Source organism: Telmatospirillum sp. J64-1 (assembly GCF_006980715.1).
Taxonomy (GTDB): domain Bacteria; phylum Pseudomonadota; class Alphaproteobacteria; order Rhodospirillales; family Magnetospirillaceae; genus Oleiliquidispirillum; species Oleiliquidispirillum nitrogeniifigens.
In genome coordinates this window covers 1-111,501 of the sequence record NZ_SBHN01000007.1, presented here as the reverse complement: position 1 = coordinate 111,501, position 111,501 = coordinate 1, and the positions used below count along the sequence as shown (strand labels likewise).

The 111,501-nt window shown below is 65.1% G+C and carries 111 protein-coding genes, 3 tRNA genes and 1 riboswitch (1 of these 115 only partly in view); of the genes, 76 read left to right on the top strand and 38 right to left on the bottom strand.

The annotated features are described in order from the left end of the window. Together EPD66_RS08750 and EPD66_RS08745 are read right to left on the bottom strand one after the other, a co-directional pair. Positions 1-1,064: the 5' portion of an AI-2E family transporter gene (locus EPD66_RS08750; protein ID WP_142848114.1), read on the bottom strand. 142 nt of this gene lie to the left of the window's left edge; only the first 1,064 of its 1,206 coding nucleotides appear in the window; it begins with the start codon at positions 1,062-1,064; the stop codon falls past the left edge of the window. 96 nt (positions 1,065-1,160) lie between these two features. Next, complete coding sequence (locus EPD66_RS08745; RefSeq protein WP_142848113.1) at positions 1,161-1,901, bottom strand: SDR family NAD(P)-dependent oxidoreductase; 741 nt, start codon at positions 1,899-1,901, stop codon at positions 1,161-1,163. 79 nt (positions 1,902-1,980) lie between these two features. Here EPD66_RS08745 and EPD66_RS08740 point away from each other — a divergent pair, with 79 nt between their 5' ends. Next, complete coding sequence (locus EPD66_RS08740; RefSeq protein ID WP_142848112.1) at positions 1,981-2,556, top strand: SOS response-associated peptidase; 576 nt, start codon at positions 1,981-1,983, stop codon at positions 2,554-2,556. Positions 2,557-2,562: 6 nt separating this feature from the next. Here the strand turns inward: EPD66_RS08740 and EPD66_RS08735 are convergent, their stop codons facing one another. The 3 genes from EPD66_RS08735 to EPD66_RS08725 all read right to left on the bottom strand — a co-directional run bounded on the left by EPD66_RS08735 (position 2,563) and on the right by EPD66_RS08725 (position 7,108). Continuing rightward, positions 2,563-4,245 carry a methyl-accepting chemotaxis protein gene (locus EPD66_RS08735; RefSeq protein ID WP_142848111.1) on the bottom strand — a complete coding sequence of 561 codons (1,683 nt, stop codon included), beginning with the start codon at positions 4,243-4,245 and terminating at the stop codon, positions 2,563-2,565. A gap of 250 nt (positions 4,246-4,495) precedes the next feature. Further along, positions 4,496-6,178, bottom strand: coding sequence for a methyl-accepting chemotaxis protein (locus tag EPD66_RS08730; protein ID WP_142848110.1), 1,683 nt, complete (start codon positions 6,176-6,178; stop codon positions 4,496-4,498). 240 nt (positions 6,179-6,418) lie between these two features. Further along, the gene (locus EPD66_RS08725) at positions 6,419-7,108 is read right to left on the bottom strand and encodes an orotate phosphoribosyltransferase (protein WP_142848109.1); all 690 of its coding nucleotides are present in this window, start codon (positions 7,106-7,108) and stop codon (positions 6,419-6,421) included. Positions 7,109-7,275: 167 nt separating this feature from the next. Between EPD66_RS08725 and EPD66_RS08720 the strand changes: the two genes are divergently transcribed. Beyond that, entirely contained in the window at positions 7,276-8,058 is a 783-nt protein-coding gene (locus tag EPD66_RS08720; protein WP_142848108.1) for an enoyl-CoA hydratase/isomerase family protein, read from the top strand. A gap of 250 nt (positions 8,059-8,308) precedes the next feature. Here EPD66_RS08720 and EPD66_RS08715 read toward each other — a convergent pair whose 3' ends face one another. After that, complete coding sequence (locus EPD66_RS08715) at positions 8,309-9,055, bottom strand: DUF72 domain-containing protein (RefSeq protein WP_142848107.1); 747 nt, start codon at positions 9,053-9,055, stop codon at positions 8,309-8,311. Between the two features lie 25 nt (positions 9,056-9,080). Continuing rightward, positions 9,081-9,311, bottom strand: a complete 231-nt coding sequence (locus EPD66_RS08710) for a hypothetical protein (RefSeq protein ID WP_142848106.1) — start codon at positions 9,309-9,311, stop codon at positions 9,081-9,083. A gap of 169 nt (positions 9,312-9,480) precedes the next feature. Here EPD66_RS08710 and EPD66_RS08705 point away from each other — a divergent pair, with 169 nt between their 5' ends. Both EPD66_RS08705 and ade read left to right on the top strand, forming a co-directional pair. Beyond that, a complete protein-coding gene (locus tag EPD66_RS08705; protein WP_185961312.1) occupies positions 9,481-10,332 on the top strand; it encodes a serine protease in 852 nt (283 codons plus the stop codon). 80 nt (positions 10,333-10,412) lie between these two features. Further along, entirely contained in the window at positions 10,413-12,122 is a 1,710-nt protein-coding gene (ade, locus tag EPD66_RS08700) for an adenine deaminase (protein ID WP_370511871.1), read from the top strand. Between the two features lie 55 nt (positions 12,123-12,177). Here ade and EPD66_RS08695 read toward each other — a convergent pair whose 3' ends face one another. From EPD66_RS08695 to EPD66_RS08680, 4 genes are all read right to left on the bottom strand, one after another. After that, the gene (locus tag EPD66_RS08695) at positions 12,178-13,146 is read right to left on the bottom strand and encodes a YihY/virulence factor BrkB family protein (RefSeq protein ID WP_142848104.1); all 969 of its coding nucleotides are present in this window, start codon (positions 13,144-13,146) and stop codon (positions 12,178-12,180) included. Further along, on the bottom strand, positions 13,146-14,069 hold the full coding sequence (locus EPD66_RS08690) for a DUF3618 domain-containing protein (RefSeq protein WP_142848103.1): 924 nt from the start codon (positions 14,067-14,069) through the stop codon (positions 13,146-13,148). The genes EPD66_RS08695 and EPD66_RS08690 overlap by 1 nt, the downstream gene beginning before the upstream one ends. Positions 14,070-14,071: 2 nt before the next feature. Beyond that, positions 14,072-14,470, bottom strand: coding sequence for a phage holin family protein (locus EPD66_RS08685; protein ID WP_185961311.1), 399 nt, complete (start codon positions 14,468-14,470; stop codon positions 14,072-14,074). A gap of 108 nt (positions 14,471-14,578) precedes the next feature. After that, the gene (locus EPD66_RS08680) at positions 14,579-15,022 is read right to left on the bottom strand and encodes a hypothetical protein (RefSeq protein ID WP_142848101.1); all 444 of its coding nucleotides are present in this window, start codon (positions 15,020-15,022) and stop codon (positions 14,579-14,581) included. Positions 15,023-15,238: 216 nt separating this feature from the next. Between EPD66_RS08680 and EPD66_RS08675 the strand changes: the two genes are divergently transcribed. After that, positions 15,239-15,835 (top strand): histidine phosphatase family protein, encoded by a 597-nt coding sequence (locus EPD66_RS08675; protein WP_142848100.1) that lies wholly within the window; start codon positions 15,239-15,241, stop codon positions 15,833-15,835. Between the two features lie 18 nt (positions 15,836-15,853). On the opposite strand, the gene arsC is transcribed toward EPD66_RS08675, so the two are convergent. Further along, on the bottom strand, positions 15,854-16,192 hold the full coding sequence (gene arsC, locus EPD66_RS08670) for an arsenate reductase (glutaredoxin) (protein WP_142848099.1): 339 nt from the start codon (positions 16,190-16,192) through the stop codon (positions 15,854-15,856). Between the two features lie 176 nt (positions 16,193-16,368). Here arsC and EPD66_RS08665 point away from each other — a divergent pair, with 176 nt between their 5' ends. Then, positions 16,369-18,600 (top strand): mechanosensitive ion channel domain-containing protein, encoded by a 2,232-nt coding sequence (locus EPD66_RS08665; RefSeq protein WP_221930929.1) that lies wholly within the window; start codon positions 16,369-16,371, stop codon positions 18,598-18,600. A 215-nt stretch (positions 18,601-18,815) separates the two neighbouring features. Here the strand turns inward: EPD66_RS08665 and EPD66_RS08660 are convergent, their stop codons facing one another. Next, positions 18,816-19,400, bottom strand: a complete 585-nt coding sequence (locus tag EPD66_RS08660) for a RecX family transcriptional regulator (protein WP_142848097.1) — start codon at positions 19,398-19,400, stop codon at positions 18,816-18,818. Positions 19,401-19,480: 80 nt separating this feature from the next. Here EPD66_RS08660 and EPD66_RS08655 point away from each other — a divergent pair, with 80 nt between their 5' ends. The 5 genes from EPD66_RS08655 (at position 19,481) to EPD66_RS08635 (ending at position 24,112) form a co-directional block, all read left to right on the top strand. After that, positions 19,481-20,293, top strand: coding sequence for an ABC transporter permease (locus tag EPD66_RS08655; protein ID WP_142848096.1), 813 nt, complete (start codon positions 19,481-19,483; stop codon positions 20,291-20,293). Positions 20,294-20,416: 123 nt separating this feature from the next. Continuing rightward, a complete protein-coding gene (locus tag EPD66_RS08650; protein ID WP_255448424.1) occupies positions 20,417-21,595 on the top strand; it encodes an aspartate aminotransferase family protein in 1,179 nt (392 codons plus the stop codon). A 2-nt stretch (positions 21,596-21,597) separates the two neighbouring features. Further along, complete coding sequence (gene argF / locus EPD66_RS08645; protein ID WP_142848095.1) at positions 21,598-22,521, top strand: ornithine carbamoyltransferase; 924 nt, start codon at positions 21,598-21,600, stop codon at positions 22,519-22,521. Next, positions 22,518-23,435: an Hsp33 family molecular chaperone HslO gene (locus tag EPD66_RS08640; protein WP_255448423.1), complete on the top strand. Its 918-nt coding sequence runs from the start codon at positions 22,518-22,520 to the stop codon at positions 23,433-23,435. Before argF ends, EPD66_RS08640 begins: the two co-directional genes overlap by 4 nt. 86 nt (positions 23,436-23,521) lie before the next feature. After that, a complete protein-coding gene (locus tag EPD66_RS08635) occupies positions 23,522-24,112 on the top strand; it encodes a hypothetical protein (RefSeq protein WP_142848093.1) in 591 nt (196 codons plus the stop codon). A 110-nt stretch (positions 24,113-24,222) separates the two neighbouring features. On the opposite strand, the gene EPD66_RS08630 is transcribed toward EPD66_RS08635, so the two are convergent. The 7 genes from EPD66_RS08630 to metZ all read right to left on the bottom strand — a co-directional run bounded on the left by EPD66_RS08630 (position 24,223) and on the right by metZ (position 31,369). Continuing rightward, on the bottom strand, positions 24,223-25,674 hold the full coding sequence (locus tag EPD66_RS08630; RefSeq protein ID WP_142848092.1) for a TrkH family potassium uptake protein: 1,452 nt from the start codon (positions 25,672-25,674) through the stop codon (positions 24,223-24,225). 7 nt (positions 25,675-25,681) lie between these two features. Then, complete coding sequence (locus tag EPD66_RS08625) at positions 25,682-27,133, bottom strand: TrkH family potassium uptake protein (protein WP_142848091.1); 1,452 nt, start codon at positions 27,131-27,133, stop codon at positions 25,682-25,684. A 125-nt stretch (positions 27,134-27,258) separates the two neighbouring features. After that, positions 27,259-27,903, bottom strand: coding sequence for a GTP cyclohydrolase I FolE (gene folE / locus EPD66_RS08620; protein WP_185961325.1), 645 nt, complete (start codon positions 27,901-27,903; stop codon positions 27,259-27,261). A 124-nt stretch (positions 27,904-28,027) separates the two neighbouring features. Then, complete coding sequence (apaG, locus tag EPD66_RS08615; protein WP_142848089.1) at positions 28,028-28,420, bottom strand: Co2+/Mg2+ efflux protein ApaG; 393 nt, start codon at positions 28,418-28,420, stop codon at positions 28,028-28,030. A 161-nt stretch (positions 28,421-28,581) separates the two neighbouring features. Continuing rightward, positions 28,582-28,962 carry a hypothetical protein gene (locus EPD66_RS08610; RefSeq protein WP_142848088.1) on the bottom strand — a complete coding sequence of 127 codons (381 nt, stop codon included), beginning with the start codon at positions 28,960-28,962 and terminating at the stop codon, positions 28,582-28,584. Between the two features lie 178 nt (positions 28,963-29,140). Then, positions 29,141-30,031 carry an OmpA family protein gene (locus EPD66_RS08605; protein ID WP_142848087.1) on the bottom strand — a complete coding sequence of 297 codons (891 nt, stop codon included), beginning with the start codon at positions 30,029-30,031 and terminating at the stop codon, positions 29,141-29,143. Positions 30,032-30,151: 120 nt separating this feature from the next. Further along, positions 30,152-31,369 carry an O-succinylhomoserine sulfhydrylase gene (gene metZ, locus EPD66_RS08600; protein ID WP_142848086.1) on the bottom strand — a complete coding sequence of 406 codons (1,218 nt, stop codon included), beginning with the start codon at positions 31,367-31,369 and terminating at the stop codon, positions 30,152-30,154. Between the two features lie 103 nt (positions 31,370-31,472). Further along, positions 31,473-31,550, bottom strand: a riboswitch (SAM riboswitch). A gap of 164 nt (positions 31,551-31,714) precedes the next feature. Between metZ and fabI the strand changes: the two genes are divergently transcribed. The 8 genes from fabI to EPD66_RS08565 all read left to right on the top strand — a co-directional run bounded on the left by fabI (position 31,715) and on the right by EPD66_RS08565 (position 36,835). Next, on the top strand, positions 31,715-32,479 hold the full coding sequence (gene fabI, locus EPD66_RS08595) for an enoyl-ACP reductase FabI (protein ID WP_142848191.1): 765 nt from the start codon (positions 31,715-31,717) through the stop codon (positions 32,477-32,479). A 91-nt stretch (positions 32,480-32,570) separates the two neighbouring features. Then, positions 32,571-32,644 (top strand) — tRNA-Gly (locus tag EPD66_RS08590). Between the two features lie 118 nt (positions 32,645-32,762). Then, positions 32,763-33,323 carry a metallophosphoesterase family protein gene (locus tag EPD66_RS08585; protein WP_142848190.1) on the top strand — a complete coding sequence of 187 codons (561 nt, stop codon included), beginning with the start codon at positions 32,763-32,765 and terminating at the stop codon, positions 33,321-33,323. Between the two features lie 138 nt (positions 33,324-33,461). Further along, positions 33,462-33,785, top strand: a complete 324-nt coding sequence (locus EPD66_RS08580) for an NIPSNAP family protein (protein WP_142848085.1) — start codon at positions 33,462-33,464, stop codon at positions 33,783-33,785. Positions 33,786-33,851: 66 nt separating this feature from the next. Then, positions 33,852-33,977 carry a hypothetical protein gene (locus EPD66_RS24595; RefSeq protein ID WP_255448421.1) on the top strand — a complete coding sequence of 42 codons (126 nt, stop codon included), beginning with the start codon at positions 33,852-33,854 and terminating at the stop codon, positions 33,975-33,977. Between the two features lie 20 nt (positions 33,978-33,997). After that, entirely contained in the window at positions 33,998-34,594 is a 597-nt protein-coding gene (locus tag EPD66_RS08575; protein ID WP_221930928.1) for a biotin transporter BioY, read from the top strand. 268 nt (positions 34,595-34,862) lie between these two features. Continuing rightward, positions 34,863-35,921: a YeiH family protein gene (locus tag EPD66_RS08570; RefSeq protein ID WP_142848084.1), complete on the top strand. Its 1,059-nt coding sequence runs from the start codon at positions 34,863-34,865 to the stop codon at positions 35,919-35,921. Positions 35,922-35,932: 11 nt separating this feature from the next. Beyond that, a complete protein-coding gene (locus EPD66_RS08565; protein WP_142848083.1) occupies positions 35,933-36,835 on the top strand; it encodes a LysR substrate-binding domain-containing protein in 903 nt (300 codons plus the stop codon). 70 nt (positions 36,836-36,905) lie between these two features. Here the strand turns inward: EPD66_RS08565 and EPD66_RS08560 are convergent. Further along, a tRNA-Thr gene (locus EPD66_RS08560) sits at positions 36,906-36,980 on the bottom strand. A 135-nt stretch (positions 36,981-37,115) separates the two neighbouring features. On the opposite strand from EPD66_RS08560, the gene EPD66_RS24025 reads away from it, so the two are divergent. The 12 genes from EPD66_RS24025 to EPD66_RS08505 all read left to right on the top strand — a co-directional run bounded on the left by EPD66_RS24025 (position 37,116) and on the right by EPD66_RS08505 (position 45,153). Beyond that, the gene (locus EPD66_RS24025; RefSeq protein WP_185961310.1) at positions 37,116-37,289 is read left to right on the top strand and encodes a hypothetical protein; all 174 of its coding nucleotides are present in this window, start codon (positions 37,116-37,118) and stop codon (positions 37,287-37,289) included. An 81-nt stretch (positions 37,290-37,370) separates the two neighbouring features. Further along, complete coding sequence (dcd, locus tag EPD66_RS08555) at positions 37,371-37,925, top strand: dCTP deaminase (RefSeq protein ID WP_142848082.1); 555 nt, start codon at positions 37,371-37,373, stop codon at positions 37,923-37,925. Between the two features lie 105 nt (positions 37,926-38,030). After that, positions 38,031-39,335 carry a UDP-N-acetylglucosamine 1-carboxyvinyltransferase gene (gene murA / locus EPD66_RS08550; protein ID WP_142848081.1) on the top strand — a complete coding sequence of 435 codons (1,305 nt, stop codon included), beginning with the start codon at positions 38,031-38,033 and terminating at the stop codon, positions 39,333-39,335. Between the two features lie 149 nt (positions 39,336-39,484). Next, positions 39,485-40,147 (top strand): ATP phosphoribosyltransferase, encoded by a 663-nt coding sequence (gene hisG, locus EPD66_RS08545; RefSeq protein ID WP_142848080.1) that lies wholly within the window; start codon positions 39,485-39,487, stop codon positions 40,145-40,147. After that, positions 40,137-41,441 carry a histidinol dehydrogenase gene (gene hisD, locus EPD66_RS08540; RefSeq protein WP_142848079.1) on the top strand — a complete coding sequence of 435 codons (1,305 nt, stop codon included), beginning with the start codon at positions 40,137-40,139 and terminating at the stop codon, positions 41,439-41,441. Before hisG ends, hisD begins: the two co-directional genes overlap by 11 nt. Next, on the top strand, positions 41,438-41,920 hold the full coding sequence (locus tag EPD66_RS08535; protein WP_142848078.1) for a UPF0262 family protein: 483 nt from the start codon (positions 41,438-41,440) through the stop codon (positions 41,918-41,920). Before hisD ends, EPD66_RS08535 begins: the two co-directional genes overlap by 4 nt. A 6-nt stretch (positions 41,921-41,926) precedes the next feature. Further along, a complete protein-coding gene (locus EPD66_RS08530; RefSeq protein ID WP_142848077.1) occupies positions 41,927-42,370 on the top strand; it encodes an arsenate reductase ArsC in 444 nt (147 codons plus the stop codon). Between the two features lie 117 nt (positions 42,371-42,487). Continuing rightward, positions 42,488-42,706, top strand: a complete 219-nt coding sequence (infA, locus tag EPD66_RS08525; protein WP_142848076.1) for a translation initiation factor IF-1 — start codon at positions 42,488-42,490, stop codon at positions 42,704-42,706. A gap of 8 nt (positions 42,707-42,714) precedes the next feature. Next, positions 42,715-43,302, top strand: a complete 588-nt coding sequence (locus EPD66_RS08520; protein WP_142848075.1) for a nucleoside triphosphate pyrophosphatase — start codon at positions 42,715-42,717, stop codon at positions 43,300-43,302. Beyond that, entirely contained in the window at positions 43,286-44,602 is a 1,317-nt protein-coding gene (locus tag EPD66_RS08515; RefSeq protein ID WP_142848074.1) for a ribonuclease E/G, read from the top strand. The genes EPD66_RS08520 and EPD66_RS08515 overlap by 17 nt, the downstream gene beginning before the upstream one ends. A 143-nt stretch (positions 44,603-44,745) precedes the next feature. Beyond that, positions 44,746-44,946, top strand: a complete 201-nt coding sequence (locus EPD66_RS08510; protein WP_142848073.1) for a DNA gyrase inhibitor YacG — start codon at positions 44,746-44,748, stop codon at positions 44,944-44,946. 131 nt (positions 44,947-45,077) lie between these two features. Then, positions 45,078-45,153, top strand: a tRNA-Phe gene (locus EPD66_RS08505). 65 nt (positions 45,154-45,218) lie between these two features. Here the strand turns inward: EPD66_RS08505 and EPD66_RS08500 are convergent. After that, positions 45,219-45,701 (bottom strand): WbuC family cupin fold metalloprotein, encoded by a 483-nt coding sequence (locus EPD66_RS08500; RefSeq protein WP_142848072.1) that lies wholly within the window; start codon positions 45,699-45,701, stop codon positions 45,219-45,221. Between the two features lie 75 nt (positions 45,702-45,776). Continuing rightward, complete coding sequence (locus EPD66_RS08495) at positions 45,777-46,454, bottom strand: DUF1826 domain-containing protein (RefSeq protein WP_142848071.1); 678 nt, start codon at positions 46,452-46,454, stop codon at positions 45,777-45,779. Positions 46,455-46,619: 165 nt separating this feature from the next. On the opposite strand from EPD66_RS08495, the gene thyA reads away from it, so the two are divergent. Next, positions 46,620-47,429, top strand: coding sequence for a thymidylate synthase (gene thyA / locus EPD66_RS08490; RefSeq protein ID WP_142848070.1), 810 nt, complete (start codon positions 46,620-46,622; stop codon positions 47,427-47,429). Positions 47,430-47,476: 47 nt separating this feature from the next. After that, positions 47,477-47,968, top strand: a complete 492-nt coding sequence (locus EPD66_RS08485; RefSeq protein WP_142848069.1) for a dihydrofolate reductase — start codon at positions 47,477-47,479, stop codon at positions 47,966-47,968. Here the strand turns inward: EPD66_RS08485 and treY are convergent. From treY to EPD66_RS08455, 6 genes are all read right to left on the bottom strand, one after another. Beyond that, positions 47,965-50,748: a malto-oligosyltrehalose synthase gene (gene treY, locus EPD66_RS08480; protein ID WP_142848068.1), complete on the bottom strand. Its 2,784-nt coding sequence runs from the start codon at positions 50,746-50,748 to the stop codon at positions 47,965-47,967. The two genes, EPD66_RS08485 and treY, sit on opposite strands and share 4 nt — an antisense overlap. Beyond that, positions 50,741-52,873 (bottom strand): 4-alpha-glucanotransferase, encoded by a 2,133-nt coding sequence (gene malQ / locus EPD66_RS08475; protein ID WP_142848067.1) that lies wholly within the window; start codon positions 52,871-52,873, stop codon positions 50,741-50,743. Before malQ ends, treY begins: the two co-directional genes overlap by 8 nt. Positions 52,874-52,884: 11 nt before the next feature. Next, positions 52,885-54,402: a putative maltokinase gene (locus EPD66_RS08470; RefSeq protein WP_185961309.1), complete on the bottom strand. Its 1,518-nt coding sequence runs from the start codon at positions 54,400-54,402 to the stop codon at positions 52,885-52,887. Positions 54,403-54,531: 129 nt separating this feature from the next. Further along, positions 54,532-55,845 carry a DUF4185 domain-containing protein gene (locus EPD66_RS08465; RefSeq protein WP_185961308.1) on the bottom strand — a complete coding sequence of 438 codons (1,314 nt, stop codon included), beginning with the start codon at positions 55,843-55,845 and terminating at the stop codon, positions 54,532-54,534. 38 nt (positions 55,846-55,883) lie between these two features. Beyond that, entirely contained in the window at positions 55,884-57,104 is a 1,221-nt protein-coding gene (locus tag EPD66_RS08460) for a glycosyltransferase family 87 protein (protein ID WP_142848064.1), read from the bottom strand. Further along, positions 57,101-58,807 carry a hypothetical protein gene (locus tag EPD66_RS08455; RefSeq protein WP_142848063.1) on the bottom strand — a complete coding sequence of 569 codons (1,707 nt, stop codon included), beginning with the start codon at positions 58,805-58,807 and terminating at the stop codon, positions 57,101-57,103. The genes EPD66_RS08460 and EPD66_RS08455 overlap by 4 nt, the downstream gene beginning before the upstream one ends. Positions 58,808-59,128: 321 nt before the next feature. Between EPD66_RS08455 and EPD66_RS08450 the strand changes: the two genes are divergently transcribed. Genes EPD66_RS08450 through EPD66_RS08435 form a run of 4 tightly spaced genes read left to right on the top strand, consistent with a single transcriptional unit; the run spans position 59,129 to position 63,094 of the window. After that, the gene (locus EPD66_RS08450; RefSeq protein ID WP_255448419.1) at positions 59,129-60,613 is read left to right on the top strand and encodes a UbiA family prenyltransferase; all 1,485 of its coding nucleotides are present in this window, start codon (positions 59,129-59,131) and stop codon (positions 60,611-60,613) included. After that, positions 60,610-61,026 carry a GtrA family protein gene (locus EPD66_RS08445; protein WP_142848062.1) on the top strand — a complete coding sequence of 139 codons (417 nt, stop codon included), beginning with the start codon at positions 60,610-60,612 and terminating at the stop codon, positions 61,024-61,026. Before EPD66_RS08450 ends, EPD66_RS08445 begins: the two co-directional genes overlap by 4 nt. Then, a complete protein-coding gene (locus EPD66_RS08440) occupies positions 61,023-62,345 on the top strand; it encodes an FAD-binding oxidoreductase (RefSeq protein ID WP_142848061.1) in 1,323 nt (440 codons plus the stop codon). Before EPD66_RS08445 ends, EPD66_RS08440 begins: the two co-directional genes overlap by 4 nt. Then, positions 62,342-63,094, top strand: a complete 753-nt coding sequence (locus tag EPD66_RS08435; RefSeq protein ID WP_142848060.1) for an SDR family oxidoreductase — start codon at positions 62,342-62,344, stop codon at positions 63,092-63,094. Before EPD66_RS08440 ends, EPD66_RS08435 begins: the two co-directional genes overlap by 4 nt. Positions 63,095-63,289: 195 nt before the next feature. Here the strand turns inward: EPD66_RS08435 and EPD66_RS08430 are convergent, their stop codons facing one another. From EPD66_RS08430 to EPD66_RS08415, 4 genes are all read right to left on the bottom strand, one after another. After that, entirely contained in the window at positions 63,290-63,793 is a 504-nt protein-coding gene (locus tag EPD66_RS08430; protein ID WP_370511870.1) for a cupin domain-containing protein, read from the bottom strand. A gap of 23 nt (positions 63,794-63,816) precedes the next feature. After that, positions 63,817-64,809, bottom strand: coding sequence for an MBL fold metallo-hydrolase (locus EPD66_RS08425; protein ID WP_221930926.1), 993 nt, complete (start codon positions 64,807-64,809; stop codon positions 63,817-63,819). A gap of 478 nt (positions 64,810-65,287) precedes the next feature. After that, entirely contained in the window at positions 65,288-65,629 is a 342-nt protein-coding gene (locus EPD66_RS08420; protein WP_142848058.1) for a hypothetical protein, read from the bottom strand. An 82-nt stretch (positions 65,630-65,711) separates the two neighbouring features. Then, positions 65,712-66,689 (bottom strand): D-2-hydroxyacid dehydrogenase, encoded by a 978-nt coding sequence (locus tag EPD66_RS08415; RefSeq protein ID WP_142848057.1) that lies wholly within the window; start codon positions 66,687-66,689, stop codon positions 65,712-65,714. A gap of 111 nt (positions 66,690-66,800) precedes the next feature. On the opposite strand from EPD66_RS08415, the gene EPD66_RS08410 reads away from it, so the two are divergent. From EPD66_RS08410 to EPD66_RS08220, 39 genes are all read left to right on the top strand, one after another. After that, on the top strand, positions 66,801-68,072 hold the full coding sequence (locus tag EPD66_RS08410) for a glycerate kinase (RefSeq protein ID WP_142848056.1): 1,272 nt from the start codon (positions 66,801-66,803) through the stop codon (positions 68,070-68,072). Between the two features lie 156 nt (positions 68,073-68,228). Beyond that, positions 68,229-69,683, top strand: a complete 1,455-nt coding sequence (locus tag EPD66_RS08405) for an NAD-dependent succinate-semialdehyde dehydrogenase (RefSeq protein WP_142848055.1) — start codon at positions 68,229-68,231, stop codon at positions 69,681-69,683. A gap of 41 nt (positions 69,684-69,724) precedes the next feature. Next, positions 69,725-70,747 (top strand): YeiH family protein, encoded by a 1,023-nt coding sequence (locus EPD66_RS08400; RefSeq protein WP_221930925.1) that lies wholly within the window; start codon positions 69,725-69,727, stop codon positions 70,745-70,747. A 207-nt stretch (positions 70,748-70,954) separates the two neighbouring features. Continuing rightward, complete coding sequence (locus EPD66_RS08395) at positions 70,955-71,713, top strand: succinate dehydrogenase/fumarate reductase iron-sulfur subunit (RefSeq protein WP_142848054.1); 759 nt, start codon at positions 70,955-70,957, stop codon at positions 71,711-71,713. A 2-nt stretch (positions 71,714-71,715) separates the two neighbouring features. After that, entirely contained in the window at positions 71,716-72,048 is a 333-nt protein-coding gene (locus EPD66_RS08390) for a succinate dehydrogenase (RefSeq protein ID WP_142848053.1), read from the top strand. Beyond that, on the top strand, positions 72,045-72,386 hold the full coding sequence (locus EPD66_RS08385) for a succinate dehydrogenase (RefSeq protein WP_142848052.1): 342 nt from the start codon (positions 72,045-72,047) through the stop codon (positions 72,384-72,386). Before EPD66_RS08390 ends, EPD66_RS08385 begins: the two co-directional genes overlap by 4 nt. 2 nt (positions 72,387-72,388) lie before the next feature. Further along, positions 72,389-74,155, top strand: a complete 1,767-nt coding sequence (locus EPD66_RS08380) for an L-aspartate oxidase (protein WP_142848051.1) — start codon at positions 72,389-72,391, stop codon at positions 74,153-74,155. Beyond that, positions 74,152-75,117 carry a fumarate hydratase gene (locus EPD66_RS08375; RefSeq protein WP_142848050.1) on the top strand — a complete coding sequence of 322 codons (966 nt, stop codon included), beginning with the start codon at positions 74,152-74,154 and terminating at the stop codon, positions 75,115-75,117. The genes EPD66_RS08380 and EPD66_RS08375 overlap by 4 nt, the downstream gene beginning before the upstream one ends. After that, complete coding sequence (locus EPD66_RS08370) at positions 75,078-75,758, top strand: fumarate hydratase C-terminal domain-containing protein (RefSeq protein WP_142848049.1); 681 nt, start codon at positions 75,078-75,080, stop codon at positions 75,756-75,758. Before EPD66_RS08375 ends, EPD66_RS08370 begins: the two co-directional genes overlap by 40 nt. 128 nt (positions 75,759-75,886) lie before the next feature. After that, on the top strand, positions 75,887-77,404 hold the full coding sequence (locus EPD66_RS08365; RefSeq protein WP_142848048.1) for a CoA-acylating methylmalonate-semialdehyde dehydrogenase: 1,518 nt from the start codon (positions 75,887-75,889) through the stop codon (positions 77,402-77,404). 189 nt (positions 77,405-77,593) lie between these two features. Next, a complete protein-coding gene (locus EPD66_RS08360) occupies positions 77,594-78,511 on the top strand; it encodes a LysR family transcriptional regulator (RefSeq protein ID WP_142848047.1) in 918 nt (305 codons plus the stop codon). A 315-nt stretch (positions 78,512-78,826) separates the two neighbouring features. Then, positions 78,827-80,458 carry a thiamine pyrophosphate-binding protein gene (locus tag EPD66_RS08355; protein ID WP_142848046.1) on the top strand — a complete coding sequence of 544 codons (1,632 nt, stop codon included), beginning with the start codon at positions 78,827-78,829 and terminating at the stop codon, positions 80,456-80,458. Between the two features lie 91 nt (positions 80,459-80,549). Continuing rightward, the gene (locus EPD66_RS08350; protein WP_142848045.1) at positions 80,550-81,530 is read left to right on the top strand and encodes a tripartite tricarboxylate transporter substrate binding protein; all 981 of its coding nucleotides are present in this window, start codon (positions 80,550-80,552) and stop codon (positions 81,528-81,530) included. A gap of 79 nt (positions 81,531-81,609) precedes the next feature. After that, on the top strand, positions 81,610-82,098 hold the full coding sequence (locus tag EPD66_RS08345; protein ID WP_185961307.1) for a tripartite tricarboxylate transporter TctB family protein: 489 nt from the start codon (positions 81,610-81,612) through the stop codon (positions 82,096-82,098). Beyond that, the gene (locus EPD66_RS08340; protein ID WP_142848043.1) at positions 82,095-83,615 is read left to right on the top strand and encodes a tripartite tricarboxylate transporter permease; all 1,521 of its coding nucleotides are present in this window, start codon (positions 82,095-82,097) and stop codon (positions 83,613-83,615) included. The genes EPD66_RS08345 and EPD66_RS08340 overlap by 4 nt, the downstream gene beginning before the upstream one ends. A gap of 86 nt (positions 83,616-83,701) precedes the next feature. After that, positions 83,702-84,466 (top strand): sulfite exporter TauE/SafE family protein, encoded by a 765-nt coding sequence (locus EPD66_RS08335; protein ID WP_142848042.1) that lies wholly within the window; start codon positions 83,702-83,704, stop codon positions 84,464-84,466. Positions 84,467-84,505: 39 nt separating this feature from the next. Then, positions 84,506-85,387 carry an amidohydrolase family protein gene (locus tag EPD66_RS08330; RefSeq protein ID WP_142848041.1) on the top strand — a complete coding sequence of 294 codons (882 nt, stop codon included), beginning with the start codon at positions 84,506-84,508 and terminating at the stop codon, positions 85,385-85,387. Positions 85,388-85,839: 452 nt separating this feature from the next. Beyond that, positions 85,840-87,459: an ABC transporter substrate-binding protein gene (locus EPD66_RS08325; protein ID WP_142848040.1), complete on the top strand. Its 1,620-nt coding sequence runs from the start codon at positions 85,840-85,842 to the stop codon at positions 87,457-87,459. A 104-nt stretch (positions 87,460-87,563) separates the two neighbouring features. Further along, on the top strand, positions 87,564-88,517 hold the full coding sequence (locus EPD66_RS08320) for an ABC transporter permease (RefSeq protein ID WP_142848039.1): 954 nt from the start codon (positions 87,564-87,566) through the stop codon (positions 88,515-88,517). A 17-nt stretch (positions 88,518-88,534) separates the two neighbouring features. Then, complete coding sequence (locus tag EPD66_RS08315; RefSeq protein WP_142848038.1) at positions 88,535-89,452, top strand: ABC transporter permease; 918 nt, start codon at positions 88,535-88,537, stop codon at positions 89,450-89,452. Next, a complete protein-coding gene (locus EPD66_RS08310) occupies positions 89,449-90,513 on the top strand; it encodes an ABC transporter ATP-binding protein (protein WP_142848037.1) in 1,065 nt (354 codons plus the stop codon). Before EPD66_RS08315 ends, EPD66_RS08310 begins: the two co-directional genes overlap by 4 nt. After that, positions 90,510-91,526, top strand: a complete 1,017-nt coding sequence (locus tag EPD66_RS08305) for an ABC transporter ATP-binding protein (protein WP_142848036.1) — start codon at positions 90,510-90,512, stop codon at positions 91,524-91,526. Before EPD66_RS08310 ends, EPD66_RS08305 begins: the two co-directional genes overlap by 4 nt. Before the next feature lie 2 nt (positions 91,527-91,528). Beyond that, positions 91,529-92,269 carry an aspartate/glutamate racemase family protein gene (locus EPD66_RS08300; RefSeq protein ID WP_142848035.1) on the top strand — a complete coding sequence of 247 codons (741 nt, stop codon included), beginning with the start codon at positions 91,529-91,531 and terminating at the stop codon, positions 92,267-92,269. Between the two features lie 251 nt (positions 92,270-92,520). Beyond that, a complete protein-coding gene (locus EPD66_RS08295; RefSeq protein WP_142848034.1) occupies positions 92,521-93,546 on the top strand; it encodes a sulfate ABC transporter substrate-binding protein in 1,026 nt (341 codons plus the stop codon). Between the two features lie 65 nt (positions 93,547-93,611). After that, a complete protein-coding gene (gene cysT / locus EPD66_RS08290) occupies positions 93,612-94,448 on the top strand; it encodes a sulfate ABC transporter permease subunit CysT (RefSeq protein ID WP_142848033.1) in 837 nt (278 codons plus the stop codon). A gap of 12 nt (positions 94,449-94,460) precedes the next feature. Then, on the top strand, positions 94,461-95,327 hold the full coding sequence (gene cysW / locus EPD66_RS08285; RefSeq protein WP_142848032.1) for a sulfate ABC transporter permease subunit CysW: 867 nt from the start codon (positions 94,461-94,463) through the stop codon (positions 95,325-95,327). Positions 95,328-95,355: 28 nt separating this feature from the next. Next, the gene (locus EPD66_RS08280) at positions 95,356-96,495 is read left to right on the top strand and encodes a sulfate/molybdate ABC transporter ATP-binding protein (protein WP_142848031.1); all 1,140 of its coding nucleotides are present in this window, start codon (positions 95,356-95,358) and stop codon (positions 96,493-96,495) included. A 31-nt stretch (positions 96,496-96,526) separates the two neighbouring features. Further along, positions 96,527-97,777: a cation:proton antiporter gene (locus EPD66_RS08275; RefSeq protein WP_142848030.1), complete on the top strand. Its 1,251-nt coding sequence runs from the start codon at positions 96,527-96,529 to the stop codon at positions 97,775-97,777. Positions 97,778-97,919: 142 nt separating this feature from the next. Then, a complete protein-coding gene (locus tag EPD66_RS08270; RefSeq protein ID WP_185961306.1) occupies positions 97,920-98,420 on the top strand; it encodes a Na+/H+ antiporter subunit E in 501 nt (166 codons plus the stop codon). Then, a complete protein-coding gene (locus tag EPD66_RS08265; protein WP_142848028.1) occupies positions 98,413-98,700 on the top strand; it encodes a monovalent cation/H+ antiporter complex subunit F in 288 nt (95 codons plus the stop codon). The genes EPD66_RS08270 and EPD66_RS08265 overlap by 8 nt, the downstream gene beginning before the upstream one ends. Then, positions 98,697-99,032, top strand: coding sequence for a monovalent cation/H(+) antiporter subunit G (gene mnhG / locus EPD66_RS08260; RefSeq protein WP_142848027.1), 336 nt, complete (start codon positions 98,697-98,699; stop codon positions 99,030-99,032). The genes EPD66_RS08265 and mnhG overlap by 4 nt, the downstream gene beginning before the upstream one ends. Then, on the top strand, positions 99,029-99,313 hold the full coding sequence (locus EPD66_RS08255; protein WP_142848026.1) for a hydrogenase subunit MbhD domain-containing protein: 285 nt from the start codon (positions 99,029-99,031) through the stop codon (positions 99,311-99,313). The genes mnhG and EPD66_RS08255 overlap by 4 nt, the downstream gene beginning before the upstream one ends. Further along, entirely contained in the window at positions 99,306-100,022 is a 717-nt protein-coding gene (gene mbhE, locus EPD66_RS08250; protein ID WP_142848025.1) for a hydrogen gas-evolving membrane-bound hydrogenase subunit E, read from the top strand. The genes EPD66_RS08255 and mbhE overlap by 8 nt, the downstream gene beginning before the upstream one ends. Further along, positions 100,019-100,351, top strand: coding sequence for an NADH-quinone oxidoreductase subunit K (locus EPD66_RS08245; RefSeq protein WP_142848024.1), 333 nt, complete (start codon positions 100,019-100,021; stop codon positions 100,349-100,351). Before mbhE ends, EPD66_RS08245 begins: the two co-directional genes overlap by 4 nt. Beyond that, positions 100,352-101,800 (top strand): complex I subunit 5 family protein, encoded by a 1,449-nt coding sequence (locus tag EPD66_RS08240; protein WP_142848023.1) that lies wholly within the window; start codon positions 100,352-100,354, stop codon positions 101,798-101,800. Then, a complete protein-coding gene (locus EPD66_RS08235; protein ID WP_142848022.1) occupies positions 101,797-103,302 on the top strand; it encodes a proton-conducting transporter membrane subunit in 1,506 nt (501 codons plus the stop codon). Before EPD66_RS08240 ends, EPD66_RS08235 begins: the two co-directional genes overlap by 4 nt. Further along, positions 103,299-104,951 (top strand): proton-conducting transporter membrane subunit, encoded by a 1,653-nt coding sequence (locus EPD66_RS08230; protein WP_142848021.1) that lies wholly within the window; start codon positions 103,299-103,301, stop codon positions 104,949-104,951. The genes EPD66_RS08235 and EPD66_RS08230 overlap by 4 nt, the downstream gene beginning before the upstream one ends. Positions 104,952-105,011: 60 nt before the next feature. Then, on the top strand, positions 105,012-105,380 hold the full coding sequence (locus EPD66_RS08225) for a hypothetical protein (protein ID WP_142848020.1): 369 nt from the start codon (positions 105,012-105,014) through the stop codon (positions 105,378-105,380). 187 nt (positions 105,381-105,567) lie between these two features. Beyond that, entirely contained in the window at positions 105,568-106,611 is a 1,044-nt protein-coding gene (locus EPD66_RS08220) for a calcium-binding protein (RefSeq protein WP_142848019.1), read from the top strand. Between the two features lie 81 nt (positions 106,612-106,692). Here EPD66_RS08220 and EPD66_RS08215 read toward each other — a convergent pair whose 3' ends face one another. From EPD66_RS08215 to EPD66_RS08195, 5 genes are all read right to left on the bottom strand, one after another. Next, positions 106,693-107,433, bottom strand: a complete 741-nt coding sequence (locus tag EPD66_RS08215) for a proteasome-type protease (RefSeq protein ID WP_142848018.1) — start codon at positions 107,431-107,433, stop codon at positions 106,693-106,695. A 13-nt stretch (positions 107,434-107,446) separates the two neighbouring features. Beyond that, positions 107,447-108,247: a transglutaminase family protein gene (locus EPD66_RS08210; RefSeq protein WP_221930923.1), complete on the bottom strand. Its 801-nt coding sequence runs from the start codon at positions 108,245-108,247 to the stop codon at positions 107,447-107,449. Further along, positions 108,244-109,188, bottom strand: a complete 945-nt coding sequence (locus tag EPD66_RS08205) for an alpha-E domain-containing protein (protein ID WP_142848017.1) — start codon at positions 109,186-109,188, stop codon at positions 108,244-108,246. The genes EPD66_RS08210 and EPD66_RS08205 overlap by 4 nt, the downstream gene beginning before the upstream one ends. Beyond that, positions 109,169-110,608 carry a circularly permuted type 2 ATP-grasp protein gene (locus tag EPD66_RS08200; protein ID WP_142848016.1) on the bottom strand — a complete coding sequence of 480 codons (1,440 nt, stop codon included), beginning with the start codon at positions 110,606-110,608 and terminating at the stop codon, positions 109,169-109,171. The genes EPD66_RS08205 and EPD66_RS08200 overlap by 20 nt, the downstream gene beginning before the upstream one ends. 194 nt (positions 110,609-110,802) lie before the next feature. Then, on the bottom strand, positions 110,803-111,501 hold a 699-nt coding region (locus EPD66_RS08195; RefSeq protein ID WP_142848015.1), incomplete at its 5' end, for an FAD-binding protein.

Below are 111,501 nucleotides of genomic sequence, written 5' to 3'. Positions count from 1 at the left end.
AGCGGCACGGCCAGCAAGGCTCCGGCGATTCCCCACATCCATCCCCAGAAGACCAGCGACAGGGCGACCAGGGCAGGCGTCAGGGTCAGGCGCCGCCCCACCGTCGCCGGGGTGATGATATTGGCCTCCAAATTGGTCAGCACGATGAAGGCCAGGGGCGGCAGCAGGATGCGGATGATCTCGTCGAAGCTCATCAGCGCCACCAGCGCCAGGATCACCACCGTGAGCATCGCCCCCAGATAGGGAATGAAGTTCAGGATTCCTGCCAGGGCCCCCCAGAGCAGGGCATTGGGCAGGCCCAGCAGCCACATGACCAGGGCCGTCACCAGCCCCAGCCCCAGATTGATCAGGGCGATGGTGCCCAAATAGGCCGAGATGTCCTCCTGCATCCGGTGGGCGAAGCTGACCGCCTGGCGTTTGGAGGTGCCGTCTTCCTGGGCGCGGACGAAGCGGCGCAGGAAGGTGTCGCCGGTGGCGAGCATGAAATAGAGCAGAACCAGGACGATGCCGGTCTGGGCCAGCAGGGCGGCGGTGTTGACCACGAAGAACTGGCCGATGTCGAATTCCTGGACGCTGACCCGCACCTGGTCCTCGCCCTCCTCGGCGCCCATTTCGGTCAGGCGCTCGATTTCCTCGCGGGCCTGCTGCAGGGTCTCGAAGGGACGGCGCAGATTTTCGGCGATGCGTTCCATCCGCTCCATGCCTTCGGGGATGCGGCCGGCCCAATCCACGGCGGGTGCGGCCAGCAGCGCCAGTCCCATCATCATGGCGATGAACAGCCCCAGCAGGACGAGCGCCGCCCCCAGCCATTCGGGAATGCGCAAGCGCTTCAGCTTGCGGACCAAAGGCGAGAGCAGCAGGCTCAGGAAGATGGCGATCAGGATCGGCACCGCCACCGCGCGGGCGATATAGAGGCTCCACAGCAGCATCAGGATCAGGATGCACAGCAGGACCAATGTCTGGCTGTGCATGGTGCCGGGCAGCAGGGACGCCAGACGTTCGACGGGCTCCTCGTCTTCGGTGTCTTCCGAAGAGGGGGCGGGCGTGTTCTTTTCGGTGTTCATCACCGTCCAAGATAGTGTCGCCCTTTGCGGTCCCCGCTGGTGCGAAGGTAGCCCCGCCTAAAGAAGAAGAGTGCTCCGTCTAAAGAAGCAGCCGGGTCAGTACAGGTGCTGGCCCCCGGTGACGAAAATCTCGGTGCCGGTGACATAGGCGAAGTCGTCGCCGCACAGGCGGAAGATGGTGCCGGCCACGTCCTCGACCGTACCCATGCGTTCCAGCGGGATACGCGGCACCAGGGCTTCGTATTCCTCGGACACCATCTCGGTCTTGATCTCGCCCGGTGCCACGGCATTGACCCGCACGCCCAGCTGGGCCATCTCGACCGCCATTTCGCGTGTCAGGCCCGACAGCGCCGCCTTCGAGCAGGAATAGGCCGAACCGGCGAAGGGATGGACGTAATGCCCGGCGATGGAGGTGACGTTGACGATCGCCCCGCGCCCCTTGTGCAGGGCCGAGGCGAAGCCGCGTGCCAGCTTCAGCGGGGCGAAGAAATTCAGTTCGAAGACCCGGTGCCAGCCGTCGATGGAGCCGTTGAGCACGCCCAGGCGTTCCTTGAACGGCGTCTTGGGCGAGACCCCGGCATTATTGACCAAGGCATGGAGCGGCCCGCCGTCCAGGATGCGGTTAGCTTCGCGGACGAAGGCGTCCAGGCTGGCCGGATCGGCAAGGTCGGTGACGATGTGATGGGTCCAGTTGGGATCGCGGCGGCAATGGGCGGGCACCTCTTCGCGCGAGCAGGTGATGACCTGCCAGCCTTCGGCCATGAACCGCCCCACCGTGGCATGACCGATGCCGCGGCTGGCGCCTGTCAGGATAACCGTCTTGCGTGTCTCGCTCATGGGCAAGACGTTACGCCAAGAGGGAGCATCCGACAATCGCGCCGATGACGTCATAGGGCGGCTGGGGTAGAGTTCCGCCATGTGCTCGCGCTTCGAACTCGACGCTCCGCTTGAAGAGATAGCCGCCCGTTTCGGCATCACCGTGCCGCCGGGCTGGCAGCCGCCCGGCCTGCGCCGCCCCACCGACACCTGCCTGCTCGTCGGGCCGGAGGGGGGAATGCTCAGGCCCTGGGGCATGGCGGTGGACTGGGACCGGAAGCCGCTGATCAATGCCCGGGCGGAAAGCCTGACCACACGCTCCACCTTCCGCCCGCTGCTGAACCAGCCGGGCAGCCGCATTCTCGTGCCCGCCACGCGCTGGTACGAATGGCGCAAGGAGGGGAACGCCCGCCACCGCAACCTCATCCGCGCCCTGGGCGGCGTCTTCGCCTTCGCCGGATTGCTGCGCGCCGACGGCTTCGTCATCGTCACCTGTCCGCCGACATCCCGGCTGGCCGCCATCCACAACCGCATGCCGGTGGTGTTGACGCCCGAAGGAGCGGCGGACTGGCTCGATTCCGGCCTGTCCTTCCCGCAGGTGGCGGGGCATCTGCGCCCCTATGAGGGTGAGCTGGAGGCCGTGGAAGACCGGCCAGCCCAGCCCAGCCTGTTCTGATTTTCCTTACGATGCGCGGATATGGGCGATGAATTTCTCCACGTCCGCGTTCAGGCGTTCGGATTGTTCCGCAAGCTGACGTGCCGACATCAGGACCTGGGTGGAGGCGCTTCCGGTTTCGGCGGACGCCTGGGTGACGCGGACGATGCTGGTGGAGACCTCTCCGACTCCGGTTGAGGCCTCCTGGACGTTGCGGGCGATTTCGCGGGTCGCGGCGTCCTGTTCCTCGACCGCCGAGGAAATGGCCGTGGTGATCTCGCTGATCTGGTTGATGGTGGCGGAGATGCTGCGGATCGCGTCGACCGCCTCCTGGGTCGCGTTCTGGACGCCGCCGATCTGCTGGGCGATCTCGTCGGTGGCGCGGGCGGTCTGGTTGGCGAGGCTTTTCACCTCGTTCGCCACGACGGCGAAGCCCTTGCCGGCATCCCCGGCGCGGGCCGCCTCAATGGTGGCGTTCAGCGCCAGCAGGTTGGTCTGGCTGGCGATGTCGTTGATCAGGTTGATGACCTCGCCGATCTTCTGCACCGCGCCGCCCAGCCGGTTGACCAGCTCGTTGACGCGGCCGGCTTCGTTGACGGCAAGGCTGGCGACCTCGGCCGACTGGTTGACCTGACGGCCGATCTCCTGGATCGAGGCGGACAATTCGTTGGTCGCCGAAGCCACCGTCTGCACGTTGACGGAGGCCTGTTCCGAGGCGGCGGCGACGGTGGCGGCCTGTTGCTGGGTCTCGCTGGCGCCGTTGGACAGGCTCTGGGCGGAGCTTTCCAGTTCGACCGATTGCGAGGCGACGAACTGGACGATGCCGCTGACGCTGCTTTCGAAATTGTCGGCGAGGTCGTTCAGCGTCTTTTTCTGCAACTCCTCCGCCCGCCTTTTCTGCTCTTCAGCCTCGGCTTCCATCTGGCGGTTGCGGATCATGTTCTGCTTGAAGACCAGCACCGCCTTGGCCATCTCGCCGATTTCGTCCCGGCGTTCGGTGGCAGGGATGTCGGCGGCCAAGTCGCCATGGGCCAGCCTGCTCATGCTGGCCGACATGCGCTGGATCTGCATGCTCACGCCCTTGATCATGAAGAGGGCGGCAAGCAGGGCGAGGATCACGGCAAGGCCGGCGACGGCGAGAAGCAGGGTCTTGCCTTGTTCGTAGATGCGGTTGCCCTGCGCGCTGGCCGCCATCGCGGCCTGGCGGTTGATCTCGACCAGATTGTGCAGCCTTTCCCGGGTCTGGTCGAAGAGTTCCCGGCTCTTGCCGTGATAGATCTCGTCCGCGGCGATCTTCTCGTTATTGGCCGAGATGGGGATCATCTCTTCATTGGTGAGAAGATATTGTCCCCAGCTTTCGGCGAAGGCGTCATACATCGCCCGTTCTTGTTCCGAGGCGATCAGGCGCTCGTATCGTTGCCGGGTCTCCTCCATCTCCTGCCGGAGCTTCTGGAGCTCCTGCTCGGCGAGCCGCATCTTCTCGTCTTCGATCGTGAGGATGTGGTCTGCCTCGATAAGGCGGAAGTCCGAGGTCAGCCTGTTGAGCTCGCCCGTCAGCACCGCCGAGGGCATGATGTTGTGCTCGATGGTCGTGGTCAGGTTGTTGACGGCAGAAAGCCTGTCGGTGGCGAAGAAGCCCTGGCCGACAGTAATCAGGATCAAGACGGCAAAAGCCGCAAGAACCTTGGCCCGAATAGAGACCGAGGGCATCGGATATAGCCTCCCTGTTTAGTATGTTTTTCGGTGAGGCTATCAAAGGCGGTGTTGGCGGGCAATGCCTTCTTTCCGAGGGGAAGAAGAGTGAAATCCTGGGAATTTTATTATTTTCACGATGCGAAATTTTTATTCTCTTCGCATTGTGCTTTTCTGGACTTGGCCTGAAGAAAAAAACGCCCTGCCTCGGGGAATCCGAGGCAGGGCGTCCAATCTCCGCGCGGCTTAGGGGCCGTTCAGGATCCGGTCAGGCCGTCCGGATATGGCTGATGAAGGTATCGACATCGCTGCGCAGGCGTTCGGATTGTTCGGCCAGCTGGCGGGCCGACATCAGGACCTGCGAGGAGGCGCTGCCGGTTTCGGCGGACGCCTGGGTGACGCCGATGATGTTGGAGGAGACTTCACCGACGCCGGTCGAGGCTTCCTGGACGTTGCGGGCGATTTCGCGGGTCGCGGCATCCTGTTCCTCGACCGCCGAGGAAATGGCCGTGGCGATCTCGCTGATCTGGCGGATCGTCTGGCCGATGCCCTGGATGGCTTCCACCGCTTCGCGCGTGGCGCCCTGGACGCCGCCGATCTGCTGGGCGATTTCCTCGGTGGCGCGCGAGGTCTGGTTGGCGAGGCTCTTCACCTCGTTGGCGACGACGGCGAAGCCCTTGCCGGCGTCACCGGCACGCGCCGCCTCGATGGTGGCGTTCAGCGCCAGCAGGTTGGTCTGGCTGGCGATGTCGGTGATCAGGTTGACGACATCGTCGATCTTCTGCACCGCATTGCCCAGACGGTTGACGAGGTCGTTGACGCGGGTGGCTTCGTTGACGGCCTGGGTGGCGACAGCGGCCGACTGGTTCACCTGGCGGCCGATTTCCTGGATCGAGGCGGACAATTCGTTGGTCGCCGAGGCCACGGTCTGGACATTGGCCGACGCCTGTTCGGACGCCGTGGCGACATTGTTCGCCTGCTGCTGTGTTTCTTCGGCTCCGGCGGCGAGACTCTGGGCCGAGGCTTCCAGTTCGGTGGACTGCGAGGAAACGATCTGGACGACGCCGCTGACGCTGGCTTCGAAGCGGTCGGCCAGGGCGTTCATGGCCGCCTTCTGCTGTTCTGCGGCGCGGCGTTCCTGCTCTTCCGCTTCGGCTTCCATCTGGCGGTTGCGGATCATGTTCTCCTTGAAGACCTGAACCGCCTTGGCCATCTGGCCGATTTCGTCATGGCGGCCCTGGCCGGGCACGTCGGCCGTCAGGTCGCCTTCGGCCAGCAAGTTCATCGCCCCGGACATGCGGGTGATCTGCATCGTCACGCCACGGATGATGAACAGGCCGGCACCGACGGCCACCAGGGTGGCGATGATGCCGAAGACAGTCAGCAGAAGGTTGGATTCGCTATAGATCTCGTTGCCGCGTACGTCGGCCAGCCGGGCGCCTTCGCGGTTGAGTTCGATGATGTTGTCCAGAAGGTTGCTGACTTCGCCGAACAGGGCCAGGTTGGTTTCGGTATAGAGACGGGCGGCGGCGGTATAATCCTCGGGATTGTATACCGCCTTCATCTGCTCGCTGGCGGTGAGATAGCGTGTCCAGGCCTGGGCGAAGGCATCGTATTCCCGTCGTTCCTGGGCCGAGGAGATGAGCGGCTCATACTGCAGTTGGGTTTCGTTGATCTCTTTCCGGAACTGGGCCATGTCCCGTTCCGCTTGCTGCCGGATCGAGGTCTGGGGAGAGAAGATGCTCTGCGCCTCGGCCATCCGGTATTCCCCGATCGAGGAGGAAAGCTGCCCGATCAGCACCGTGGAACGCATCCAGTTGGTGCGGATCTCCTGGCTCAGGGCGTTGACGGCGGAGAGGCGGTCTGCGGAGAAGAAACCTTGCCCAATGACCAGGGCAATTAACACCGCAAAAGTTATAAGGGTTTTCTTACCAATGGACATATTGAGCATAGGGATATCCTCCAAAAGTCATAGGCGGAGGCTAGCAACTGCACCATTTATTGGCAAATGCAATCCCTATTCGTGGCGGTTTCTGTCACATTTCGCCTCTTTTAGTTACTTTAGTAAACTGCTGGATGAATTTTTGTTGAATAAATATCATCTAATGGTTGTTATTTTTGGCATGAAAAAACCCGCCTGCGCGGTTATTCGCAGGCGGGTTCTTCGGGAAATAGGCGTCCGGGGGCTTGCTTAAGCGCTCTTGCCCCCATGCATGCTCGACCACTGGACTGGGTCATGCAGGAACTTGCGGACCTCGTCCAGGGTGGGCTTGTCGAAATAGCCGTCGCGTTCGGCCACTTCCAGCACGTCCCACCAATTGGCGAGATAGGTCATGCGCACGCCGATCTCTTCCAGCGACTTCAGGGCACCGGGGAAGACGCCGTAGAAGAAGACGACAAAGGCATGGTTGACGGTGGCGCCGGCTTCACGCAGGGCGTTGCAGAAATTGACCTTGCTGGCACCGTCGGAGGCCAAGTCCTCGACCAGGACCACGCGGTCGCCTTCCTTGAAGCTGCCTTCGATCTGGGCCATGCGGCCGAAGCCCTTGGGCTTCTTGCGCACATAGAGCATGGGCAGGGCCAGCTGCTCGGAGATCCAGGCCGCATAGGGGATGCCCGCCGTCTCGCCGCCGGCGATGGCGTCGATGGATTCGAAACCGGCTTCCCGGGTGATGGCATGCGAGGCCAGTTCGCTGATCTTGCGACGGGCACGCGGGAAGGAGATCACCTTGCGGCAGTCGATATAGACCGGGCTGGCCCAGCCCGAGGTCAGCATGTAAGGGTCTTCGGGCCGGAAATTCACGGCCTCGATCTCGAGCAGGATCTTGGCGGTGGTCAGGGCCGCAAGCTTCTGCTCGGGCGTGCGCGAAACGGATTTCATATGGTCTTCCCCTTCTCCTGGGCCTGAAGGCGCTGTCTTTAAGGGGAAACGGCGGCGGGCACAATTCCCCATTGCCGCGACATCATGTAGCATCGCTGCCGGCGGCCTGGGTATAGCCAGGAATTGCCAAGAATTGCAAGGCCCCGGGAGGGCAAAAGAGAGGCAGCATGACGGATGTCGTCCAGATGAGGCGTGGCGAAGGGGGAATCGCCACGGTGGTCGTCAATCGCCCGGACAGGATGAACGCGCTCAACAAGGCCGTCTGGGTGGGACTGGCCGAAGCGTTCGAGGCCCTGGCCGCCGATCCTGCCGTGCGGGTGGTGGTGCTGCGCGGAGCGGGGGAAAAAGCCTTCGCGCCCGGCGCCGATATCGATGAATTCGAGACCGAACGCGCCGACGCCGCCCAGGCCAAGGCCTATGATGTCATCATGCGCCGCGCCCTGGACGCCGTGCGGACTTGCCCGCATCCGACCATCGCCATGATTTATGGCCCCTGCGTCGGCGGCGGGCTGGAACTCGCCTGCATGTGCGATCTGCGCATCGCGGGCGAATCGGGGCGTTTCGGCGTGCCCATCAACCGCATCTCCGTGGTCATGGCCTATCCCGAGATCGCCGCGATTCAACGCCTAGTGGGGTCGGCGCGGGCCAAGGAAATCCTGCTCGAAGGCCGCGTCTTCGATGCCGCCGAGGCATTGCAGAAGGGCCTGCTGACCCGTGTCGTCCCCGATGAGGCCCTGGCCGAGGAGGTGCAGGCTACGGCCCGGCGCATTGCCGCCGGCGCGCCTTTGGCCAATCGTTGGCACAAGGCCTTCGTCGACCGTCTCTGCGATTCCGCGCCGATCACGGAGAGCGAACTGGACGAATGCTACGACTTCCTCTCCACCCGCGATTACCGCGAAGGCCTGGCCGCCTTTCACGCCAAGCGCAAGCCGGATTTCACGGGCGAGTGAGGGGCGGAAGGCCTGAGCGCGCATGCTTCGGGGGCTCATCCCTGGCCCGCCTCGCCCTTCGAGACGGCCGTTCCGCGGCCTCCTCAGGGTGAGGCTAATTTCTTGTTTTATTTCAAACAGATGGCTCTCATGCTGAGGAGCCCCGCAGGGGCGTCTCGAAGCATGAATACGTGCCCTGCGCTTGCATCTCGCAGGGTGGGCGGGCCACAAGCTTCGCGGGACGTTCTTCCGTGGAAATGACGGAAAGGGCTCATTCCCGTTCCACCAGCCCCATCAGGGCTTGCGCGTCATAGGGGGCCTGGCCGTCGCGGTCGGTGTCGAAATAGACGTGCAGGTCCCGGCCTTCGTCGTGCCAGTTGCGCAGGGCGGCGGCCAGACTCTCCAGGTTCCGTTCCGGCGGTCGCGGCCTGGCGGGATCGCCCTGGATGCGCAGATAGACCAGATCGGTGGTAACGGCATCCCAGCAGGGCCATTCGGCCTCGCGGGTCTGGCAATTGGCGATTCCAGCCTGTTCCAGCAATCGGACGGTTTCCGCGCAGAACCAGCTGTCATGGCGGAATTCGATGGCGTGGCGGATGCCGGGCCAGGACCGTTCCAGCATGCGCACGAAATCCGTCAGCCGTGCCGTGTCCTTGGTCAGGTTCTGGGGCAATTGCCACAGGACCACCTCGGCCAGGCCGCCCAGGGGCGTGAAGCTCTGGCGCTGGCGCCGGATCAGATCCTCCACGCCGTCAAGGCGCCGGACATGGGTAATGAAGCGATGTCCCTTGGCGGCGAAGCCGAAGCGGCCCGCCCGTTTCTCGGCGGGTACCGACTCGGCCCAGCCCTGCACCATTTCCGCTTTCATGAAGCGGAAGAAGGTGGCGTTGATTTCCAGTCCGGAAAAATGCCGGGCGGCATGGCTCAGCCATTGGCGTTGCGGCACGGAGGCATAGAATCTCCGACGCCAGGCCGGATAGTTCCAGCCGCTGATGCCGATCCGGATCTTGCGGCCCATACAGGCTGTGTGGTCCCGATGGGGGCTATTGATCGTACCACTCCGGCTCTTCCGAACGCAGGATGTCGCAGAGCCGGTCGATCACGGTGGGGCGCAGCGGGTCGGCATCGCCCAGCGTGCGCTTGTAGCCTTCAACCCAGCGGCGCGCTTCTGCCAGTTCGGCGGGCGTGGCGCCGGTGCCGATCACTTCGGCCATGCGCAGGTCGTCCATGGGTCCCGCGATGGCCTTGACCTGTTCTCGCGTCAGCTGTTGCATGGCAACCCCCTTCCGTTGACGATGTCTCTTGCTCCTGTCGCTGCCGCCGTTTTTCCTGCCGCATGGCGGCTGGCGGCGGGTCTTCCTAGATGTGTCGAGGCTTGGGCCGGGATCAATGTCTCGAAAGGGGCAAGGCCTTGACGTCACCACCACGGCCGAGGGGACTGGAATGAAGCATTCTCTGCTGCTGTGCCTGCTGCTGGCGGTGCTGGCTTTCCCGGCCGGTGCGGCGCCGCTTGCCCAGGATCACCGCATCACGGTCACCGCCACGGAATTCCCCTGGAGCGCCGTGGGACGGGTCAATAACGGCCTGGGGGGCTATTGCACCGGCGTGCTGATCGGGCCGCGTCTGGCGGCGACGGCGGCCCATTGCCTGTGGAACCGCCGCACCCGGGCCTGGATGCCGGTCCAGTCGCTGCATTTCGTGGCGGGGTGGGAGCGTGGCGGGCATCTCGGTCATTCCCGCATCACGGCGGTCCATCGCGGCGGCTTCTCGATGGAGGGCAGGGGCCTCGCCAACAGCGCCGGGGACTGGGCCTTGCTGGAACTGGCCGAGCCGTTGGGCGAGCAGGTCGGCTGGATGGGCCTCGAGGACCGGCCCTTGCGGGCGGAGGGCACCTATGTCCAGGTCGGTTACAGCCAGGATCGCCGCCATGTGCCCACCGCCCATCTCGGCTGCCGGATGGAAGACGGGCGGCAGGGCCTGCTCTTTCATCGCTGCGATGCCATCAACGGTGATTCCGGCTCGCCCATCCTGCTCTGGCGCGACGGCTCCTTCCGTGTCGCCGCCCTGCATGTGGCGACGCTGGGGAACGGCGGCGAGCGCCGGGGCGGGGCGGTACCGTCCTCGGCCTTCTTCGACCAGGCCCGCGGCCTCGGCGCCAGCCTGACCAGCAGGCCCGGCCCCGAGGCCCGTCCTCCCGTCGATACGGTGCGGCAGTTGCGGGACAGGCTGGGCGTGGCGGAAGAAGGCGAGGCGAGTGAAGAGATGGTGGGGCGGATGATGGAGCGGTTGCGCTGACCCCCGCCCTTCGTGGTACTCCGCTCGCAGGCGGCGCATCCTAGATTCAAGGAACCGGCCCGCAGGCAAAGGAGAGAGGCATGGGAAGCAGCATGAAGCCGAACCGCCTATCGCGGCGCATCGACCAGGCGTTGGGCGCGCGGCGGGCCGATCTGGTGATCAAGGGGGCGCAGATGCTCAACGTCACCACCGGCGAGATCGTCAAGACCGACATCGCTATCTGCGACGACGTGATCGTCGGCACCTACGAAGCCTATGAGGGCGAGGTGGAGATCGATGCGGCGGGCCGCTTCGCCGTGCCGGGCTTCATCGACACCCATGTCCATTGTGAAAGCTCGCTGGTCACGCCTTTCGAATTCGACCGTAGCGTCCTGCCCCACGGCACCACCACGGCCATCTGCGATCCCCACGAGATCGCCAATGTGCTGGGCCGTGACGGGGTGCGTTATTTCCTCGACGCGGCTGCCGCCTTGGCGATGGATTTGCGTGTGCAATTGCCCTCCTGCGTGCCGGCCACCGATCTCGAGACCTCGGGCGCCAGCCTGACGGCCGAGGACCTGCTGGCCTTGCGCGACCATCCCAAGGTGCTGGGTCTGGCGGAATTCATGAACTATCCCGGCGTGCTGTCCAAGGACCCGCAGGTGATGGAGAAGCTGGAAGCCTTCCAGGGCGGCATCATCGACGGCCATTCGCCGTTGCTGGGCGGGCGCGAGCTGAACGCCTATCTGTCCTGCGGCATCCGCAACTGCCATGAATCCACCAGCCGCGAAGAGGGGCTGGAGAAGCTGCGCAAGGGCATGCATCTGCTGATCCGCGAAGGCACCGTTTCGAAGGATTTGCGCGAACTGGCCCCGCTGATCGATGCGCGGACCGCCACGTCCTGCAGTTTCTGCACCGACGACCGCAATCCGCTGGATATCTTCGAGGAAGGCCATCTCGACCACCTGATCCGCTTGGCCATTGCCGAGGGCGTGCCGACGGTCGAGGTCTACCGCGCGGCAAGCTGGACGGCGGCGCAATGGTTCGGCCTTTCCGACCGGGGCGTCATCGCGCCGGGCAAGCGGGCCGATATCGTGTTGCTGGATTCGCTGGAGGAATGCCGCGTCTCGCAGGTCCTGTCCGCGGGACGGGTGGTGGATGACGCGCTTTTCGCCGCCCGCCCCCGTGTCGAGCCGGTCGGCCTGGACAGCATCAAGCGCGCGCCCATCACCGAGCAGGACCTTGCCGCCCCGGCTTCCAGTCCGGAGGGGCCGGTGATCGGCATCCGCCCCGGCCAGATCGTGACCGAGCATCTGACCCTGGCGCTGCCTTACAAGGATGGTTGCCGTCTCGCCGACCCGGAACGGGATGTGCTGAAGGTCTGCGTGCTGGAACGCCACGGCAAGAACGGCAATATCGGCCGGGGCTTCGTCAAGGGGTTGGGCCTGCGCGAAGGGGCCATCGCCTCGTCGGTCGGCCATGACAGTCACAATCTCTGCGTCACCGGGGCCAATGACGCCGACATGGTGACGGCGGTCAACCGCCTGATCGCCCTCGGCGGCGGCTTCGTGGCGGTGCGCGGCGGCGAGGTGATGGCCGAACTGCCCCTGTCCATCGCCGGCCTGATGAGCGACAAGCCCTTCGAGGCGGTGCGTGACGATCTGGAACATCTGCGCAAGGCGGTCCGGGCCCTGGGCAGCCAGCTCCCCGAGCCCTTCCTGCAACTGGCCTTCCTCGCCTTGCCGGTGATCCCGCATCTGAAGATCACGGATATGGGCCTGGTGGACGTGGACCGCTTCTGCGTGCTTTGAGGGGGCGGTTCCGAAGGAGAAGATGGGCGGGCCGGAACCGTCCGGCCCGCCTGCCTCAGTTGTAGGGCTTGCCCTGGGTGTCTGCGGCGGTGGCGCCGCGCCGTCCCATGGGTTTCGGTTCGCCTTGGGTGCTGTCCTTGACGGTCTGTTTCTCGAGGGCGTTGTTGATCTCGGCGCCCAGCAGGATGACGTAGGCGGTCAGCAGGAACCACATCATCAGCGCCACCACCGCGCCCAAGGTGCCGTAGGTGGCGTTGTAATCCTCGAAGCGGCTGACATAGAGGGAAAAGGCGATGGAGCCCAGCATCCACATCAGCGTCGCCATCAGCGCACCTGGCGTCAGCCATTGCCAGCGCGCGCCGTCGCGGCTGGGGGCAAAGCGGTAGAGCCCGGCCAGCAGCACCAGTACCGCACCGAACAGGATCGGCCAGCGCAGCAGCCGGATGGCCCATTCGGCGGCACCGCCCAAGCCCAGCATGCCGACTACGACCGGCAGGATCGCCACCAGGCCGAGCGTGATGATGATGAACAGCACAGCCCCCACCGTCAGGGCCAGGGAGGTGGCGTAAAGGCGGATGAAGCCGCGTTTCTCGGTCTCGCCATAGGTGATGTTCAGGGCTTGGATCAGGCCCATCATCCCGCGCTGCGCCGACCACAGGGCGAGGCCGATGCTGATCAGCATCCCGAAGCCCAAGGCGCCGCCGGTGGAACCGGCGACGCTTTGGGTCTGCTCCGTCAGCAGACGGCGCGCATCCTCGGGCAGCATGGCGGTCAGGCCTTCGATCTGCTGGGCGGCCTGCTGCGGATCGACGAACAGGCCGTAGATGGACACGATCGCCGCCAAGGCGGGGAAGATGGCGAGAAAGGCGTAAAAGGCGACGCCGGGGGCGACGATCGACACATGGTCCTTCTCGAGGTCGTCCTTGACGCGCCACAGCACGTCCTTCCAGCCTGCTTTCGGGATCTGGCGGGGGCTTTCGGCCTCGCCCCCGCGCTCCCGGCCGATGGTCTGCCCCCGTGCCATCAGTGGGGTCCCCCTTGTTTCTGGGCACCCGGCTTGCCGCGTGGCGCGTTCAGGTCGCCTTCCCCGATTCGGCCCGCCGGGGCGCCGGTCAGGGGTTCCCCCGCACCGCTTTTGTCCCAGGCATTGGTGGTGGCGTCCAGGCCGGACTTGGCGGGATAGGCCTTGACGCTCGTGTCTCCCGTCTTGTCGCCCTTGTCCGTGGCTTCGAAGCTCTGGGCGCTGTCGCGGGCGGACTTGCCGCTCGGCTGGCTGCCGATCACGTCTTCCGCGCGTGGCGGAGTTCCGTCCGGCCCTTCACGGCCGGCGGCCTTGCCGCGCAGGGGCGTGGTGTCGTGGATCTCGCCCGCATGGCCCTGCCGCTCCGCCGTGCGGTAGGAGGGTTCGGGGACGGGCATGCCGGTGGGCACGCCGGCCTGGCGCATGGTCGGGGGCGGCGGTGCATAGCCGCTGCGGCCTTCGCTGCGATATTCATCCCGTTCCCGGTCTTCCTCCAGGAAGCTTTCGGCGCTTTCGCGGGCGGATTTGTGGCTGCTTTCGCCGCCCACCAGGCGTTCGGCGGAAGGCGGCGCCTCCAGGCGGCCTCCCTTCCTTTGTTCAAGATGGACGTGATGGCGGTTCCGCACGTCGCCCGCCCATTCCTCGCGCCGACGGCGGCGTACGGCCGGATCGCGCATGCTTTCCATCATCATCCAGCCGATGCCGACGGCGATCAGCGTCAGGGGGATGGGATTTTCGCTGATGGCGCGGCGCAGATTGTCGGTGAAGGTGCGACCGGATTCGCTTTCGCGCAGATAGGCCAGGCCGTCATCGAGCATGCGGCCCGGCGATAGACGTTCCTCGATGGCCTGGATCGTGGCTTCGGCGTGACGGCGGGTTTCTTCGATCTCGCGCTGGATCTCTTCGGGGCTACGCTGCTCGGCCATGATCAATTCTCCCGCGCATGGGACTTGAAGATCTGCGCATCATCGCGGAGCGTCTGTATGGTGCGGCGAGGCGCCAGATTCTCGGCCGAGACCTTCTTCTGGCCGACCTTCAGCATGATGAAGCCAAGCAGCATCACCACCGCCCCCACCAGCAAGGCAGCTCCCCAGGACGGCATCACGGCGGACAGGGCATAGGTCGCCGCCAGAAGGACGAACAGAAGACCGGCGAAAAGCACCAAGCCGCCGGCGGCCATGGAGATGGCGCCCTTGCTGAGCTGGGAAACCTTTTCCGAGGTCTCGGTGCGGGCGAGCTGGATCTCCTGGCGGACCAGAAGGGACATGTCGTTCAGCAGATTGACGAAAAGCGTCGGAATCGACGGATTGTCATGTTCTTGGCGCATCGGGGCTACTCCCTTGAAAGGGGTCGGCCGGCGCATTGCGCCGACACGGAACATTTCAGGGGAACAGCAAATAAGGGCCAAGGTTCCCGGCTCCGCCGGGAAGGGCGCTTAGGAGGGAGGCAGGACGGGAACGGGGTCGGCGGAGGGATCGATCTCTTCGCCCGGCCGCGGCTCCGGCATCAGGGGGCGCAGGATGTCGGTCAGGTAGAGCACGGTGCCGTCGCGGAATTCGGGCGCGATGGGGGACCAGGTGAAATAGACGCCGCCATGGATTTCCAGCGCCTGGATCTCCTTGTCGTCGAGCAGGTCGTTGAGGGTCGCGGCCAGGTCCTCGCTGGCCCCCACATGGATCCAGCGCGGCCGCACGCCCCGGTGCCAGATCACGTAGACGCCCCCCAGGCCCCCCAGCCCATGTTCCTTGGGATTGACGCCGATCAGGCGGTAGAAAACCTTCTTGGGGCTTTTCCGCCATTTGGGATCGCTGCCCTTGAGCGAGGATGCCCCGGTCTGGCCCAAGGCAGGGAAAGCGTCCTTCTTGAGAAAAGGCAACACGGATGATCTCGCTTCTCGAATTGCGTTCCGTTCTTCCCGCAGGTCATCACCTGTCACATTGAGATAATCCCCTAAGGGGTGGAAAATCAATAAAAATTTGAATTCTGAGTTGTGCGCGCCGGACGGAGGGGCCCGGTGATGCTTCCGAGGCCGTTGACTCCGCTGCCGGGCTGTGGCCGATTGATTGTTTGACCAAGAATAACCCCGGGTTCCTTCATGCAGCCGCGTTTCGGCTTGCCCTTGATGCCCTTCTATTTTCTTCGCCATGGCGTCACGGACCATAATCTTGCCCGGCGCATCATGGGCCAGTTGGACATCCCGCTGAACGAGCGTGGACGCGATCAGGCGCGGGCGGCGGCCGAGCTTCTGGTCGGACGGGGGATCGGGCGGATCATCGCCTCGCCCTTGTCGCGTGCCGTGGAGACGGCCGGGCTGGTCGCCTCGGTCCTGGGCGTCGAGGTCGTGGTGGTGGAGGAATTGAAGGAGCGCGGCTGGGGCGTCATCGAGGGCTCCAGCATCACCGCGCGCCCTCACGACATCCTGCCCAGGGGGGCCGAGGACGTGACTCTCTTCACCCAGCGCACCATCGCAGCCCTGGCGGGCGAGATCGGAGAGGGGGCGCCGGTGCTGGTGGTCGCCCATTCCGGCACCTGCCGCGCCCTGCGCCGCCATCTCGGCCTGGAACGGGTGGAGGGACGGGTGCCCAATTGCATTCCCCTGCGTTTCGAGCCGCGCCGGACCGGCGGCTGGCGGGAATATTCCATTCGCGGCACCAGCCGCGTCATGCGGCCCGAGGAAAAGCCGGAAAACTGACCGGCGGTAGCTTTTCCTTTACAGTATCTCCAGCACATTCTCCGGCGGGCGTCCCAGGGCGGCCTTGCCGTTGGCGACCACGATCGGCCGTTCGATGACGGCGGGATTGGCGACCATGGCCCGGATCAGCGCAGCGCGGGGCTGGGTCATGTCGATCCCGGCTTCCTTGCTTTCCTTGCTGCGCAGGAGGGCCTGCGGTTCCAGCCCCAACATCTTGAGGATATTGTCCAATTCCTCGGCGCTGGGAGGGGTCTTCAGATATTCCACGATCTGCGGTGCAATGCCCTTTTCCTGAATCAGCTTCAAGGTTTCTCGGGATTTGCTGCAACGCGGATTGTGGTAAATGATAACGGACATGCTAGGTTCCCTTGAAATCCGGCCGCCCGGCCTGCAATGGTCGGACGTCTTGCTGCGAAAGAGGTAGTATCTTTCTTGCCATGAAGCCGCCTACTGCTCAACCCGGCCGCCTCGGCCTGCTTCACTCGGCCCGTTCCTGGGTCCTCTTCGGCCTCTTGCTCTGGATGGCTGCCGGCTTGGCATCCTTCCCCGCCCAGGCTCAAACCGAAACACCGCCTCCGGCATCCCAGCAGGCCACGGCCCAGGATCTGGAGCGGCTGGTCGCGACGCTGGAGGACGAGCAGGCGCGGGAACGCCTGCTGAACGACCTGCGCGGCCTGCTGGCGGTCCAGCGCGAGACGGCCGCCGACGAGCCGCCCGAAACCTTGGGCGCGCGGGTGCTGGCGGTCCTGGCGGCGCAGATCGATGCCACCTCGCAGCAATTGGCCAATGCCGTCGGAGCGGCATCCGACCTGCCCCAGGCGATGGAGGCGCTGACCAGGACGGTGGCCGATCCGGTCGAGCGGGATCGCTGGCTGGGCGTGACCCTCCGCTTCCTGGGCATCCTGGTGGCGGGCTACGCCGCGCAATTGTTTGCCGAGCTGCTGATGCGCCGTCCCAGCCGGGCGGTCGAGGCACGCAGCGGCATGAGCATGAGCCTGCGTCTTCCCCTGGCGGTGTTGCATGTGCTGATCGACCTGGTGCCGTTGGTGGCCTTCACCATCGCGGCCTATCTGGTCATGCCGATCCTGCAGGTGACCGGCCAGACGCAGGTGGCGGCGCTGATGCTGACCACCGCCTATGTCCTGGTGCGCGGCATCATGGCCGTGGCCCGCGTGCTGCTGGCGCCCCGCGTGGCGGCGGTGCGCATGGTGCCGGTCAGCGACGAGACGGCGGGCTATCTGTGGGTCTGGGTGCGCCGCCTGAGCCAGGTGACCATCTTCGGCTACTTCCTGGTGGAGGCCAGCCGCCTGCTCGGCCTGCCGGCTCCGGCCGCGGCCCTGCTGCTCAAGCTGCTGGGGCTGATGGTCGCCATGATGCTGATCATCTTCATCATGCAGAACCGTCAGCAGGTCGGCATGCTGATCCGTGGCCGTCCGGACATGCGGACCCGCATGGACCGGCGCCTGCAGGGCCTGCGCAACCGCCTGGGGGATGTCTGGCATGTGCTGGCCGTGCTCTATGTGGTGGTCCTGTTCGGCATCTATGCCCTGGACGTCGAGGGCGGCTTCGCCTTCGTCATCCGCGCCACGGTCCTGTCGGCGGTGATCATCGCCCTCGCGCTGCTGGTCGCCGCGGGGCTGCACAAGCTGGTCGGCCGCGCCTTCGCCATCTGCAAGGACATGAGCCGGGAATTCCCGCAGCTCGAAGCCCGCGCCAATCGCTATCTGCCGGTGCTGCATACGGCGTTGCGCCTGTTCGTGGCCCTGTTCACCGTCCTGGCGCTGCTGCAGGCCTGGGGGCTGGACGGCCTGGCCATGCTGGGGACCCCCGCCGGCGGGCGCATGGTTTCGGCGGTCATCACCATCTCCATCGTGCTGATCATCGCCCTGGTGGTCTGGGAATTGGTGAGTTCCGCCATCGAGCGCTATCTCGGTCAGGTCGACGAGCAGGGCAATGCGGTCATCCGCAGCGCCCGCGCCCGTACCCTGCTGCCGCTGGCGCGTAACGCCCTGCTGGTGCTGATGGTGGTGATGGTTTCGCTGATCGTGCTGGCCGAACTGGGCATCAACATCGCGCCGCTGCTGGCCGGTGCCGGTGTGATCGGTCTGGCCGTCGGCTTCGGCGCCCAGACGCTGGTCAAGGACATCATCACCGGTGCCTTCATCCTGTTCGAAGACACCATCTCGGTGGGTGACGTGATCGACCTGGGCAACGGCCATTCCGGCTCCGTCGAGGGCATCTCGATCCGCACCATCCGTCTGCGTGACGTTCATGGCTCGGTCCATACGGTGCCCTTCAGCTCGGTCGGCTCCATCAAGAACCTGACCCGCGAATTCTCGTTCTACCTGCTGGAAGTGGGCGTGGCCTATCGCGAGGACACCGACGAGGTGGTCCAGGTGCTGCAGGAAATCCTGGAGGAAATGCGTCAGGACGAGACCTGCGGGCCGAAGATCCTGGAGCCGCTGGAAGTGCAGGGCGTCGATCGCTTCACCGACTCGGCGGTCATCATCCGTGCGCGCATCAAGACCCTGCCGATCCAGCAATGGGCGGTGGGCCGCGAGTTCAACCGCCGCATGAAGAAGCGCTTCGACGAGCTGGGGATCGAGATTCCCTTCCCGCACACGACCATCTATTTCGGCGAGGACAAGAAGGGCAATGCCCCGCCAGCCCGCCTGCGCCTGGAACGCGATCCGCAGTCCGGTCAGGATGGTCCCTCCGGCGTCTCGCGGAAAAGCGAGGAAGAGGCTGTCGGGGCGAGTACTTAAGTCGCGCCCGTGCCCGCCGAGGAGAAACCCTTGGCGGGCACGGGGGAGAGCCACCTGAAAAGCCTATGGTCCGCCTCTATCCTTCGAGACGGGCCTTTCGTCCCTCCTCAGGATGAGGCTATTTCAGAGGAGCAGGAAAGGTGGCGGGATAGCCTCATCCTGAGGAGGCCGTAGAGCGGCCGCCTCGAAGGGTGGGGCGGGCCAAAGACGCGACCTTAACGGTCCTCTTCCTCCTCCAGTTCCTCCGGGTTTTCGGCATCGGCGATTCGTCGCGCGATGCCATGGGGGAAGCCGGCGCGGGCGAGGGCGGCCATGTCTTTCAGACGGAGTTCGTCGCGCCTGTTCTCGTCGCGTTTGTCCGGGCGGCGCCAGGGGCCGAGGCCCCGGCGGCGGGCGAAGCGCAGGGCGGCCGCGAAATCGGGTTCCTCCACTTCTTCCTGCAACTCTTCCAGGGCTTCCTCGATATGATCGGCGCCGACGCCGCGCGCGCTCAGCTTGGCGCGGATGGCGCGGGTGGAATCACCCTGGCGGTGGAGCGAGCGGGTGCGTCCGGCGGCATAGGTGGCGTCGTCCAGCAGCCCGGCCTCCTGCCAGCGCCCGACCAGCTTGTCGATCAGGGCGGCGCCGTTCTCGCGGATCGCCTCGGCATCCTCCTCGCTGGCCTGGGCGGCGCGTTCGACCTTGCGCATGAGCACGCGGCGCAGATTCTCGGAGGAACTGGCGAAGCGTTGCAGGTAATGCAGACCTGCATTCTGCAGATAGGTCTCGGTGATGCGGGGCGGGGGCTTGATCTTGCGCATGGCAGAGAGCATACCCCCAGGGCTTGCGATGATGAAGAGCGAGAGCTAGAACGCATGCTCGAGCAAAGGAGTCAGGCTTTATGAAGGACGTCGCCGACCATTCCCAACCCCGCCCCCGGCAGATGGGAGCGGTGAACTGGCTGGGATTGTGGACATTGTACATGCGCGAAGTGCGCCGTTTCATGAAGGTTCATTTCCAGACCATTTTCGCGCCCGTCGTCACCACTCTGTTGTTCCTGGCGGTCTTCGCCCTGGCCCTGGGACGGGCGGTGCAGCAGGTGGGCGGCGTCAGCTTCATGGAATTCCTGGCACCGGGCCTGATCATGATGGCGATGGTGCAGAACGCCTTCGCCAATACCTCGTCCTCGCTGATCATCTCCAAGGTACAGGGCAATATCGTCGACGTGCTGATGCCGCCGCTCAGCCCGGCCGAGCAGACCATCGGCTTCGCCATGGGCGGCGTGTCGCGCGGCGTGGTGGTCGGCGTCGCCGTGGCGATTTCCATGTCGATCTTCGTCGAGCTACATCTGCACAACGCGTTCTTCATCCTCTATCACGGCATCATGGCCTCGCTGATGCTGTCCCTGCTGGGGATGATCGGCGGCATCTGGGCCGACAAGTTCGACCACATGGCGGCGGTGACTAATTTCATCATTACGCCGCTGTCCTTCCTGTCGGGCACCTTCTATTCCATCGAGCGTCTGCCGGATGGCTTCCATGCCTTCGCCCTGGCCAATCCCTTCTTCTACATGATCGACGGTTTCCGCTACGGCTTCATCGGTCATGCGGACGGCTATCCGCTGACCGGCGTCGTGGTGGTGGGCGTGGTCAATCTGCTGCTGGCCGGCGTGGCTTATTGGATGTTCCGGGCCGGGTACAAGCTGAAGGCCTGAGGGAGGGAAGGCTTCCCTCCCTTTCCTGCGTTGACAGAAACGGAAAATCCGCCCATATTCTGCCGCTTTCCATGAGCGCCGCGGTCTAAACCGCATGTCTAGACTGCGCTTGGGAGAGTGATCGTGATACCAGTCGTTATGCCGACCTACGGACGGGCCGATATTGCCTTTGAACGGGGCGAAGGCCCCTATCTGTTCACGGCGGAGGGACGACGATATCTCGACTTCGGCTCGGGCGTGGCGGTGACCGCGCTGGGCCATGCCCATCCCCATCTCGTCGCGGCGCTGAAGGACCAGGCCGAAAAGCTGTGGCATTGCTCGAACCTGTACCGCGTGCCGGGCCAGGAAAAGCTGGCCGCGCGGCTGGTCGAGCACAGCTTCGCCGACACCGTCTTCTTCTGCAATTCCGGCGCCGAGGCGATGGAAGCCTGCCTGAAGATGGTCCGCAAGTACCACGACCATGCGGGCAATCCGCAGAAATACCGCGTGATCGTGGCGAAGAATGCCTTCCACGGCCGGACCTTCGCCACCATCGCCGCCGGCGGCCAGGAAAAGCACCTCAAGGGCTTCGACCCGCATATGCCGGGCTTCGATCACGTGCCCTATGGCAACCTGAACGAGCTGCGCAACGCCATCACCGAGGAAACCGCTGCGATCCTGGTCGAGACGGTCCAGGGCGAGGGCGGCCTGCGGGTGGCCGATCCCGAATATCTGCGCGGCCTGCGCCGAGTGGCCGACGAATACGGCCTGCTGCTGGTCTTCGACGAGGTCCAGACCGGTATGGGGCGTACCGGCAAGCTGTTCGCCCATGAATGGGTCGGGGTCACGCCGGACATCATGGGCACCGCCAAGGGCCTGGGCGGCGGCTTCCCCGTCGGCGCCTGCCTGGCGACGGAACGCGCCGCCAGCGGCATGACGCCCGGCACCCATGGCAGCACCTTCGGCGGCAATCCGCTGGCCATGGCCGCGGCCAATGCCGTGCTGGACGTGATGCTGGAAGACGGTTTCTTCGAGCGCGTCCAGGCCATCGGCGCCCATCTCCAGGCCGAACTGGAGAAGCTGGTGGCGGCCCATCGGGACGTTTTCGTGGAATTGCGCGGCAGGGGCCTGATGCTGGGCCTGCGCTGCGTCGACGGCCTGACCAACGGCGATCTCGTCGCGCGGCTGATGGCCAACGGCCTGCTGACCGTGCCGGCGGGGGACAACGTGGTGCGTCTGCTGCCGCCCCTGATCATCGAAGAAAGCCATGTGGCCGAGGCTTTGGAGATCATCACCCGTACTTTGAACGAGACAGCGACTTGAAAATGACCAAGATCGACGGCGCTGCGCCGCCCAAGCACTTCCTTGACCTCGACCGCTTCGACACGGCGACCCTGCGAGGGATCCTCGACATGGGCCAAGCCTTCCGACGCGGTGAGAAGGTGGCGCCGGGCAAGCCGCTGGCCGGCAAGATGTTGGCGATGATCTTCGAGAAGCCCTCGACCCGCACCCGCGTTTCCTTCGAAGTGGGCATGAAGCAATTGGGCGGCGACGTGATCGTCCTGTCCCAGCAGGGCAGCCAATTGGGCCGGGGCGAGACCATCGCCGATACCGCCCGCGTGCTGTCGCGCTATGTGGACGCCATCATGATCCGCACCGACGATCCGGCGAAGATCGAGGAAATGGCGGCCTTCGCCTCGGTGCCGGTGATCAACGGCCTCAGCGACGCCACCCATCCCTGCCAAGTCATGGCCGACATCATGACCTTCGAGCAGCATCGCGGCCCCCTGGACGGCCGCGTAGTGGCCTGGACCGGCGACGGCAACAACGTGGCGCATAGCTGGATCCAGGCGGCGGCGCATTTCGATTTCGAGATGCGCGTGGCCTGCCCGGACGGATTGATGCCCAAGGCCTCGATCATCGAGTCCGCCCGGGCCAAGGGGGCGCGGGTGGTGCTGACCAACGATCCGCGCGAAGCGGTGCGCGGGGCTCATTGCGTCCTGACCGATACCTGGGTCTCGATGGGCTGCCAGGACACGAATCGACATAACGTCCTTGCGCCGTATCAGGTGAATGACGATTTGATGGCACTGGCCGATGCCTCGGCCTTGTTCATGCATTGTCTGCCTGCCCACCGTAATGAAGAAGTCACCGATTCGGTTATGGATGGTCCGCAATCGGTGGTGTGGGACGAGGCGGAAAACCGCCTGCACGTCCAGAAAGGTATTCTGAGCTGGTGTCTATCGTGAGCCAAATCCGCAACGACGACCTGATCCTGCCCTTCCAGATTTCCGCCAATGCCTTCCGCGGCCGCATCGTGCGCCTGGGCAAGGCGGTCGACGAGGTGCTTGCCGGTCACAACTATCCCAAGCCGGTGGCCGTGCTGCTGGGCCAGGCCCTGGCGCTGGGGGCGGCGCTGGCCGGGGCGTTGAAATATGATGGCATCTTCACCCTGCAGATCCAGGGCGACGGGCCGGTCAACCTGCTGGTCGCCGACATCACCAGCAGCGGCAACCTGCGCGGCTATGCCCGCTTCGACGAGGCCAAGGTCACCCGCATGGGCGACGTCTCGGGCATCGAGTTGCTGGCGCTGCTGGGCAAGGGCTATATCGCCTTTACGGTGGACCAGGGGGCCGATACCGACCGCTACCAGGGCATCGTCGAACTGACCGGCAAGACGCTGGCCAATGCGGTGGAAGCCTATTTCCGCCATTCCGAGCAATTGGAAAGCGTGGTCAAGGTCGCCGCTGGCCCGGTGCATGACGGCCATGGCTGGCGGGCCGAGGCGATCCTGCTCCAGCGCATGCCGCTGGGCGGGCAGAGCCCGATCCTGACCACGGAAGAGGCCGAAGAGGCCTGGAACCGTGCCGGGATCCTGCTGGGTAGCGTCACCCAGGAAGAGCTGCTCAATCCCGGCCTGGATGCCGACAAGCTGCTCTATCGCCTGTTCCATGCCGAGGATCTGGTGATCCACGAGGGCCAGCAATTGCAGGCGAAATGCCGCTGCTCGGCCGAACGCGTCTCCTCCACCCTGAAATCCTTCCCCCGCGAGGAGGTGGACAGCATGAAGGACGAGGAGGGCAAGGTCGTGGTGGTCTGCGAATTCTGCAAGACCTCCTATGTCTATGGGCAGGACGACCTGGACCGGCTGTATTCTTCGTAGGGCCCAGGTCCGGGAGCGCTTGACCGCTGCGGAAAGGCGGGCCAAGAATGGCGATCTGTCTTCACCATTTTCGGGTCCCGCCTCTCATGTTCGCACGACAGTCCCGTCTGGTCCTTGCCGTCGCGGCGGCGCTGCTGGTGGCCGGTTGCGCCCAGCCCAGCCCGGTGCAGCGCCTACCCGAACTCAGCTTCGCGCATTTGCAGGCCTATCGCCTGGATGTGGGCCAGTTGGAAATCGCCAATCAATACACCGCCACGGGCCAGCCGCCGCATGTGGAGCACCTGATGCCGGTCTCTCCGGCCCAGGCCGCCCAGCGCTGGGCGCAGGACCGGCTGCAGCCTATCGGCCGTGAGGGTACCGCCCGCTTCGTCATCGAGCAGGCCAGCGTCACCGAAGAGATCCTGCCCACCGACCGGGGCGTGACCGGCCTGTTCAAGCGCGAGCAGGAAGCCCGCTACGATGCCAATCTGCGCGTCTCGCTGCAGATCCTCGACAACCGCCGCATGCCGGTGGCCGAAATCACCGCCCAGGCCTCGCGCTCGCGCACCGTTCCCCAGGGCCTGACCCTGAACGAGCGCGACAAGATCTGGTACGAGATGGTCGAGAACCTGACCAGCGACCTCAATGCCCGCCTGGAAGTCCTGATGGGGCAGTATATGGCCCGTTGGATCCAGTAGGTCTTTCCCGGGACAGAGAAGGGCGGCTTCGGCCGCCCTTTTTTATTGCGATACAGCGAAGAGGGTGGGGCCTTGAGCGCCGCACCTCCTTCGAGACGGGCCTGCGGTCCTCAGTTCCGCCAGAAGGTCGGCACGAACAGCACCAGCACGGTGAACAATTCCAGCCGCCCCAGCACCATGCCGACCGACAGGAACCATTTCGCCACGCCGGGAAGGTCGGCATAGGTCTGGCCCGGCCCGATGGTGGCGCCGATGCCGGGGCCGACATTGGCCAGGGCGGCGGCGGCGCCCGAGACCGAGGTGGCGAAATCCAGCCCCATGAAGGCCAGCCCCATGGCCAGCACGGCGTAGGACAGGGCGAAAACGAACAGAAAGCCCATGACCGAATCCATCACGGAATCGGGAATGCTGCGGCGGTTGTAATAGGGGATGACCACGGAATGGGGGCGCAGCAGGCGCTGGAGCTGGGCCTGGGCGCCGGCGACCAGGATCTGGACGCGGAAGACCTTGATGCCTGCCGTGGTCGAGCCCGCGCAGCCGCCCACCAGGGCGATGAAGAACAGGATCGCCAGCGGCAATCCCGCCCAGTGGGACCAGTCGATGGTGAAGAAACCGGTGCCGGTCATCACCGAGACGGTGGTGAAGGCGCCATAGCGCAGGGCGGCCAGCATCTCCAGGTCCTGGCTGATCCACAGCCACAGCGACAATCCCGATGTGGCCAGCAGCAGGATGCCCAGATACCAATGCACCTGCTGATCCCGCAGGGCACCCCGCCTGCGGTTCTGAAGGATCAGCAGGAAGAACAGGAAGGGCATTCCCCCCAGCAGCATGCCGATGGTGATGATGACCTCGATCAGGCCGTTGTTGAAGGAACCGACCGAGGCATCGGAGGTCGAGAAGCCGCCGGTCGAGATGCTGGTCATGGCATGGACCAGGGCCTCGAAGCCGCTCATCCCGGCCAGGGACAAGGCGATGGTCAGGGCCAGGGTCAGGCCGGCATAGACCAGGGCCAACGAGGTGGCGACGCGGGCGGCGCGGGGGGCGATCTTCTCCGAGGCGTCGGCGCCTTCCAGGCGGAACATCTGCATGCCGCCGATATTGAGCAGCGGCAGCACCGCGACGGCCAGCACGATCACGCCGATGCCGCCCAGCCATTGCAGGATGGCCCGCCACAGCAGCAGGCCCGGCGGCAGGGTATGCAGGTCGCTCAGCACCGTGGCGCCGGTGGTGGTCAGGCCCGACATGGCCTCGAAATAGGAATCGGTGCGCCCCATGCCCTGGCCGGAGAAGTAGAAGGGCAGGGCGGCAAAGGCGGCCGTCACCACCCAGGCCAGGGTGGCGGTCAGGAAGGTCTGGCGGATGTTCAGCTCGACCGGCCCCGTGCGGCAGGTCAGCACCGCCGCCAGCCCGACGAACAGGGTTGCGGCACCGGCGGCGGCAAAGACCAGCCAGTCTTCGTTCCCGGCCAGCAGGTCGAGTGCGGCGGGCAGCGACATGGACACAGCCAAGGTGATGAGCAACAGGCCCAGGATCAGGCCGACGGGACGGATATCGAACGCCATGGCCGGTTCATCCCCGCCAGAAATTGGGCGAGAGCAGGACCAGGATGGTCATCAGCTCCAGCCGGCCCAGCAGCATGGCGAAGGACAACAGCCACTTCGCCGAGTCGGGCAAGGGTTGGAAATTGCCGGCCGGGCCGATGGTCTCGCCCAGGCCCGGGCCGACATTGCTGATCGCCGTAGCCGAACCCGACAGGGCGGTGATGAAGTCCAGCCCCAGCATGGACAGGGCCAGGGTCAGCAGGGCGAAGGTGAGGAAGTACAGCACCATGAAGCCCAAGACGGAGCGCACGACCGCGTCGGAAATGTTCTGCTTGTTGAAGTCGATGACGAAGACGCCATGGGGATGGAGCAGCCGCTTCAGATGCACCCCGGCCTGGGCGAACAGCACCTGGTAGCGGAAGATCTTGATGCCGCCCGCCGTCGAGCCGGTACAGCCGCCGATGAAGGTCAGGATGAAGAAGATGACCTGGGCGAAGCCGCCCCAGGCGTTGTAATCGGTCGAGGCGAAGCCGGTGGTGGTGACCACCGAGACGATGTTGAAGGTGGCATGGCGGAAGGCGTCGTGGACGGAATAGTCGCTGTTCGCCCACAGCCACAACCCCATCAGGGCGGAGAAGAACAGGGTGAAGGAAATGTACCAGCGCACCTGCATGTCCCATAGCAGCGCCCAGCGGTTATGTTTCCAGGGCGTGATGAACAGGATGAAGGTGGTGCCCCCGGCCAACATGAAGATCACGGACAGCCATTCGATCACCGGGTCCTGATAGAGGCCCATCGAGGAATCGGAATTGGCGAAGCCGCCGGTCGAGATGGTGGACATGGCGTGGCAGATGGCGTCGAAACCGCTCATCCCGGCCAGGTAGAAGGCGAAGGCGCAGACGACCGTGAAGAGGACATAGACGATGAAGATGGCGCTGGCGATCTGCGACACGCGCGGGCGTACTTTCTCGGTCTTGTCCGAGCTTTCCATGCGGAAGAGCTGCATCCCGCCGATGCGCAGGATCGGCAGCAGGGCGACGGCCATGACGATGATGCCGATGCCGCCCAGCCAATGCAGCAGGACGCGCCACAGCAGGATGCCCATGGGCGCATCGTCCAGTCCGCTCATCACCGTCGCGCCGGTGGCGGTGATGCCCGATGTCGCCTCGAAGACGGCATCGACCAGCGTCATGTCCATTTCGGAGAAAAAGAAGGGGGCCGCGCTGAAAAGGCTGCAGAGGATCCAGCTCGAAGCCGTCAGCAGGAAGGCCTGACGGGTATTCAGGTTCAACCGGCCGCTCGGCCGGTTGCCGAGCGCAAGGGCGCTGCCGGCCAAGCCGGTGACGATGGCCGAAGCGATGAACACCTGCCAGTCCAGATCCTGCTGGAAGACATCGACTACGGCAGGCACCAGCATCGCCACCGCCAGAACCAGCAGCAGCAGCCCGTTGATATAAAGAACTGGACGAATGTCGAGCACTAGACCCCATACCTCTCAAGAGGCCACGACTATTGGCGCGGTTTAGGGGTGGTGTCGAGTCTCTTTCGGGGAGAAGGCGGGAGGGGTGGGGCGAGCCCTACCCCTCCGGCCGGGGGAGGGATTTTCTAGACGTTGTTCAGGCCCGAGGCGCCGCCGGGGGTGCTGATCAGTGCCATGAATTCGCGCCGGGTCGAGGCATCGGTGCGGAAAGCGCCGAGCATGCGGCTGGTGACCATGGTCACGCCGGGCTTGTGGACGCCGCGCGTGGTCATGCATTGATGGGCCGCCTCGATCACCACCGCGACGCCCTGGGGCTGCAGCACCTCGTTGATGGTGTTGGCGATCTGGGCGGTCAGCTTTTCCTGGATCTGCAGGCGCCGGGCATAGATTTCGGCCACGCGCGCCAGCTTGCTGATGCCGACGACGCGCCGGTTGGGCAGATAGGCGATGTGAGCCTTGCCGATGATGGGCACCATGTGATGCTCGCAATGGCTTTCCAGACGGATGTCGCGCAGCAGCACCATCTCGTCATAGCCGTCGGTTTCCTCGAAGGTGCGGCGCAGGATTTCCTCCGGATCGGCATCATAGCCGGAGAAGAATTCCTCGTAGGAGCGCACCACGCGCGCGGGCGTGTCGATCAGCCCTTCGCGGCTGGCGTCGTCGCCGGCCCAGCGGATCAGGGTGCGCACGGCCTCTTCCGCTTCGGCCCGGGTGGGGCGGTTGGTGATCTTCTCGGTGTTTTCGGTCCGGTAGCCCTGGGGCGAGGTCACTTTACTCACGTCAGTCCTGTCTCTAAGGGGCAGTCGGCTTCTTCCTATACGAAAGAGCCGGGGAATGGGTCAGCACTGCCCATGTGGCTCGGCAAAGGGAGTAATGCAACCCTTTCGTCAATGATCAGTTAAGTCTTACGGTTTGGTGCGGGCTGTCCAGCGAGAAAGCGGGAATGCCGATATCGAAACGTTCGCCGCCGCTGGTTTCCATCTCGTAGCTGCCGACCATGATGCCCGAAGGCGTGCCGAGCGGCGTGCCGCTGGTATATTCGTAGGATTCGCCCGGCCGCAGGACCGGCTGCTCGCCCACCACGCCGGGGCCGCGGACTTCCTGGGTCCGGCCCCGGGCGTCGGTGATGCGCCAATGACGGTTGATCAACTGAACCGTATCACTGCCCTTGTTCTCGATCCGCACCCGGTAGGCCCAGACGAAATGGTCTTCGCTGGGTGCGGACTGGTCATCGAGATAAATCGGCTCGACGGTGACGGTGATGGAACGGGTTGTCTGCGCGTACATGGCCTGCCTCGGAAATAAGCGCGGGACCGCGCAGGCGCGGCCCCCAAGAACTGTCATCTCTTTGCAAGACATATTATCTTGGATGGCGCCCATGTCCAGAAGCGGGGATCGCCCCTTCGGGCCGCCGGGCCGGTGGTTTCCGCCGGTTTTCGTCCTGGGGATTAATCCTCTCGCGCCTGGGCGACGGCCTGGCGGCGTTCCAGCTCGCCCAGGGCTTCCAGGAAGATGCGGCGGCAGTCCAGATGGCCGGGCTCGGCCTGCGGGCTTTCCTCCTGGTCGATGACCCAGCATTCGAAACTGTCGCGGGCGCGTTCGGCCACCTCGGGCGCGATCTGGTCGGCGCCGTCGGCGATCATGCGTTCCAGCTTCTCGTGGGCCTCGGCCATCTGCGGTTCGCTGAGTTCGGGATAGAAATTGCGGTCCCAGGCTTCGGCGTCGGAGATCGGGCGGGCGGTTTCATAGGCCTGGGCCGGAAGGATGGTCGCGGCGCCCAGGGCCAGGGCGGCCAGGGCCAGAATGGAGCGGGTGACACGACGGGTCATGGCGGGCCTCCTTCGGCTTGCGGGGAGTTCTTCCCCTTCTCTCCATGAAACCGACTCTAGACCCTTTTCGTGGCGGGGAAATGGAACAAATGAGGCGAAAGGCGGGCACGAAAACGGGGACGACCATGGGCCGTCCCCGCTCCGTTTTTCCGCTTTGCCGCGGGTAAGGTAGGCTGCCTTACTGCTGCTGGACCTCGACGCGGATGGCCGCGCGGCGGTTCTGCGGCTGGCGCACCCCGTCTGGGGTTTCGACCAGCGGCTCGGACTCGCCACGGCCGACGACCGAGATGCTGTTGGCCGGGATGCCGGCCTGGACCAGGGCGTCACGCACCGCATTCGCACGGCGCTGGGACAGGCCCATGTTGTACTGGGCGGAACCGGCACGGTCGGTGTGGCCGACGACGGACACGGCCGGGGTGCCGGGATGCTGGCGGATGGCCTGGGCCGCCTGGTTGATGATCTGGCGCGCGGCGTCGGTCAGCACCGCTTCGTCGAACTCGAAATAGACGACCCAGTCGGTGGCCGGCGGAGCGGCGACGCGCGGCTGGGGCGCCGGGGCGGGAGCCGGCTGCTCGACGAGCTGCTGCATGGCTTCCTCGAAGCCCTGGCGGCAGGCGGCGATATGGTCGAGCTGGTGGCCTTCTTCCAGCTGTTCCAGCCAGCAGTCAAATTGGGTCTGGGCACGGGCCGCGACCTGCGGGCTGCGGTCACGGGCATTGCCGTCCAGGGCCTGGATCAGGCGCTGGTGGGCCTGGCTCACTTCCTGGATGCTCTGTTCCGTCTGGCCGATGCCCGAGACCCAGTTGTAGCTCAGCGTGCGCTGGGAGGGCTCGTCGGGCAGCACGTTCTGGCCCTGCGCGGCGGCTTCGGCCTTGCGGGCGAAGTGGTTGGCATCGCGCCAGTCGTATTCGTTTTCCTCGAACTGGGTCAGGCCGCGATAGTCCGTGGCCAGGGCCTGCTGGAATGGGGTCCCCGTAGGCTGCATCTGCGCCAGTCGCTCGGTTGGCGTGGCGCAGGCGGCCGCCGCCAAGGGAAGAGAGAGAACGAGGAGGGTTTTAACGAACCTCATGGGGGGCCTCCTTGGGCGCTAGGTAGTGGAATGTTTTCTTATACAAACGCTTTCTTACCTTGGCATTCCATTTGTCTATTCAACCATGACATTCGTCAAGACCCTTCGTTCCACGCCTTCTCAGACCGAAAGCGCGGCTTCCAGGTCCTCGATCAGGTCCTGGGCATCCTCCAGCCCGACCGAAAGCCGGATCATGCCCTCGGTCACGCCCATGGCCATTTTTTCCTCGGCCGGCAGGCGCTGGTGGGTGGTGGTCGAGGGATGGGTGATCAGGCTTTTGGCGTCGCCCAGATTGTTGGAGATGTCGACCAGCCGCAGGCCGTTCATCACACGATAGGCGCCTTCGCGCCCGCCTTCGACCTCGAAGACGACGATGCTGCCGCCGGCCCTCATCTGGCGGCTCGCCAGCGCCCGCTGGGGATGGCTGTCGAGGCCGGGATAGATCACCCGTTTCAGCCCCTTGCCGATGCGGCTTTCCAGGAAATGCGCGACCTTCAGGGCGTTGGCGCAATGGCGCTCGATCCGCAGGTCCAGGGTCTCCAGGCCCTTCAGCAGGACCCAGGCGTTGAAGGGGCTCAGCGCCGGTCCGGTATGGCGCAAATACGGCCCCAGCACGTCGTTGATGAAGGCCGCGTCGGACAGGATGGCGCCGCCCAGGCAGCGGCCCTGGCCGTCGATATGCTTGGTGGCGGAATAGACGACGACGTCGGCGCCCAGGGCCAGCGGGCTTTGCAGCACCGGCGTGGCGAAGACGTTGTCGACCACCAGCCGCGCCCCGGCCTTGTGCGCCAGTTCGGCCACGGCGGGAATGTCGATGATCTCCAGCGTCGGGTTGGAGGGCGTCTCAATAAAGACACAGGCGGTGGGCTGCGACAGGGCCTCGCGCCACTGGTCCAGGTCGGTGCCTTCGACCAGGACGGGGGTGATGCCGTAGCGCGGCATCAGTTCGGTGATGATCCACGAACAGGAACCGAACAGCGCCCGCGAGGCGACCACCCGGTCGCCGGCCTTGACCTGGCAGAGCAGGGCGGCATGCACGGCGGCCATGCCCGAGGCGGTGGCGCGGCAGGCTTCAGCCCCTTCGATGCCGGCCAGGCGGTCTTCGAACATGGCGACGGTAGGATTGCGGAAGCGGGAATAGACATAACGCTCGCGGGTGCCGTCGAAGCTTTCCTGCGCTTCCTCGGCCGAGCCGTAGACATAGCCCGAGGTCAGGAAGAGCGCTTCGCTGGTCTCGGAGAAGCCGGTGCGCTCCAGCCCGCCACGGACCATGCGGGTCTGGGGACGCCAGGTCTTGGCGTTGGGGGATGTGCCGTTCGAGGTGTTGTCGCTGCCCATCTTCCATCCTTCCTCAATTCCGTGGCCCGTGCCTGGCCGGGGCCGTTGCCACCCCCGGACCACAAATAAAAAAAGCCCCGACCAGAAAAAGGTCAGGGCTGTCTATCTTTCACGCCCGACCTTTTAGCCGCTTGTTTAACGTGGCCGCAAGCCGGTCGCTCAAATCACCACGAATCCACTGATAACCCGAGGCGCCGCAGGGCGTCAAGATTATGGGACGGGTAGCGGCGCAGATGAAGCTTTCAAGTCCAGATGGAAAGAGACCTTGCCCGAAGAAGGCTTATTCGTCATATCTCGCAATGCAACATTGCCGAACGGGCGGGAGAAGGATACGTGAGCACCGATATGTTCAGCCTCAAGGGTAAGAAGGGTCTGGTGGTCGGCATCGCCAATGATCAATCCATCGCCTATGGTTGCGCGAAGGCCTTTCGCGACCAGGGCGCCGATCTGGCACTGACCTATCTCAACGAGAAGGCCAAGCCCCATGTCGAGCCGCTGGCCGAGGCGCTGGACGCCGAGATCTTCGTCCCCTGCGACGTGCGCGGCGAGGGCCAGCTGAAGGCCGTGTTCGACGAGATCGAACGGAAATGGGGCAAGCTGGATTTCGTCCTGCATTCCATCGCCTTCGCTCCCAAGGAAGATCTGCACGGCCGCGTGGTGGATTGCTCGCGCGAGGGCTTTTCCATGGCCATGGACGTGTCCTGCCATTCCTTCATCCGCATGGCAAAATATGCCGAACCGTTGATGAAGGACGGCGGCACCCTGCTGACGGTCAGCTTCTATGGTTCGGAAAAGGTGGTCGAGCATTACAACCTGATGGGCCCGGTCAAGGCGGCGCTGGAAAGCTCCACCCGCTACATGGCCGCCGAACTGGGGCCCAAGGGCATCCGTGTCCATGCCGTCTCGCCCGGCCCCTTGAAGACCCGGGCCGCCTCGGGCATCGACCGCTTCGACCAGCTGATGGCCCGCGCCGCAGAACGCGCGCCCCAGCACCACCTGGTGACCATTGAGGATTGCGGCGCCATGGCCGCCTTCCTGGTCTCCGACGCGGCCAAGAGCCTGACCGGTTCGGTCGCCTTCGTCGATGCCGGCTACAACATCGTCGCCTGAAAACCTTCCGGGGCGGCGCCTCTTTCGCGCCGCCCCACCATCCCCTTGCAAGCGCCCGGCCCCTGACCTATAAATGAGTCCGCTTCCCGGCGCGGGTGTAGCTCAATGGTAGAGCAGAAGCTTCCCAAGCTTACGACGAGGGTTCGATTCCCTTCACCCGCTCCAATCCGCCATGCCGATGCGAGCTCGGCGCGTGATGCGGATTTCTTCCCGCCGTTCATGAATGTCTAGTATCCTCCGCCCCGCCTCGGAGCATTCCCGTTGCGCGGCTGTTGGTATGGGTATGGCGACCTATTTCACGAGTGACACCCATTTCGGCGATCATCGGACCCTGTTTATGTACCGGCGGCCGTTCGGTAGCGTGGCGGAGATGGATGCCGCGATGGTGGAACGGTGGAATACGGTGGTCGGGCCGGAGGACGAGGTCTGGCATCTGGGGGATTTCGCGGTCCGGTATTCGGCGGAGCGGACATCGGACTTGTTGCGGCGCTTGAACGGCATCAAGCATCTGGTCGTCGGCAATAATGATCCCGCGACCACGACCGAGGCGCGGGAATGGGAGTCGGTTCAGCATTATCGTGAACTCGTCGTCGATGACGTGCCTGTCGTGCTTTGCCATTACGCCTTCCGCTCGTGGAACGGCATGTATCGCGGGCGCCTGAACCTGCACGGCCACAGCCATGGCCGGTTGTCCTCCCTGAAAGGGCAATATGACGTGGGCGTGGATGTCTTCGCCTTCACGCCCGTCACAATGGCCGAGATCGTCGCCAGCCGGCCGCCGAAGCGGCGGGCGAAGAAGGCCGGGGCCGAGGCTGCCGTCACGGTTTCCAAGCCCGGCAGATAGAGGGGGAGGGGCGTCCGGACCTCTCTTCCTGTCCATCGGCATCTCGACGTCTGCGCCTTTGAACCATAAGGTCGTCTCCCCGCCGCCCGTTCCGGCGGCAGGGACTATGCAGACCACCAAAGCCTGAAGGATGTGCTCATGCTTTATGATGTCCGGACCTATACCTGCCGCCCCGGCACGGTGCAGAAGCAATTGGCCCTTTATGCCGAGCACGGCTATCCCGTGCAGGTGAAGCATCTGGGCGAGCCGCTGGCCTATCTGCTGGCCGAGACCGGGCCGCTGAACTCCTATACCCATATCTGGGTCTATGACAGCGCCGCCGACCGCGAGACCAAGCGCAAGGCCATGCAGGCCGATCCCGCTTGGCAGAATTACCTGAAGCTGAGCGCCGAGGCCGGTTATCAGGTCAGCCAGGAAAACAAGCTGATGACCTCGGTTCCCTTCGCGCCGGCCAAGCGCTGAGGCCCCGTTTCGGACGTCCCTTCAAGCGGTCCACGCATCGCGTGAGGGGACGTCCGAAACCCGCCGATGTCTTTGATCCTCCGCTCGGTCTGGAGGGGCAGCCAGATCAGGGCTGAAGCGGCGGAGGATCTCGGCTATGTAGAGGTCATGGCGGATCAGCGATCCGGTTCCGATGACGTGGGGCCGGGCTGACTGCAAAGAAGGAGAAAACAATGACAACGCTGACTGCTTCGGAAAGATCGGTCCTTCAGATGCTCTGGCCCGCCCAGGGGCGGGGAGCCGTTTGGACGCGGGGCCTGGTGCTCGCGCTGGCGGGGTCGGTGGCGCTGTGGGCTTCCGCCCGCCTGCAGGTGCCGTTCTGGCCCGTTCCGATGACCATGCAGACCCTGGTCGTGACCATGATTGCCGCCACCTTCGGCTGGCGGCTGGGTCTGGCGACCGTCATGCTCTACCTGGCGCAGGGCACGGTGGGCCTGCCGGTCTTCGCGGGAACGCCGGAACGGGGGATCGGGCTGGCCTATATGGTGGGGCCGACGGGGGGCTATCTTCTCGGCTTCCTGGCCGCCGTGGCGGTGATGGCGCCGCTGGCGGGCGACGGCCGGTCGTGGACGCGCATGGGCGTCGCCATGATCGCGGGCAATGCCGTCATCCTGCTCTGCGGCTTCCTGTATCTGGCCACGCTGGTCGGTGCGTCCCAGGCTTGGGCGGCGGGCGTTCTGCCCTTCCTGACCGGCGCCCTGGTCAAGGCGGCGCTGGGCACAGCACTGATGGTCGCGGGCTGGCGCCTGCTGGCGTCCTGGCGCCGTTGAGGGTTGTCGCTCGGCGGTGATAATCGAGGTCTCGCGCGCAAATCCTGTCCCGCGAGACCTCTTGCCGTCTTCTCTGCATTTCTGCCGTCGTCGTCCGCGCCTTCATGGTCATGGATGCGCGATGATTTTATATGACGAACAGATTGCCGGAAGTGATCCTTCTTTTTCTTTTTCATAAATACGGTTTATCACTTTTCTAAATAGAATTAATTGGATTGATTATATCCGGGGCGCCATTTTCGAGTCTCACCTTCCGGGAGACCGCTCCATGCGCGACAGCGTCAGCCACCGCCAATCATCAGAAACGGCCTGTCCTCCACTGCCTCGGACCCAGCCTGCCGGGGGCGGTGGTCTTTGGGCCGGTCTTCTGCTTACCGGCGGCATTGCGGGTTTCGCTTTGACGCTGCACTGGTTCGCATTGGTGCCGGGGCTCAGCCCCTTGATCCTCGCCATCGCTATCGGCATGGCTATCGGCAATGGCTGGGGCGTGCCGGTCCAGGCCAAGGCGGGGATCACCTTCAGTATCAAGAGACTGTTGCGGATCGCCGTCGCCCTGCTGGGGCTGCAATTGACGATCGGGCAGGTGATCGAGGTCGGCGCGACGGGACTGGCAATCATCGCGGCGAGTTTGGTGGCGACCTTCGTCTTCACGATCTGGGCGGGGCGGCGGCTCGGCATCGACCGGCGCCTGACCGAGTTGATCGGGGCGGGGACGGCGGTGTGCGGCGCCTCTGCCGTCATCGCCGCCAATACCGTGTCCGCGGCCCGCGACGAGGACGTCGCCTATGCCGTCGCCTGCGTCACCGTCTTCGGCTCCCTGTCCATGCTGCTCTTCCCGCTTCTGCCCGGCCTGCTGCAGCTGGATGCCCAAGCCTATGGCCTGTGGGCCGGGGCCGCCATCCATGAGGTCGCCCAGGTGGTGGCCGCCGCTTTCCAGGGAGGGCAGGCGGCGGGGGAATACGGCACCATCGCCAAGCTGAGCCGGGTGATGATGCTGGCGCCGCTGGTTCTCGTGCTCGGCGTCTATGTCGCGCGCAGGAATACCGCCGGTGGCCGACGTCCTGCCGCCAAGCCGCCGCTGCCGTGGTTTGTCTTCGGCTTCATCCTGCTGATGGTGGCGGGAAGCGTCTTTCCCGTTCCCGAGGCGGCCAAGGCCGGGATCGGGCAGGTGACGACCTTCCTCCTGTGCCTGTCCCTGGCGGCGATGGGGCTGGAGACGGATGTCCGCAAGCTTTGGGGCAAGGGTGCGCGGCCGCTGTTGCTGGGGGCTGCGGCTTGGCTGTTCATTTCCGTTTTCAGCCTTATTCTGGTGAAGCTTGTCTACTGAGGACCGCAGATGTGACGCTCGAGCAGATCCGGATTTTCGTCGCCGTCGCCGAACGCCAGCACATGACGCAGGCGGCCGAGGCGCTGAACCTCACCCAGCCGGCGGTCAGCACCGCCATCCAGACGCTGGAAAGCCGGCATGGGGTGGACTTGTTCCACCGCATCGGGCGGCGTATCGAATTGACGGAGGCCGGGCGGCTGTTCCTGGAGGAGGCCCGCGCGGTGTTGGCCCGCGTCCAGGCGGCGGAACTGGCCCTGTCCGAGCTGGGCACGCTGGCGCGCGGCACGTTGCGCGTCCAGGCCAGCCAGACCATTTCCAGCTATTGGCTGCCGCGCCATCTCATGGCCTTCCGCCGGTGCTATCCCAGGATCGACATCCAGTTGGCCTTCGGGAACACCGCCCAGGTGGCGAAGGCGGTGCTGGACGGGGCCGCCGATCTCGGCTTCGTAGAGGGCGAGGTGGAGGATGCCGCGCTATCGCGCCGCGTGGTGGCGCGGGACCGGGTCGTACTGGTCGTGGGGGCTGACCATCCCTGGGCGGAGCGCGCCGCCGTCGAGCCGAAAGAGCTGCTCGAAGCGGATTGGGTCCTGCGGGAAGCGGGATCGGGGACGCGGTCGGAATTCGAGGCGGCCCTGGAAAAGCTGGGCGTGCCGTTCCACCGCCTGCGGGTCAGCCTAGAATTGCCGTCCAATGAAGCGGTGCGCAGTTCGGTGGAGGCCGGGGCGGGGGCCACGGCGATTTCCGAACTGGTGGCGGCCTCGGGCTTGCGCTCGGGCGCCCTGCGGCGCGTCGGCCTCGATTTGCCGGAGCGATGCTTCTCCGTGCTCCATCACCGCGAACGCTACCTGAGCCGCACGGCGCAGGCCTTCCTGAAAATGCTGGAGGAAGAGGAGGGCGGGGCCTCGGCCTCTTGAGGCGAAGCCCGGAAACAAAAAAACCCCGCCAAGCGGGGTCTTCGGAACGGGCTTTTGATTTTTGGGGCAATGGTGCTGCTGGACAGGATTGAACTGTCGACCTCTCCCTTACCAAGGGAGTGCTCTACCACTGAGCTACAGCAGCGCTCCGTTGCGAGGCGCGCTTTATGCCACAGGGTTCCCGGGCTGGCAAGCCTCTTTCTGAATTTTTTTGGTTCACTTGACGAAACACCCTCCCGGTCGCAGATTCCTGCGGGTTTTCGAGGAGGCCAGGAGCGAAATGAGCGAGATCAAGGGGAAGGAAATCGGGGGAAAGAGCGAGGCCGAATTGCGCAAGGAACGCCTGGCCGCCGCCCTGCGCGCCAATCTGGGACGCCGCAAGACCCAGGCCCGCGCCCGGACGGAGCGGAGCGGGGAGGACAACCCGGTCCCGCAGGCCGATCGTGAGGAATAATACCCCTCTTTATGACGGCTAGGTGTTGAGGTGAGGCAAGGGCTGCGCTAAGAAGACGGCTTGATCTGAGGAGCCGTCCCTATGTCCGTTTTGCCCGATACCTGGATCCGCGACCAGGCGCTGAACCACGGCATGATCGAGCCGTTCACCGAAAAGCTTCAGCGCCAGGGCGTGATTTCCTATGGCCTGTCTTCCTACGGTTACGATGCCCGCGTCGGCCGCGAGTTCAAGATTTTCACCAATGTCGATTCGGCGGTGGTGGATCCCAAGGAATTCTCGGACCAGAGCTTCGTCGACCGCGAGACCGATGTCTGCATCATCCCGCCCAACAGCTTCGCCCTGGCGCGCACCGTGGAATATTTCCGCATTCCGCGCGACACGCTGGTGATCTGCCTGGGCAAGTCCACCTATGCCCGCTGCGGCATCATCGTCAACGTGACCCCGCTGGAACCCGAATGGGAAGGGCATGTGACGCTGGAATTCTCCAACACCACGCCGCTGCCGGCGCGCATCTATGCCAATGAAGGCGCCTGCCAGTTCATCTTCCTCAAGGCCGATCAGGTCTGCGAAACCTCCTATGCCGACCGCGCGGGCAAGTATATGGGCCAGCGTGGCGTGACCCTGCCGCGCCTCTAGGCGGCAGGGGCCGGTCAGGTCGCCTTCACTTCGCCTGATTCCCCTCCTATGACACGGCTGCAGCCGCGAAAGACGCGGCTGCTCATCACTTCTCGGGACAGTGCAATGGACAAGATCCGCATCCTCGGCGGCACCCCGCTCAAAGGTGTCATTACCATCGGTGGGGCCAAGAACGCCGCCTTGACCCTGATGCCGGCCTGCCTGCTCACCGACGGGACGCTGAGTTTGTCGAATCTGCCGCATCTGGTGGATATCACCACCATGGCGAATCTGCTGGCCCAGCACGGGGTGGAGATGAGCCTGGACGGCAATTCCCCCGAAGGCGGCCATACCGGCCGGGTGCTGGAGTTGACGGCGCGCGACATCACCAACACCACCGCTCCCTACGACCTGGTGCGGCGGATGCGCGCCTCGGTGCTGGTGCTGGGGCCGCTGCTGGCCCGCTGCGGCCAGGCCCGCGTCTCACTGCCCGGCGGCTGCGCCATCGGCACCCGTCCGGTGGACCTGCACCTGAAGGCGCTGGAGCAGATGGGCGCGAAGATCGAGCTGGCCGAGGGCTATATCGATGCCAAGGTGCCGGGCGGACGGCTCAAGGGCGCGCATGTGATCTTCCCCATGGTCACGGTCGGCGGCACGGAGAACGTGCTGATGGCGGCCACCCTGGCCGAGGGCGAGACCATCATCTCCAACGCCGCCCAGGAACCGGAGATCACCGACCTCGCCCAATGCCTCGTCGCCATGGGGGCGAAGATCGAAGGCATCGGCACTCCCACCCTGCGGGTGACGGGCGTGGACCGGCTGCATGGCGCCCGCTATTCGGTGGTGCCCGACCGCATCGAGACCGGCACCTATGCCGTCGCCGCCGCCATCACCCGTGGGCAGGTGGAACTGGTCGGCACCCGGCGCGACCTGATGACCTCGGTCGAGAAGGTGCTGGTGGAAGCGGGGGTGGAAATCTCCGACACCGAACGCGGCATGCTGGTCAAGGCCGATTCCGCCGAACTGGTGGGCGTGGACATCATGACCGAGCCCTTCCCCGGCTTCCCCACCGACATGCAGGCCCAGCTCATGGCCCTGATGGCGACGGCCAGCGGCGCCTCGATGATGACCGAGACCATCTTCGAGAACCGCTTCATGCATGTGCCGGAACTCAACCGCATGGGCGCGCGCATCAATGTTCACGGCTCCTCGGCCATCGTGCGCGGCGTCAAGCAGCTTTCCGGCGCTCCGGTCATGGCCACCGACCTGCGTGCCTCGGTCTCGCTGGTGCTGGCGGGCCTCGCTGCCAAGGGCGAAACCATCGTCAACCGCGTCTATCACCTGGATCGGGGCTATGAGCGGGTGGAAGAGAAACTGGCCGCCTGCGGCGCCCGGATCGAGCGTATTAAGGATAACGACCCGGCGGAGTGAAGGCTGGCGGCAGTCTCTCTTCTCTGAAATCCTGAAGCCTCGGCCATTCCAGTGGCCGAGGCTTTCGTATATACCGGGTTGCGTGATGTTTCGCCTGCGCTAGCTTTGGGGCGATATGGATTGACAGGCCCGGGCCTGGGAGTGGATGAGTGGTCGAGAACCAAAAGCTTGTGATTGCCCTGCCGAAGGGGCGTATTCTGGACGAGGCCATGCCTCTGGTGCGTGGCGCGGGGATCGAGCCCGAGGCGGCTTTCGATGACCCCAAGTCGCGGGCGCTGCGGTTTTCGACCAATCATCCGGGCATCGACATCATCCGCGTGCGCAGTTTCGACGTCGCCACCTTCGTGGCCTTCGGCGCGGCCCATCTGGGCATTGCCGGCAACGACGTGCTGATGGAATTCGGCTATCCGGAAATCTATGCGCCGCTGGACCTGAAGATCGGCAAATGCCGCATCGCCGTGGCCGAGCCCGCGGATATGGTGGAAAGCGACGATCCCCGGCGCTGGAGCCATATCAGCGTGGCGACGAAATATCCCGAGATCACGCGCCGCCATTTCGCCGCGCGCGGCGTCCAGGCCGAATGCATCAAGCTCAACGGCGCCATGGAACTGGCGCCGGTGCTGGGGCTGTGCCGTCGCATCGTCGACCTGGTGTCCACCGGTTCGACGCTGAAGGCCAATGGCTTGGTCGAGGTCGAGCATATCGCCGACATTTCCTCGCGCCTGGTCGTGAACCGCGCCGCCTTGAAGACGAGGCCCGACGAGATCGGGCAATGGATTGACCGTTTCCGTGAGGTTTCCGATGCCGCTTGAATTGACGCTTGGCTCTGAGGGTTTCGACGCTGCATTCGAGGAACTGCTCTCGAACAAGCGCGAGCATGCCGCCGACGTCAATGCGGTGGTGGCCGATGTGCTGGCCGATGTGCGCCAGCGCGGTGACGAGGCGGTGATCGAATACACCAAGCGCTTCGACCGCCTGGAACTGACGCCCGAGACGATGCGCGTGACGGCGGAGGAGATCGAGGCCGAGACAGCGAAATGCTCGCAGGAGACCTTGCAGGCCCTGGTCCTGGCGGCGACGCGCATCCGCGACTATCACGAGCGCCAGATGCCCTCCGACTTCTCCTACCAGGATGCGGCGGGGGTGCGCCTGGGGTCGCGCTGGACGGCGATGGAAGCCGTGGGCCTGTACGTGCCCGGCGGCACCGCCTCCTATCCCTCTTCGGTGCTGATGAACGCCATCCCGGCCAAGGTGGCCGGCGTGGACCGCTTGGTGATGGTCGTGCCCTGCCCGGACGGCAAGCTCAATCCGCTGGTGCTGGCCGCCGCGGCCGTCGCCGGGGTCGACGAGATCTACCGGATCGGCGGTGCCCAGGCCGTCGGCGCCCTGGCCTATGGCACCCGGACCGTGCCGCCGGTGGACAAGATCGTCGGGCCGGGCAATGCCTATGTGGCGGCTGCCAAGCGGCAGGTCTTCGGCACGGTCGGCATCGACATGATCGCTGGGCCGTCGGAAATCCTGGTGGTCGCCGACGGCGCCAACGATCCCTCCTGGATCGCCGCCGATTTGCTGTCCCAGGCCGAGCACGACACGGCGGCCCAGTCCATCCTGATCACCGACGATGCCGCCTTCGGCAAGGCGGTGATCCAGGCGGTGGAAAACCATCTCGCCACCTTGCCGCGTGCCGCCATCGCCCGCGAAAGCTGGGAGGCCCATGGCGCCGTGATCGTGGTGGACAAGCTGAAGAACGCCGTGCCGCTGATCGACCGCGTCGCGCCCGAGCATCTGGAACTGGCCGTCTCCGACCCCGACGGCCTGGCCGCCAAGGTGCGCCATGCCGGGGCCATCTTCCTGGGCCGCCACACCCCGGAAGCCGTGGGCGATTATGTCGGCGGGCCGAACCACGTTCTGCCGACGGCGCGCAGTGCCCGCTTCTCGTCGGGCCTGGGCGTTCTCGACTTCCTCAAGCGCACCTCGCTGCTGGGCTGTTCGCCTTCCGCCTTGCGCCATATCGGACCGGCGGCGGCGGCGCTGGCCGAGGCCGAGGGACTGGGCGCCCATGCTCTCTCCGTCACCTTGCGTCTGAACATGGACGGAGTTGAATGACCAGCCACTTGCGCGGGCCGCATCTGGTCCATATCCAACTGGATGAGAAATACCCGGTCCGGCGCAAGCCAGAGGTCGAGCATGAGCGCGCCGTCGCCATCTACGACCTGCTGGAAGATAATTATTTCGCACCCGTCTGCGAGTCCGAAGGCCCCTTCGCCCTGCACATCTCGATCGAGGACAACCGCCTCGTCTTCGACATCAAGACCGAGCAGGGCGAGGATGTCTCGAAGGTCCATCTGCCGCTGAAGCCTTTCCAGGGGATCGTGAAAGACTATTTCATGGTCTGCGAAAGCTATTACACCGCCATCAAGAAGGCCTCGCCGTCCCAGATCGAGGCCATCGACATGGGGCGGCGCGGCCTGCACAACGAAGGGTCGGAATTGCTGCGCGAGCGCCTGGCGGGGAAGGTCGAGATCGACTTCGATACCGCAAGGCGCCTGTTCACCCTTCTCTGCGTCCTGCACATCCGGGGCTGAGACGACGTGGGTGAACTGCCCGGCTCCGTATTGTTCGCCTGCACCATGAATTCGGTGCGTTCGCCCATGGCCGAGGCGATCCTCAAGCATTTGCACGGGCGGCATATCTATGTGGATTCGGTGGGCGTGCGTGAGGGCGAGATCGACGGCTTCACCATCGCCGTGATGGACGAGATCGGCATCGACGTCTCGAAGCACCGCAGCAAGGTCTTCGACCAGTTGGAGGATTCCTCCTTCGATCTGGTCATCTCGCTGTCGCCCGAGGCGCAGCATTCCGCCGTCGAGATGACGCGGACCATGGCCTGCGAGGTGGAGTTCTGGCCGACCTACGATCCCACCTTGACCGAGGGCAACCGAGAAACCCGGCTGGAGGCGTATCGCCAGGTGCGCGATCAGTTGATGGCCCGCATCAAAGAGCGTTTTCCCCTCATGCGCATGCCCGAACCCTAGCTTTAAGCACTATCGGTTCAAACGATTAGTGCGCGCCGGTGGTGAAAAGGCTTGACCTATTCCGCGCCACCCATCACTTATCTGTCCGCATCGACGATCAGGATTTAACGAGCACATATGGCTAAGGAAGACGTAATCGAATTCACCGGCACGGTGATGGAACTGCTGCCGAACGCAATGTTCAGGGTCCGGCTGGACAACGAACATGAAATTCTCGCCCATACCTCCGGCAAGATGCGCAAGAACCGCATCCGCGTGCTGGCCGGCGACCGCGTCAACGTGGAAATGACGCCCTACGACCTGACCAAGGGTCGCATCACCTTCCGCTTCAAGTAGTTCCTCCCTTGGCCGCGCCTCACCGGCTTGTCCTGGCCTCGGCCTCGCCGAGGCGGGTGGACCTTCTCAGGCAGATCGGCATCATTCCCGACGCGATCGATCCGGCCGATACGGACGAGAGCCCGCTCGCTGGCGAACTGCCTGCCGAGCATGCCCTGCGCCTGGCGGAAGCCAAGGCGCGCGTCGTTGCCGCCCGCCATCCCCAATCCTTCATCCTGGCCGCCGATACGGTGGTCGCCTGCGGCCGGCGCATCCTGCCCAAGGCGGAAACCGAGGCCCAGGCCCTGTCCTGCCTGAACCTGCTGTCGGGACGGCGTCACCGCGTTCTCGGCGGCATCTTCCTGATCGGCCCCGACGGCCGCACCGCCAAGCGCAAGGTCACCACCATCGTTACCTTCAAGCGTCTGGAGAAGGCCGAGATTAACGCCTATATGGCCTCGGGCGAATGGCAGGGGAAAGCCGGCGGCTATGCCATCCAGGGTCTGGCCGCGGCCTATGTGCGGCAGCTGAACGGCTCCTACACCAATGTCGTCGGGCTGTCGCTCTACGAGACCAATACTCTCTTGCGCGGGATGGGTTATGGCGCGGATCGATAAAGTCCTTCATTCCTGGGGGCCGGGCGAGCACCGCTTCGCGCTGCTGTCCCAGGGCCGTCTGGTCGAGCTTCTGGTCGATCGCGGCGGCCATTGCCTGGGCAGCGTCTGGCTGGGCCGCGTCGTCCAGGTCAATCGTGCGATCAATGCCGCCTTCGTCGATATCGGCGATGCCCAGCCCGGCTTCCTGCCCAGCGGTAAGGTCGGCGAGGGCGATGCCGTCATGGTGCAGGTGGTGGCCGAGGCCCAGGGCGGCAAGGGCGCCAAGCTGACCGACCAGATCACGCTGGAAGGCAGCATCGCCGTCTTCACGCCCCGCCGCCCCGGCCTGTCGGTGGCACGCAAGCTGCCCGAGGACGAGCGGGACCGCCTGACCGACCTGCTGGAGCGTCTTGCCATGCCCGGCGAGGGCATCGTGCTGCTGGCCGAGGCCGCGCAGGCCCAGGAAGACGAATTGGGTCCGGAACTGGCCTGGCTGCGCAAGCAATGGAGCGCCATCGAAGGCCGCCGTTCGCAGGCCAAGGCGCCGACCCTGCTGCATCGGCCCGACATGCTGGACCAGATCCTCGCCCGTCATGGCCGGATCGAGAAGATCGTCACCGACGATCCCGAAGCCTATGCTGATTTCACCAAGCGCCTGCCCGATATCGTCCATCTGCACCGCGACGGCCCGGTCTTCGACCTGCATGACGTGGAAGACGAGATCGAGCGCGCCTTGGCGCCGGTGGTCAAGCTGCCCTGCGGCGGTGCCCTGATCATCGAGACCGCCCGCGCCCTGACCGCCATCGACGTGGATTCCGGCGGTGCCAAGCCCGTCGATGCGAACCGCGAGGCGGTGGCCGAGGTCGCCCGTCAGATCCGCCTGCGCAATCTGGGCGGACAGGTGGTGGTGGACTTCATCCCCGTCGGCAAGACCGGCAACCTGAAGCAGCCGATGGAAGCCTTGCGCGGCAAGGTCAAGACCGATCCGGTCACGACCCATGTGCTGGGCGTCGGGCCGTTGGGATTGGTCGAGATCATGCGCGAACGCCGCCGCAAGCCGCTGGCGGACGTGATGCTGGCACAGGGGGCTGCGGCTCCTAAATCTGCCGAGACGCTGGCCCTGGAGGCCCTGCGCATGGCCCTGCGCGAGGTTCCGCATCTGCGGGGCCGTCCGGTGCTGCGCGCCGCCCCTGTGGTCGTCGATGCCCTGCAGCGCCTGCCTCAGGCCCTGGCGGAAGCCGAAGGGCGGCTGAAGCAGAAGCTGGAATTGCGCGCCGAGGCATCCCTGGCGCCCGGCGATTACCAGATCGTCGCGGGCTGAAGGGAAGGGAGTATGGGAGCGCTGCTCCCTTACCCTCGCCAGGAGGCTTGCCTCCTGGACCTCCTGATATTTGAGTATCCTCGCCCCGAGGAACCCCGGAAGGGGCGTCTCGAAGGGCGTAACTGCCAAGGAGGATGATCCCCATGGACAAGGTCACGCCCCTGCGGCGCAAGGCCAAGGGCTGCCCGATCTGCGGCAAGCCTGCCGAAGACCGCTACAAACCTTTCTGCTCCGCCCGCTGCGCCGACGTCGATCTGGGCCGCTGGCTGGGCGGGGATTACCGCATTCCCGTCGAGGACGAGCCTGAAGACGATGGCACGTTCGGGCCCAATGAAAAAGAGTGAGAAATCTTTCAAAATGGGCTGGACAGGCCCGGAAACATCCCCTATAAACCGCCTCCTCGACGCGGTGACGGACACCAACCCCGCCTAACAAGCGGAGCCGTCATCCCCGAAACCGGTTCACCCGGTCCGGCGCCCAGGTAGCTCAGTTGGTAGAGCATGCGACTGAAAATCGCAGTGTCGGTGGTTCGATTCCGCCCCTGGGCACCATCTATAAGCCCCTAAGACCGAAAGGTTTTGGGGGCTTTCCATTTGTGGAGTCGGTTGGCGGGCGGCTATGCCTTCCGTTCCGCAAAGGCATCTCCCGGCTTCGCCGTGACCAGCCACGTCATCCATTCCTCTGCGGCCGGATCGCCTTCGGCGGGAGCCCAGGGGGCGAAGTCCTTGTCTTCGGCGGGGGTGTAGGGGCCGGGCTTGACTTCCAGCACGACCGTTCCGGGTTCAAGGGCGGCGACGGCGTGGATGGATCGGGAGGGGAATTCGACGACTTCTCCCGCCGTGATCTCGGCGCTGTCTTCGATCCTGCCATCGGGGGCGAAGGTGACCGCCTTGATCCGGCCTTTCAGCACACAGAACAATTCCCAGACGCCGTCGCGATGATGATGCGGGCGGACATAGGAGCCGGGTTCGATGGCGTTCAGCAGCCTTTGGATCGGGTCGCCGAGATCCTGGTGGATGTTGTGGTTCAGCCGCAGGCGGGGCCGTGCGGCGGCTTGGGCGGAGAGACGGGCGAGCTGGGAAAGGTCGATGGTCAGCATGCTGTCCGCTCCTCAATCAGGTTTCAGCGCCTCGTGGGTTCTATCAGCACAAAGCCTTTCCGTCTCTTGCGCTTTTCAGCAGCCGCAATCGCAGTCTTTCGGGTCCGCCGGGTCGATGGCGACGAAGACGCGGGATTGGCCGGGGGTGAGAGGGGGAGAGCGGTGGACCAGGGGGGCGTCGTTGCCGGGCCAATGGGCGCCCTTCATCACGCCGACCCACCAGGGCCGCAAATGTTGGATTGCCCTCCGGTCGCGGCAGACCAGGCGATTGTCGCCTTTGCCGAGGCCCGAGCGGTCCAGGGCTTCTTCGGGCAGCCATTGGGTGCCGGCCCCGTCATAGGTGCACAGCATCCGTAGCGCGACATAGTCGAAGTGAAAGAAGCGGCAGGCATCGTTGGTGATGTGGTCGACGCGCAGCCGGGCCGCTGAAGCGCCGGTGAGGCCGCAGAAGGTTCCGACCAGTTGCTCCAGATCGGCGGCCAGGAGCTTTCTCTCCGTCTCATCCGGCAGGCCGGTGGCATCGAGAAGGCGATGGATGGCCGCGCTGCCGTCTTGGGCGGGAATGATGCCGCGCTGCCCGGCAAAGGCCCCGGCTTTACGCAGGAAGGAAAGGATGGCCGGGTCGGGCTGCCGCTGATAGAGGGCCAGCGTCACCCCTTCATCCCGGATCGCGGCAAGGCCCTCCAGGCTCTGCGTCTCGACGACTTGGGCGGGCGCGGGAGGCAACGGGCGGGCAGGGCGTTGGAGGCTCACTGTTTCGTCCTTGTCTTTCCGTTGGGAAGGATCACAATCTGTTACGTTATAACGTTATGAAATTTTGCCCGTCAATCGCACGCTTCCCTCTCTTCCTGTCCGGACTGGATTTCTCCGCCCCGAGATGCGATACCCTGCGGACAGGCAGTATCCCGGAGAGAGACCATGACGGCACATCCTGAGCAACAGTACCTCGATCTGCTCGAGAAGCTGCTGAAGGAAGGCGTGCGCCGGGAGGACCGTACCGGGACGGGTACCTTGTCGATCTTCGGCCACCAGATGCGCTTCGACCTAGCCGAGGGCTTTCCGCTTCTCACGACCAAGCGCATCTTCTTCCGGGGCGCCGTCCACGAGATGATCTGGTTCCTCAGCGGCAGCACCAATATCGGCTATCTGCGCGAGAACGGCGTGACCATCTGGGACGAATGGGCTGACGAGCACGGCGAGCTCGGTCCCGTCTACGGCAAGCAGTGGCGCGCCTGGGAAACCGCCGACGGCCAAGTCGTCGACCAGATTTCGCAGCTGGTCGACGGGATCCGGAACAATCCGACCAGCCGCCGCCTGCTGTTCACCGGCTGGAATGTGGGCGAGTTGCACAAGATGGCCCTGCCGCCCTGCCACATGACCTATCAATATTACGTGGCGGACGGCAAGCTGTCCGGTTCCCTGTACCAGAGGAGCGCGGATTCCTTCCTGGGGCTGGGCTGGAACATCTGCGAGGCGGCGCTGCTGATCCATATGCTGGCGGACCAAACCGGGCTGGAGGTCGGCGAGCTTGTCTGGTTCGGCGCCGACGTCCACCTTTACCTGAACCATATCGAGCAGGCCAAGGAACAGCTCCGGCGCGAGCCGCGCCCCTTCCCGACGCTCTCGATCAAGCGCCGTCCGCCGTCCATCTTCGAGTATCGCTACGAGGATTTCGAGCTGACCGGCTACAATCCCTGGCCGAGCATCGCCGCCCCCGTCGCGGTTTGAATGGGGCGCGGTCTGACCGCCGGGACGCGGCTTATGAGGAACAGGCCATGAGCATTCTGTCGCTGATCGTCGCCGCCGCCGAGAATGGCGTCATCGGGCGCGGCAACCAATTGCCCTGGCATCTGCCCGGCGACCTGAAATGGTTCAAGGCCAAGACGCTGGGCAAGCCGGTGGTGATGGGCCGCAAGACCTTCCAGTCCATCGGCAAGCCCTTGCCGGGCCGTCCCAATATTGTCGTCACCCGCGACCGCTCCTTCGCCGCCGAAGGCATCACCGTCGCCCATTCCCTGCAGGACGGACTCCATCAGGCTGAATCCCTGCTGGATGGCGGGGACGAGGTGATGGTGATCGGCGGGGCGGAAATCTTCCGGGAATGCCTGCCCCTGGCGCGGCGCCTCTACCTGACGGAGGTCCATGCCGAGGTGGAGGGCGATGTCTACCTGCCGGAGATCGACCGCGGCCAGTGGCGCGAGACCTTCCGCGAGCGTCATGACGACGGCGCGCTGCCCTACAGCTTTGTGGTGCTGGAAAGGGCTTAGCGAAGGCCGTCCTCCATCCCGGCGGGGACCAGCAGGGCGACGGGGAAGCCGCCGAACAGGGCTTCGGCGCGCAGGCTTTCCCCCGATGCCGTGACGGTCTCGCCGGTGAAGAGGTTGTGCCAGCTTCCACCATGGCCTTCGGGCAGGGGCAGCGTCGTTTCGCCCCAGCCTTGTGCCTCCAGCCCCACGGGTAGCCGTGTCGTCGCCACCAGCATGGCCGCACTTTCGGTCTGGCGCAGGAAGGCGCAGGCATGGTCGGCTTTCGCGCCGCTGGCCTCGATGGGGTGGTAGCTGCCCTGGGCGAACAGGTCCGGATGGCGGCGGCGCAGATCCAGCGTGCGCAGGATCATGCCCAGCTTGGCCGCGCCGTCCTGCCAATGGGCCAGAAGGTCGGGCAGGGGAGAGGTGCCGATCCTTTCCAGCATGTCGATGCGTTTCCGGTAATCCACCGGGCGGCGGTTGTCGGGATCGACGAGGCTGAGGTCCCACAATTCTGCGCCCTGATAAATGTCGGGCACGCCCGGCACGGTCAGTTTCAGCAGGGTCTGGGTCAGGCTGTTGGTGACGCCAAGCTGGGCGACCCGCTCCTGGAAGGGCAGGAAGGCTTCCAGGAAGGCGTTGTGGCGCGACACGTCCAGGGCGTCGCGGATGAAGCCGTACATGGCCTCCTCATAGGCCATGTTGGGCGCGGCCCAGTTGCTGTGCAGCTTGGCCTCGCGCATGGATTTCATCATCGCGCCTTCGATGCGCTTCCCGAAATCCTCCATGGCCTCGGGCGAGGGGGTGCCGCTGCCGGTCAGCTCGGCGGGCCAGGCGCCCAGCAGCAATTGATAGAAGAGGTATTCGTCGTTGCGGTCGGGCGGGGCGGTGCCTTCCACGTCGCCCCGGCGGGCGCGCAGCAGGCGGCTCCAGGTGCTGACCTGGCGTTCCCATTCCTCGGGCATTTCCGACAGCACGTTGATGCGGGCGCGGGTATCCTCGCCGCGTTTGGTGTCATGGGTCGAGGAGCCGAGCATGTTGTGGGGCCAGCGCTTCAGGCGTTCGGCATTGGCGGCATGGAAGGCAGCGACGGACACGCCGAAATGATCGGGATGGCCGCCCACCTCGTTGAGCGAGACCAGCCGGTTGTAGCGGTAGAAGGCGGTGTCCTCCAGCCCCTTGGCCATGACCGGGCCGCTATATTGCTGCACCTTCATCGCCAGCCGCACCACCGCATGGCGGCTGTAGCCGCTGCGCGGTTCGCGTACCAGGTCGGTGGTCAGCAGGGCCTGCAGGAAATCGAAGGCGCTGGCATCGGCGGCGTTTTCCTCGCGCCTCGCCTGGGTGATGGCCCAGTCCAGGTCGCGCCGGTCGGCCTCGTCGGGGTCGCTGCCGTCGATATAGGTGCGATAGACGGGAAAGCGGGCGATGATCTCCTTCAGCGCCGTATGCAGGATATGGTTGGTGAAGTCGCAGCTTTTGCGGTTGCTGCGGGCGATACGGGCGGCATCGCGGGCCAGCACGTTCAATTCGCTGGCCATTTCGTTTTCCATGATGCGGATCTTGCAATCGCGCACGATGTCGGCGAAGTCGCGGTCCTGGCCGGTGAAGTCGGCATAGAAGCGGCTGAGCGGTTCCTCTCCCGCCGGATCGACCAGCAGCCCGCCCACCAGATTGGCGAAATCGTAGCCGGTGGTGCCGTCGATGGGCCAGTCCTCGCGCAGGCGCTCGTGGCGGGCGAGGATCTTCTCGACGACCAGATAGATGGGCCGGGGGGACTTCTCGATCAGGCTCTCGCAATACCGCTTGGGGTCGAGCAGGCCGTCGATATGGTCGATGCGCAGGCCGTCCAGCACCCCGTTCTCGATCAGCTTGAAGACCAGGATATGGGTCAGGTCGAACAGTTCCGGCTCTTCCATGCGCAGGCCGGCCAGGTCGTTGATGTTGAAGAAGCGGCGGTAGTTGATGTCGTCGGCGGCGACGCGGAAATAGGCGGCGCGCCAGTGCTGTTCCTGGATAAGGGCATCCAGCGCGTCGGGCTGCGCGTTGAAGGACTCCACGGCGGCGGCGACGGCCTGGGCGATGTCCTCGCTCTCTCTCGTCAGCTGCGCCAGCCGGGCCTTCAGATGGGCAGCATGGCGGTGAACATGGGGGCGATGGGTGGGCAGACCGGCGAATTCGTCGCCCAGGCGTTCCAGTTCGAGATGGGCATCGCCCAGGATGCGGGCGTAATGCAGCGGGCAGATGGGCATCTTGTGGGTGTCGTAGGCCCAGACGGCGAAGCTGCCGGCCTCGGCATCGTATTTCAGCTTCAGCTGCCCGGCATCGAGCACCGCGCCATACTGGTCGCCGAGAAAGGGCACCAGCAGCTTGCCGTGCAGATAGCGGCGGTCGGGCCCCCAGTCGATGTCGAAATAGCCGGCATAGGGCGAGTCCTGGCCCCATTCCAGCACGTCCAGCCACCACAGATTGTCGCTTCCGCCGACGCCCATATGGTTGGGCACGAAATCCAGGATCTGCCCCAGTCCTGCCCGCCGGAGCGCGGTGACGAAGGCCTCGTAATCCTCGGTGCCGCCGAGTTCGGGATTGAGGGCGTTGTGATCGACGATGTCGTAGCCGTGGCTGCTGCCGGGCCGGGCCTTGAGATAGGGCGAGGCATAGACATGGCTGACGCCCAGCCGGGCCAGATAGGGCGCCAGTTCGGCGGCGCGGCGGAAGCCGAAATCCTTGCTGAACTGAAGACGGTAGGTGGCGCGCGGGATCACCTTGCCCGCGCCTTGTTTGCCGGTTTTCTCAGTCATCGACCGCGCCCCGCTGCTGTTTCACCGCATCGATCAGCGCCGCGAAGCGCGCATCCTGGCCGATTTCCTCCAGGCTGCGGGACATCTTGCGCCGCCACACAGGATATTGGTGCGTCGCGCCCGGAATGTTCACCGGATCGGCCTCATCCGTCAGATCATCAAGCTGAATCATGGCGATTCCGGATCGGCTGCGTGCCAGAAAGGCGTGGATGGACATAGCCAATTTGTCGGTCATTTCCCTTTCGTCGCCCTGGGCGAGGCCTTCCTTCCGCAGGGCATCGAGCAGGCATTGGCGGTCGCGGCGGCGGCGTTCGTGCTGCCGTTCGGCTTCGTCCGCTTCGGGATAGAGGCCGAGCGCCGCCTTCTGGTCGATATCGCTGCCGTCCCACCAGCTGCGCAGGGTCGGCAAGTCGTGGCTGCCGATCGTCGCCAGGGACAGGACCGGATAATCCCGGGGCGGGACGAAGGCCCCGTTTTCGCCGTCCTGCTCGAAGAACAGCACGCGATAGGACAGGATATGCGCCTTGGCCATGCGCTCGCGGAAGCCTTCGGGCACCGTGCCCAGATCCTCGCCGACGACGATGCAGCGATGGCGCTGGCTCTCCAGGGCCAGGATGCCCAGCATGTCTTCCATCGGATAGGTGACATAGGCGCCCGCTTTCGGCGTCTCTCCCGCCGGTACCCAATAGGTATGCTGCAAGGCCATGGCATGGTCGATGCGCAGGCCCCCGGCATGGCGCATATTGGCGCGCACCAGGGCGATGAAACCGGCATAGCCCTCCTCGCGCAGGGCATGGGGATTGAAGGGCGGCAGCCCCCAATCCTGGCCCGCCGGATTGAAGATGTCGGGCGGCGCGCCGACATGGGCTCCGGCCAGGGCGACATGGGGATTGGACCAGGTTTCCGCGCCCGAAGTGTCCGCCCCCACCGCCAGGTCGCGATAGAGGCCGATCACCATTCCTTTCTCGCGGGCATGGGCGGCGGCCTGGGCCAGTTGCGTGTCGGCGATCCATTGGCACCAGGCCAGGAAGTCAATGCGCTGCCGGTGCCTAGCGGCGAAATCGGCAATGGCGGGCGAGGCATGGTCGCGGAAGTCCTCGGGCCAGTTCTGCCAGCCAGCCTTGTCCGGAGCCTGGGCCGACATATGCTCGCGCAGGGCCTGGAAGACGCATAATTGCTCCAGGGGGCGTCCCTGTTCCCGGCGGAAGGAGTCGAAGGCCGCTTGGCGCTCGGGCGGGGCATGACGGATGAAATGCTCGAACAGGGGTTCGAGGATGCGCAGCTTCAGTTCCGTGACGGCGTCGTAATCGACCAGCGGCGCGTCCTTGACCGCGGCCAGGAGGGCCTGAAAATCGTCGGACGCCATCAGCCTTTGCGCTTCCTCGCATTCCATGAAGTCCGGAATGGCGGTGTGATCGATGTAAAGGACGTTCAGGAACAGGCGGCTGGCCGGGGAATAAGGGCTGGCATGGTCGGGATTGTCCAAGAACATGGCGTGCAACGGGTTCAGCCCGATCACTGCGGCGCCACGATTGGCGGCGAGTTCGACCAGCGTCTTCAGTTCGGTGAAATCGCCGATGCCCCAGGCGGTGGCGGCGCGCAGCAGGTAAAGCTGGGCGGAAATGCCCCACAGGCGCTGCTTGCCTTCGGCGAAGCCATCGGGCAGCCAGCAGCGTTCCGGCGCGACGATCAGCGGCATTTCCGCTTGGTCCCCCGGCCATTCCACGACCAGAAGATGATAGCCGCAAGGTAGGGCGGCCTCGATGTCCAGGCGGTCGGAGAGGTCGTCCTCGCCGCTTTCCTCTCCGCCCTCTTCGAGCCGGACGGTCCAGCGCAGCCTGCCGTCTTTGCCGGGCAGGGAAAGGGGGATGGAGAAGGGCCGCGCCGTCTCGCGCAGCACCATGACCGGGGGCAGGGGGCGTGCGGCTTCGCGCGCCTCCAGTTCTTCCAGGGATTGCCGGGCGGCCTGTTCGTCTTCGGCCTTCAGCCCCATCACCGCCAGCAATTTTCGCTTGGTCTCGGCGGGCGTGGTGACGGTCTTGCCCATGGCATTGACGTATTCGGCTTCGATACCCATTCGCCCGGCCAGACGGTCCAGGGCGGTGGTCCCACCGCCATCTGCCATTCTGTATCTCCTCAAGGATTGCGGGTGGAAGACAGCAGGTCCAGGACTCCGCCCAGGGGAATGGGCAGCCAGTCCGGCCGGTTGGCCAATTCGTAGCCGACCTCGTACAGCGCCTTTTCCATCAGGAACAGACGCAGCAGGCTGGCGGCATCATCCGGGTCGGGGGGAAGGCTGGGGCAGGCATGGGCGGTGGCGCGATAGGCCGTCAGGAAAGCCGCGCATGCTTGGTCTTCCCAGCCTCGCGGCGTTTCGGGGACGCTGGCGGCGGCATAGGCGAAGGAACGCAGCATGCCGGCCACGTCGCGCAAGGGGCTGGATTTCGCCCGCCGTTCTTCCAGGGGGCGCATGGGTTCGCCTTCGAAATCGATGATGAAGGCGTCGTCGTCCGACACCAGAACCTGACCGAGATGGAAGTCCCCATGGATGCGGGTGCGGACGAAGCCGCCATGATCCAGCACTTCCCGCGAGAGCGCGGTGTCCTTGATCCAGTCCATGACCGCCTGGTCCTGGGACAGCAGGCGGTCGGCGGCGGCAGCGCTTTCGCCTGTCAGGTTCGGCCGCGCCTGACGCAGGGAGGAGAGGATGCGGCGGGCCATGGACCGGCAGCCCTCGTGCCAGTTCTGCAGGACGGCGCCATCCACGGCTTCGGGGCGGAAGGCCTCCGCCGCGCCGTCCTGGGCCAGGGCCAGATGCAATTCGGCAGTGCGCTGGCCCAGGCGTTCGATCCAGGCGGTCAGCCGGGCCTCGTCGGCAGGATCGGCCTCGCGCAAGCAGGCGAGGACATGGCTCCAGCCGTCGCCCTGGTTGGGCACCATCTGCTGCATGACGCACAACGTCACCGCTTCGCTCTCCGTTCCCGCCAGTTCGGCCCAGCCGAGCAGCGGCGGCGTATGGGCGTAATGGGCGGTTTCCGTCAGAAAGCGACCCATTTCCAGCTCGGGATGCAGGCCGGGTTCCAGCTTGCGCAGGGCCTTCAGGATGGCGACCTCGCCCACCCGCACCGAACAATTGGATTGTTCCGCCGCCATGAAATGGACCGGCGGCGGGCTGGGCAGGCTTTGCGCCAGCTTGTCGAAGGCGGCGGTATGATGGAAGGCGATGCCCTGGACCGAGCTGCCCCGGCGGATTGCCTCGACCAGCGTCGCCACCACCTGGGGCTCGGTCAGGGCGTCGCGCAGCAAGCCCGTCTGGCCGTCGCGGGTGATGGCGCACAGGGCGGAGGGGGATGATCGGGCCGTCCAGTCCTCGATCAGGGGCAGGAAATAGGTCTGGGCGGGAAGGCCCGGTGGGCACAGGTCGAGCAGGCAAAGCTCGATCTTGCCGCAGAGGGCGGGAAAGCGCCGGACTTCGCGGATCCGTACGACCGGACGCCCGGCATCCTTGGCGCCGTACCAGCGGCATTGCGCCACGTAGTCCGGCAGGATTTCCTGTTCCAGGCACTGTCGTACCGAGGCATCCAGGAGGGGAGAGGTGGTGCCGTCTTCCGCCGGCCAAACGATGGCGGATCCTAAGCCAGAAGTCGAAGCCATGGGCGGCGTTCCCCTGCCAGCAAGATTGACCGTTGCAGTCAACATGCCCGCCGCCCAAGGGTTCCTGCGCTGGCGCCGGTCCCTCCCCGAAAGAACGGGACCTAGCGCCAACGGGGGAGGAACGAGGTTTTAAGAGGGGCTCTTCTCGCTGTTGGAGGCCTGGTGCAGCGGATTGGCATCCGGCAGGTACAGGCGGGTCTTCATCAGCACCACGTTGTAGGGATTCCAGGTCGACATCAGGAAATAGATGTCGCTATGGCTGCCATGCTCCCCCCGGGCGAAGCGGGCGATCTGGAAGGGGGCATAGGGGTCGCCGGCCAGATCGGGCGTATGGGGATCGGAAATGGTCTGGCAGGTGACGCCGTCATTGGAGACCATCTGGATCATCGTTTCGCGGTTGTAGATGAAATCGCAGAAGGCGTTGTCTTCGCTGGCGTCGAACAGCACCTGGGATTCGGCCCAGGGACCCCAGGGCTGGTCGGCGGTGCGGAACAGGATCTGGCTCTTGGGATAGCCGCAATTGTACAGCATCACCCACTTGCCCAGATATTCGTTCCAGGTGACCGACAATTCGCCGACGCAGGGCTGGTCGAAGAGCGGGGCGCTGTCTTCTTCCAGATGGCTCCAGATGGGCGAGCCGGTGGCTTGGTCGAGGCCTGCGAAGTAGCGGATGGCGGCCTTGTCGTCCAATCCGTCGGTGGGCAGGGCGGCCAAGCGCACGTCGCTACGGCGGTAAAGGCCGCTGCCCCACAGCAGCACGGCATCTTCCATTTCCTCGGGCAGGCCCGCGACCTTCCGCGAGTCCACGGTGGCGGCGGCGGCATTGATGAAATGGCTGGTCGAGAGATCGTATTTCTTTTCGAAATCGGCTCCGCCATTGGTGGACTTGGCCAGCACCGAGCGGCCCATGGGGGTGTGCGGAGTCTTGTCGGAGGTGGCGATGACATACATGGCGCCATTGGCGCTGAAACCGGCCGTCGGCACCGAGAAGGGGCCGCCATCGACGGTGGGAATGGTCATCGGACGGAAGCCGCCATCGGCTTCGGTGGGGATGTCGAGGGCCAGGCAGTCTTCGGGGTTGGTGGTGTCGGAAAAGGCGACGATGTCGCGGTCGGGTTTGCGATCCAGTCCCGGCATGGCATGGGTATCGCCGAACAGCACGACCAGACGGCCGTCATGTTCGAACGAGGTCCCCAGGTCGGTGCCCCAGAACTTGTAGCGGCTTTCCGTCAGGTTGATGGTCGGCTCGCCGGTGGAACGGTCGATCTCGCCCGTGACCTGGCAGATCTTCCTGGTTTCCGTGCGGTCCACCATCACGTCCCCGGGGACGGAAAGCGCGGGCGCCTGTCCGGAGGCGGACGGCCCCGTGAGGGTGAGGAAAACGGCCGCGGTCATCAGGAGCCACGGCTTGCGGCGATTAGGCTGAGCGATGATCGTATCCATGATGGGATAGACCCTGGCCCATAAGTGATAACGAAACCTTAACTCAATCGTGTAGTCGCCGAAGGCGCGGAAGGCCCCCCATAAAGTTGGCCGCTGGCTTCCGGTACGGAGTGTCGCGGGGCTTCCGAGGGCGACCACGGATGGATGGGGCGCTGGCGCAGCAGGGCCACCAGGCAGAACAGAACCGCCCAGCCATAGACGGAACCGGCGGTGGCCTGCAGCCACCAGGGGGCGTTGAGCAGGCCGAGGATGATCGGCACCGGCGCCACCAGCAGAACGGCGGAGGCCAGCAGCAGCGGCGACAGGGGCAGCACGAAGAAGACCGGCAGCAGGAACATGGTGTAATGGACCCAGGCGATGGGCGAGGCCAGCAGCGCGCCGAGCAGTCCCAGGGCGCTGACATGCAGGGCCGAAAGCCGCCGCTTGCGCATCCATACCCACAACGCCAGGCCCGCCAGCAGCCCGACGCTCAGCACCGTTCCCATCACCGGCGAGCCCAGGCGCTGGGTCAGGCCGGACAGCGAGGCATTGGTCAGGAAGAGGGCGCGGTTGGCGTCGTTCAGGATCAGTTCGACCCATTGCTGGTAGACGGTGGGGCCGTAGAGGAAAAGCGGGATCAGGCTGAGGAAGAGGGCGGAGGCTCCGGCGGCGAAGACCGGGCGGTAATAGCCGGCCAGGAACAAGAGGGCAGGCCAGACCAGGAAGTTGGGCTTGACCGCGACCACCACGCCGATCAGCAGCCCGGCGAGGATGGGGCGGTTGCGGTCGAGCAGCAGCCAAGCCCCCACGGCGGCCAGGACCAGGGGAACATAGATCTGCCCCAGTACCAGCGTGTCCCAGAATCCCGCCAGGGCCAGCGCCCAGAGCATCGGCAGCAGGCCGTTCTTGGGGAAGTAGCGGCGGATCAGCAGGTAGACCGTCATGCCGTAGCAGGCGAAGGAAATCGCCCACCACAGGCGGAAGCCCTGATGCGGGTCGAGCTTGGCGAATTGCTCGAAGAAGGGCAGCGAGATCGGCGGGTTGAGATTGGGATTCCATGATTCGAACCCCGGCAGGACCACATGGAAGGTCAGGGGATAGACGCCATAGGGATTGTCCCCGTTGGCTGCCGCCTCGCCCGAGGCGAAGAAGGAGCCGTAATCCATCAGGCTCGGCCGGGGCAGGGCGAAACTCAGGCCGTAGACGATGATGGCCAGCAGGGCGGCGATGGCCAGCAGGCTCGGCACCCGTCCTTTCAACCAGGAAGGGATGGGGGTCATGGCTGCATCTCCGGGGACTGTCGGGAAAGGGATTGAGTGGTGGGGGCTTGGTCGTATTCCAACTCGATCAGCGAGAAGGTCTGGTGGCAGTGGACCTCGCGCAGGGGCTGGTCCTGTGGCCAGCGGTCGCACGGAATGTGGTAGCCGATGATGAAGACGCCGGGAATCGGCGGCGTGATGGTGTCGCGCTTCTCGGCGACCGGGCGGGCCTGATTGACCAGCCAGCGTGCATCCTGCGGCGTGTAGATCCGGGGGACGGGATTGAAGGAAACCTGGTTGAATTCTTTCAAGGAAGAAGAAAAGACCAGCGGGTTCTGTCCCCGGCGCGCGAAGATGTTCGGCACCAGCGCGTTCCGATGGATGGTCGCGTACAGGGTCGTGTGCTCGTGGGCGGGCTTGATGTAGCGCGTGGCGAACCAGTCCCCCAGCTCGAAGGGATGGCCCACCGCCGTGATGATCACGCTGCCCGGCGGCACCTTGTTGAGGGCGGTCAGGACCAGGTCGTAATGGCGTTCCTGTTCGCGCCAGTCGCTTATCAGGCCGACGCTGCGGATGCCGACGATGCCGACCAGCAGGATCGCCGCCACCCGTCCCAGGCCCTTGGCGTTCAGCGGCGGGTTGTGCTTTTCGGGATCCGCCGGGCGCAGGCTCGCCACCAGTATCAGGGCCACGGCGATGACGATGCGTGAATCCAGGAAGAACGAGCCCAGCAGCGTATAGGGCAGGCTCATGACCAGCAGGAAGTAGATGCCGGCGATGGTCAGCAGGATACCGTGGCAGGAGACGCGGCGCGAGACCAGGGCCAGCAGGATGAAGCCCCCTACCAGACCCAGCGTCAGGAAATCCAGCGGCGGATTGCCCGACGACAGGACGCGGGTGAAGGGCATGGCCTTGCCGAACAGGCTGAAATCGAAGCGCGGCACCGGGTCCAGCCCGCTGGAGGGGCTGAGGGCGAAGAAGATCACCAGCGCCGGCAGGAACTGCGCCGCCGACAGGGCAAGGCGCAGGGCGCCCCGGCTGAGGGTCTGCCGGTTCACGCCGTCGCGGCGCAGGCTGCGCCCGACCCGATGCAGTTCGATGGCGGCGATGGCGAAGCCGTAAAGGCCGAAGGACACCAGATGGGCCAGGAAGATCAGCAGCGCGAGCAACGTGCCCACGGCCAGTTGCAGCCCGCGCGACTGGTTTTCCAGATGGAACCAGGCTGCAAGCCCGCAAAGCAGCAGCGCCAACCCCAGGTCGTAGTTGAGGAAGCCCCAGAAGAACATCTCGTGATAGAGCAGGGTGGCGGCGAAAAGCGGCCAGATGCTGTAATGCCCCGTCAGCACGCGGTTCAGCGCATAGGCCCCGCCCAGGGTCAGGGCGAAGGTCAGCAGCAGCAGCGCCTTGCCCGCCGCCAGGATGCCCATCACCGGCATCATCAGCAGCAGCACCACATCGGCCAGCACATTGGGAATCAGGAAGCTGGTGACCTCGAAATGGGCCGGGAAGACGCTGGAGCTTTCGTAATTGCCGATGACATGAACCCGCGCCAGATGGTTGGCGTAATCGAAAAGGGGCGGCGTTTCGACCACCAGCACCGGCAGCGAGGCCAGCAGCAGGCACAGGACGAAACACAGATGGGCCACAGTGGCATTTTCCTGCGAGGAAGAGGTAACCGGCCGTTCCGAGCTGGCGACACGAATGATCCCTTCGCTAGCCGTCAAATCTCGTCTCCACATGGTGTCCATTGGGCATGATAGGCGTGAAATTCCGCCTCTCTGGCGGCAGGAGGCGCCCCTGAGGGTTTCATAAGCGGCTTCGGAGAGGATTGTACAATGCTGCGAAAGGACAGAAGGCGTGACCCAAGTGGATGGTGACGCTTTTCTTCACCTAAAGATGTAAGTCTAATTCTTTTGTGTTGCGCCGCAGCATCAGTAGGTAGAGAGCAGAAGGAGATGTTGAATCACAATTAGCGGGACCCAAAGTTAGCTCCTGATTTACCGCTGGGCACCATCATCTTTACTAGCTGATTAGGGGAACAGAGGGTGAAATTTGCAACAAATCTGAATCAAACACCTTCTGTCGCTCAATCGGAAGCGAGCGAACTTCCATTGGTCGTGGACCTGGACGGGACACTGACGCGCAGTGACCTTCTGGTTGAATCGTTTTTCCGCCTTCTTGCTCTTAACCCGCTCAGCTTTTTCAAGCTGCCGTTCTGGCTGATGAAGGGCAAGGCCGCCTTCAAGGCGAAGATCGCCGATCATGTGGTGCTCGATCTGCACCTGCTGCCCTTCAACGAGGAACTGGTCTGCTATATCCAGGCGGAGCGCGCGCGGGGACGCAAGATCTATCTCGCCTCGGCCTCCGACCGCCGCTATGTCGAGGCCCTGGCCGACCATCTGGGATTCTTCGACGGCGTTTTCGCTTCCGACGGCACCACCAATCTGGGCGGCAGTGAAAAGGCGCGTGTATTGTGCGAGACCTTCGGCGAGAAGGGTTTCGACTATGCCGCCAATGCCGAGGTGGACCTGAAGGTCTGGGAGAAATGCCGCCAGGCCATCCTGGTGGACGTGCCGCACCGGGTGCGGAAACTGGCGACCAAGCGCTGCGAGAATGTCCATGAGGTCTCGCCGCCGCGCACGCCCAAGCAATTGGTGCGCGGCTACATGAAGGCCATGCGCCTGCATCAATGGTTGAAGAACTCCCTGGTCTTCCTGCCGGCCCTGGCCAGTCACAGTTTCGATGCGGCGACGCTGGGCAATGCCTTCCTGGCCTTCCTCGCCTTCAGCCTGTGCGCGTCGAGCGTCTATCTTCTCAACGACCTGATCGACCTGCCCAACGACCGGGCCCATCCGACCAAGAAGAACCGTCCCTTCGCCTGCGGGGCGGTGCCGCTGTCCCACGGCATACTCCTGATACCCTTGCTCCTGATAGGAGCGGCAGCCATCGCGCTGTTCCTGCCCTTGGCCTTCGTCGCCATCCTGGCCGCCTATTACTGCACGACCTTGCTCTACTCGGTCCTGCTCAAGCAGAAGATCGTGGTGGATGTGCTGACGCTGGCCGGGCTCTATACGCTGCGCGTGCTGGCCGGGGCGGCGGCGACGGGAATCATGGTGTCGGAATGGCTGCTGGCCTTCTCGATGTTCCTGTTCCTCAGCCTGGCGCTGATCAAGCGCTACAGCGAACTGGTCGACCGCCTGCGCAGCAGCCGCAAGGGCAAGGCCGCCGGACGCGGATACGGCACCGACGACACCCCCATGGTCGGCGCGCTGGCCGGGGCCAGCGGCTTCGTCTCGGTGCTGGTCCTGGCACTTTATATTAATAGCCCCGACGTGGACCTGCTCTACAACCACCCGGAAGCCCTGTGGGCCATCGGCATCCTGATGCTCTACTGGGTCAGCCGCATCCTCATGCTCGCCCATCGCGGCGAGGTCCATGACGACCCGGTGGTCTTCGCCGTCAAGGACCGCATGAGCCTGCTGACGGTGGGGCTGGCCGGTGTGGCCGTGATCGTGGGGTCGCTGCCTTGAACAACCTTACCCTTGTCGGCCGCTACGTGCTGTTCGCGGTCATCGCCACCCTTGTCAATCTGGCGACCCAGCATCTCAGCCTCGCCACCTACAACGATCCCCATTTCGGCCTGCCTCTGGCCATGGTCGCCGGGACCGCCACCGGCTTGGTGGTGAAATACGTGCTGGATAAGCGCTGGATCTTCGGCGACATGTCCACCGGGCTTGCCACCCATTCGCGCAAATTCGGGCTCTACACCCTGATGGGGCTGTTCACCACGGCCATCTTCTGGGGCACGGAACTGACCTTCTATGCGGTGTTCCAGACGTCCCACATGCGCGACCTGGGGGCCATCATCGGCCTGTCCATCGGCTATGTGATGAAATACCGCCTGGACAAGCGCTTCGTCTTCGACCGCGAGCAGCTGACATGATGCTGTCCGGCTGGGGAAACTTTCCCCGTCTCGATTGCCGCGTGGCCGCCATGCGCGGCGTGGAGGACATCCGCGCCGTGCTGGACGAGGCGCCGCTGATCGCACGAGGCAATGGCCGGTCCTACGGCGACGCCGCCCTGCAGCCCCATCTGACCCTGCTCAGCCGCCATCTCGACCGCTTCCTCGCCTTCGATCCGGCGAATGGCCGGCTGACCTGCGAGGCCGGGGTGCGGCTGGAGACGATCCTGGAGGTCTTCGTGCCGCGCGGCTGGTTTCCGCCGGTCACGCCGGGCACCAAATTCGTCACCGTCGGCGGCATGATCGCATCCGACGTGCATGGCAAGAACCATCACGTCGCCGGATCCTTCGGCCGCCATGTGGAAAGCATGCGGGTGATGGTCGCCGATGGCCGCATCCTGGAATGCAGCCGCCAGGAACATGCCGATTTGTTCGCCGCCACCATCGGCGGCATGGGGCTGACCGGCATCATCCTGTCGGCCAGCTTCCGGCTGCTGCCCATCCAAAGCGCCTGGATCCGGCAGGAAACCATCCGCGCGACGACGCTGGAAGAGACGCTGGAGGCCTTCGAGGAATCGGCGGATTGGACCTATACCGTCAGCTGGATCGACTGCCTGCAAGGCGGCAAGTGCCAGGGCCGTTCGCTGCTGACGCGCGGCGAACATGCCATGCCCGACGAACTCCCCGCCGAGGTTGCGTCCCAGCCCTTGCAGCCCCGGCGCAAGCGCCTGAAGCGGGTGCCGATGGACTTTCCGTCCTGGGCGCTGAATTCCTGGTCGGTGCGGGCCTTCAACGCCTTGTATTACGGTGCCGCGCCGAAGACGGCGGCGCCGCGCATCGTCGATTACGACAGCTTCTTCTATCCCCTGGATGCCATCCTGGAATGGAACCGCATCTATGGCCGCCACGGCTTCACGCAATATCAATGCGTGTTGCCCAAGCAGGCCGGGCGCGAAGGGCTGCGGCGCCTGCTGAACACCATCCAGAAGACCGGCAGCGGCTCCTTCCTGGCGGTGCTGAAGCTGTTCGGCAAGCAGGACGACCTGATGTCCTTCCCCATGGAAGGCTATACCCTGGCCCTGGACTTTCCGTTGCGCGGGCCGACGCTCGGACTATTGCTGGAACTGGACGCCATCGTCGCCGATCATGGCGGACGCCTCTATCTCGCCAAGGACGCCCGCTCGACGCCGCATATGTTCCGCAAGGGCTATCCGGGGGTGGAACGGTTCCAGGAGATCCGCGCTCACTACGGCGCGCGCGGCAAGATGCAATCCCTCCAAGCGGAGCGACTAGACCTATGACTGCTTCAGTTGCGGGAAAGGACCCCGTTCTCGTTCTCGGTGCCATGTCCGATATCGGCCGCGCCATTGCCCAGGCCTATGCCGCCGAAGGCCATCCGCTGCACCTTGCCGCCCGCCATCCCGAGCGCCTGGAGACCGAGGCCGAGGACATTCGCATCCGCCACAATGTCGCCGTTGCCACCCATGCCTTCGACGTGCTGGACCTGGAGGGGCACGGCCCCTTCCTCGACGGCCTGGACCCTGCGCCTTCCGTCGTCGTCTGCGTGGTCGGGCTGCTGGGCGACCAGCAGCGTTCGGTCGAGGATCCGGCGGCGGCCGAACTGGTCATGCGCACCAATTACATCGGCCCCTCGCTGATTCTGGAAGCCGCCGCCAAGCGCCTGGAAAGGCGGGGGCAGGGCGTCCTTATCGGCGTCAGCTCCGTGGCGGGTGATCGTGGGCGCGGCTCGAATTACGTCTACGGCTCGGCCAAGGCAGGCTTCACCGCCTACCTGTCGGGGCTGCGCGCCCGCCTGTGCAAGAGCGGCCTGCGGGTGATCACCGTCAAGCCGGGCTTCGTGGATACCCGCATGACCGAAGGCATGGACCTGCCCAAACGCCTGACCGCCCAGCCCGAGGAAGTCGCCAAAGCCGTCATCGCCGCCCATCGCCAGGGCAGGGATGTGATCTATGTCCGCCCCATCTGGCGCATGATCATGACCGCGATCCGCGTCCTGCCGGAGCCGGTGTTCAAGCGGGTGAAGATTTAGAAGGGCGCTGTCCGATTCACTGGGGCTTTGGCATCACCGATTCCCCTCGTCATTCCCGCGAAAGCGGGAATCCACTCAAGCCGGTGTTTCGCGGATCGAGATGGACTCCCGCTTGCGCGGGAGTGACGGAGGAAAGAGGGACACGGGCCTTTGGCGGGTTCGGACAGGGCCCGGACAGCGGGAGTCAGGTCTTTCCTACGCCGTCAGTTTCCCGATCAGCTCGGCCTGGTCCGGCCAGCCGGCGAGCATGTCCTCGGCCTTGCCGTGGTCGTAATCGGCGAATTCGAAACCGGGGGCGACGGTGCAGCCGAGGAGGGCGAGGCGGCCGCCATCGACCAGCCGCGCCCCTTGCCAGACACCGGCCGGAACCACCACCTGGGGCGATTGGCCCGCTTCCAGGTCGGTGCCCAGGACGACGCGGCGGGAGGTGCCGTCCGGGTTCAGGTGCAACTGCTCCACCGGGTCGCCGAGATAGAAGTGGAAGACCTCGTCGCTTTTCAGGCGGTGCAGGTGAGAGAAGGTGCCCGGCGTCAGCAGGTAATAAATGGCGGTGCCGAAGGACCGCCGCCCGGTATAGCGCCCGGGCAGGGCACTCGGCTCGATCCCTTCCCCGGCCCGCCAGGTCTCGCGGAAGAAGCCGCCTTCCTCGGGATGGGGAACCAGATCGAGCAGGGCGATCACCTTTTCAGCCGTCAGCACGGGCATCTCCTCCCTTTCAGGATCTACTGCGCCCGGCGGTAAGGGCCGAATTCCACCGGCACCCAGGCATAGCCCTGGCCTTCGTTGCGGACATGGCCGATGCCGGGGAAGGGCAGATGCGCGCCGGCGATGGCCAAGCGGTCGCGGGCGGCTTCCTCGAGGATGCGCTTGCGCGTCGCCAGGGCCGCTTCCTTGTCGGTGTCGAATTCGATGACGACTTCGGGACGGGCGAACTGCACCGCATGGCTGTGGATCACATCGCCCCAGATCAGCAGGGTCTGGTCTTCCGAAGCGACCAGAAAGCCGCTATGGCCCGGCGTATGGCCGAACAGCGAGACGGCGGTGACGCCCGGCAGGATTTCCTCGTCCTGGGCGAAGGTCTTGAAGCGGTCGGCGGCGACATAGGGCGCCACGGACTCGCGCGCCATCTTGAAGAAGCCCTGCGCCTCTTCCGGCGCCTGGGCGGCAATGGCTTCGTCCAGCCAGTAAGCGGCATCTTCCTGGGCCGCCCAGACTTCGGCATTGGGGAAGGCCGCTTGGCCGTCGGCGGCCAGAAGCCCGGCGGCATGGTCGCCATGCAGATGGGTCAGCAGCACGGTATCGACCTGCGCCGGGTCGTAACCGGCCGCCCGGATATTCTCGGCGATGCCGCCCAGGGTGGGGCCGAAGGCGCCGCCTGCACCGGCATCCACCAGCACCAGCCGCGATCCGGTATGGACCAGATAGGCGTTCACCGCCGTCTGCACGCCCGGCGTCGTTTCCAGGAACATGCGCGCCAGCAGGCTTTGGATGTCGTCCTCGGCGATGCCGCTCAGCAACTGGGGAGGCAGGTCGACATAGCCGTCATAAAGGGCGGTGACCTCGAACTCTCCCACGGCCATGCGGTAATAGCCGGGAACCTGGTTCTGTTGTTGCGCCGGGGGTTCGGCATGGACGGGAGACAGGGCCGCGACGCCGACGGCGGAAAGGGAAAGCATCAAGGCGAGGCTTGCCCGCTGCATGAAGAGACGTGCCATCTTGTCCTCGGGGTCTGATGTGTGAAGACGTAAAGTCCAAGGCGAATAAGATTGGTCGGAACTCTATCATGACAAGGCGGGCGAGGGCGAACCCGTATGGTGAAGGATACCTCCGCCACACGGGCCCGCCGCATCGCCGGAGCGAAAGCGTAATGCAGTAAATCTGCATCACGCTTTCAGTTTATAAGTTTGCCCTTGCAGGGCGCGCGCCTCCGCGCGCTTGGCCGCGGCCTCAACGGCCGCAGGTCGCAGGACGCAGCATGCGTTACATGTGACGCATGCTGCTCGGAGATTACATCAGCCCCCAGACGGCAAAGCCGATCATGGCGATCAGCGTCGTGATGGCCAGGGTGACGACGAACTTCTTTTCCTGGGGAGTGGGATCACCAGACATCATGCTTCTCCATTGCGCGGCCATCCGCCGCGCAGAGTCTGAATTTCAGGACCTGTCGGATATGCCCTGCCAAGCAGGGCCGGATCAGGCCGGAGGACCGATGGGGAAGCGTGAGGACAGGTGGCCGGACAGATGCAGGGCTGTCCCGTCCGCAGCGGCCGGGGCGAGGGCGGCGAAGAGTGGCTGCGCGCCCTGCGGCAGGGATGCCGGGGTACCGGCTTGCGGGAGGTCCGGGGCACTGCCGGGCAGTCCGCGCGGCAGAAGGCCGGGCTTCGCGGACAGAAGGGCCGGAACGGCATCCGGGCCCCGGACCTCCCCTTTCTCCACCTGGGACAGGGAAGCCTGGGCGAGGTCGGCGGAAGAGGGGAAAGGCCATTGCTTCTGGCCCAGTTCCGCGAACAGCATGAACAGGACCGCCAGCAGCATGGCTGCGACGTATCCTTCCTGCCGTGCGAAACCAGATTTGGCCAAGGCCGAGAGCCGTCCGAAAAAAAAGAGTCGATAAACTCTAGACTACAATGTTCCTGGGCTCTCCTGCCACTGCTGCTTCGATATTATCCACAAGCTGGTCGGCCAGGCCCTGAATCGCTTCGCGGCTGGCCCAGGCGACATGGGGCGTCAGGATGAAGTTGGGCAGGTCCAGCAGGCCCATCAGCGGGTGGTCGGGCGGCGGCGGCTCGACGGTCGCGACGTCGAAGCCCGCCCCGGCGATTTGGCCGCCGCGCAAGGCCTCGGCCAGGGCCTGCTCATCGACAATGCCGCCACGTGCGGTGTTGATCAGCAGCGGCTTGCGCTCCATCAGGGCGAATTCCCGCGCCCCGATCATGTTGCGGGTGGCTGCCGTCAGCGGGCAATGCAGGGTGATGATGTCGGCCCGGCGCAGCACCTCGTCGAAGGGGGTGTAGAGGCGGCCCATGCCGTCGCGTCCCTTATGGGCGGCGAACAGCACCTTCATCCCGAAGGCGGTGGCGATCTTCGCGACCGCCTGGCCCAGCGCCCCGTCGCCGATGATCCCCAGGGTCGAACCGGCGAGGTCGCGGATGGGATGGTCGAAGAAGCAGAAGCGCCCGGATTCCTGCCACCGGCCTTGCTTCACCGAGTCGTGATAGGCCGCGATGCTGCGGCGCAGGGCAAAGATCAGGGCAAAGGTATGTTCGGGGACGGTGTGAAGGGCGTAATCCCGGATGTTGAAGACCCGGATACCGCGTTCGGAACAGGCGGCAAGGTCGATGACATCGGTTCCCGTCGCGGCCACGGCGATCATTTTCAGCTTCGGTGCCTGGGCCAGGGTATCGCGCCGCAGGGGGATCTTGTTGGTGATGACGATGTCCGCGTCCCGGATGCGTTCCGCGATCTCTTCCGCCCCGGTATGAGCATAGAGGGTCAGGCGATGGGGAAAGGAGAAGGGCCGCAACACGGTCTCGGGCGACAGGGTGTCGCGGTCGAGGAAGACCACATGAAGCGGAACGGCGGGTGCAAGGGTCATGCGGAAGGACTCTCCGGGATGCACGGGACGAAAAGGATGCATCCGCCAACCCTCTGGAGCAAGGCGGGATTTTCGGTCAGGATTACCGCCAAGAACAAGGAGGGGCTCCTGATGGAAGACAAGTACAAGGCGCTGCTGCGCCGCATGTTCGATGCCGCCGTCGCCGCCGCGCAGCCCGCGCTTTGCGTGCCGCCGTATCTGCCTGCCAAGGCGCCGAAGCGCTTGGTGGTGATCGGGGCGGGAAAGGCCTCGGCCGCCATGGCCAAGGCGGTCGAGGATCACTGGCAAGGCGAGTTGTCGGGGCTGGTGGTCACCCGCTACGGCTACGGCGTTCCCTGTAACCGGATCGAGATCGTCGAAGCCGCTCATCCGGTACCCGACGAAGCCGGTCACGCCGCCGCCCAGCGGATGATGGAACTGGCCCAAAGCCTGACGGAAGAGGACCTGGTGCTGTGCCTGATCTCGGGCGGCGGTTCGGCCCTGCTGCCTTTGCCGCTGGAGGGCTTGAGCCTGGAGGACAAGCAGGCGGTCAACCGTGCCTTGCTCGCCTCGGGCGCCACCATTTCCGAGATGAATTGCGTGCGCCGCCACCTGTCCGGGATCAAGGGCGGGCGGCTGGCGGTGGCCTGTCACCCCGCCCGCGTGGTGACCTTGCTGATTTCCGACGTGCCCGGGGACAATCCCATCGACATCGCCTCCGGCCCCACCGTGGCCGATCCGACCACCTGCGAGGATGCCCTGGCGATCCTGCGTCGTTACGACGTGCAGGTGTCGCCTGCGGTCCGCGCGGTGCTGGAAAGCGGGCGGGGCGAGACGGTCAAGCCGGATGATCCGCGCCTTGCAGGGATCGAGACCCATATCGTCGCAGCGCCTCGCCTCGCCCTGGACGCCGCCGCCGCCGTGGCCCGCGAGGCCGGTATCCCCGCCTATATCCTGGGCGACAGCATCGAGGGCGAGGCCCGTGACGTGGGCAAGGTGATGGCCGGTATCGCCCTGCAGGTGGCCGAACATGCCCATCCTTTCCAGACGCCCTGCGTGCTGTTGTCGGGCGGCGAGACCACGGTGACGGTGCGCGGCAAGGGGCGCGGCGGGCGGAATGTCGAATTCTTGCTTTCGCTGGGCATCGCCTTGAACGGGCATCCCTCCATCCATGCCATTGCCGGGGATACCGACGGCGTGGACGGGCTGGAGGAAATCGCCGGGGCCGTTCTCGCCCCTGACAGCCTGGCGCGGGCCTGGGCCAAGGGCATCAAGCCGAAGGACAGCCTGGATGCCAATGACGGCCACGGCTTCTTCGAGGCCTTGGGCGATTCCGTCGTCACCGGCCCAACCCTGACCAATGTCAACGACTTCCGCGCCATCCTTATCCTGCCGAAGACCTGAGAGAGTTGCGACTTCTTAAGTTAAGCTTGCGATAGGCTAAGAATAATTTTCTGTACGTAATAAATCCTGAACCTAAAGATTGACGGCAAAGCGCTTGGGCAAAAGCCAAGCGCCGAAGCGGCGTGGATCGCTTTGGCTGCACTTTGGGAGGACAGGATGACATATGACGATTGCGGCGCACTTTTCCGGCGCCAAGCCTATGTCGGGGGCACGTGGATCGATGCCGATGACGGCCAGACCGTCACTGTGACCAATCCGGCCAATGGCGAGGTCATCGGCACCGTTCCCGCCCTCGGCGCGGCCGAGGTCGAACGGGCCATCCAGTCCGCCCGCGACGGTTTCAGGCTATGGCGGGACAAGACGGCCAGCCAGCGGGCCGAGGCGTTGCGCCGCTGGCATGGCCTGATCCTCGACCACCGCGCCGTCCTGGCCCGCATCCTGACCACCGAACAGGGCAAGCCGCTGGCGGAAGCCGAGGCCGAGGTGGATGCCACCGCCTCCTTCTTCCTGTGGTTCGCCGAGGAAGCCCGCCGCGTCTATGGCGATATCGTCCCGGCGCCGCGCCAGGGCCAGCGCATCCTGGTGACCAAGGAGCCGGTGGGGGTCTGCGCCGCCATCACGCCCTGGAACTTCCCGCTTTCCATGATCGCCCGCAAGGCCGCCCCGGCCGTCGCGGCGGGCTGCTCGATCATCATCAAGCCGGCGGAAGCCACGCCGTTCTCCGCCCTGGCCCTGGCCGTTCTGGCCGAGAAGGCGGGCATTCCGGCGGGCGTCTTCAATGTCGTCACCGGCCCGGCGCGGGTGGTCGGCGGCACGCTGATGGACAGCCCCGTCGTGCGCAAGGTCACCTTCACCGGCTCGACCCCTATCGGCAAGCTGCTGATGCGCCAGGCCGCCGATACCGTCAAGCGTGTCTCGATGGAACTCGGCGGCAATGCGCCGCTGATCGTCTTCGAGGATGCCGACCTGGATCGCGCCGTGACCGGCATCATGCAGTCGAAGTTCCGCAATGCCGGACAGACCTGCATCTGCTCGAACCGCATCTTCGTCCAGGACGGCATCTATGACGCGGTGGTCGAGAAGCTGGTGCGGGCAATCGAGGCCCTGCGTATCGGTAACGGCTTGGAAGAAGGCGTGACCATGGGGCCGATGATCGATCCCCGCGCCGTCGCCGATGTGGACAAGCTGGTCCAGGATGCCGTCACGGCCGGTGCATCGGTGGCGAAAGGCGGGAAGCGGCATCCCCAGGGCGATAGCTTCTATGAACCGACCTTGCTGACCGATGTGACCCCCTCGATGTCGGTGGCGAGCGAGGAAATCTTCGGCCCCGTCGCCCCCATCATCCGCTTCTCGACCGAGGAAGAGGTGATCGAGCTGGCCAACGACACCCCCTTCGGCCTCGCCTCCTACTTCTACACCCAGGATCTGGCGCGGGCCTGGCGGGTTTCGGGCGCCCTGGAATACGGCATGGTCGGCCTGAATGAAGTCGCCATCTCGGTCGTCGAGGCGCCCTTCGGCGGCTTCAAGGAATCGGGTGTCGGCCGCGAGGGCTCACGGCACGGCATCGATGAATATGTGGAAATCAAATACGTCAACATGGGCGGTCTCTGACCCGGCATGGGTTTTTCATCCAGAAAGGGCGCGAGATGAAAATGATGATCACCGATGCCGGATGGCGTCAGGGCATGGTCGAGCGAATCCGCGAATTGATGCCGGGCTGGACGCTTTGCGCCACCGTCGCCATGGCGGCGATGTTCCTGAGCGAGCATTACGGCGCCCCGGTCATGCTGTTCGCCCTGTTCCTGGGGATGGCCTTCAACTTCATCAAGCCGGACGGCATCCTGGCGCCGGGCGTGGCCTTCACCTCGCGCACGGTGCTGCGGATCGGCGTGGCGCTGCTGGGGGCCAGGATCACCGTCGATCAGGTGGCCTCGTTGGGGCTGTCGCCGGTCCTGGTCGCCATCGCTGGCGTGGTGCTGACGATCCTGTTCGGCAGCATCGCCGCCCGGCTGTTCGGCTTCTCGAAGAATTTCGGCCTGCTGACCGGCGGCTCGGTGGGCATCTGCGGCGCCTCGGCGGCGCTGGCGATTTCCTCGGTGATGCCGCGCGGCAAGGGGGGCATCACCGAACGCGACGTCATCTTTACCGTGCTGGCGGTGACCACGCTCAGCACGGTGGCGATGGTGCTCTATCCCATCATCGCGCGTGCCCTGGGCATGGACGATCACGAGGCCGGGGTCTTCATCGGCGCCACCATCCATGACGTGGCCCAGGTGGTCGGGGCGGGCTACAGCATCTCGACCGAAGCCGGCGATGCCGCCACCGTGACCAAGCTGCTGCGCGTCGGCCTGCTGGTGCCCGTGGTGGCGGTGATGACCTTCATCCTGTTCCGCAAGCCCGGCGACGGCGGCAAGGCACCGCGCTTCCCGCTGTTCCTGATCTGCTTCGTGCTTCTGGTCATCCTGAACAGCGCAGGGCTGTTGCCCGACCTCGTGCGTACGGCCGCCGTCGACATCTCCGGCTGGGCCCTGGTCGGCGCCATCGCCGCCCTGGGCGTCAAGACCTCGCTGAAGGAACTGATCACCGTCGGCCCCCGCGCCATCGCCCTGGTGGTGCTGGAGACCATCTGGATCGCGGTCTTGGTCCTGGTCCTGTTGTATTTCCTGCCCTTCTGAGGATGCATTCTGGGCTTGTTCTGACGTTTTCCTGACTTGATGGCTCCGGTCCCACAACGGACCGGAGCCATTTTTTTGCCGACACGTTATCTTCAGGAAAGCTGAAGTATACGAGCAGGTTTATTCGTTTTTAATCAGCAAATATTTTCACTAAGAATGAAGGGAGAGATCGAAAGCGCTCGTAAAGAATAAGGGAGGACGGGGCGAATGGTCGGAGCGAATAATAAGCCTGAAGAGACGGACCAGCCTGAAGTCATGATCGAAGTCTCCGTCTGGCGCGGCGATGCCGAAGCTGGTGGTTTCAGGACCTATCATGTGCCTTCGAGGCAGAGCCAGACCGTTCTCGATATCGTCACCTATATCCAGCGCAATCTCGATCCCGAACTGACCTATCGCTTCGCCTGCCGCGTCGGCATGTGCGGGTCCTGCGGCATGACGGTGAACGGCAAGCCGCGCTGGACCTGCCGCACCCATGCCAGCCAAGTCATTTCCAACGGCAAGCTGACCATCGAGCCGTTGCGCAACATGACCAAGGTGAAGGACCTGGCGGTCGACATGACGCCGTTCTTCGACAAATGGGTCGAGGCCAAGGGCGCCTTCGTCCCGACCAAGACGCGGCATGACGAGATCGAGGCGATCAAGCCCGACAGCAAGGAACGCCGGGCCGCCGATGCCGCCGTGGAATGCATCAATTGCGGCGTCTGCTATTCCGCCTGCGACGTGGTGGCGTGGAAACCCGACTATCTCGGTCCGGCGGCCATCAACCGCAGCTGGACCCTGGTCAACGACCCGCGCGACGGGGCCCAGGCGGAACGCCTGAAGGTGTTGGCCTCGGATGCGGGATGTTCCAACTGCCACAGCCATCAGAGCTGCGCCACCTATTGCCCCAACCTGCTGAACCCCACCCGGTCCATCGCCGGGGTCAAGCGCCGCGTCATGGTGGCGGCCCTGAAAGGGGAGGTGTGAACATGACCGCCCTGCGCATCTACATGGCGCAACGCATCAGCGCCATGATCATGGTCCCGCTGGTCTTCATGCATCTGGGCATGATCATCTATGCCGTCCAAGGCGGCCTGAGCGCCGAGGAAATCCTGGGCCGTACCCGGGGCAGCATCTTCTGGGCCTGCTTCTACGGCCTGTTCGTGACCGCCGTCTCGGTCCACGGCGCTGCCGGCATCCGCGTCATCGTCACGGAAATGGTGAGCCTGCGCAAAGGCACCGCCGATCTGCTGACCTATGGGATCTTCCTGCTTCTCTTCGTGATGGGAGCCCGCGCCGTCGTCGCGGTGACCATGCCATGATCCGCCCGCATCGCAATCACCCTTTGTGGTTCGCCTTCATCGTCCATCGCCTGTCGGGTTTGGCCCTGGTGATCTTCCTGCCCATGCATTTCTACGTCCTGGGCATGGCGCTGACCAATGTGGACCAGTTGGACAGCTTCCTGCAGTGGAGCAACAACCCGGTGAGCAAGGCAGCCGAATTCGGCCTCGTCTTCCTGCTGGCGGTGCATCTGTTCGGCGGCCTGCGCCTGCTGGTCCTGGAAAATTTCGATTGGCGTGACTGGCAGAAAAGCCTCGCGGCCGCTTCGGCCGGACTGGCCTTCGTCGTCGCCGGCGGCTTCCTCTTGAATGTGGTGTGATCATGATTGAACACCTGAAAACGGACATCCTGATCCTGGGCAGCGGCGGCGCCGGCCTGTTCGCCGCGCTCCATGCCAAGAAGGCCGCCCCGGAACTGGATGTGACCATCGCGGTCAAGGGCCTGCTGGGCAAATGCGGCTGCACCCGCATGGTGCAAGGCGGCTACAACGTGGCCCTGGGCAAGGGCGACTCGGTCGAGCGCCACTTCATGGATACCATCGAAGGCGGTAAGTGGCTGCCCAACCAGGATCTGGCCTGGAAGCTGTGCAAGACGGCGGTGGAACGTGTCCGCGAGCTGGAAAACGAGGTCGGCTGCTTCTTCGACCGCAACCCCGACGGCTCGATCCACGGCAAGGCCTTCGCGGGCCAGACCTTCGACCGCACCGTCCACAAGGGCGATCTGACCGGCATCGAGATCATCAACCGCCTGATGGAACAGGTTCTGTCGCGGGACGTGAACAAGCTGGAAGATCATCGCGCCATCGGCCTGATCCCGAATGCGACGGGCGATGCCCTGGCCGGGGTGCTGATGATCGACATGCGCACCGGCAATTTCCGCTTCGTCCAGGCCAAGGCGGTGTTGATGGCGACCGGCGGCGGCCCGACCATGTACCGCTATCACACGCCGTCCGGCGACAAGAGCATGGACGGTCTGGCCATGGCCCTGCGTACCGGCCTGCCGCTGCGCGACATGGAGATGGTGCAGTTCCATCCCACCGGCCTGCTGGCCGGCGCCGATACCCGCATGACCGGCACGGTGCTGGAAGAGGGGTTGCGCGGCGCGGGCGGCCACCTGCTGGGCGGCGACGGCGAGCGCTTCATGTTCAATTACGACGAACGCGGCGAGCGTGCGACCCGCGACATCGTCAGCCGCGGCATCTATGCCGAGATGCGCAAGGGCAACACCACCCCCAATGGCGGCGTCTATATCAAGATGAGCCATCTTGGCCCGGCCGATGTGCGCAAGCGCTTCAACGGCATGGTGCGGCGCTGCGCCGATTGCGGCTTCGATCTGGCCGGCGGCCTGGTCGAGGTGGTGCCGACGGCTCACTACTTCATGGGCGGCGTGGTTATCGACACCGAGGCCCGTACTGCGCTGCCCGGCCTGTTCGCGGCGGGCGAGGATGCCGGCGGCGTGCATGGCGCCAATCGCCTGGGCGGCAACGGCGTTGCCAATTCCACCGTCTATGGCGGCATCGCCGGTGACGAGATGGCCGCTTTCGTCAAGTCCGAAGGCCGTTTCCACGATCCCGATAAGGGCGTCATCGGCTTCGAGATCGAGCGGGCGCTGAAGCCCTTCTCGATCAAGCCCGGTGACGTCAACGTCCTGCGTGAGAAGCTGATGGACGTGATGTGGGAAGATGTCGGCGTCATGCGCACCGAAGAGACGCTGACGCGCGGCCTGCGTCGCATCGACGAGGTCGAGCAGGAATTGATGACCGTCGGCGTGCCTGCGGGCAACAAGGCCTTCAACCTGACCTGGCACGACTGGCTGAACCTGCAGAGCCTGATCGAGATCAGCCGCGTGATCGCCCAGGCCGCACTGGCCCGGCGCAATTCCCGCGGCGCCCATTACCGCGAGGACTTCCCCGATCCGGGCGCCATGGAGACCTCCACCTTCACGGTGGCGCGTCAGAAGGACGGCGTCCTGACGGTCAAGGAAGAACCCGTCGCGTTCACCATCGTCAAACCCGGCCAGTCGCTCCTCGATGATGAGACTGTGAAGACGCCCAACGCGCTGTCCGCAGTGGAGGTGAATCCGAGATGATTTCCATAGAGAAAATTCAGCAGACCGCAGAGGTCCTGATGGCGAAGGCCGCCATCGATATTCCCGACGACTATCTGACCGGTCTTCAGGAAGCGGCCAATGCGGAAGAAGGCGACCTGTCTTCCTTCGTCCTTCAGGCCATGCTCGAGAATTACGAGGCCGCCAAGCAGGACCGCCGCGCCATGTGCGCCGATACCGGCGTGCCGCGCTGGTATGTGAAGATGGGCAACACGGCCAGCATCGAAGGCGGGCCGGTGGCGCTGGAAAGGGCCCTGCGCCTAGCCACCGCCCGGGCCACCACCGATGTGCCGCTGCGTCCCAACCGCGTGCATCCGCTGTGGCGCACCGACCACAACAACAATGTCGGCCTGCGCGCGCCCGAGATCGAATATGCCTTCGAGCCCGAAGGCGATTGGGTCGATTTGATCACGGTGCACAAGGGCGGGCTGTTCGGCACCGATTACCGCATGCTGTTCCCCGGCGACGGCATCGAGGGCATCAAGCGCTTCTATCTCGACTCGCTGATCGCCTTCGGCAAGCGCGGCCTGGCCTGCCAGCCCGCCATCATCGGGGTCGGCCTGGGCGGGTCGAAGGACACCACCATGGTCCTGGGCAAGCAGGCCGCCTGCCTGCGCATCGTCGGTGACCGCAACCCGGATCCGAAGATCGCCGCCCTGGAACTGGAACTGAAGGAATTGGGCAATTCCATCGGCATGGGCGCCATGGGGTTTGTCGGCAAGTCGATGGTCATCGACTGCCATATCGAGGCCGCCTATTGCCACACCGGCGGCATGCCCATGAGCGTTCACGCCTTCTGTCTGTCCTCGCGCCGGGCCTGCGCCCGCCTTCATGCGGATGGACGAGTCGAATATCGCACGGACCCCATGTGGTTCACCCCCTTCATGCGTCGGGAGACGGTCGAATGGCAACCGGAAGCGGAAAAATTAGAAGAGTTAGTCTGAACACGCCGGTCACCGAAGAGGCGCTGCGCGACCTGAAACTGGGGGACGTGGTCTATCTCAACGGCGTGGTCTATACCGGGCGCGAAGGCGTCTACAAGCAATGCCTGGAAGATGGCGTGCCCCTGCCCGAGAATCTGGCGGAGATCAGCAACGTCAACTTCCACTGCTCGCCGGCCGCGACGCCGGACGGGCAGGGTGGATACAATGTCGGCGCCCTGTCGGGCACGGCCTCCTTCCGCTTCGCCAAATGGCTGGACCGCTGGTTCAAGGCCTCGGGGGCCAAGATCATCATCGGCAAGGGCGGGATGAGTTCCGAGGACTACCGCAAGTTCTTCGTGCCCAACCGCGCCATCTACCTGACCACGGTCGGCTATGGCACCGGCGCCTTGCTGGGGCGGGGCGTGAAGGGCGTGCGCAAGGTCCACTGGCTGGAGGAACTGGGGTTGGCCCAGGCCATGTGGATGTTCGAGGTCGAGGAGCTTGGGCCTTTCATCGTCGAAAGCGACCTGGACGGCAACAGCCTGTTCGAGCGCGAGAACGCCGCCATCACCAAGAATTTCGAGAAGCTCTACGAAGGCACCCGCCCGGCGACCTTGCGCCGCTACGGCGAGACCGACAACCGCAGCGACGAAGTGATCTAGCGCCGCGCAGAACCGCCTCTCTTCGTCATTCCCGCGCAAGCGGGAATCCATTGCGACGCCGCATGGACCCCCGCTTTTGCGGGTGTGACGGGGCCGGCGAAAAACAGAATGACGGGAGGTTCAGTCCGATGACTGCTATTGATGTACAGCGCGACACGCTGGTCGGTTTCCATATCGACGGTAGCCGGGTCGGCGGGGAAGGGCGCCGCCAGGGCGATGTCTATAACCCGGCGACGGGTAAGGTGACCAAGAAGGTGGCCTTTGCCGAGGTCCAGGACGTGGATGCGGCGGTGGCGTCGGCCAAGGCGGCCTTTCCCGGCTGGCATGCCACGCCGCCGGCCCGCCGGGTGCGGGTGCTGTTCCGCTATCTCGAACTGCTGAACAAGAATGTGGACCGCCTCGCCGAACTGATCAGCAGCGAGCACGGCAAGGTCATGTCGGACGCCAAGGGCGAGGTGATGCGCGGCATCGAGGTGGTGGAATATGCCACCGGCATTCCCTCCATGCTGGCCGGTCAGTTCACCGAATCCGTGGGCACGCGGATCGATTCCTGGTCCACCCGCCAGGCGCTGGGCGTCTGCGCCGGTATCACGCCGTTCAACTTCCCGGCCATGGTGCCGATGTGGATGTATCCCATCGCCATCGCCTGCGGGAACACCTTCGTGCTGAAGCCGTCCGAGAAGGTGCCGAGCGCCGCGCTTCTGCTGGCCGACCTGTTCTATGAAGCCGGCCTGCCCAAGGGCGTGCTCAACGTGGTCAACGGCGACCGCGTGGCGGTCGAACGCCTGCTGGAACATCCCGACGTCAAGGCCGTCAGCTTCGTCGGTTCGACCCCCATCGCCAAGCTGATCCAGATCGGCGCCATCACCCATGGCAAGCGCGTCCAGGCGCTGGGCGGGGCGAAGAATCATATGGTGGTCATGCCCGATGCCGACCTGAACCAGACCGTCGATGCCCTGATGGGCGCGGCCTATGGCTCGGCGGGCGAGCGCTGCATGGCGATTTCCGTGGCCGTCGCGGTCGGCGACGTGGCCGATCCGCTGGTCGAGCGCCTGGCCGAGCGGGTGCGCGCCCTGAAGGTCCTGCCGGGAACCAATCCCCAGGCGGAAATGGGTCCGCTGGTGACCCGGGAACACCGCGACAAGGTGGCTTCCTATGTCGATCTTGGTGTGAAGGAAGGCGCCAAGCTGGTCGTTGACGGCCGCGACATCCAGGGCGAGGAACTGGGCGAGGGCTATTTCCTGGGCGGCAGCCTGTTCGACCATGTCACCCCCGAGATGCGCATCTACAAGGAAGAGATCTTCGGCCCCGTCCTGGCGGTGGTGCGCGTGAAGACCTTCGCCCAGGCCCAGGCCCTGGTGGACGAGCATGAATTCGGCAACGGCACGGCCATCTTCACCCGCGAAGGGGATGCCGCCCGCGAATTCGCCCAGAACGTCCAGGCGGGCATGGTCGGCATCAACGTGCCGATCCCGGTGCCGGTCGCCTATCACAGCTTCGGCGGCTGGAAGGCCTCGCTGTTCGGCGACCATCACATGCACGGCCCGGAAGGCGTGCGCTTCTATACCAAGTACAAGGTCATCACCAGCCGCTGGCCGACCGGGATGCGGGCCGGTTCCGAATTCTCCATGCCGGTCATGAGCTAGTTCCGTCCCCGCGAGCCAGGAGTGTCACGGCCTGGCTTTGCTCTCTCCATGTCTCCCCCCGTACGGCACTTTGACACTCTTTCGCCGTCTGGGCACCTGCCCTCCATCAAAAGCCTTGATGGAGGGCCCTTTTTTTTGTGCGGTTCTTAATATAACCTGATGATGGTCACAGTTTAGGTGTGCGTACAAATGTCCATCCGCCGACTGAAGACATTGATTGCCGTTGCCGAGGCAGGCACCTTTGCCGCTGCCGCCGAAGTCGTGCATGTCTCGCAGGCGGCGGTCAGCATGCAGATGAAAAGCCTCGAGGAAGAGCTGCGCACGACGTTGTTCGACCGCAGTAAGCGCCCGCCGGAGCTGAACCAGACCGGTCAGGCGCTGATCCCCAAGGCGCGCGACATCATTCAGGCCTATGACCGCCTGGTCCAGTCGATGAGCGGCAAGGACGTCTTTTCGGGCGAACTGGTCCTGGGCGTGGTGCCGACCTGCGTTCCCGGCTTGGCCCCCTTGGCCATGGTGCGGCTGCGCGACGCCTATCCCGACCTGCGTATCCGCATCATTCCCGGCCTGTCGGCGGACCTGATGCCGCAGCTCGAACGCGGATTCCTCGATACCGCCATCATCTCGGAACCGCCGCGCACCATCGGCCATCTCTATTGGCGCCAGCTGGCCGAGGAACCCCTGGTGGTGCTGGCGGCGCGCGAGGTGCAGGGCGACGATCCGCTGGAATTGCTGAAGACCCGCCCCTTCATCCGCTTCAACCGCCAAGCCTGGGTGGGGCGGCAGATCGACGAGATGCTGCAGCGCAACGGCATCCGCGTTCAGGAGAACATGGAGCTGGACAGTCTGGAAGCCATCGAAACCATGGTCTTCCACAATCTCGGCGTTTCGGTCGTGCCGCGGCGTTGCGTGCCGCCGCCGGTCAGCCTGCCGATCTGGCAATTGCCCCTGAACACCCATGCCAAGCCGCGCGTCCTGGGGCTAGTCTGGCGCCAGGACAGTCCCAAGCAGCGCCTGATCGAAGTGGTCTATGACAGCATGGCCGAACTGGTCGAAGAGGCGGAGCTGAGGCGCAGCGGCGCCGGGGAAGCGCTGCCGGCTCTCTGATACAGAAGAGCCTTTCTTCCGCTTCGCTGGTCCCAGCGAAGAAAAGATTAAAGGAACATGAAAATTCCCTCCTTTCCGGCGCGGGTCTTGCCGCCTGCCGGTCTATCTTCATGCCCTTTTTCATGTGCGGTGCAACATCGTAAATTTATATTGTCACAAGCATAAGTTTTTATCAGGTAAGTCGCCTGTTTTTCCGTTGCAGTAAAAGTTTTCCTATAGGACCATCTTGTTAGATATGGAAATGAAGGGCTCATAATAGGCCCTCGATAAAAGGTGGCTGGTCCGCCGAAAAAACAAGTATAGGGAGTGCGCGTTATGAGGGGTGCAGACCTGGTCGCGGAAACGCTGGCCCGCGCTGGAACGAAAGTTATTTTCACCCTGTCCGGCAATCAGATCATGCCGATTTTCGATGCTTGCATCGACCAGGGAATCCAGCTCGTCCATGTCCGGCACGAGGCCGCCGCCGTCTATATGGCGGATGCCTGGGCGCAGCTGACCGGGCAGGTCGGCGTCGCGCTGCTGACGGCCGCGCCCGGCTTCACCAACGGCCTTGCTCCGCTTTATTCCGCCCGCCAGTCCGAGAGCCCCATTCTTCTCATCAGCGGCGATTCGCCGGTCGGCCAGGACGGCAGCGGCGCCTTCCAGGAACTGGACCAGGCCGCGATTTCCCGTCCCCTGACCAAACTCGCCCGCCGCACGCTGCGCGCCGACCGCCTGGGCCATGACGTGGCCGAGGCCTTGCGCGTCGCCCGTTCGGGCCGTCCTGGGCCGGTCCACCTGGCCATTCCCTTCGACGTGGTGAACGAGACCGTCTCGCCCGACGCCATTCCCGCCGCCGATGCCTGTGCCCGCGATCTGGCGCCGCTCGATCCGGCCATCGCCAAGGATATCGCCAAGGCCCTGGCGAGTGCCGAGCGTCCGGTGGTGCTGACCGGGCCGATGATGAATGCGACGCGCGCTTCCGCCATGCTGTCGGCGCTGGCCGACGGCATCGACGCACCCGTCGTGCCCATGGAAAGCCCGCGCGGCCTGCGCGATCCTTCGCTGGGCGCCTTCGTCGAAGTGCTGTCGAAGGCCGATCTGGTGCTGTGCCTGGGCAAGATCGTCGACTTCACCGTCGGCTTCGGCCGTCCGCCGGGTTTTGCCGCCGACAGCCGCATCATCGTCCTCGATCCGGAAGCCGATGCCATCGCCCGCGCCCGCCGCCTGTTCGGCGCGCGTCTGATGATGGCCGCCCGGGCCGATGTGGATCTCGCTGCAGGCGCCTTGTGCGAGGCGACGGGCGGCAGCCGCGCCCGTGCCGCGTGGCGGGCCGAAGTGGCCGAAGCCATCGCCTATCGCGACTTGCCGCCCTCCGGCGTGGCGGGGATCTCGCCCCAGGATATCTGCAAGGCTGCTCAGGCCCTGCTCGATCAGGCGGAAGAACCGATCTTGATCGCCGATGGCGGCGAGTTCGGCCAATGGGCGCAGGCCTTCGTCACCGCGCCCAAGCGCATCATCAACGGCATGTCGGGCGCCATCGGCGGCGGCCTCTGCTACGCCATCGCCGCCAAGCTGGCCCACCCCAAAGCCACCGTGGTCGCGCTGATGGGAGACGGCACGGCCGGTTTCCATTTCAGCGAGTTCGACACCGCCATCCGCGCCGATGCTCCTTTCCTGGCCATCATCGGCAACGATTCCCGCTGGAATGCCGAACATGTCATCCAGATGCGGGAGTATGGCGAGGACCGCCTGATCGGCTGCCAGCTCAATCCCGCCGCGCGTTACGACCTAGCCGCCGCCGGTTTCGGCTGCCACGGCGAAATGGTCGAAGCGCCGGAGGGCCTGGACGGGGCCTTGGCGCGTGCGGCCGCCAGCGATCTGCCGGCCTGCATCAATGTCCGCATGGAGGGGCTTCCCGCCCCCGTCTTCACGCGCACCGGCATAGTGGCTGCCAGCGGCCACTAAGAAGGGCCGGGCACCATCCAAGAAAAAAGGAGTGTTTTTTCCTTCTGCTATGCTCAGCGGCAATAAAAGAACGTAATACAGGGAGAGAATAATGAAATCGATCAAACGTATCCTGGGGGCCTCGGCCATCCTGGCCACCGCCGCCATGCCCGCCTTCGCCGCCGATTATCCCAAGCGTCCGGTGACGCTGGTTGTGCCCTATGGCACCGGCGGTTCCACCGATATTGCGTCCCGTTCCTTGACCAATGTGTTGGGTAAGCATTCCTCGCATCCGATCATGGTGGTTAACCGTGTCGGTGCCGCCGGGGTGACCGGTTCGGTTTCCGTCGCCAATGCCCGGGACGACGGCCATACCGTCCTGGCCGCACGCGTCGGCTCGCATACCATCAACCCGGCCATGAAGCGGACCTTGCCCTATACGCTGGACGATTTCCGCTTCGTCGGCGTATTCGAGCTGAATGCCGTGGTCTGCGCCACCGGGGCCAATTCGGGCATCGACACTATCGAACAGCTGATGGACAAGATCAAAGCCGATCCGGGCTCTGTCAGCTATGTCTCGACCGGCGTCGGCACGCTGCTGCAGCTGGCCTCGATCATGATCATGGATGCTTATGGCATCGAAAATCCCTTGGCCGTGACCCATCTGCCGATGCGCGGTGGCGGTGAGGCGGCGACGGCGGTCTTCGCCGGCAACGCCACCTTCGTCTGTACCAATTCCTCGGACCTTGCCAGCTTCGTCGCCAACAAGCAGCTGAAGCCCCTGCTGACTACCACCAAGGAACGCCTGCCGGCCTTCGACGCGCCCACCGTGGCCGAACTGGGGCATCCGGAACTGGAAGTCCTGGTGGGGTGGACGGGCATCGCCGGTCCGGCCAACCTGCCCGACGAGGCCGCCGTGCAATGGGGCGAATGGCTGAAGATCGCCACCTCCGACCAGGGCTTCGTCGACCATCTGACCCGCATGGGCTCGGAAGTCGTCTACATGGACCCCGATGAATCGAAGCAATTCATTCAGCATCAGTATGAAGTCTTCAAGGAATTGGTGACCCGTCTCGACCTGAGCGTCGAGTAAAGCCAAGGACGCCCCGCGCCCGCTGGCCTAGATGGCCGCGGGCGCGGGGAATGTTTCACCTGGATCGGGGTGTCCTGCCATGACACGACTGAATACTGATCTTTGGGTGGGGGTCGGGGTTTCCCTTTTCGCGGTCGCGCTTCTGGTCTATGTGATTCCCCAGGCGGTCGTGGTGCCGCGTAGCGTGCGTTATATCGTCCTCTCTCCCGATTTCTGGCCGGAAATCCTCGCCTATGCGCTGCTGCTGCTGGGCGTTTTGATGACTCTGAAAGGCATCTTCTTCACCGCCCCGGACGGGCAGGCGGAAGGTCCCTCCCTTTTCTCGGCGGGCAGCCTTCGGGTCCTGGGAATCGGCGGAGTCTTCGCCGGATATTACCTGCTTATCCCGGTTCTAGGGATGGTGTGGGCCTCGGTGCTGGCCTATGGCGCCCTGGCGGCGATCTTCAGAAGCAGGCATCGCTTGGCCGCGCTGCTGGTGGCGATCCTCCTGCCGCTGATCCTCTACGCCTTCTTCACGCACATTGCCGGTGTGCCCATTCCCCAAGGTCAGTATGTGAGGTTGCCATGACGATGATGGATAATGCGGCTGCCGCACTTTCCCTCGTGGCGCAATGGGGCAGCCTTCTCGCCCTCCTGGTGGGCGTCGCCGTCGGCGTGGTGGCCGGAGCCATTCCCGGCATGTCGGCGACCATGGCCGTCGCCCTGGCCTTGCCCTTCACCTTCGCCCTGGAGCCGATCTACGGCATCCTGCTGCTGCTGGGCGTCTACAAGGGCGGCATCTTCGGCGGTTCGATCCCGGCCATTCTCATCAAGACCCCCGGTACAGCGGCGTCAAGCGCCACCGTGCTGGACGGCTATCCGCTGGCCGAGCAGGGCAAGTCCGGCCAGGCCTTGCAGATGGCGCTCTATGCGTCCTGCATCGCCGATCTGATCTCGAACCTGGCGCTGATCCTGTTCGCCGCTTGGCTGGCCTCCTTCGCCCTGAAATTCGGGCCGCCCGAATTCTTCACCCTGATCCTGTTCTCGCTCAGCATCATCGCCGGTGTCTCGGGCGGCAGCCTGGTCAAGGGGCTGATCGCCGGTGCCTTCGGCCTGTTGCTGGCCACGGTGGGGCTGGATCTGGTCTATGGCACCGACCGCTTCATCTTCGGCCATCCCGACATGATGGGCGGGCTGAACTTCATCGCCGTGCTGATCGGCCTGTTCGCCCTGCCGGAGATCATCGCCTTCGCCATGAACGGCAAGGACGAGCGCGAAGGCGGCGTGCGGGCCTTGGGCGACCACAAGCTGCCCTTCTCGGAAGTGCGGCGCTGTATGAAAACCATCATCCGGGGCGGGGTGATCGGCAGCGTCCTGGGCGCCATTCCGGGGATTGGGGCCGCGCCTTCCGCCTTCCTCTCCTATAGCGAGGCGCGCCGTACTTCGCCCAACAAGGAGAATTTCGGCAAGGGCGAACTGGAAGGCGTGGCGGCGGCGGAAGCGGGCAATAACGGCGTCTGCGGTGCCACCCTGATCCCGCTGCTGGCGCTGGGCATTCCCGGCGACGTGATCACCGCCATCATCATCGGCGCCTTCATGGTCCACGGCCTGCAGCCCGGCCCGATGATGTTCGCCACCAATGGCGACATGATCTATGCGCTGTTCATGGGGCTGATCCTCAGCTCGATCTTCCTGTTCTTCATCGGCGGCGCCTCGATCCGCCTGTTCCGCTTCATCGCCGACATTCCCAAATCGGTGCTGCTGCCGGGCGTGCTGGTGCTGTGCGTCTATGGCGTCTATGCGGTCAACAACTCGGTCTTCGACATCCTGGTGATGTTCGCCATGGGCTGGGTCGGTTATCTGATGATGCGCCTGCACATCCCCGCCGCGCCCTTCCTCATCGCCTTCATCCTGGGGCCGCTGCTGGAGGACAATTTCCGCCAGGCGATGCTGATGGGGCAGGGCGATTTCGCCATCCTGTTCCGCAGTCCCATCACCTGGGTCTTCTGGGCGCTGACCGTCTTCACCCTGACGGTGCTGATCCGCAACGGCCTGCGCGACCGCAAGGCGCAGCAGGGGAGACTGGCGGTCGCCAACAAGGACTAGGCTTTTCTTTCTGAACTATTGGCCGAGACGGCGCGGGCGGGCAGGTCCCGTTCGCGCTACGGCCTGCCGCGCGGAGCTTCGGGTCCATGTTCGATGTCATCAATATCGGCTCGGCGGTTGCCTTGGGGCTGGGCGCGACCTTCCTGCTGGGCGGGATCGCCAAGGGCGCGCTCGGCTTCGGGATGCCGCTGATCACCATCTCGATCCTGCCCATGATCGTGCCCATCGACATGGCCCTGGCGCTGAACGCGGTGATCCTGCCTTTCACCAATTTCACCCAATTCGTCCAGTCGGGGCCGATGATGGAGACGATCCGGCGCTTCTGGCCGCTGACCACGGGGATGATTATCGGCATCGCGGGCGGCGCCTTGTTCATCACCGTGGTCGACCCGCGCATCCTGTCGCTGATCCTGGGCCTGTTCGTGATGACCTTCGTCGCCGTGATGGTCCTGAAGCCGCAATTCCACGTGCCGGCGCGGGCGGAGCGCAGCACCGGCTGGGGCGTCGGCCTGGCCTCGGGCGTGGTGGGGTCACTGACCACGGCCAACGGTCCTTTGCTGGTGATGTATCTGGTCGGGCTGAACGTGCCGAGGCAGCTTTTCCTTTCGGCGCTGTCGCTGATGTTCATCGTGCTCGGCGCCATGCTGTCGGCCTCCTATTTCATGATCGGCGTGCTGGATTTCACCCGCGTCCTGATCGCCGTCGCCTGCCTGGTTCCCGCGCTGACGGGCATGGCCATCGGCAATTGGCTGGTAGGCAAGCTGCCGGCCGACAAGTTCAAGCTCCTGGTCCTGATCGTGCTCTTCATCCTGGGCGCCAACATGGTGTGGCGTGCCCTGGGCGCGGACTGACGGCCGAGGTGGAACACAATTAAGAAACGAGGAGGATTCATGAAGATCATCGACTTCCGCCTGCGCCCCCCGGCCAAAGGCTTCCTGGATACGCTGATGTACAATGCGGGCGAGCGGCGTGACGGTTTCACCCGCACGGTGGGGTTCGAGCCGTCGCCGGCGGCGCAGCAGCAATCCATGGAGATGCTGCTGCGGGAAATGGATGAAGCCGATGTGGCCCATGGCGTGGTGGTCGGGCGTCTGGCCGGGATGCTGGGCTCGATCAGCAACGAGGACGTGCTGTCGCTGATGCAAGAATACGGCCCGCGTTTCCTGGGCGCGGCGTCCATCGACCCGACCGACCGCCGCAAGGCCATCCAGACCATCGACGAGGCCATGGCGGCCGGGTTCAAGCTGATCAATATCGAGCCGGGTGCCTATCCGGTGCCGATGCTGGCCGATGACCGCCGACTCTATCCCATCTACGCCCATTGCGAGGATCGCGGTATTCCGATCATCCTGATGGTGGGCGGTACGGCGGGGCCGGATCTCAGCTATTCCAATCCCATCAACACCGACCGCGTGCTGGCCGACTTCCCCAGCTTGAAGGTGGTTGCGGCCCATGGCGCCTGGCCCTGGGTCAACGAGATCCTGCATGTCGCCTTCCGCCGGCCCAATCTCTACCTCTCGCCCGACATGTATTTCTCGCGCATGCCCGGCTGGGAGGAATATGTGAAGGCTGCCGACGGCTTCCTGTCCGACCGGATGCTTTATGCCAGTTCCTTCCCCTTCTGTCCGGTGAAGGGCTATCGGGACTGGTTCGAGACTCTGCCGATCCGCCCGGAGAACCGGGAAAAGATCATGTGGGGCAATGCCGCCCGGCTGCTGGATCTTCCCGATCCGGCCTCGGCGGCACAGCGGGTGGAAGCGCTGGCTTCCTGACCCGCTTTCCTTGCCCTGATCCCGTGGCAGCGGGAACGGGGCAGGGGATTGCGGCGAGCACTCTCAAGGCAAGGCGGATTTCTGTCCGTCTTGCCTATTTTTTTATCTCAACAGAAAATGTATAAAAAATGTGCATGTGGTGAGGCAGCTGCCTAAGCACAACGCAGCATTCGCGCGGGGTGTGCTGGCCGCAAGGAATAGTAACGATTGGTATCCTCTCGGAAGCCTGCGTGTTCTGGGTTTTCAACCCGTCGTTACTCCTCTGGCATATAAGCATTTCGTGGACGCTGTAGGCATGGATTGTGAACAATCCATGCCTCTTTTTGCACAATATCCAATTCAGATGTAAACAATGGCATGCCCCTTGCAATCCTTCCGGGAGCGCCATCGGTGATGGCGCGTTCCGACGCGGCCCTTTCAATGGCCGAATTTGCAAGGAGGTTCTTCCTGCTATGACTCGTCCCGACCGATATCTGCGACGATTCTGCGCCGTCATCCTGGCGACGGCCGGACTTTCGTTCACGGCCGTGCCTGCCAGCGCCGAGAGCGTCTTGCGCATTGCAATGACCAGTTCCGACATTCCGCTGACCACCGGCCAGCCTGATAGCGGCTTTGAAGGCTACCGCTTCCTTGGCTACACCATCTACGACGCCTTGGTTCTCTGGGACTTGTCCTCCGCCGACAAGGCCAGCGGCTTGACGCCGGGACTGGCCGAATCGTGGGAAGTGGATCCGTCCGACCCGCGGGTTTGGACCTTCTCGCTGCGCAGGAATGTGACCTTCCATGACGGCAGCCCGTGGGATGCCGATGCCGCGATCTGGAATCTGGAAAAGATCTATAACGAGAATTCGCCGCAATTCGATGCACGGCAGGCGGGCAATGTGCGGGGCCGCATCCCGTCCATGGGTGAATACGATAAGGTCGATGACTACACGATCCGCTTCACCACCACCGAGCCGGATGCCTGGTTTCCGTATCAGTTGACCTTCCTGCTGTTCTCCAGCCCGGCCCAATGGGAAGCCGTCGGCCGCGACTGGAACGCCTTCGCCAGCAATCCTTCGGGCACCGGCCCGTTCAAGCTGGAGCGCCTGGTTCCGCGCGAGCGTGCCGAACTGGTGCCCAATCCCGATTACTGGGACGGCAACCGCGTGCCGAAGACGGACCGGGTCGTCCTGCTGCCCATGCCCGAGGCCAACACCCGGACCGCTGCGCTGCTGTCCGGTCAGGTGGACTGGATCGAGGCTCCGGCCCCCGATGCCATCCCGCGCATGCGCTCGGCGGGCATGACCATCACGTCTAATCCCTATCCGCATACCTGGCCCTATCAGTTCAGCATGCTGGAAGGCAGCCCTTGGCGGGACATCAATGTCCGCAAGGCGGCCAATCTCGCGGTCGACCGTGACGGCCTGAACGCCTTGCTGGGCGGGCTGATGGTTCCGGCGGTGGGTATCGTCACGCCCGACCATCCCTGGTTCGGCAATCCCGGCTTCGAGATCCGCTACGATCCCGACGAAGCGCGCCGCCTGCTTGCCGAAAGCGGCTATGGGCCGGGCAATCCGGTCAATGTGAAGGTGCTGATCTCGACCTCCGGCTCCGGCCAAATGCAGCCCTTGGCGATGAACGAATACATCCAGCAGAACCTGCGCGATGTCGGCATCAACATCGAGTTCGAGGTGCTGGACTGGGAATCCCTGTTCCCCAATTGGCGCCGCGGGGCCGCCGATCCCAGCAGCCTGGGCGCCCATGCCACCAATATCAGCTTCGGCTGGCTCGATCCCTTCGCCGCCTTCTATCGCTTCATGCATTCCAGCATGGCCGCGCCCAACGGCTTCAACTGGGGCGCCTTGAGCGATCCGGAATACGACCGCCTGCTCGACCTCGCGCGCAGTACCTTCGACACGACGGAGCAGGACAAGGTGCTGGCCGAGTTCCACGCCAAGATGGTCGATGACGCCGCTTGGCTGATGGTGGCCCATGATGTCGGCCCGCGCGCCATGAGCCCCAAGGTGCAGGGTTTCGTCCAGGCCAAGAACTGGTTCCAGGACATCGCGCCGGTCTCGATCGCTCCGTAAACCGGCCTATCAAGGACCCGCAAGCGGGCCGGTCCGGCAACGGCCTGGTCGGCCCGCGATCTCTTCGCCCCATCCCGTCCTGATTGTCACGAGGGAAAGCCGGCGTGCTCACTTACTTTTCCAAAAGACTGCTCTTCATGGTGCCGATCACGCTGGCCGTCAGCCTGATCTGCTTTTCCCTCGTGCATCTTTCCCCCGGCCAGCCCATGGATGCCGTCGTTTCGGCCGATGCGCCGGCGGAAGTGGTGGAACTGGTCCGGCGGGCCTATGGCTTCGACCGCCCTTTGCCGGTGCAGTTCGGCCTGTGGGTGCAGCGTGCCGTGCAGGGGGACCTGGGGCTGTCGGTCGCCACGGGCCGTCCCGTCGTCCTCGAGGTCATGGGCGCCCTCAAGAACACCCTGATCCTGGCCACGGCCGCCGCCCTGATCGGTTTCCCGCTGGGCATGCTGTTCGGCACGCTGGCCGGCTATTTCAAGGGAAGCCTGCTCGACCGCCTGCTGACCGGCATCGCCGTCACCGGGGTCAGCGTTCCCCATTACTGGCTGGGTATGGTGCTGGTCATCGTCTTCTCGGTGCATCTGAACATGCTGCCCGCCACCGGGGCCGGTCCCGGTGCATCCACCGACTGGGCCTTCGAAGCCGCCTATCTGCGCCATCTCATCCTGCCGGCGGTGACCCTGTCGGTGATCCCCATGGGCATCATGACCCGCACCATCCGGGCCATGGTAGGCGAAATCCTCGCCCATGACTTCGTCGAGGCCTTGCGGGCCAAGGGGCTGCCGGAATGGCGGGTGTTCCTGCATGTGGTGAAGAACGCGGCGCCGACCGCCCTGGCGGTGATGGGCCTGCAGCTCGGCTATCTGCTGGGCGGCTCGATCCTGGTCGAGACGGTGTTCTCCTGGCCCGGGACGGGGATGCTGCTGAACAACGCCATCTTCCGCCGCGACCTGCCCCTGTTGCAGGGGACGATCCTGGTCCTGGCGCTTTTCTTCCTCGCCCTGAACCTGCTGGTCGACCTGGCCCAGACCTGGCTCGACCCCCGCATCAAGCGCGCCTGAACTGCCGGAGACGATTCATGGCAACCAGCTCTGTCGAGCCGAAGACCGCCATTTCCCTCAGCGCCCCGGACGGCGCTGCGGCCCCCGTGCCGCGCTCGCGCGGATATTGGACCAGCGTGCTGATGCGGCTGCGCCGCGATCCCGTGGCGCTGGCCGCCGGCTTCGTCCTGCTGGTCATCGTGCTGATGGCCCTGGCCGCGCCCCTGATCGCGCCGGCCGATCCCTACAAGACGAGCATGATCAACCGCCTGAAGCCCATCGGAACCGAGGGCTTCCTGCTCGGCAGCGACGAATTGGGGCGCGACGTGCTGTCCCGTCTCATCCATGGCGGGCGGCTGTCGCTGTTCATCGGCGTCGTGCCCGTGCTCATCGCCTTCGTGATCGGCTCGCTGATCGGCATCGCCGCCGGTTTCGTCGGCGGCCGGGTCAACACGGCGATCATGCGCACCGTCGATGTCTTCTATGCCTTTCCCTCGGTGCTGCTCGCCATCGCCTTGGCCGGGGCGCTGGGGGCGGGGGTGGTCAATGCCCTGGTGTCGCTGACCATCGTCTTCATTCCCCCGATCGCCCGCGTGGCCGAAAGCGTGACCACGCAGGTGCGCAATTTCGATTTCGTGGATGCGGCGCGCGCCAGCGGGGCCGGACCGATCACCATCATCCGCGTCCATATCCTGGGCAATGTGCTGGGGCCGATCTTCGTCTACGCCACCTCGCTGATCAGCGTCAGCATGATCCTGGCCTCGGGCCTGTCCTTCCTCGGCCTCGGCGCCCGTCCGCCCGAGCCGGAATGGGGGCTGATGCTCAACACCATGCGCACGACCATCTACGTCAATCCCTGGGTGGCGGCCCTGCCGGGGGCCATGATCTTCATCACCTCGATCTCCTTCAACATGCTCAGCGACGGGCTGCGCTCCGCCATGGATGTGAAGCTATGACCGGCTCTCTTTCCGATGCCGCCCGTCCCGATGCCGTCCGGCAACCCGACCTGCGCGACCGGGGCGGTCCGCGCCAGCCCCTGCTGACGGTGCGGGGCCTGAAGAAGCATTTTCCCATCAAGGGCGGCCTGCTGGGGCGCCGCCAGGGCAGCGTCCATGCCGTGGACGGCATCGACTTCCACATCCGCAAGGGGGAAACCCTGGGCGTGGTGGGGGAGTCGGGCTGCGGCAAATCCACCACGGCCCGCCTGCTGATGCGCCTGATGGAGCCCGATGCGGGCGAGATCATCTTCGACGGCGACAAGGTGGGCGCGCCGGGCGGCATTTCCGTCCGCGAGATGCGCCGTCAGATGCAGATGGTCTTCCAGGATTCCTATGCCTCGCTCAATCCTCGCCTGACGATCGAGGATTCCATCGCCTTCGGTCCGGTGGTGCATGGCCTGCGCCGCGAGGAGGCCCGCCGCCGGGCGCAGCGCCTGCTGGACCAGGTGGGCCTCAATCCCCGTCTTTTCGGCGGCCGCTACCCGCACGAACTGTCGGGCGGCCAGCGCCAGCGCGTGAATATCGCCCGGGCCCTGGCGCTGGAGCCGCGCCTCCTCATCCTCGACGAGGCGGTCTCGGCCCTGGACAAGTCGGTCGAGGCCCAGGTGCTCAACCTGCTGGTCGACCTCAAGGCCGAATACGGCCTGACTTATATGTTCATTTCCCACGACCTGAACGTGGTCCGCTATATGAGCGATCGGGTGATGGTGATGTATCTGGGCAAGGTGGCCGAGGTCGGCGCCGCCGACCGGCTGTACGAGGCCACCGCCCATCCCTATACCCGCGCCTTGCTGTCGGCGGTTCCCTCGATGGACCCGTCCCGCCGCACCGAGGCCCCGCCGCTGGCCGGCGACCCGCCCAATCCGATCAACCTGCCCGGCGGCTGCCGCTTCCATCCGCGCTGTGCCCTGGCCCAGGAGGTCTGCAAGAGCCGCCAGCCCGAGCTTCGGCCCGTGCCCGGCGGCGAGCATGAGGCGGCTTGCCTGCTTGTCTCCAGCCATCAGGGAGATGCCCCATGAATGCCGAAGCGCCCCTCGTCGAGATTGCCGACCTGACCGTCCGCTTCCGCACTCCCGGCCGTGTGGTCCATGCCATCAACGGCGTCGACCTGCACCTGAACCGGGGCGAAGTGCTGACCATCCTGGGGGAAAGCGGCTCGGGCAAGAGCGTGACCATGCGGGCCCTGATGCGCCTGCTGCCGTCCCGCCGCACTGAAATCCGGGGGCGGGTCCAGGTGGCGGGCCGGTCCGTGCTGGAGATGTCGCAGCGGCAGCTTTCGGCCTTCCGGGGCAAGGTCGTCTCGATGATCTTCCAGGAACCCATGCTGGCCTTCGATCCCGTCTTCACCGTCGGCGACCAGATCGCCGAAACCGTCTGCCGCCATGAAGGCGTGTCCCGCAAGGCCGGGCTGGACCGTGCGCTGGAGCTTTTCCAGCTCGTGCAGATCCCTTCGCCCGAGCGCCGTTTGAAGGCCTATCCGCACGAAATGTCGGGCGGCATGCGCCAGCGCGCCATGATCGCCCTGGCCCTGGCCTGCCGTCCGCAAGTCCTGCTGGCCGACGAGCCAACGACGGCCCTGGACGCCACGGTGCAGATCCAGATCCTGCTGTTGCTGCGGCGCTTGCAGAAGGAATTGGGCATGTCGGTGATCTTCGTGACCCACGACATGGGAGTGGCGGTCGAGATCTCCGACCGCATCGCCGTGATGTATGGCGGCCGGGTCGTCGAGACCGGGCCGGTGGCCGAGGTGATCGGCAATCCCCGCCATCCCTATACCATCGGCCTGATGCGGTCCCGCGCCTCGGGCGGGATGAAGGGGCAGCGCCTGGACGCCATTCCCGGCGCGCCGCCCGACCTGTCCGACCTGCCGCAAGGCTGCGCCTTCGCCCCCCGCTGCCCGCAGGCCGGGGAAGTCTGCGGCGCCTCGGTGCCGGCAAGCGTGGCGGTGGGGCAGGGCCATGCGGTGAGTTGCTTCCAGGCATCGGCGCTGGTGGATCGGGCGGATGCCCATGTCGGTAGCGGAGTTCCATGACCATGAAGCGTTTTCTCGTGGTCAATCCCAACACCACCGCCTCGATGACCCGCAAGATCGGAAGAGCGGCGCAGGCGGCGGCTTCGGCGGAGACGGTCGTGGAGGCGCGCCATCCCGCCATGGGACCGGCCAGTATCGAGGGATGGTATGACGAGGCGTTCTGCGTGCCGGGCCTGCTGCAGGAAATCGCCAAGGGCGAGGCGGAAGGCTATGACGGCCATCTGATCGCCTGTTTCGACGATCCCGGCCTGGATGCCGCCCGCAGCCTGGCGCGGGCGCCGGTGGTGGGCATCTGCGAGGCGGCCATGCATACCGTTTCGCTGATCGCCCATCGTTTCAGCGTCGTCACCACCCTGTCGCGTTCCGTTCCCGCCATCGAGCATCTGGCGCGGCGCTATGGCATGGCGGAGCGCTGCACCGTGCGCGCATCCGACGTGGCGGTCCTCGACCTCGAAGTTCCCGGCTCCTCCGCCGAGGGCCGCATCGCCGAAGAGATCGCCCGGGCCATTGCCGAGGACCGGGCCGAAGCCATCGTGCTCGGCTGTGCCGGCATGGCCGATCTCGCCCGCCGCCTGAGCGAGCAATTCGGCGTACCGGTGGTCGACGGCGTCGCCGCCGGAATCCGGCTGCTCGAGGTCCTGGCGGCCCTGGGCCTGCGGACCAGCAAGAAGGGCAGCTACGTTCCCCCCTTGGCCAAGCCCTATACCGGCCTCTTCGAGGCCTTCGCACCGGCGGCGCAGTAGCGGCGGGATCTTTCGGCCTATCCCCGCCCGCAACCGATCATCCTCCCTTCTCGCGGGCGGGAGGTACCTCCTCGTCATCCTCCTGCTCCCCCATATGGATGGGAGGAAGAGTGCTATCGATATACAACATAAAAGAGGTGTTTATATATCATTATTGACACTGCGCTGGTGTTAATGTCATCTATCTTCCAACGGCGGACGATGGATTGGACGCTTCGGCCGCGCAGACCCAAGTGAAAAAAGGTTTTCTGATGAAGCGCACGTTCTTGGCATTGGCTTTCGCTGCCGCCGCCGGTGTGGCCGCCGCCTCCGCTTTTCCGGCCCAGGCGCAGGACAGGGCCCCAAGCGAAATTCTCAACGTTTCCTATGATATCGCCCGCGAACTCTATGCCAGCCTGAACCCGGTCTTCGCCGAGCATTGGCAGGAGAAGACTGGTCAGAGCATCGAGGTCAAGCAATCCCATGGCGGTTCGTCCCGTCAGGCGCGGGCCATCATGGAAGGCTTGCAGGCCGACGTGGTGACCTTCAATCAGGTGACCGACGTGCAGGTCCTGGCCGATGAGGGACTGGTGCGCGAGGATTGGCAGTCGGCCCTGCCGCATAACGCCTCGCCCTATTACTCGCTGCCCGCCTTCCTGGTGCGAGAGGGTAACCCGAAGAACATCCGCGACTGGAGCGACCTCGCCCGCGACGACGTGCAGGTCATTTTCCCCAATCCCAAGACCTCGGGGAATGCGCGCTACACCTATCTGGCCGCCTATGCCTTCGGCCTGGAGCAGAACGGCAATGACGACGCCAAGGCTCGTGAATTCGTCGGCCAAGTGCTGGGCAACGTGCCGGTCTTCGATACCGGCGGGCGCGGCGCCACCACCACCTTCGTCGAGCGCGGCATCGGCGACGTGCTGATTACCTTCGAGGCCGAGGTCTACGGCATCCAGCGCGAATACGGCGAGGACAAGTATGACGTCGTCGTGCCGTCCATGAGCCTGCTGGCCGAATTCCCCGTCGCCGTCGTCGACCGCGTGGCCGACCGCCGCGGCTCGCGTCAGGTGGCCGAGGAATATCTGAACTTCCTCTACTCCCCGCAGGCCCAGGAAATCCTGGCGCAGTTCTCCAACCGCGTCCGCGACCCGGACGTCGCCGCGAAATATGCCGACCAGTTCCCCGAGGTGCGCCTGGTGACCGTCGAGGACGTGTTCGGCGGCTGGGATCAAGCCCAGAAGGAGCATTTCGCCGACGGCGGCAGCTTCGACCAGATTTTCGGCCGTCGCCGCTGATCGGTTGAAGGAACGGTTGCGCCGCCCGCATCTTGCGGGCGGCGTGTTGTTGTGAAAGCAGAGTGATGATGAAGTTCCGCCGCGCCCCGCGCGTCATTCCCGGCCTGCCGCTCGCCATGGGCGTGACGTTGCTCTATCTCGGCCTGATCGTGCTGCTGCCGGTTTCCGGCCTGCTGTTCCGGACCTTCGGCCTGGAATGGAGCGAATTCGTCGCGGTGGTCACCCATCCCCGCGCCGTCGCCTCCTACAAGGTGACGCTGGAATCGGCGGCTTATGCGGTGGCCTTCAATGCCGTCTTCGGGCTGCTGCTGGCCTGGGTGCTGGTGCGCTACGACTTCCCCGGCCGGCGCCTGCTGGATGCGGTGATGGACCTGCCCTTCGCCCTGCCCACGGCGGTGGCCGGGGTGGCGCTGACGGCGGCCTTCGCCTCCAATGGCTGGCTGGGGCAGTATCTCGAACCGCTGGGCATCAAGGTCGCCTACACGCAATTGGGCATCATCGTCGCCATGGCCTTCACCAGCGTGCCCTTCGTGGTGCGCTCGTTGCAGCCGGTGATCGCCGATCTGGAACCGGAACTGGAAGAGGCGGCGGAAACGCTGGGCGCCTCGCCGTTCCAGACCTTCACCAAGGTCATCTTCCCGTTGATCTTCCCGGCCTTCCTGACGGGGGTGTCGCTGGCCTTCGCCCGTTCGCTGGGCGAGTTCGGGGCGATCATCTTCATCGCCGGCAACATGCCTTTCCTGACCGAGATCACCGCCCTGGTCATCTTCATCAGGCTGGAGGAATACGATTATGCGGCCGCCACCGCCATCGCCACGGTGGTCCTGGCCTCGGCCTTCGTCATGCTGCTGATCACCAATTCGATCCAGCTCTGGCATTACCGCTACGCGCGGAAGAACTGAGGGAGGCCGAGCATGGCAACCGCCGCTACCTTGCCCACCACAAGCGCCGTTCCGCGCCAGATCAGCCGCAAGGCCCGCCGTGCCGCCTGGACGAGGCGCATCCTGATCGGGCTGGCCTTCCTGCTGACCGCGCTGTTCCTGCTGGTCCCCGTCGCGGTGATCTTCCAGCAGGCCTTCGCGCGCGGCGTGCCGACCTTCTGGGCCAACATCACCCATCCCGAGACGCTGCACGCTATCTGGCTGACGGTGCTGGTGGCGCTGATCGTGGTGCCGATCAATGCTTTCTTCGGCCTCTGCGCGGCCTGGGCCATCGCCAAGTTCCAGTTCCGCGGCAAGAAGCTGCTGATCGCCTTGATCGAGCTTCCCTTTTCCATCTCTCCCATCGTCGCGGGCGTGGCCTATCTGATGGTCTACGGCTCGCGCGGCATCTTCGGCCCCTGGCTGGAGGAACATGGCCTGCAGGTGATGTTCGCCTTGCCGGGGATCGTGCTGGTGACCCTGTTCGTCACCTGTCCCTTCATCGCCCGTCAGGTGCTGGTGCTGATGCAGTCCCAGGGCGTGGACGAGGAGGAAGCCTCGCTGTCGCTGGGGGCGGGGGGCTTCAAGACCTTCCTCTACGTCACCCTGCCCAATCTGAAATGGGCGCTGATCTATGGGGTGATCCTGTGTAATGCGCGGGCGATGGGGGAATATGGCGCGGTGTCCGTGGTGTCGGGTCAGATTCGCGGCCAGACCAACACCCTGCCGCTGCAGGTGGACCTGCTCTATCACGATTACAACGCCGCCGGCGCTTTCGCCGCGGCTTCGGTCCTGGCCGTGCTGGCGCTGATAACGCTGGCGGTCAAGACCATCGTCGAAATCCGCAGCCGCACCGAATGACGCGGCTGCCACGGACAAGGAACCGGACATGATCGAGGTTCGCGAGGTTTCCCGGAATTTCGGCGGCTTTCAGGCGCTGAACAATGTTTCGCTGAATGTCGAGCAGGGCGAGCTGGTGGCGCTGCTGGGGCCGTCGGGCTCGGGCAAGACGACGCTGTTGCGCATCATCGCCGGGCTGGATTTCGCCGATACGGGCAGCATCCATTTCGACGGCAAGGATGCCACCGCCGTGGCGGCGGGCGACCGGCAGGTGGGCTTCGTCTTCCAGCATTTCGCCCTGTTCCGCCACATGACGGTGTTCGACAACGTCGCCTTCGGCCTGAAGGTGCGCAAGCGCTCGGCCCGTCCCTCGAAGGCCGAGATCGCCGAGCGTGTGAACCATCTGCTGCGGATGGTGCAGCTGGAAAGCCTGGGCAAGCGCTATCCCGCCCAGCTTTCCGGCGGCCAGCGCCAGCGCGTCGCCCTGGCCCGCGCCCTGGCGACCGAGCCGCGCGTGCTGCTGCTCGACGAGCCTTTCGGGGCCCTGGATGCCCAGGTGCGCAAGGAATTGCGCCGCTGGCTGCGCCGCCTGCATGACGAATTGGGCATCACCGGCGTCTTCGTCACCCACGACCAGGAAGAGGCCCTGGAAGTGGCCGACCGCGTGGTGGTGATGAACAAGGGCGGGATCGAGCAGGTGGGGACGCCGTCGGAAATCTACGACAATCCGGCGACGCCCTTCGTCTACAACTTCCTGGGCCATGTCAATGCCGTGCCGGCCACCGTCTCGGGCGGTGTGGCGCATCTCGGCGGCCTGCGCATGGGCTTCGCCGAAGGCGAGGCGCCCGAGGGCGTGGGAGCCGGAACGGCTTTCGTGCGGCCCCATGATGTCGAGATCCTGCGTGACGGCGACGGCATCCTCGTCACCATGCGCCATGCCGTAGTCCTGGGGCCGTCGGTGCGCGTCGAGATGGAGCTGGAGAACGGCCAGGCGATCGAGGCCGAACTGACCCGCCACCGCTTCACCGAATTGGGGCTGGAGCGCGGCGAGCGTGTCTTGGCGGCGCCGCGCCGGGCGCAGCTTTTCCTCGATGACGGGCGTCAATACACGGTCTCGTGCTTGACCCGGCCGGTCGCTCCGCGCATTGTCCCTTCCGCCGAAGGGGGTATCCGGCAGCGGCGCCCCTGACGGCCGTTTCATTCCGGGGAGAGGGGCGGATTTGGACAGCATCATCGCTTTCGGGCTCGATATCGCCCTCTTCGTCCTGGCGCCCTGGCTGCTCTGGCGCCTGACGGGGCGGATATTGCCGCTGGCGGTGCTGCCCATCCTGATCGGCCTGCTGCTCGCCTTGGCCGGCGGTCCGGCGGAGGGGATCGACGTTCCCTCGCGGATGGGCGAATTGCTGGGCTGGGCGGGGGTGCTGCTGCTGGCCTTCACGGCGGGGTTGGAAACCCGCCATCCGCCGGGCAGCGAAAGCGAGGCCGGAAACTTCGCCGCCCGCAACGTCTCGGCGGCACGCATCGCCGCCACCGCCGGGGCGGCGCTGGTCCTGCCCTTCGCCGTGGGCTTGGCGGCGTCCTATCTCTTGCTGTTGGATATCGCCGCCTGGCAGGCGCCCGAAGGCGGGCGGCTGGCCGGGGCGGCGGCGATCGGCCTCTGCCTTGCCGTCAGCGCCCTGCCGGTGCTGGTCGGCATCACCCGCGAATTGAAGCCCGCCGAGCGCGGCCTGGGGCAGTTGGCCCTGCGCGTGGCGGTGATCGACGATGCCGTGCTGTGGATCGGGCTGGGGCTGTTGCTGCTGCTGGTCCAGGTCGAGGGCGGGCTGGGCCATTGGGGCTGGCTGGATGCCGTGGCGATCCTGGTCGCCGCCCTGTTGGCCGCCTGCAGCAAATGGGGGGACAGGCTGGGCGGGAGCCTGCCGGGCTGGAGCGCGTGGCCGCTGGCCCTGCTTGCCCTGGCGGCCGGTTCCTGGGCCAGTTCCGAACTGGGCCTGCATTCCCTGATCGGCGCCTATCTGGCCGGGCTGGCCCTGCCGCCCGCCGTCGCCCGCCATTTGCCCGCCGAGCGCCTGGGCCTTGCCGCGCTGATCGGCCTTGCGCCCTTCTTCTTCGGTCATCGCGGCCTGGGCATTGAGGGGGCGGTCCTGGGCTGGGGGGCGATGGTCGCGGCTTTGGGGCTGCTGGTCCTGTCGGCCACGGCCAAGATCGCCGCCGTGGTCCTGGTCCGGCCTTCGCCGCTGATCGGCCGCCGCGAGGCGATGGCCCTGGGCTGCCTGCTGCAATGCAAGGGCCTGATGGAGATCGTCGCCGCCACCATCCTGCGCGACCAGGGCTTGCTGTCGGAGACCGCCTATGCGGTGCTGGTCGCCCTGGCCATCCTCTCGACGGCCATGACCGGCCCCCTGTTCCGCGCCGTCCAGGCCTGGCGCCGCGTCCGCGAGACGGATGGCGGCTCGCGGGTGAGAGGGTGACGGCTTCCTTTTCGTAAGGGCAGGTTTCTCCTTCGCGTCCGGCTCCTGTCCGGGCGCGCCGCAGGACCGGGCAGAAAGACCCTTGTCGCAACAGGGATGAGGACTTAGCTTTCTTTCCGGGATGCAAGCCGGAAGGAGCGCGATGACGAGGCCGAACCTCTTCCTGGCGATCCTGCCGAGGACGGCTTTCTTCATGCTGGCCTGGGTAGGGCTGACGCGGGCGGAACCGGGGGCGCTGCTGCCGGGGGCGCTCGTCGTGGCCGCCGTGGTGGTGCTGAGCCTGCGGCTTCTGCCGCCTCGGCCGCTGTCCCTGCCGTCCGTCCATCTTCTGCCCCTGGCGGGTTTCGCCGCGCGCGAAGCGGTGCTGGGCGGCTGGGATGTGGCATGGCGGGCCTTGCTGCCGGGCCAGCGTCTAGACCCGGCAATGTTCCGCTATCGCCTGCGCTATCCCCATGGCCGCTCGGTCCTGCCCATGGCCTATCTGCTGAGCGCCTTGCCCGGAACCCTGACGGTGGAAGTGGAGGACGGGGAATTGGAGATCCACGTCCTGGACCGGGGACAGGACGTGCAGGCCATGCTGGCCGATCTGGAAAGGCGCCTGGCGGCCGCCCTGCCGGAACGGAAGGGCGGTGCCCATGGATGACGCCCTGCTGGCCGTGGCGCTGTTCCTGCTGCTGACCTTGGCCGCCGGACTGTTGCGGGTGCTGCGCGGTCCGACGGCGGCCGACCGGTTGATGGTGGCGCAGCTGGTCGGCACCACCGGCATCGGCATCCTGCTGCTGCTGGCCGAGGCGATGGACCAGGATGCCGCCCGCGACGTGGCGCTGATCCTGGCCTTCCTGGCCTCGTTGACGGCCTTGGCCTTCGTCCGCCGCTTGTGGTGGCGGCTTTCCCCCCGCGATCAGGACGAGGACCGGCGATGATCCTCGATGTCCTCAGCCTGTTACTGATCCTTGCCGGCGCCTTCTTCTTTCTTGCCGGAACGGTGGGGCTGCTGCGCTTTCCGGATGTCTTCTCGCGCCTGCATGCCCTGACCAAGGCCGACACCCTGGGATTGGGATTGGTGGTCGCCGGTCTGGCCCTGCGTGCCGATGACTGGACAATTGTGGTCAAGCTGCTGGTGGTCTGGCTGCTGGCGCTGGTGGCAGCCATCACCATCGGTCATCTGATCGCCCATATGGCCCTGCGTCAGGGGCTGAAGCCCTGGATGAAAGCGCGGGAAGGGGGCAGGCCGCAACGGGGGGACAAGCGGTGATCGGGCTGGCCTTCGATATCCTGCTGGCCGTCGCCCTGGTCTGGCTGACACGCCAGGCGCTGCTGGGGCCGCATCTATTCCGCGACGTGGTGCTGTTCATCACGGTGGGCCTGCTGGTGGCGCTGGCTTGGGTAAGGCTGAATGCACCGGACCTGGGCCTAGCCGAGGCGGCGGTGGGGGCGGGACTGACCGGCGTGCTGCTGCTCGACGCCCTGGGCCGTATCTCGCGCGGCGACAAGGACGGGCAGGGAAAACGCCGCCGGGGGAAACGCCATGAGTGACCGGCTCGCCCATTGGGCCCTGCTGGTCCTGTCGCTGCTGGCGACCCTTATGATGGGCTGGGGCGTGCTGCGCCTGGAACCGGCGGAAGGCGTGGCGCCACTGGTGGAACGGCATATCGGGGAAAGCGGCGCGTCCAATCCCGTGACCTCGATGCTGCTGAATTTCCGCGCCTGGGACACGCTGCTGGAAATCGCCGTGCTGCTGGCCGCCACGGTGGCGCTGTTCGCGTTGCGTCCCATCAAGGGAGCCTCGCCCGCCGCGATGGAGCCCCTGGCGGTCGGTCCGCCCTCGACGCCGCTGCTGGACTGGTTCGTGCCCCGCCTGGTGCCGCTGGCGGCCTTGATGGCGGGCTATCTGTGGTGGGTCGGTTCCAGCCGACCGGGCGGAGCCTTCCAGGCCGGGACGGTGCTGGGCGCGGCTTTCGTCCTGCTGCTGATGACGGCAGGCGCGAAGGCGCCCGATGCCAATGACCGGCGTTTCCGCCTGCTGCTGGCTTCTGGCCTGTTGGTGGGCTGCCTGCTGGCCGCGCTGCCGCTGCTGGGAGGCTTGGGCTTCATGGAATATCCGGAAGGATGGGCCAAGGGCCTGATCCTCGCCATCGAGGCCCTGCTGACCGCCTCCATCGCCGCCTGTCTGGTGGAACTGGTGCTGGGCGTGCCGCCGCCGCATGCGGGCGTCGTGCATCATCCCCGGAAGGAGGCGCCATGATCACCCAAGGCGAGATCTACGCCCTGGCCGGTCTGGCGGTCTTCGCCGTCGCCCTGCACGGCCTGTTCGCGCGGCGCCATCTACTGCGCAAGATCGTCGCCATCAATATCGCGGGCAGCGGCGTCTTCCTGTTCCTGGTGGCGGTGACGCGCAGCCCGGAAGAGGGCGTTCCCGATCCGCTGGCCCAGGTGATGGTCTTGACCGGCATCGTCATTTCCGTCTCGATCGCCGCCTATTCCCTGTCGCTGCTGCGCCGCATCGTCGACGACAGCGGCAGTCCCGTCCTGCCGGAAGACGGCCCTCCGCCCCAAGAAGACGAGGGGAAATAGGTGCTCGATTCCCTGGTCCTGGCAGTAGCGAGCGTGGTGCTGCCCCTCGTCGCGGCGACCCTGTCCTTTTTGTTGGGGCGGCGTTCCGCCCCCTGGCTGCCGCTGGCCTTCGGCTTCGCCATCCTGGCCGCCGTCCTGCCGCTGGCCGGAACGAACGGGACGCAGAGCTTCGCCTTGGGCGGCTGGGCCGCGCCCTTGGGCATCGAATGGCGGCTGGACGGGCAGGCGGCACTGATGATGGTGGTCACCGCCATCCTGGCCCAGGCGGTGGCGCTGTTCGCCGCCGGCCATCTGCCGCGCGAGGAATTGCGCCGCGAGGCCGGGCGCTTCTGGCCGCCCTTCCTGTTCCTGTGGGCGGCGATGAATGCCGTCTATTTGTCCAACGACCTGTTCAACCTGTTCGTGGCGCTGGAACTCGCCAGCCTGTCGGCGGTGGTGCTGGTGACGCTGAAGGGCAAGGGCGAGGCGCTGACGGCGGGGATGCGCTACCTGCTGGTCTCGCAAGCCGGGTCGCTCAGCTATCTGGTCGGCGTGGGCTTTCTCTATGCCGGTTTCGGCACCTTGCATTTCGGGCAATTGGCCGAACGTATCGAAGCCAATGACACGGCCCTTCTGGCCCTGGCGCTGATGAGCGTCGGCCTGTTCGCCAAGACGGCCTTCTTCCCGCTGCATATCTGGCTGCCGCTGGCCCATGGCGCGGCGCCGGCCCCGGCCAGCGCACTTCTGTCAGGGCTGGTGGTCAAGGCGTCCTTCTTCGTGCTGATGCGCCTGTGGATCGAGATCATGGGGCCGGTGGCGGGCGAGGGCGTGCGGCAACTGGCCGGCTGGTGCGGCGCGGCGGCGGTGATTTGGGGCTCGCTGTTGGCGCTGTGCCAGACGCGGCTGAAGCTGGTGGTGGCTTATTCGACGGTGGCGCAGCTGGGCTATCTGCTGCTGGTGCTGCCCCTGACCTTCCAGCCGGGCGAGGCCGCGCGCGACGCCCTGGCCGGGATCATGCTGCTGGTCGTCGCCCATGCCTTCGCCAAGGCCTCGATGTTCCTGGCCTGCGGCCTGATCCTGGAAGCACTGGGCCATGACCGCCTGAATGCCATCGAGGGCGCGGCCCGCCATATCCCCATGACCGTCTTCGCCATGGGGCTGGCGGGGCTGACCCTGGTCGGTCTGCCGCCCAGCGGCGGCTTCGTCGCGAAATGGCTGCTGATGACGGCGTCGATCCAGACCGGGCAATGGTGGTGGGTGCCGGTGCTGCTGCTGGGCGGGCTGCTGGCCGGGGGCTATGTCTTCATGATCCTGGCCCGCACCTTCCGCCAGCCCGAGGAGGTGACGGATTTCCGTCCCATTCCGCACGGCCTGGAAATCCTGACCCTGTCGCTGGGCGTGGCCTCCACCCTTCTGGCTTTCTGGGCGCAGCCTTTCCTGCGCATCGCCGATGCGGGGATGATGCGATGACTTGGGAAATGCTGCCGCCGCTGGTGATCCTGTTCAGTTCTTTCCTGCCGGGGCTGGTGATCTTCTTCCTGCCCGACGAGCGTGCCGTGCTGCGCACCACCCTGAACATGGCGGGTGCGGTGCTGAAGCTGGTGATGATCGGGGCCATGCTGTGGGGGGTATGGCGCGGCATGCGCTTCGAGGTCGCCTTCGAGATCGTGCCGGGGGTGAATTTCGTACTGCATACCGACGCCCTGTCCATGCTGTTCATTTCGCTTTCGGGCGTGCTGTGGTTCCTGACCACCATCTATGCCATCGGCTATTTCCGCAATTCCCCCAATCGCAGCCGTTTCTTCGGCTTCTTCTCGATCTGCGTCTCGGCCACCACCGGCATCGCCATGTCGGGCAATCTGTTCACCCTGTTCCTGTTCTACGAGATGCTGACCTTCTCGACTTATCCGCTGGTGGTCCATCGCGGCAGCGAGGCGGCCTTGCGGGCGGGGCGCATCTATCTGGCCTATACCCTGACCGGCGGGGCGGTGGTGTTGGCGGGGCTGGCCTGGCTGACGGTGCTGGCCGGACCGGTGGATTTCGTCGAGCGCGGCGGCGCCCTGAGCCATGTCGGGCCGGGCAACGAAGCCGCCCTGGTGGCCATCTTCGCCCTGCTGATCGGCGGCTTCGGGGTCAAGGCGGCGCTGGTTCCGCTGCATGGCTGGCTGCCCATCGCCATGGTGGCCCCGGCGCCGGTCAGTGCGCTTCTTCACGCCGTCGCGGTGGTCAAGGCGGGGGCCTTCGGCATCCTGCGCGTGATCTATGACATTTACGGCATCGATAAAGCGGCGGAACTGGGCGTGCTGCAGCCGTTGGCGGTGCTGGCGGCGGCGACCATCTTGTGGGGATCGCTGCGCGCCCTGGCGCAGATGGACCTGAAGCGGCGGCTGGCCTTTTCCACCGTCAGCCAATTGTCCTACATCGTGCTGGGCGCTTCGTTGCTAGGACCGGCGGCGACCATCGGGGCGCTGGTCCATGTCATCCATCAGGGCGTGATGAAGGTCACCATGTTCTTCTGCGCCGGAAATCTGGCCGAGACGCTGGGGATCCATCGCATCGACGAGATGAAGGGCGTGGGGCGGCGCATGCCGCTGACCATGGGCGCCTTCACCCTGGCCGCCTTGGGAATGATGGCCGCCCCGCCGATGGCCGGTTTCATCACCAAATGGTATCTCGGCCTGGGCGCGCTGGAGGCCGGGCAGGGCTGGGCCTTGGGGGTGCTGCTGATCTCCAGCCTGCTCAATGCCGCCTATTTCCTGCCGATCCTGCGCACCGCCTGGTTCGACAAACCCGAAGAGGGTGTGTGGCAGGAGCATCTGCCGCGCGGCCGTTGGGAGACGTCGCGCGCCTTGCTGTTCCCGCCGCTGGTCACCGCCGGTCTGGCGCTGCTCTTTGGCCTGTTCGCGGGAAGCCCCTTGAGTCCCCTGAGCTGGGCGACGCTGATCGCCGCCTTGGAATATGTGGCGCCATGACGATGCTGCTGTCCCTGGCCCTGCTGACGCCCCTGGCGCTGTTCCTGCTGGCCATGACCCGGAAGCGGGGCTGGGCGGCACGCCTCGCACCCGTCGCCCCTTTGCCGGCTTTGGCGGCGGCCTTCCTGGTGCCGGTGGGCAGCGAGATGGTGCTGCCCGACCTGCTGCTGGGGCTGCGGCTGGGGATCGACGGACCCGCCCCGGTCTTCCTGGCCTTCACAGCGTTGATCTGGGCGGGGGCGGCCTGGGCCATGCGTGCCGATCCGCAGTTGCTGGAAGGGCGGGCGGGGGCACGTTTCCTGCTGGCCTTCCTGGCGACCATGACCGGCAATCTGGGCGTGGTGCTGGCCCTGGACGGGCCGGGATTCTACCTGTTCTTCACGGTGATGACCTTCGGCGGCTATGGCCTGATCGCCCGCCAGGACGGGCCGGAAGCCGCCTGGGCGGCAAAGCTCTATCTCGGCCTCGCCCTGGTGGGTGAGATGGTGATGCTGGCGGGATTCCTGCTGGCCGAGAGCGGTGCGGCGGCCCTGGCCATTGGGCTGGCCTTCTATTTCGGCATGGGCGTCAAGCATGGCGTCCTGCCGCTTCACGCCTGGTTGCCGCCTGCCCATGGCATCGCCCCGGTCCCGGCCAGTGCCCTGCTGTCGGGTGCCATGCTGAAAGCCGGGCTGCTGGGCTGGATGCGTTTCCTGCCGCTGGCCGAGGATGCCCTGCCGGATCTCTCCGGACTGATGGTGGCGGGCGGGCTGGCGGCGGCCTTCCTTGCCGCCTTGGCCGGGATCATGCAGAAGAAGGCCAAGATGGTGCTGGGCTATTCCAGCATCAGCCAGATGGGCATCCTGACCGTCGGCTTCGGTTTGGCCTCGGCCGATCCGTCGCGCTGGTCCCTCGTCCTGCCCGCCTTGGTGCTGATGGCGCTGCATCACGCTTTGGTCAAGGCGGCGCTGTTCCTGGGCGTGGGCTCCAGCCGTGACGGGACCTTGGGGCGGCTGGCCTTTCCGCTGCTGGTGCTGTTGTCCCTGGCGATTGCCGGTTTCCCGCTGACCGGCGGCGCCCTGGCGAAGCTATGGCTGGACGAAGTGGGCGGCGGCTATGAGATCGACATGGCCTGGACGGGCGCCCTGGGCCTGCTTCTGCCCTTCACCGCGACCGCCAGCACCTTGCTGATGGCCCGCTTCCTGTGGCTGGTGCGGCCCGGAACCCCTCCGGCGGTGGCCGCGCCGGTCACGCCCGCGCCCTTCCTGCTTTTGGCCGTGGCCGGTCTGGTTGGACCTTGGTTTCTGCTGCTCGCCCAGCACGATGCGCCCCTCCTGCTGGCCCTGGCGCCGGACCATCTGTGGAAGACGCTGTGGCCGGTGCTGTTGGGCCTGGTGCCGGTGGTTGCGGCCTTGCGGTCCGGGCGCGGGATGCCCTCGCCGGTGCCGCCCGGCGATGTGGCGGTGTGGCTGGCCGGGCCGCTGTCGCGCCTGCCGCGCTTCCTGCCCGGCGGCGAGGGCAAGGACGTGGCGCCGCCCATGCCGGTCCATCTCGCCTTGCCGTCCCTCGCCAGCCGGATCGAGCGGGAATGGCGCCGTTTCCCGCTGATCGGGGTGGCCTATCTGCTGTTGCTGCTGGCCCTGGCCTTGATGGCGGGCTTTCCGGCCTGAGCGGAACCATCCCTCCGGTCTCGTGTTCGAGGGGAAGGGACGACCGAGACGGAGGACGCGATGGCCACCACCGAAACTTTCGAAGGATATGTTCTCGACATCGCCCGCCTGCGCGCCACGGCCAAGCAGGACTGGCTACAGCGCGCCCGTGCCCATACCCGCGACAGCCTGTTGGAGGAAGGCTGTGCCGATAGCGGCTATGCGCTGGTGGCCGAAGACGGCTCGGCGGTGCTGCTCGACCCCGACGCCACCCCCAAGGTGGTTGCCCGCGTGCGGGAAAGCCGTCACCCCCACGGTATCCGCCTGCGCGCCCGCCGCGCCGATGAAGGCGGCGCCATGCATACCCTGGACATCGAGGAAGTGGACGAGACGACCCCGCGCCACGGCCGGAAATGGGATCCCTGGGGGCCCGACGACGCCGAGCACTGATTCCCGCGACTTTCCTGCCGAGCCTTCTCTTCTTCTCGCCTGGCGGCAGAGCCAAAAAAGAAGTGCTGGAAATTCACCTATGATTATCTCGTGCGCGAGAATGTTTCTTCAGGGTTGTGAAATGTGCCGGATCCGATTAGCTTTTGAAGGCTGGCAACCATAGGGGGTGAAATTGGATCCAGTCTCAATGTTGAAGACGCTGTTTCCGACGCGTACGGAGCGCTATTCGATAGGGCTCCCGGGTAGCAGTGGAAGCATCAAGAGAGCGGACGCGTTCGGCCCCGCGGTACTCCTGGGGGGCGCGCTTCGTCTTCCTGACTACGCCAAGACGTCCGGCATGGATGCAAGCCTGTTAGCGCAACTCGGTGGAAGCGGAGCGGGCGCGTCCGGCGAAAGGCAGACCCTGAAGAAAGTAACCAGCGTATGGGGTCCCCTTATGGGGGGCGATAACAGCCATGCCGTGGCCGGGGTGGGGCGGAGTATCAAGGTCGGCAACAGTTCCGTGGTCGAGGCGTCAGGAAGTGCCAATGTCCAGGCCGGCTCGAATACGACCGTTTCGCTTTCGGGTACCCTCTCCAATAACGTGCGGGTGGGGGATTCCAGCCTTGTTCTCGGCGGCGGTGGCCGGGACATGATCTTCGGCGGCCATAATGCGGTGGTCCGAGGCGGGGACGGGGATGACTATATCTCGGTCAAGGACGGGTCAATCGTCACCGGAGATGGCGGGAACGACACGATTATCGCTGGACGCTATTCGATCATCGATGGTGTTGAGGGAAACAATACGATCACAGCCGGCGCCGGCAGTACCGTGACCGGCGGCAAGGGCAATGATACCATCACCGTTGAACGGGCCAGCACGGACAAGAACACCTACGATCCTGCGAAGATTGTTGGCGGCCAGGGCGATGACGTCATCACCATCCGCAACACCGCCGCTGATATCGAATATCGCCGAGGCGACGGGAGCGACATCATCAGAGGCGACCTGGGCGAGAGCACGCTGACCCTTGTTGGATTGCGCCAGAACGAGGTCGGCTTCACGCTGGTCCAGACCGGTTCCGGAAGCTATGACATGATCGTCACGATCAACGGAAGCGACGACACCATCACCATCAAGAATGCGGACAGTGTCGCAAATGCCAATTTCAGCATCAGCTTCCGTGGCGGTTCTGAAGTGCTGCTGGGCGAGAAGTTCCACGAGTTGCTGGCGGCGCAGCCGGTCTTTTGAGAAACGGCTGGCCAAAGGAAGCATAGAGCTTAGGCTGCATCTGCTAGAAGTCTTGGCAGATGCAGCCTTTGTCTTCTAGCCTTACTCCTCCTGCGCCCAGGACGGATCGGGAAGCTTGCTGAACAGGTTGCGCAGGCCTTCGCCCCAGCGTTTGCGCAGGCCTTGCCAATAGGGATCGTTGTCGTTGATACGGGTGCGGACGCTGGCGCGCAGCGTGTCCACCGGGCAGATCACCAGATCCAGCGGCGGAGCCACCGACAGATTGCCCTTGATGGTGGAATCGAAGGAGACGAGGGCACATTTTGCCGCCTCGATCAGCGGCGTCTGGGGCGTCAGCACGCGCTCGATGATGGGCTTGCCGTATTTGGTCTCGCCGATCTGCATATAGGGCGTGTCGTCGGTGGCTTCGATGAAATTGCCGGCGGAATAGACGTTGAACAGGCGCATCCGCCGGTTCCTGATCTGGCCGCCGACGATCAGAGAGGCGTTGAAGTCGGCGCCGTGTTCCTTGAGATGCTCGCCGTCCTGGACGTAGACCTCGCGCACGGTGCGCCCCACCAGCCGGGCCACTTCATACATCGACTCGCAGGCATAGAGGCTGCGTTCGGGATCACTGCTGCCCAGGCGGTCTTCCAGCAGGCTGATCACCGATTGCGTGACCGCCAGGTTTCCGGCGGTCAGGATGACGATGATGCGGTCGTCGGGATCGTCGAAGACGAAGCATTTGCGGAAGGTGGCGACACTGTCCACCCCGGCATTGGTACGGGAATCGGCGACGAAGACCATGCCGGCATTCAACCGCATTCCCAGACAGTAAGTCATTTTTCGGCTTGTCCTAGTTTTGAAGCTGCTCGACCTGCAGACGGACCATCAGGTCCTCTCCCATTCCGCCGGCCCTGCTGCCGATGACCGGCCCGGCGCTAGCATAGTCGAAGCCCACGGCCAGGCGTACATAGGAATCGGTGGCCGATTGGCGGTTGGAGGGATCGAAGCTGATCCAGCCCACGTCCTCGACATGGGCCTCTGCCCAGGCATGGCTGGCCATGCCGTCATGCTCGCCGGCTAGATAGCCCGAGACATAGCGGGCGGGCACGCCGATGGCGCGGCAGCAGGCGATGAAGACATGAGCATGGTCCTGGCAGACCCCGCAGCCGCGGGCCATGGCCTCGGCGGCGGTGGTCTCGGCCCCGGTGGCACCGACCAGATAGGGCAGGCGGTCGGCGATCGCCAGCATCAGGCCGTGCAGGGCGGTGATGCTGCCCTTGGCCTTACGCATGGGGGCGAAGGGCGCGGCGAGGCCGCGCAGGGCGTCATCCAGGGCCGTCAGCGGCGTCTCGCGCAGGAACATGCCGGGCGGCAGGCCGTCGTCCAGGGGCAGCATGCCGCTGGTGTCCTGGGTCTCGACCTCACCTTCGACCAGGATGCGCAATTCGGTGTGGTTGGCTTGGCTGGCGACATGGGCGCGGTTGCCGAAGCCGTCGATCCACGGCACCAGGCTGGTGGGGCCCGAAACCGTCCAGGACAGCACGCGCTGGCAGCGGTCGGTGCGGGGCGTCAGGCGCAGATACTGCACCGCCCGCCGCGCGGGTTCGGCGGAGGTGTAGAGGGTTTCGTGCCGGATGCGGATCTTCATCATTCCACCATCATGAAGTCGCGTTGGATGCGCTGGCTCAGTTCCCCCATCTGGCGGGAGAAATCATCGAGGAAGACATGCAGTCCCAGCCGCATCAGGTCGGAGACCTGCACGCTTTCCAGGCGGTGGAGCAGGTCGCTGGCCTGTTTCGAGGCCGGGAGGCCGGGATTGAGGCGGTTCAGGATTTCCGTCCCCTCGCGCAGCGAGGCCATCAGCGAGCGGGGCATGTCGTTGCGCAGGATCAGAAGGTCGGCGATCTTGTGGAAGTCCAGGCCGGTGGCATAGATCTCGCGGTAGCTCTTATAGGCGCTGAGCGCCTTGAGCAGCACGGTGGCGCGATAGAAATCGGGGCCGCCCTTCTGGCCGGGCGAGAAGATGTCGCCGGCCAGCCCTTCCCATTTCACCCGCAGCAGGCGGGCGGTGTTGTCGGCGCGTTCGAGCGAGGTGCCAAGGCAGGAGAACCAGAAGCCTTCCGAGCGGCGCATCGAGCCGTAAAGGGCGCCCCGGAAGAGGTGCGAGCGGTCGCGCACCCATTCCAGATGCTCGCTCACCCCGGTGCGGCGGAGTTCGGGCCAGGTCAGGCCGGTGATGCCCAGCCAGGTATGGTTCAGCCCTTCCCACAATTCGGCCGTCAGCAGGTGGCGGCTGGCCCGGGCATTCTCGCGCGCGCGCCACAGCGAGGCGCGGATGCTCGAGGAATTGTGGTTGTCGAGGATCATGTAGCTGAGAACACGCCCCTCGGTGACTTCTTCATAGCGTTCATGGAAATCGTCCAGGGCGCCGGTCATCCATAGCGGCGCTTCCCAGTCCTGGCGCCGCTTCTCCTCGCCGCGCGAGGGCAGCAAGGCGGATTCGCAGCTGACCTGCAGCAGGCGGGCGATGTTTTCCGCCCGCTCCACATAGCGGGCCATCCAGAACAGGTTGTCAGCTGCGCGACCGAGCATGATTGCCCTCCAAGACCCAGGTATCCTTGGTGCCGCCGCCCTGCGACGAATTGACCACCAGCGAGCCCTTGTTCATGGCGACGCGCGTCAGGCCGCCGGGCACCACCATCGTCTTGCGTCCGGCCAGGACGAAGGGACGCAGATCGACATGACGTGGCGCCACCCCCCGGTCCACATAGGTGGGGCAGGTGGACAGGGACAGGGTCGGTTGGGCGATGAAGCGGGAGGGCTCGGCCTTGATGCGCTCGCGGAAGGCAGCGATCTCGGCCTTGGTCGAGGTCGGGCCGACCAGCATGCCATAGCCGCCCGAGCCGTGGACTTCCTTGACCACCAGTTCCTCCAGATGCTCCAGCACATAGGCCAGATCCGACGGGCGGCGCAGATTCCAGGTCGGCACGTTCTTGAGGATGGGTTCCTGCCCCAGATAGAAGCGGATGATCTCGGGCATATAGGTGTAGACGGCCTTGTCGTCGGAGACGCCGCCGCCGATGGCATTGGCGATGGAGACCCGGCCCAGGCGATAGGCCGCCAGCAGGCCCGGCACGCCCAGCGAGGAATTGGGGTTGAAGGCCAGCGGGTCCAGGTAATCGTCGTCGATGCGGCGATAGATCACATCCACCCGTTTCGGGCCGTGCGTGGTGCGCATGAAGACGGTGCCGCCATCGACGAACAGGTCCTGGCCCTCGACCAGTTCCACGCCCATTTCCTGGGCTAGGAAGGCATGTTCGAAATAGGCGCTGTTGTATTGGCCGGGCGTCAGCACCACCACGGTCGGGTCGTCGACGCCACGCGGGGCGACGCTGCGCAGGGTCTCCAGCAGCAGTTCCGGGTAATGGTTGACCGGGGCGATGGAATGGCTGGCGAACAAATCGGGGAACAGGCGCATCATCGCCTGCCGGTTCTCCAGCATGTAGGACACACCCGACGGCGTGCGGGCATTGTCTTCCAGCACGTAGAAGGTTTCGGCATCGACCCGCACCACGTCGATGCCCGCGACATGGGCATAGACTTTCTGCGGCACCTTCAGGCCCAGCATCTCGGGGCGGAAGGCGGGGTTGGTCAGGATCAGTTCGGGCGGCAGGATACCCGCCTTCAGGATGTCCTGGTCGTTGTAGACGTCGTGCAGGAAGGCGTTCAGCGCCTCGACGCGCTGGATCACTCCGCGCGAGATCAGGTCCCATTCCTCGGCGGCGAGGATGCGCGGCACGATGTCGAAGGGGATCAGCCGCTCGACGCCGCCGTCGGCGCCATAGACATTGAAGGTGATGCCGAGGCGGCGGAAGATCAGGTCCGCCTCGCGGTGGCGCTTTTCCAGTTCCTCAACCGGGATCGAATGCAGCCAGGATCCGTAAACGGCGTAAGGGGCGCGGATATTGCCGCCTTCGCCATGCATTTCATCGAAGTACCGTCTTTCCCCCATACTTTCCCTCCCGCATGCCACGGTGAGAAACTAGCAAGAAGCAGGCCATAGCCGGGCGGCACGGCCTGCCGGGGAAGCGAAAGCATTGGGTGCCTAATATTGCGGCAAAGCGTGTGGGGCTGATTGCCGTCTGGGCAAAAGAAAAGGGAGGCCGTAAAGCCTCCCTTTCCCGGACGGTCCCGCAGGTGCAGGGATTATCCCAAGCTCTTGTCCAGTTCGGGAATCACTGTGAACAGGTCGCCGACGAGTCCGTAATCGGCGACCTGGAAGATGGGCGCCTCTTCGTCCTTGTTGATGGCGACGATGATCTTGGAATCCTTCATGCCGGCGAGGTGCTGGATGGCGCCGGAGATGCCGACGGCGATGTAGAGTTCCGGGGCGACGATCTTGCCGGTCTGGCCGACCTGGAGGTCGTTGGGGACGAATCCGGCATCGACGGCGGCGCGCGAGGCTCCGACGGCGGCACCGAGCTTGTCGGCGACGGCCTCGAGCAGCTTGAAGTTCTCGCCCGACTGCATGCCGCGCCCGCCCGAGACGATGACCCGTGCGGCGGTCAGTTCGGGACGTTCCGACTTCGACAGTTCCGAGCCGACATAGGACGAGGTGGCGGGATTGTCCGCCGCGCCCGCTTCCTCGATGGCCGCCGCCCCGCCGCCGGCGGAGGCCGCCTCGAAGGCGGTGGCGCGCACGGTGATGACCTTCACCGCATCCTTGCTCTGCACGGTGGCCATGGCGTTGCCGGCATAGATGGTGCGCACGAAGGTGTCGGGGCTTTCGACGGCGACGATCTCCGAGATCTGCGCGACGTCGAGCAGGGCGGCGACGCGCGGCAGGAAGTTCTTCCCGAAGGTGGTGGCAGGCGCCAGGATGTGCGAATAGCCCCCGGCCAGCTT

Excerpts from the sequence above, each read along its gene's own strand:
- EPD66_RS08395 (WP_142848054.1), top strand. The coding sequence starts at position 70,955 with ATGGTCGGAGCGAATAATAAGCCTGAAGAGACGGACCAGCCTGAAGTC.
- EPD66_RS08425 (WP_221930926.1), bottom strand. The coding sequence starts at position 64,809 with ATGGCACGTCTCTTCATGCAGCGGGCAAGCCTCGCCTTGATGCTTTCC.
- EPD66_RS08230 (WP_142848021.1), top strand. The coding sequence starts at position 103,299 with ATGACGATGCTGCTGTCCCTGGCCCTGCTGACGCCCCTGGCGCTGTTC.
- EPD66_RS08715 (WP_142848107.1), bottom strand. The coding sequence starts at position 9,055 with ATGGGCCGCAAGATCCGGATCGGCATCAGCGGCTGGAACTATCCGGCC.
- EPD66_RS08515 (WP_142848074.1), top strand. The coding sequence starts at position 43,286 with ATGGCGCGGATCGATAAAGTCCTTCATTCCTGGGGGCCGGGCGAGCAC.
- arsC (WP_142848099.1), bottom strand. The coding sequence starts at position 16,192 with ATGTCCGTTATCATTTACCACAATCCGCGTTGCAGCAAATCCCGAGAA.
- EPD66_RS08215 (WP_142848018.1), bottom strand. The coding sequence starts at position 107,433 with ATGACTTACTGTCTGGGAATGCGGTTGAATGCCGGCATGGTCTTCGTC.
- cysW (WP_142848032.1), top strand. The coding sequence starts at position 94,461 with ATGGCAACCGCCGCTACCTTGCCCACCACAAGCGCCGTTCCGCGCCAG.
- EPD66_RS08380 (WP_142848051.1), top strand. The coding sequence starts at position 72,389 with ATGATTGAACACCTGAAAACGGACATCCTGATCCTGGGCAGCGGCGGC.
- EPD66_RS08730 (WP_142848110.1), bottom strand. The coding sequence starts at position 6,178 with ATGCTCAATATGTCCATTGGTAAGAAAACCCTTATAACTTTTGCGGTG.
- EPD66_RS08400 (WP_221930925.1), top strand. The coding sequence starts at position 69,725 with ATGATGATCACCGATGCCGGATGGCGTCAGGGCATGGTCGAGCGAATC.
- argF (WP_142848095.1), top strand. The coding sequence starts at position 21,598 with ATGACCAAGATCGACGGCGCTGCGCCGCCCAAGCACTTCCTTGACCTC.
- EPD66_RS08390 (WP_142848053.1), top strand. The coding sequence starts at position 71,716 with ATGACCGCCCTGCGCATCTACATGGCGCAACGCATCAGCGCCATGATC.
- EPD66_RS08630 (WP_142848092.1), bottom strand. The coding sequence starts at position 25,674 with ATGGCGTTCGATATCCGTCCCGTCGGCCTGATCCTGGGCCTGTTGCTC.
- EPD66_RS08295 (WP_142848034.1), top strand. The coding sequence starts at position 92,521 with ATGAAGCGCACGTTCTTGGCATTGGCTTTCGCTGCCGCCGCCGGTGTG.
- EPD66_RS08720 (WP_142848108.1), top strand. The coding sequence starts at position 7,276 with ATGACGGATGTCGTCCAGATGAGGCGTGGCGAAGGGGGAATCGCCACG.
- EPD66_RS08205 (WP_142848017.1), bottom strand. The coding sequence starts at position 109,188 with ATGCTCGGTCGCGCAGCTGACAACCTGTTCTGGATGGCCCGCTATGTG.
- thyA (WP_142848070.1), top strand. The coding sequence starts at position 46,620 with ATGACGGCACATCCTGAGCAACAGTACCTCGATCTGCTCGAGAAGCTG.
- EPD66_RS08610 (WP_142848088.1), bottom strand. The coding sequence starts at position 28,962 with ATGACCCGTCGTGTCACCCGCTCCATTCTGGCCCTGGCCGCCCTGGCC.
- EPD66_RS08685 (WP_185961311.1), bottom strand. The coding sequence starts at position 14,470 with ATGCGCCAAGAACATGACAATCCGTCGATTCCGACGCTTTTCGTCAAT.
- EPD66_RS08405 (WP_142848055.1), top strand. The coding sequence starts at position 68,229 with ATGACATATGACGATTGCGGCGCACTTTTCCGGCGCCAAGCCTATGTC.
- metZ (WP_142848086.1), bottom strand. The coding sequence starts at position 31,369 with ATGGGCAGCGACAACACCTCGAACGGCACATCCCCCAACGCCAAGACC.
- EPD66_RS08300 (WP_142848035.1), top strand. The coding sequence starts at position 91,529 with ATGAAGCGTTTTCTCGTGGTCAATCCCAACACCACCGCCTCGATGACC.
- EPD66_RS08635 (WP_142848093.1), top strand. The coding sequence starts at position 23,522 with ATGTTCGCACGACAGTCCCGTCTGGTCCTTGCCGTCGCGGCGGCGCTG.
- cysT (WP_142848033.1), top strand. The coding sequence starts at position 93,612 with ATGATGAAGTTCCGCCGCGCCCCGCGCGTCATTCCCGGCCTGCCGCTC.
- EPD66_RS24595 (WP_255448421.1), top strand. The coding sequence starts at position 33,852 with ATGTCTTTGATCCTCCGCTCGGTCTGGAGGGGCAGCCAGATCAGGGCT.
- EPD66_RS08310 (WP_142848037.1), top strand. The coding sequence starts at position 89,449 with ATGACCGGCTCTCTTTCCGATGCCGCCCGTCCCGATGCCGTCCGGCAA.
- ade (WP_370511871.1), top strand. The coding sequence starts at position 10,413 with ATGGGAAGCAGCATGAAGCCGAACCGCCTATCGCGGCGCATCGACCAG.
- EPD66_RS08745 (WP_142848113.1), bottom strand. The coding sequence starts at position 1,901 with ATGAGCGAGACACGCAAGACGGTTATCCTGACAGGCGCCAGCCGCGGC.
- EPD66_RS08570 (WP_142848084.1), top strand. The coding sequence starts at position 34,863 with ATGCGCGACAGCGTCAGCCACCGCCAATCATCAGAAACGGCCTGTCCT.
- EPD66_RS08280 (WP_142848031.1), top strand. The coding sequence starts at position 95,356 with ATGATCGAGGTTCGCGAGGTTTCCCGGAATTTCGGCGGCTTTCAGGCG.
- EPD66_RS08710 (WP_142848106.1), bottom strand. The coding sequence starts at position 9,311 with ATGCAACAGCTGACGCGAGAACAGGTCAAGGCCATCGCGGGACCCATG.
- EPD66_RS08235 (WP_142848022.1), top strand. The coding sequence starts at position 101,797 with ATGACTTGGGAAATGCTGCCGCCGCTGGTGATCCTGTTCAGTTCTTTC.
- EPD66_RS08225 (WP_142848020.1), top strand. The coding sequence starts at position 105,012 with ATGGCCACCACCGAAACTTTCGAAGGATATGTTCTCGACATCGCCCGC.
- EPD66_RS08690 (WP_142848103.1), bottom strand. The coding sequence starts at position 14,069 with ATGGCCGAGCAGCGTAGCCCCGAAGAGATCCAGCGCGAGATCGAAGAA.
- EPD66_RS24025 (WP_185961310.1), top strand. The coding sequence starts at position 37,116 with ATGAGCGAGATCAAGGGGAAGGAAATCGGGGGAAAGAGCGAGGCCGAA.
- EPD66_RS08340 (WP_142848043.1), top strand. The coding sequence starts at position 82,095 with ATGACGATGATGGATAATGCGGCTGCCGCACTTTCCCTCGTGGCGCAA.
- EPD66_RS08725 (WP_142848109.1), bottom strand. The coding sequence starts at position 7,108 with ATGAAATCCGTTTCGCGCACGCCCGAGCAGAAGCTTGCGGCCCTGACC.
- EPD66_RS08435 (WP_142848060.1), top strand. The coding sequence starts at position 62,342 with ATGACTGCTTCAGTTGCGGGAAAGGACCCCGTTCTCGTTCTCGGTGCC.
- malQ (WP_142848067.1), bottom strand. The coding sequence starts at position 52,873 with ATGGCAGATGGCGGTGGGACCACCGCCCTGGACCGTCTGGCCGGGCGA.
- infA (WP_142848076.1), top strand. The coding sequence starts at position 42,488 with ATGGCTAAGGAAGACGTAATCGAATTCACCGGCACGGTGATGGAACTG.
- EPD66_RS08470 (WP_185961309.1), bottom strand. The coding sequence starts at position 54,402 with ATGGCTTCGACTTCTGGCTTAGGATCCGCCATCGTTTGGCCGGCGGAA.
- EPD66_RS08220 (WP_142848019.1), top strand. The coding sequence starts at position 105,568 with ATGTTGAAGACGCTGTTTCCGACGCGTACGGAGCGCTATTCGATAGGG.
- fabI (WP_142848191.1), top strand. The coding sequence starts at position 31,715 with ATGTTCAGCCTCAAGGGTAAGAAGGGTCTGGTGGTCGGCATCGCCAAT.
- EPD66_RS08375 (WP_142848050.1), top strand. The coding sequence starts at position 74,152 with ATGATTTCCATAGAGAAAATTCAGCAGACCGCAGAGGTCCTGATGGCG.
- EPD66_RS08415 (WP_142848057.1), bottom strand. The coding sequence starts at position 66,689 with ATGACCCTTGCACCCGCCGTTCCGCTTCATGTGGTCTTCCTCGACCGC.
- EPD66_RS08345 (WP_185961307.1), top strand. The coding sequence starts at position 81,610 with ATGACACGACTGAATACTGATCTTTGGGTGGGGGTCGGGGTTTCCCTT.
- mnhG (WP_142848027.1), top strand. The coding sequence starts at position 98,697 with ATGATCCTCGATGTCCTCAGCCTGTTACTGATCCTTGCCGGCGCCTTC.
- EPD66_RS08655 (WP_142848096.1), top strand. The coding sequence starts at position 19,481 with ATGAAGGACGTCGCCGACCATTCCCAACCCCGCCCCCGGCAGATGGGA.
- dcd (WP_142848082.1), top strand. The coding sequence starts at position 37,371 with ATGTCCGTTTTGCCCGATACCTGGATCCGCGACCAGGCGCTGAACCAC.
- EPD66_RS08410 (WP_142848056.1), top strand. The coding sequence starts at position 66,801 with ATGGAAGACAAGTACAAGGCGCTGCTGCGCCGCATGTTCGATGCCGCC.
- EPD66_RS08465 (WP_185961308.1), bottom strand. The coding sequence starts at position 55,845 with ATGGATACGATCATCGCTCAGCCTAATCGCCGCAAGCCGTGGCTCCTG.
- EPD66_RS08325 (WP_142848040.1), top strand. The coding sequence starts at position 85,840 with ATGACTCGTCCCGACCGATATCTGCGACGATTCTGCGCCGTCATCCTG.
- EPD66_RS08245 (WP_142848024.1), top strand. The coding sequence starts at position 100,019 with ATGATCACCCAAGGCGAGATCTACGCCCTGGCCGGTCTGGCGGTCTTC.
- EPD66_RS08705 (WP_185961312.1), top strand. The coding sequence starts at position 9,481 with ATGAAGCATTCTCTGCTGCTGTGCCTGCTGCTGGCGGTGCTGGCTTTC.
- EPD66_RS08315 (WP_142848038.1), top strand. The coding sequence starts at position 88,535 with ATGGCAACCAGCTCTGTCGAGCCGAAGACCGCCATTTCCCTCAGCGCC.
- EPD66_RS08605 (WP_142848087.1), bottom strand. The coding sequence starts at position 30,031 with ATGAGGTTCGTTAAAACCCTCCTCGTTCTCTCTCTTCCCTTGGCGGCG.
- EPD66_RS08385 (WP_142848052.1), top strand. The coding sequence starts at position 72,045 with ATGATCCGCCCGCATCGCAATCACCCTTTGTGGTTCGCCTTCATCGTC.
- EPD66_RS08735 (WP_142848111.1), bottom strand. The coding sequence starts at position 4,245 with ATGCCCTCGGTCTCTATTCGGGCCAAGGTTCTTGCGGCTTTTGCCGTC.
- EPD66_RS08210 (WP_221930923.1), bottom strand. The coding sequence starts at position 108,247 with ATGATGAAGATCCGCATCCGGCACGAAACCCTCTACACCTCCGCCGAA.
- EPD66_RS08305 (WP_142848036.1), top strand. The coding sequence starts at position 90,510 with ATGAATGCCGAAGCGCCCCTCGTCGAGATTGCCGACCTGACCGTCCGC.
- apaG (WP_142848089.1), bottom strand. The coding sequence starts at position 28,420 with ATGTACGCGCAGACAACCCGTTCCATCACCGTCACCGTCGAGCCGATT.
- treY (WP_142848068.1), bottom strand. The coding sequence starts at position 50,748 with ATGACTGAGAAAACCGGCAAACAAGGCGCGGGCAAGGTGATCCCGCGC.
- EPD66_RS08335 (WP_142848042.1), top strand. The coding sequence starts at position 83,702 with ATGTTCGATGTCATCAATATCGGCTCGGCGGTTGCCTTGGGGCTGGGC.
- EPD66_RS08270 (WP_185961306.1), top strand. The coding sequence starts at position 97,920 with ATGACGAGGCCGAACCTCTTCCTGGCGATCCTGCCGAGGACGGCTTTC.
- EPD66_RS08500 (WP_142848072.1), bottom strand. The coding sequence starts at position 45,701 with ATGCTGACCATCGACCTTTCCCAGCTCGCCCGTCTCTCCGCCCAAGCC.
- EPD66_RS08695 (WP_142848104.1), bottom strand. The coding sequence starts at position 13,146 with ATGGCACGGGGGCAGACCATCGGCCGGGAGCGCGGGGGCGAGGCCGAA.
- hisD (WP_142848079.1), top strand. The coding sequence starts at position 40,137 with ATGCCGCTTGAATTGACGCTTGGCTCTGAGGGTTTCGACGCTGCATTC.
- EPD66_RS08360 (WP_142848047.1), top strand. The coding sequence starts at position 77,594 with ATGTCCATCCGCCGACTGAAGACATTGATTGCCGTTGCCGAGGCAGGC.
- EPD66_RS08575 (WP_221930928.1), top strand. The coding sequence starts at position 33,998 with ATGACAACGCTGACTGCTTCGGAAAGATCGGTCCTTCAGATGCTCTGG.
- mbhE (WP_142848025.1), top strand. The coding sequence starts at position 99,306 with ATGAGTGACCGGCTCGCCCATTGGGCCCTGCTGGTCCTGTCGCTGCTG.
- EPD66_RS08485 (WP_142848069.1), top strand. The coding sequence starts at position 47,477 with ATGAGCATTCTGTCGCTGATCGTCGCCGCCGCCGAGAATGGCGTCATC.
- EPD66_RS08740 (WP_142848112.1), top strand. The coding sequence starts at position 1,981 with ATGTGCTCGCGCTTCGAACTCGACGCTCCGCTTGAAGAGATAGCCGCC.
- EPD66_RS08420 (WP_142848058.1), bottom strand. The coding sequence starts at position 65,629 with ATGCTGCTGGCGGTCCTGTTCATGCTGTTCGCGGAACTGGGCCAGAAG.
- EPD66_RS08200 (WP_142848016.1), bottom strand. The coding sequence starts at position 110,608 with ATGGGGGAAAGACGGTACTTCGATGAAATGCATGGCGAAGGCGGCAAT.
- EPD66_RS08265 (WP_142848028.1), top strand. The coding sequence starts at position 98,413 with ATGGATGACGCCCTGCTGGCCGTGGCGCTGTTCCTGCTGCTGACCTTG.
- EPD66_RS08330 (WP_142848041.1), top strand. The coding sequence starts at position 84,506 with ATGAAGATCATCGACTTCCGCCTGCGCCCCCCGGCCAAAGGCTTCCTG.
- EPD66_RS08580 (WP_142848085.1), top strand. The coding sequence starts at position 33,462 with ATGCTTTATGATGTCCGGACCTATACCTGCCGCCCCGGCACGGTGCAG.
- EPD66_RS08355 (WP_142848046.1), top strand. The coding sequence starts at position 78,827 with ATGAGGGGTGCAGACCTGGTCGCGGAAACGCTGGCCCGCGCTGGAACG.
- EPD66_RS08365 (WP_142848048.1), top strand. The coding sequence starts at position 75,887 with ATGACTGCTATTGATGTACAGCGCGACACGCTGGTCGGTTTCCATATC.
- EPD66_RS08585 (WP_142848190.1), top strand. The coding sequence starts at position 32,763 with ATGGCGACCTATTTCACGAGTGACACCCATTTCGGCGATCATCGGACC.
- EPD66_RS08675 (WP_142848100.1), top strand. The coding sequence starts at position 15,239 with ATGCAGCCGCGTTTCGGCTTGCCCTTGATGCCCTTCTATTTTCTTCGC.
- EPD66_RS08510 (WP_142848073.1), top strand. The coding sequence starts at position 44,746 with ATGGACAAGGTCACGCCCCTGCGGCGCAAGGCCAAGGGCTGCCCGATC.
- murA (WP_142848081.1), top strand. The coding sequence starts at position 38,031 with ATGGACAAGATCCGCATCCTCGGCGGCACCCCGCTCAAAGGTGTCATT.
- EPD66_RS08460 (WP_142848064.1), bottom strand. The coding sequence starts at position 57,104 with ATGACCCCCATCCCTTCCTGGTTGAAAGGACGGGTGCCGAGCCTGCTG.
- EPD66_RS08660 (WP_142848097.1), bottom strand. The coding sequence starts at position 19,400 with ATGCGCAAGATCAAGCCCCCGCCCCGCATCACCGAGACCTATCTGCAG.
- EPD66_RS08350 (WP_142848045.1), top strand. The coding sequence starts at position 80,550 with ATGAAATCGATCAAACGTATCCTGGGGGCCTCGGCCATCCTGGCCACC.
- EPD66_RS08370 (WP_142848049.1), top strand. The coding sequence starts at position 75,078 with ATGGCAACCGGAAGCGGAAAAATTAGAAGAGTTAGTCTGAACACGCCG.
- EPD66_RS08535 (WP_142848078.1), top strand. The coding sequence starts at position 41,438 with ATGACCAGCCACTTGCGCGGGCCGCATCTGGTCCATATCCAACTGGAT.
- EPD66_RS08440 (WP_142848061.1), top strand. The coding sequence starts at position 61,023 with ATGATGCTGTCCGGCTGGGGAAACTTTCCCCGTCTCGATTGCCGCGTG.